Genomic DNA, 115,343 nt, shown 5'->3' with positions numbered 1-115,343 from the left:
TCATACTGCTGTGATTCATACTGCTGGGGTTCATACTGCTGGGGTTCATACTGCTGGGGTTCACGCCGCTGTGATCCATGCTCTGATGCGTCATTGCCATGTCGCCATGCGACATGTTCATACCCGCCATCGCCTGCATACCGTAACGTTGCATTAATGCCTGCATCCCCAGCTTGTCGAGCTGTGGATCCATCGATAATTGCAATTGCCGGGTTTTCAGCCCTGTCGTAGCGGGAAGTGCCGGTAACGTCGCCAATGTGGTGGGTAGCGCGCCCGCTGTAGGCGACAGCGTTGGCTGAATGCGCAGTAACGGCAATGGCTTGTCGAACGGCGCGAGCGTCATACCCATTTGTGTGACCGGCAGAGCAACCAGATCAAAGGCATTGCCATCGCGCGCATCCACCATCACCTCAAAGCGCTCGCCCATCAGGATAGTCAGGCTGGTCAGGGCAACCGGCTCGGCCAGCAGCCCGCCATCACTGCCAATCACATACAGCGTGCGGCCATCGCTGGCCGCCACGTTCAGTGAACGGGCGTTACATCCGTTCAGCAGTCTTAACCGTAGCCAACCACGCGGAGCCTGATGCTGCGGGTAACGCACGCCATTAGTCAGCATCAAATCGCCAAACCAGCCCACCGCTGCCGACATCACATCGAGTTGATAATCAATCTGGCCATCGCTACCTAACCGCTTGTCTTGTAATACCAGCGGAATATCATCAACGCCCCACTGTGACGGCAGCGGCAGTGCCCGGCTGGTGGCATCCTGAATCAGGATCAATCCGCCAAGCCCCATCGCCACCTGCCGCCCGGTCGTGCCGTGAGTGTGTGGATGAAACCATGCGGTGGCGGCAGGTTGCTCCACGCGAAACGAGGTCGTCCAGCGCGCGCCCGGCTCAATCAGCGCCTGCGGGCCGCCGTCGGCCTCCCCCGGCACCTCTAGGCCATGCCAGTGCAAGGTGGCGGCTTGCGCCAGCGTATTGGTGACATGGATAGTGACCGACTGCCCTTGCTCTAATTGCAGTGCGGGCCCGAGGAAACCGCCATTAATGCCCCAGGTTGTAGTCGGTGCCTTATCCACCCAGCGCATACTGCCTGTCTGTAACGTCAAGGCGATGTTCCCGCTGGCATCTGGCGTCAGACGGGGTGGAATCGGCAAGTCAGGCTGCGTGCCCGCCCAAGAGAAGGCACTCCACCAGGGCAAGACACTGGCAGAGCCTAATATGGCGGCCAGCTTGATAAATTCGCGACGCTGCATTGCTCTCTCCTGTGCATGAAACGGTGCATGGAACCACGGTATTCGGGAAAGAGCGTGCACCTTCCAGTAACGGGAAGGTCAAGCGCTTGTGTAACTAAGCGATCGTGTGACTAGACGATCGTGTGACTAAACGGCTTCATCGCTAAATTTACCCCTTAATATTCATGGCGGCCCAGCCAGCGCTCTTTAAGAATGCTGGCGCGAATGCCCATATCCAGCAATGGGCGCGGCGGGATCATGTTCGGTTTACCGAGGGCCTGCATATCAGCTATCAGGGCGTTGTCCACACCACAGGCGAGATCCGCCAGTGTGCTGCCCGCGACAGTCTGCTTGGAAATGCCCGCGCCGTTGCACCCCACCGCCGCATACAGGTTATCGGCAAATTTCCCCCAGCCCGGCGCACCATTGCGTGTTACGCCAATCATGCCCGACCAACTGTGAGCAATCGGCACATCCGCCAGTTGCGCAAAGCGCGACAGGAAAATCGCCTGATGCTGGCGCGTGATGTCGGCCGTCTGGCGAGACGTGACGGTGTAACCCGGCGCATAGGTCACATGCTGGCGAATCAGAAAGCGACCGTCGCGCGTGTAACGCAACGTCGCGCCCGCAATCGCATTGGCGGGCGTCATGCCCCACGGGTCAAGCTCGCCGATACGCTGCTGCTGTTCCGGCGTCAGCGGCTCTGTCAGGGTCGCAAACGTTGAGAGACCGACAACCTGATGGGCAAACATCGGCAACTGCCGGGCGCAGCCGTTGGTAGCGACCATCACCTGACGCGCGCTCACCTCGCCGTAGGGGGTCGTCACCCGTATTGGCTGACCGGGATGAATGGCCAGCGCAGGGGTGTCTTCATAGAGCGTCACGTTATCCGGCAGGTTATCCGCCAGCCCACGCACCAGCGCCGCCGGATTCAGCAACACACAATGGGGCGTATAGATAGCGGCATGATAGTAGGGCGTGCCTAACTTGCGCGCCAGCGCTTCACCTTGCACTAACTGGTACGGTTCGGCCAAGGCATCCAGCTCGCGTGCATAGTGCGCCAGCAAATCCTGACGTTCAGGACGCACAATACAGTGGTATTTACCCTGCTGCTGCCAGTCGCACGCAATACCGTAACGGTCGATGAGGGTTTGCAGTTGCTCAAGGCCGGTGTGCAACAAGCGCCGGTAATTGGCAGCCTTCTCCAGTTCAGCCGTTGAGCTGCCAATATTGTGCGGCAGGTCGATAGCAAACCCGGAATTACGGGCCGACGCGCTGTTATCCACGTCGCGGGCATCCAGCACCACCACCTGCTCATGCGGGCGGTTTTCCGCCACCCGGCGTGCAAATGCCAAACCGGCATACCCCGCACCGATGATTAACCAATCCACCGTGATTTTCCGGCGTAATGCAGGCCGGGCCGCGCGCGGCGGTAACATCGCTGACCAGCCATTGATATTGGCGTCCAGCGGTAATGCGTTGATGTTCACGTTTTTCTTCCTGTTACTGATACAACCCTGCCCGACAGCGGCGCAGTGACCCGCCCACCCCGGCACCAACGGTTTTCACCATAAAAATCGGGCTGTTTCACACAGCCCGATTTTTATTAATAGTATACCGCGCTAACAGCAGGTGGTATCACTTAGGTGCAGGGATCTCCCAGATGATTTTCCCTGCGTCACCAGCATTCAAGAAAACTCCCCCCATATCCCTCAGATCCTCTACCGTTATCTTCCCCTGGAGCGAATAGCTCTTCCCATCACTCGATACGACCAGCTTCAATTTACTGCAAACAATGTCTTTTAAGACCCCCCAGGCGGAGGTATAAATCCCAGGCGTGATTTTTTCTATATTCCCACCCGCCAAAGAACTTTCCAAGGACCGGCCTTCACCAGAACCCACCCCCATAATATTAGACACTATCACATAGGTCACATTGGTCACATTGCTCTTGTCTAATTCAGACGATACCGTAGCGGCCACCTTCGAAATATTTATCGCTGGTTTCGTTTTTTCTATTACCACTGGGCATTTATATTTGTCCATAAAAAATCCCAGTAAAGGTTCACTGGGATATGGGCTTTTCACGTATTCAGCATTCAGAAATTCCGTCAGTTTATTCATGCAGTCATTTAAAGCTTCGCTGAGTTTATTTTTGACTTCATCTCTGACTTCCTTCTTCGTCAATAGGGCGGGTATGGACTCAGGATATGTAACGTCGTACCATTCATAAACCATAGTCGCGATATCATGTGGTAACCAGCGCAGTTGGTTATAGGCCACACCCTTTTTCTCTTTCATATTCCAAAGTTTTTCCCATGTATTTTTAAAACATGTCTTTCGATTATTGTCTATATTTCCTTTTGATTCAGACATATTACCGCTCGGCTCCACATCAACAATCATATAGATATCATTTATATTACAGGGATCGTTCAACACCAGTGCCTGGTGCAAACCAAATGTACGTAACAACCCATAGGGTATGGTTTTCAACCGATCTTTCCGCTTTGATAATTTATTCTTTAACTTCTCTTTGAAAACGCTTAATTCGTCAGGTACTGTATCTGATTTTTCTATTTCGCCAGGAACAGTTTTCTTTATATTAATCAACCAGGCACTGCAATCAATGGCGAAACGAATTTTTGCCTCGCTCCTTCCAAACCCATCCAGATACTGAAGTAATGCTTCCTGATCGGATTTTATTTCTTTATTCCAGTCGGTCATTAGCGGAGAATTCAAATGTAAATGAATTAACCATTCGACATTTCCGAACTCTTTTGCATTCTTATTTTTTTCTGCAACGCTCTTCAGGGTTTCCGCCCATGATTTCATCGTTTCCAGGCCATTACCCAAGTGATTAGAAATGATAAGGATCGTACCGACAACATTCCCTTCACTACGTTTATTTTTACCAAAAATCTTTGAGTTATGCGTCTGCAACAAAATACCCGTTGTGTTATCTGCAATATAACCAGAAGCATCTGGATTACACTTTTTCAGATAATTATTGATGAATTCCATGTACGTTGCCTCATCTTTTTCACCAGGCGAATTACATATACTGAATTTACATTCCATTTTCGTCCCCATGCATTTTTAAATAGAAATAACGTTGCTTGCGTAATGATGAAATAAATGTATCTACTCCATCGCTGTGCCAAAGCACGCCGCAAAACTACGCGATGCAGGCTGAGATGACTTGGTAAAACAGGGTATCTGACAAGGCGAAATCACGATTAAATACAAACATGACAGATACCGTGACAAGCTTCGGCAAAATACCGCCATTAGCAAAAAAATGCGCCATACCGGGAAAGTATGGCGCGGGGGATAAAACAAACCGTGCAGGCGGGAAACTACGGCGTCGGCAGGCTTTCCTGAGGTTCACTGGCAAAGCCGCGCAGCCCGACCACATGCACATGCTCGTGGTTTTGATACACTTTACGCACCAGTTTATAGGTGGTGCCTTTTTCCGGGCTGATGTTCTCCGGTGCGGCAATAATTAACTGCATTTCCAGCCGTTCGCACAGCTCGAATAGCGTGGCGATGGATTTGGCATCCAGACGCGCCGCTTCATCAAGGAACAGCAGGCGGCACGGCGAGATATCTTTACCACGCAGGCGGCGCGACTCCTCTTCCCAGCTTTGCACCACCATCACCAGAATCGACATCCCGGTACCGATGGCCTCACCGGTAGACAGCGCCCCGCTCTCGGCACGCAGCCAACCGTCGGCCCCGCGATTCACCTCGACTTCCATCTCCAGATAGTTGCGGTAATCCAGCAACTCTTCACCAATGGTTTGTGGCGTGCGTTGGCCAAGGTCGATTTCCGGGTTCAGGCGCTGATACAGCTTCGCCAGCGCTTCCGAGAACGTCAGACGATGGCTGTTAAACAGATCCTGATGCAGCTCTTGCTGTTCAGACAACACATTCAGCAAGGTGGTGTGGGTTTCACGCACATTGACATTGAGCCGCACACTTTTCACCTGCCCAAACGCCACCGCCTGTAGCCCCTGGTTGAGCATGCGAATGCGGTTCTGTTCGCGTTGAATGGTCTTACGAATGATATTCGCCACGCTGCGCGAACTGATGGCCAGCGTTTTCTCGCGCGCAGTCAGCTCTTCCGTCAGGCGGTTAAGCTCGATTTCCATCTGCTCGATGGCTTCAACCGGGTCATCGGTACGGATAATATCCTGACGGATACGCTCACGCAGATGCTGGTAAACCGCGATATAGAACTGCACTTTGCGCTCAGGCCGCTTTGCATCCTCGGACAGGCGCAGCACATCGCGCAAATGTTCGTTATCCGCCACCGCCTGGCGCAGTGCGCCGAGCGCTTTATCCGACATCGAGCGCAGTTCATCACCGCTCAGGTAGGCCAGTTCGCGCCGATGTAAGCGGCGCTCAACACCGTTATCTTTCACCAACCGCATCACCGTACACCAACCGGCTTTCGCGCTGACCACCTGCTCGCGCATCACCACATATTCACGTTCGAGCTTGCGCAGTTTTTTCTGCAAGCCGTCCATTTCCGCTTCACAGAACGTTATCTGTTTTTCCAACTGATGCCGACGAGAGCGGTTAGCGCTGAGAGCCGCGTGCAATTCATCACGACGGCTACGGGCGCGGATTTCGGCGTCCGCATCGGCACGCACCCCGATATCAGACAGCTCCTGGGTCAGCTCTTTGAGCATGTCATTTTTGGCGTCATAGGCACTTTTGAGCGACGCCTGCAACTGGCTGTATTGCGTCAGTTGCGCCTGCTGCTGGCGTAGTTGTTCGCGCGCCCGGCTGCGCGCGTGCTCCGCCTGCTCCAGTTGCTGGCGCAGTTTGTCGTTGAGCGAGGCATTGGCATTGAGCATACCGGCCGAGTCGGTATAGCTGAAATGCGCACGACGCTGTACCACTTCGGTTAACGCAAAAGCCTGCTGTTTCGCGTTACGCTGGGCCTGTTGCGCCTGCGTATAGTCTTCGCGCAGTTGCTCATACTGCTGTGGATCGTTTTGCAGCACCGCCAGTAACGGTTCAAGTTTCGTTAGCGATGCACCATGCTGTTGAATGAAGCGCGCCGCATCTTGTGCGGTTTCATACTCTTCACGCAGCCCGTCGAGGCGGTCGGCCAGCTCGTCGTCACACAGCAAACCGATACGCGGAGTCAAGCGATGTAACAACCCGCTCTGCACTTTCGCCTGTTCGTATTGCTGACGCTGGTGCTGGTTTTCATTATCAAAATTGCTGATTGCGCGCTCAAGCTCGCCGCGCCGCACACTGAGCGCTCGGATTTCCGCTTCCGGGTCGGTATCGAACGCAACCGCCAGATGGCTGCCGATAAAGCGGCTGAATGCCTGATGTAAACGCTGAATTTTCTGCACGTCGAAAGACAACGTGGCGTACTGCTCCGCCAGTTGCTCTCGCTCTTCACGCAGGCTTTCCAGGCGCTGCTCACGCGCGGCGCGGCCAAACAGCGGCACCTCCGGGAAGCGGGAATAGCGCCACTGGCGCTCGGCGATTTTCACCACCACCGCCTTTTCCAGCTCTTCGACTTCAAACACGCTGTCATCAAATGACTGCGGATCGCCCTCGATCAGGTAGAGATCTTCCGGGCATTCGTCGAGTCCGGCCAGTTGATCGCGTATCCGCGACAGATCAGACACCACAATGGCATGGCGTGACGGCCCATAGAGCGCCGAGAAGTATGGCGCATCGTCCAGCGTGACATCATCGTAAATCTCGGATAGCAGCACGCCGCCAAAACGCTCTGCCAGCGCGTTCAGGCGCGCATCTTCCGCCCCACCCGGCTGGCTAAGTCGCTCGATTTGCGCCTCGACATGCTGTTTGCGCTGCCGCGAGGCTGTCGCGCTCCACCGTGGCTTCACGCTCACGCTCCAGCAACTGCTGCATGAACTCGGTCACATGCTGGCTGTCGGTAAACGCCTCACCGCTTTGTTCACTCAGTTGCGTGAGCGCCTCTTGCGCCGCCAGCCACGCTGGGGCTCGTGCGGTCAACTGCGCGATACGCTGTTGGAGCTGCTCTTGTTCCTGACGTAACGCCAGACGTTTTTCACCGGCCTGAGCGACCACATCAGACAACGCCTCAATGCGGGCCTCCAGCTCTTGCTGCAAAGCCTCCAGCGCCTCGGGCGCATAGTCCTGCCCGGCCCGTTTGCCAAACTCCTGCAACAGGCGTTCGGCATCCTGCTGTTCGCGCCGCCGCTGTTCAAGCTCCGCAAGGCGCGCGCGCAGCGGGGCGACCTGCTCGGCCTGATAACGCTGCGAAGCGTTGTCACGCAGCAACTCACGCGCCACTTCCCAGGCTTCGTGGCGGCTCACCGTACCGGCGATGCGGCCAACCAACTGGTAGGCTTGTTCAAATTGGTGGCTGGCCACATCTGCCACACTCAGCTTCTGCTCCAGTTGCAGCAACAGCTCGGTGGCCTCTTGCTCTTTGGCCTGAAAACTCTCCAGCCATTCATCGGCGTTCTCGGGCGTCAGGTCTGGCAACTGGCACAGCGCACGCGCGCGCTCAAGCGCCTGCTGTGCCTGGCTGTACTGAATCGCGCGGGTTTGCTGCACATCCAGCGCCTGTTGATAATCAGCCAGCTGGCTTTTTAGCTCATCGACTTCCTGTTCGGCCGCCTCTGCGTGGGCGTCGTTCTCCGCCAGTTGCTCGCGCGCCTCGGCCACCACCTCGTTTTGCTCTTCCAGCCGGTAGCTCAGTTCTTCAAGATCATCCTGATAACGGGTGATCTTTTCCTGCTGGCGCATGGCGGTTTGCACCAGGCTGAGATGATCGCTGGCGGCCTGATAGTCAGTTTCTAAATCCTGCTCTGCGCCGGTGTGTTCATGTAATTCGCGCGCCATATCAACATGGCGGGTTTGTTCGGTCATCAGCTGTTTACGGCTGGCAAACAGCTCGCGTCGCAGCGCCAGCGCCCCATCAAGGTGGATGCGGCGCTCATTGGCATGGCGCATGTAGTCCGCCGCCACATAAGACGTGGCTTCAGAAATCAGGTGCTTGAATAAATCACGGTCAGACTGGGTAACACGGATGGCTTCCAGCGTCATCCGGTTCTCGCGCAGCGCCGCTTCCATATCCTGGAATGCTTTACGCACGCCGCTGTTTTCCGGCAGCAAATAATCGCGCAGCGAGCGGGTAATGGCGCTGGAGATCCCGCCATACAGCGAGGCTTCTATCAAACGGTAGAATTTACTGCGATCCGATGCCGAGCGTAAACGGCGCGGCACAATACCGAGATCAAACATCAGCGAGTGATAATCGGTAATCGAGTTGAACTGCTTAAATTGCACCCCTTCATACGCATCCAGCCGGTCTTTCACGTCCTGTAGCGACAACACGCGCGCCTGACGTTCACCCACGGTCTGCGTCAGAATCTGTGTCGGTGCAACCGCCACCGGCAGGCCCTGAATAGTAAACGGTTTGATGTCCACCTTGCGATCGCGCCCGGCCACCTGCTGCAAGCGCACCCCCACCAGCACTCGCTGATGGCGCGAGTTGACCACATCCAGCACCGAATAACACACGCCCGCGCGCAATTTACCGTGCAGGCCTTTATCGCGCGAGCCGCTGGTGGCTCCGGCTTCGGTGGTATTACGAAAGTGCAGTAAGGTGAGATCAGGGATCAGCGCCGTGATAAAGGCCGCCATGGTGGTGGATTTACCCGCGCCGTTACCACCGGATAACGTCGTCACCAGTTCATCCAAATCAAAAGTGCGGGCAAAAAAGCCGTTCCAGTTGACCAACGTCAGCGAGCGAAATTTTCCGCGTTCAATCATTCCTGTTCATCCTCAACACGTGGCTCATCGGCGTTATCGTCACTGTCATCCAGCGACAGGCGGCTATCCACCGGCATGGCTTCACCATCGCGGATCATGCGCAACTGGGCTTCGCGTGGGTCATCGCCACTGCGAACGTCAGCGCCAAAGCGAAAAACGGCTTCCGTAATACGAAACTTGCTGCTGTCTGCCCCCATGAAGTAAATCATGCCCAGGCGACGCAGCCGGTTTAGCGAAGTGCGCACTTTTTCGTGTAATTTCTGCCGGTCAAGATCGGAGCCACTGGAGCGCTGATTGACGAGCTTCAGCAGCTTGTTCTCATCGGCAAGACTCACCAGCTCTTCATACAATTCTTGCTGACTGAAAATACCCTCGTGCGCCAGCCGCTCGGGGCTGAGGTAGAGGTAACAGAGCACTTTCCCCACCATCATATCCAGCTCGGACAACACCGAGCGCGGGATAAGGGTGGTTGAGCGCGGGCGCAGATAAAAGAACCCTTCCGGCGCGCGAATAAGCTCAACATGGTAACGGGCATAGAACTGCTCCAGTTCATCCTGAAAGTCCATCAGGAAGACGTGGTTTTCCAGTTCTTCCACACCGACATGGCGACCGGCGCGCAATTGGCTGTCTAATGCCGGGAACAACGGGCTGGACAACATGCTGACCAGCCGGGCGGAAACACTTTGATCAATATTTATCGATGACATGGGCCTGTACCTTGGCTCCGTACTCATTGATTGCCTGCCACAGCGCAGGCAATCCGGTGAAATCAGCTTCGGCTACACCCAGACGAACCGCCTGGTCAACCACAATACGGGCAATGTCGAAATGCTGCGCGCGCGGATAGTGTGTCAAATACTCGCGCACCACATCGCCCAGATTAAGCGGGATCTGTTGCTGTTTATATTTTTGTAGCGCGAGCTCAACCATCGCCGCAATTTGCTCACGAATTTCGCTAAACGCCTCATATTCCAGATCCGGCGGCAACTCGCCGGTGACTTCCTCAGAGCGCAACGTCAGTTCTTCATCTCGCATATCCAATAGGCGATCGGCGTTGGCATAGGTTAGCGCCCAAGGCTTATCGAAATAGCTCTGTACCGATTGGCGCAAACGCTGGGCAAACACCCGGTTTTTGTCCATATCGATAGCGGTGCGGATAAATTTATGCACATGGCGGTCATAGCCAATCCATAAATCAATGCTTTGTTGACCCCAACTGATAATGCGATCGAGTTTGCTTTGTAAATCAAAGACCAGATTATCGACAAATGACAGCGACGCCTGGCCAAGCGTGGCATCCTGAATACGCAGCAGGCTGGTTTGCAACTTATCGCCCGCCGCTTCCAGCGTATCTTGCAACTCGCGCAGCGTTTCCGAGGTTTCCCCCAGTAACTTCTCGCAACTGGAAATGGCCGCCCGCCAGTCCTGCGTCAGCAGTGAGGCAATGTTCTCTTTTACGCCTTGCTGTTGCTCATCCATCACACGCTGTGACAAATCGATACTGTCGAAAATTTCCGCTACCGAATACTTCAGCGGCGCGAACACGTTACGGTGCCAATGTACCTCATCGCCCCCTTCTTGCGCCGCCTCAGCCGCTCGCCCCAATTCCTGGGCAACAATCGACAACTGCATCGACAGACGCAGTGCCGAAAACTCGCGCTGGCGAATGTAGTAGTCGGTTATCCCGATGCCAAGCGGCGTCAGGCGATAAATGGCATGGCCTTCGGCCAGTTCGCTGGTAAAGCGGTTAAGCAAACGCTGGCGCACCAGGTCGTTAATGGCGTTATTGGCGCGAACCGGAATGGTTTCATGGGTTTGTTCAAACCCTTTGCTGACATGGCGGAACGCATCGACCAGTTCCCCTTCGCTGATTTCGCCATCCATCCGCTCGCCGTTTAAGGTGGCGATAGCCAGCAGAAAAGCCAAACGCTCCGTTGGCAGGGTAATGGCGAAATCGTTTTTTCTTGCCCAGGCAACCAGTTCAGGTACGGTCTGAGAAACATCACTCATAATGCATCCTTCAACGCAGGTTTATGCGCCATCACATGGATATAGCGCCCCAGACTGACAAACGGTTCCTCCCGGCAATAGCGCTGTTCCAGCGCCAGTAATGCCTCAAAGTCGTCAGCCTGTTGTTGCTTGTTTTGCAAGTAGTCATGAAATACCCGCACGCCGGTTTTACCACCAAGCTGCAAGCCTAATTGCTCCAGCCACTGGTAGACCTGCGGCGGGTTGAGCGGGTTATCCGGCGAGAGCGAGCGGCGTTTACGCTTGGGCATCCCGGCGGCGACGTAGGCAAAATTGCCGAGCACCATATTGCGCAGCACCAGCGCCTGATGGTTGTAGAACATCAGCGATAATGCCCCTCCCGGCACCAGTTGCTGGCAAAGTACCGTCAGGGCCTGCACCGGGTCAGCCACCCATTCCAGCACGGCGTGAAACAACACGAGATCCACCGGCTGCGTCAGATGCGCGCCCACGTCCTGCGCAGCACAATGCACAAACTGCATATTCGCCGCCACACCATCAGCGCGCGCAGCCTGTTCAGCGCGCGTCAACATCTCATCAGAGAGATCGCACAACACCACCTGATGACCCAGTGCCGCCAGACGACGCGACATCGGCCCTTCGCCGCCTCCGGCATCCAGAATACGCAGCGTGCGCGCAGGCAAACGGGCCAGCAGCGTCTCCAAATCCTGCCACAGCACCGCCTGGCGCAAACGACCTTTGGTGGTGCCGTAGATATTTCGGGCAAATTTATCGGCGATATCGTTAAAATTACGATCCTGCATTCCACGGTTCCGCATAAAGGATGACGGCACGTTTTACACGCACACCTGCAACACCCTGTGCCAGTTACCCTATTACCGCCGGAGTGCAGAAAATGTCACTGCAACACCACAGCGGCTCGCTATAACCAACTGGTTTTTGTTTGAACCTGCCATTTTGTCACAGGCTGGCCTAGAATAAATGGTCAGTTCACCCTATTTTCACCCGTATGGTGCTTTTTCATTCAATCTGGACGCTATTTTATGCTGTTTGTCCTCAAAAAATACATCGGAAGTCTGCTAATGCCGTTGCCATTGCTGCTGCTGATGATGGGGGGCGCGCTGGCGCTATTGTGGTTTTCCCGCAGGCAAAAAACGGCGCGGATTATCCTGAGCGCCAGTTGGCTGATGCTATTGCTATTGAGCCTGCAGCCGGTGGCCGATCGCCTGTTATTGCCGCTGGAGTCTCGCTACCCCACCTGGACTGCCGACATGCCACGGGTGAAATACATCGTGGTACTCGGCGGCGGTTACACCTTCAACCCGGCGTGGCCGCCAAGCGCAAACCTTATCAATAATAGTCTGGCCAGGGTGGCGGAGGGCGTCAGGTTATGGCATGCCAATCCCGGCTCAACGCTGATATTTACCGGCGCAGCGGCGCAAAATAACCCGATGACCAGCGCCCGTGTCGCCGCACAAGTCGCACTGAGTCTCGGTGTACCAGAACAGGCGATTCTGCGGGTCGATACCGCGAGGGATACAGAAGAGGAAGCGGCAGGGACACAGGCATTGGTCGGTAGCGCCCCTTTTCTGCTTGTCACCTCAGCCAACCATCTGCCGCGCGCGATCCGCTTTTTTCAAGCGCGTGGATTAAACCCGATGCCCGCTCCGGCCAATCAACTGGCGATTACCTCACCACTCAACCCGTGGGAGCGGCTTTTCCCCTCGCCGCTCTATCTTTCACACAGTGAACGCGCCTGGTATGAAGGGCTTGGTTTACTTTGGCAGCACCTCAACGCAGACGCATCGCCCCCCGCGTCTGGCGGCCAGATACCACCGCGATGACCTCGGTACAGCCCTGCCCATCACTCAAGCCAGGGCTGTAACTCACGAATAGCGGTATCGAACACGCCGCGATCGAGCTGGCCGGTATGAATATAACGGGAGACCGCAGCCCACAGCGTGTATAGCCAGCGGCGTCCAACGAAGGACTCTGCCAGCGGCGCTTGCTTGAGGTAGTGAAAAAACAGCTGCTCTGACATACCGGGTTCCTCACACAGGCGGAACAGGTCATACTCGCGCGGAGCCCATAGCATCATGCCGGGATTGATCATCGCGAGCAGTTGATCGGTGCGCGGGTCTTTGAGCATGCTGCGTAGCGTCAAATTGCCATGCACCAGCACGCAATCGTCATCAAAATCAGCAAACAGTGATGACAGACTCTGGCGCGAACGGTACAACACCGTGCGGTCTTGCTGCGTTAACTGTACCGCATTGACATTCATCAACGTTGCCCACAGCACTTCCAGACGCTGGCAATACCAGTCAGGCCAGGTGTTTTCCTGTGTACTATCGACCGTCCCCACGCAACCATGGCTGTCAATACGGTGCCAGGCCAGCAGATTTTCTACGATTTGATCGCGCAATAATTCCCAGCGCCCCGGTGAGCGCGAAGGTGCCTCCACCGACACCCCACGCAGCCGCTCAATCAGCAAGAGCTCTTTATACGGCGCCTGGTGTGTGATCACCATGCCGTAGACGGTCGGCAAACGGACGTCGCCTTCACGCGCCAACATGGTCAGCTTATAGGCCTCTTGCGCCGCAATACCCTGACAAATATAACTTTTTGCCAGCAATGGCATGGCATTACCTGAATTATCATATAACGCATAGAGGTGAGCATAAGGTTGCTCACTGATCCTCTCAAGCCGGCTGACAGACTCTCCCAGCACCGTACTCAATTCGGTCTTTAGCAGTTCCATAAGCAGTGGACTCCCACAGTTGCAGGCAACATCGCGCCTATGATGCGAGCAGGGAAGGATTATTTCTTCAATACAGATCAAAGAAAGCGGGATGGAGATGACTGCGCCAATATAAACATCGGCGGTACAGGAAAACCCCAGCGGCGTATCGAACGCCCCCACGCCTGAATCAACAGGCGCGAGGGCCTTGGGACATGCTGCAACTGCCACGATACCAATAATTGGCCTTCGGACGCAGAGTGCAGCACCAATGCGTGATTATTTCAGCTCAAAAGCGCCCAGATCCGGGGCGGTGCCTTTATAGGCGATTTTGACATCGCCACCTTTATCCACCATCCAGCTATCTGCCGCCAGATGCAGACTTTTCAACACCGGCAGACTGCCGTCAGCCTGACGTGCCGCATCCCAGCCCGTTGTGGATACGCCCTGGAATTCAGCATCAGAGATAACATTGTTAAAATTCCATGAGTTATAGCGCATATTCGCGCCATCGGTATATTGCAGTGACTGCGATTTGGCAGCATAAGAGACGTTATTACGCAACGTGCCCAATGAAACCGCATTACCACCGGCATCAATACCGCGCATGCTAAAGTTAACCGCATTCTGGAATGACGTGTTATTAAAGAAATCATTCGCTACCGGATGGTGATTCGCGTAAAAACCCGCCGCTTTATTCAGGAAGGCAACGGAATTACGTACCACATGTTTCGGGGCGTTGCTGACATACAGCGCGCCATACCCACCAGCCTTAAAGCCATTACCGTTACCGGCGGCCAACGACGTGGTCGTACCCGGCAAATAGCCGTGCGACCAGGCCCATGAGTTTTCAATCGTCACCGCCGAGTAAGCATTGATAAGGTCAAAACCATCATCAGAGTTTGACCAGGCACGGCATCCACTGAAGATATTGCCCGGCATGTCGGCGGCGATATGGGCACCAAATCCATCACCACTCTGCCCCGCGCCATTAGAGGTTAACGGGTCATAGTTATGGTGAGAATCAGTATTCAATACCGTGTTATAAGCACCGTTTTTCAAAAATAATCCGGTTCCCATAATGTGGTGAATGTTGAGTTGCTCAAACACGTTGTTGCTGCCATTAATCCACACGCCCCAGGATTCATGGTTCTTGTTGTTATTTTGCGGCACGCCGGTAATTTCTAATCCTTTCAGCGTGATCCAGCTTGCAACAACGTTAAAACCTTTCACGCGGCAGTCATCTTTCATCTGGCTGAAATCAAATACCGGTTTTTCACCCGTATACGCGACGTATTCAATACGCTTGCCAGACGTTCCGCTTTTGTTGAGCGTAATCGCATTCACAATATCCGTCTGGCTGGCACAACTGTTCAACCCGGCATTAAACGTGTAAGTACCGCCACGCACCCACAAGCGGTCGCCCGGTGCGAGCGTTTGTTGCGCGCGGGCAAAGGTTTTCCAGGGGGCCGCCTTGCTGCCATTGGCTGTATCGCTGCCATTAGGCGCCAGATAGAACTCGGCCGCCAGACTCTGCGCGGCCGTACCTGCTAACAGGCAACCAACCAATACGGGTAAAAACGTTTTTTTCACTTTCATTATGTTGCTCCATCCTTAGTCAATAAAAGTCAGTATATTCATCCTTTCCATATACCGGTGCGCATCAACGGCCATTATCCCCGTCACACCCAAACACGGGTATTCGGAAAAAGCGACAGAGGTGGTAAACCGTGCCGGATGAAAACCAGCAACGCCGCGAACAGGGGAAAAGACCGCAAAATAATAAGTCATGATGACCCTTTATGCATCCACGGCGGCTATTTTTCGCCTGATTACGCACATATTTATTAGTCACGCTATACCATTTCCTGAATAACAATATCTAAATGTGATTAGCATGAAGGCCATCATTGCTGAACAGCCGTCGTCTTCACACAAGCGGCCCAGCGTTCTGCTCTCGGGGTAATGGATGACGATGGTGAATGTACGTCGCCGCGCATAAAAAAAGCGCCTTGCCTACCGGCAACGCGCTGATAAAACACCCCGGATTATAAAACGTCTCGCCGTCTCTTCATCACCACTGCGTATTCGTCATCGCCATAGCGTATTCGCTGCAACAACGAATCTATTCACCGCACAATGTATTCCCCACACAATATATTTACTAAACGGTATATTCACTACGCAGCATATTCACTGCAATGGCGCAGGGCATTCTCTCTCATGGTCAATATGATGACGCCGCCATTATTGCTCTGACGCGCGCTAAATCTTCCGGGGTATCAACCCCCACGCTGGGCACTTCTTTGGCGACGGCAACATGAATCTTTTCGCCGTACCACAGCACACGCAACTGCTCGAGCATTTCGATTTTCTCAAGCTCGCTGGGCGCCCACCCCACATAGCGGCGGATAAAGCCCGCACGGTAGGCGTAGATACCGATATGGCGCAGGAAATGATTACCGATGATTTCACGCGATTGCGCAAAGCGATCGCGCTCCCAGGGAATGGTCGCGCGGGAAAAATAGAGTGCGTAACCCTGCGCATCCGTCACGACTTTCACCGCATTGGGGTTAAAAGCCTCTTCACTGTCGGTTATCGGAACAGCCAGCGTCGCCATTCCCGCCAGACTACCCGCCAGATTCTCAGCCACCTGGCGGATAATCACCGGTGGAATCAAGGGCTCGTCGCCTTGCACGTTGACGACAATCTCGTCATCCGCAAAGCGGTAATGCTCTATCACCTCAGCCAGACGTTCGGTGCCAGAACTGTGGTCAGGGCGGGTCATGCAGACTTCGCCACCAGCCTGCTCAATGGCGCGCGCTACATCGGTATGATCGGTCGCCACAATCACCCGGCTCGCGCCAGATTCACGCGCACGCTCCATCACATGCACGACCATCGGTTTACCCTGAATATCCGCCAGCGGTTTTCCCGGCAAGCGGGTCGAGGCATAGCGGGCAGGAATAATTGCGGTAAAGGTCATTTATTGCGCCATCTCGTCGGGAGTGAGTGTACGGGCTTCATTTTCCAACAGCACGGGAATACCGTCTCTTACCGGATACGCTAACCCTTCCGCCTTGCAAATCAGCTCTTGTTTTTCCTGATCAAAAACCAGTTTCCCATTACATACCGGACATGCCACGATTTCGAGCAAACGATGATCCATACTTCCTCCATCAAAAAGCGAGCCGTCTGAACCGCTGTCACTCTGCGTCCACATCGCTCGCTTTGCGATATTTTTCAATGGTTTGTGTTATTTTCTGTAACAATGACAAGGATGCGGGCGCGGGCAGCGTTGCATCAACCGGTAAATACCACCAATTGGCGCAAGCAAATGTACGGCATTTCACCGCATCTTTCTCTGTCATGATCAATGGCTGATGCCGATCCGTGGTCAGGGCCTGCAATTGCCGAGGTTGCCAATGTTGATGATCGGCAAACGCCACTTCTTGCACAAGCGTTGCACCTAACGACCGCAGCGTGGCAAAAAAGCGCGGCGGATGCCCGATGCCAGCCATCGCCACCAACGGTGAAAGCGAAGACACCGCACGGCGCTCCCCCGTGAGCAGGTTCACCGCCTCACGAGCGACCAGTTGCATCGGAATCTCTCCCGCCTCAGCCTGCCCGCCATTGGTAATCACCGCATCAACCGTTTTCAGGCGCGAGACCCGCTCCCGTAAAGGGCCTGCGGGCAACCACCATCCATTGCCGAAACGCCTTGCGCCGTCAACGACCACCAACTCTACATCACGAGCCAGTGCGTAATGTTGCAACCCATCATCCGTTATTACGATATCCAGCGGCTGGCGCGCCAGCAATGCCGCTATCGCCTCACGGCGCTTGGGTGCGACAGCCACTGCAGCACCGGTGCGCTGAAAAATCAGCACTGGCTCATCGCCCGCCTGTTGCGCCGTAACCTGCGAGGTCACGCACAGCGGGTAATGCTCGGCATGGCCGCCATACCCGCGCGACACCACACCGACACGATAGCCGCGCTGTTGCAGTTGCTCAACCAGCCAGATAACCACCGGTGTTTTGCCATTGCCGCCAGCAGTCAAATTGCCCACCACAACCACCGGTACAGGCGCGCGCCAGACCGGGCGCAAACCATAACGGTAACTCATGCGAATAAGGCCGCTTATCACGCCATAAAGCAACGACAATGGCAGCAGCAACCAATAAAGCCGTGAGCGCCCCGACCAGATACGTTCAATCATCGGCCAGACTCAGTCACGCGCCAAACTGCAACTTGTGTAGCTGGGCATAAGCGCCATTGCGCGCCAGCAAATCGTCATGTTGGCCGCGCTCAATAATCTGCCCCTCTTCAACCACCAGAATTTCATCGGCTTTTTCAATGGTAGAAAGACGATGCGCAATCACCAGTGCGGTACGGTTTTTCTGCAACTCATCCAGCGCAGCCTGAATCGCACGTTCAGATTCGGTATCCAATGCGGATGTCGCCTCATCAAGCAACAGGATGGGACAATCGCGCAATAACGCACGGGCAATAGCGATACGCTGGCGCTGACCACCGGATAGCAGCACGCCATTCTCGCCAATTACGGTATCCATGCCGTGTTCCAGCTTACTAATGAAATCCATGGCATGGGCCATTTTTGCCGCCCGTTCAATGTCTTCGCGGCTGTAGCGGTCGCCACAGGCATAGGCAATGTTATTGGCAATCGTATCGTTGAACAGATGCACATTTTGTGAAACCAGCGCAACCTGGCTGCGCAGCGATGCCAGCGAATACTCTCGCAGATCGTGCCCGTCTACCAGAATACTCCCCGCTTGAATGTCATAAAAACGGGTAATGAGATTGGCAATGGTCGATTTTCCAGACCCAGAACGCCCAACCAGTGCGACGGTTTTGCCCGGCGGGATATGCAGATTAATGTTTTTCAGCGCCAGCGACTCTTTACCTGGATACGCAAAGTCAACATTCTGGAACACGATATCGCCTTTCGACTGCTGCAATACCCGGGTTCCGGTGTCCTTCTCTTGTTCCAAATCCAGAATGGTAAACAGCGTCTGGCAAGCTGCCATACCGCGCTGGAACTGGGAATTGACGTTAGTGAGCGACTTCAATGGCCGCATCAGCGTAAACATGGAGGAAAACACGACGGTAATCGTCCCGGCCGTCAACGTTTCCATGACCGATGGGAAGCTTGCGGCATACAATACAAACGCCAGCGCCAACGAAGCGATAAGCTGGACCACAGGATCAGAAATGGAGGAGGCTGACACCATTTTCATGCCCTGCTGGCGCATGCGATTGCTCACCTCATCAAAGCGTTCAACCTCAACTTTCTGACCGCCGAAGATCAGCACTTCTTTGTGCCCTTTCAGCATCTGTTCGGCGCTTGTCGTCACCAAACCCATGGTGTTTTGCATGTTCTTACTGATACTGCGAAAACGCTTTGACACCACGCGCATACTGTAAGAAACAATCGGTGCAATCAGAACCAGAATCAGCGACAGTTGCCAGCTATACCAAAACATCAGTACAAACAGACCCAGAATTGACGCCCCTTCCCTGACAACCGTCACCAACGCGTTAGACGACGATGAGGCAACCTGCTCTGAATCATAGGTAATGCGTGAAAGTAAGGTGCCGGTAGATTGCTGGTCAAAGAAGGAGACCGGCATGCCCATAATGTGACTGAACAGGCGACGGCGCATATTCATCACCACTTTGCCAGACACCCAGGCGACACAATAACTGGAGATATAGCTGGAGATCCCGCGCATAATCATCAGCCCGATGATAGCCAGCGGCATCCACACCAACACACTGCGATCGGCTTTGCCAAACCCGTCATCTAACAGCGGTTTTAGCAGTGACAGCATTAACGTATCGCCAGCGGCGTTAATCACCAGCGCCACCGCTGCGACGGCAAGCCCGGCTTTAAAAGGAGCGATCATCGGCCATAGGCGACGAAATGTCTGCCAGGTGGAGAGATCTTTATCATTCATCATGCAATAAACCTGAGCTTTTGATAAACAGCCGCATATATTACTCGTTATCCTCACCCGCGCCAAACCACCGATGATACCAGCGAGGCGATATTTCCCCCCTGTAGCGCAATATTTGTATGTCATCGGTGAAAAAACGCACACTCAATTGACCGCTATGGGCAGTATCACGCCACGCTATCCCCATTTGGCGATAACGCTGCGTCACGCGTCTTGCCGGTAAGCGCCACGGGTTATAGCGAGAATTGGATGACATAACCCAGTCTGCCCCCACCGCGCGTAAAAATGGTGCCGATGATGAGGTATTACTGCCATGATGAGGCACTTGCAGAATGTCGGCCGCTAAAGCGTGACGCTGCGTTTTCAACAGCCTTGCCTCATCCTCCTGCTCTAAATCACCGGTCAGCAATACACTGTAGCGCCCGTCGTCTACCCGGATCACACACGAATCATGGTTGCCTGCATTCACCGCCCGCACCGGCGGCCACAGTACGCGAAATGTCAGCCCCTGCCAGCGCCAGCTTTCCCCCGTTACACAAGGCCGATGGGTAGCATCATACTGCGAGCTGTACACCGGTATCTGAGGGTAGACCGCTTGTAGCGTTGCCCATCCACCACGATGGTCAAGGTGGCTATGGCTAATAACGACCCCTTGTAATTGCAGCCCCCGCCATTTTAGATACGGCAAAATCTCCCGACTGGCGCTTTCGCCACCTTCCCAACTGGGGCCGGTATCATAAAGCCAGGCCTTGCCATTTCGCTCAATCACGATGGCCAAACCGTGCCCGATATCCAGCATGTCTACCCGCCATGATGGCGCATGCGGCTTTGGGCGCAGCAGCATCACCAGAATCAACGCCAGCACACTCAGCGGGTAGGTTCTCCACCAGCCGAAGCGCCAGATAATCACTGCCGCCCACCCTGCGACACTCGCACTGACTAGCGTTTGTCCTAAAGGCAACCACCCCGGCGGCAACGTCACCAGCGGTGCGAAAACCAGCGCCAACGATCGGTCGGCCAGCCACCATACCCCCTGTGCAACACCGGGTGCCCACATCAGCAACAGCGCTATCAATATAAGCGGGGTCGTTATCAGCGAGACCAGCGGCACCGCCCAGAGATTGGCAGGCAATGCACTCATGCTTATCCCCTGGAATAACAGAATTTGCAGTGGCATCAACAACAGCATCATACCCAGTTGCACATGTAACCCACGTAACCAGAACCAGCGCTTACGTCGCTGCATCGACACCGGTAACGGCACCCATTGATACCAAAAGATCAGTGAAGCAACCGCCAGCGCCGATAGCCAAAAGCTGTCAGACAGCACACTGAGCGGGTCGAAAACCAATACCAACGCGAGACACCACAACCACACCTGCCAGGAAGACACCGACACATGACATAATCGCAACACTGTCCAACATGATAGCGCCAGCGCCGCTCTCACCGCTGGTGGGTTGCCTCCGGCGAGCCATACATAACTCCATGCCAATACCCATCCACACCACAAGGGAAAAACATGCTGTATCCGGTGAACGGGCAACAACATTTGCACAGCCCTTGCCACTCCAAAGCCAAACAACGCAGCCAGCGCAATGTGTAAACCAGAGATAGCCATCAGATGCAGTGTCCCCGTCTGGCGTAACACGTCTAACACCGGGGCATCAACCCTCTCCATTTCGCCCACCGCCAACGCCAGTATGATCGCGTGCCATGGCAGTGTTTGGGTTTGTTGTTCAACTACTGTGACCAGTGATTGGCGGGCGCCACATGCCGATGACACGGGTTCGGCAGACAACACGCGCGCCGTCAGCGGTTGTGCTTTTGCCAACGCCCAGCGCTGGCGATCAAACCCACCTTCATTTAACCGGCTATGTACCGGGCGCATACTCAGGCGTAGTATCCAGCGCTGCCCGCCACACCAGTTTTGCATCATCGATGGGAGCGTCACACGTGCGAAAATAGGTGGGAACACCCACTCATCGTCTATTTTTGATAGCCTGACCACGGCATGACTTGCCTCCGCCTGATTAAATCTCACGCTCTCTATGCGCACTTGGGCGACAACCGGGCGTTGGGTTAGTTGGTCAATCTGATTCATCATCACCCTACCGTTATAAAGACTCCAACACAGGCTCAACGCCATAAGGCCCACCGCAGAGAAGCGTGTTCGGATAAGCCACAACAGCGGAACACCCCACAACAAGGCGCGTTCATTGGGCAACTCTGGCAGAAACAGCAGCACTAACGGGCCGCTGACGCCGATAACCGCCAGGTGATTGAGTGACAGTCTGATAGCTCACCTCCCTTTCACCCCCATAGTCGGGTGATGATTGCGCAGGAACTTTGCCAACCGGCATTAATTAAGGCGAGACGAGAGTGAAGAACCAGGAAGCGGGTACGCAAAAAAAAACGTATCGCCATACGATGACATCAAAAATTGCGAAGCCGCTCGCTATGTATAGCGCCAGAAAAGGAACCTGATTGACGGGCTCACGGCATAAACAGGATGCTGTGCATATCAGCAATACCGAACACTATCGGCAATGGCAGCAAGCATGGCCGCTGAGGTAAACGAGATGAAGGGACTGAGGGAAAAGACACCAGGGCCAGAGCAGGCCCTGATGATAAACGGCACGATTTTACTTTGTTTCTACCGGGGCTTTGATTTCACCCATTTCTTTAATACGGCGAGACAATTCGCGGCGCTCTTTTGAAAGCTCAGCATTTTTGATGATGTATTCATCAACGCGGTCTTCATAGTCACTGCGCATATTGGCAATAATATTCTGGATATCCTCAATGGACATACCCGGCTTAATATATTCACTCAGGTTATCTAACAGCAGCACGCGCTTCTGGTTATCACGGACTTTCTTTTCATTGTCCGTAATTTCGCGCTGCAACTTGTTTTTACGACGGAACATACGCACAAATTCCAGCACATCCTGGAAACATGGCTTAGTGTTACCTTTATCCATTTTTCTACCCTTCATTAACTGTCAAAATTCGTTATGCGCAAAACGCCTGCGCTAACCATACCGCTTTGCTACCCCCGCCGACAAGGGTGTTTTCCCCAATCTCGGGTGCAATCGTTGTCTTTATGTGCACCACGTCACCCCTTGTCATAGCGGAACCTGACTCGATTCAACACGATAAGACCATAAGGGTATCCATGATTCCAACTTCTGCCCGCAGCACGGATGGTTTACCATGAGTACCCTGTACTATTCGCCCGCATCCGTGAGTAAAATCGCGCCTTATCCGATTTCAGGCCACAGAGAGACAACGTGCATCATTCACATACCGAGCCCAGTTTTTTCATCCACGATTATGAGACCTTTGGCAAACACCCCGCTAAAGATCGCCCCGCGCAATTTGCCGGTGTTCGTACCGATCTGAATTTCAACGTCATCGGTGAGCCGGAAGTGTTTTATTGCCAACCTTCCGATGATTATCTGCCCGATCCGCAGGCGGTGATGATTACCGGGATCACCCCGCAGATAGCAAAAGCACGCGGTATCCGGGAAGCCGAATTCGCCCAGCGCATACATGCGCTTTTCAGTGTGCCCGGCACCTGCATTATGGGATACAACAATATTCGGTTTGACGATGAAGTCAGTCGTAACCTGTTCTACCGCAATTTTCTCGATCCTTATGCCTATAGCTGGCAGCACGGCAACTCGCGCTGGGATTTGTTGGATATGCTGCGAGCCTGCTATGCGCTGCGGCCAGAGGGTATCATTTGGCCGGAAAATGATGAGGGCTTTCCAAGTTTCAGGCTGGAACACCTGACTCGCGCCAATAACATTGAACACACGCACGCTCACGATGCCATGTCCGATGTGTATGCCACCATCGCCATGGCTCGTCTGCTGAAACAGTCCCAACCGAAATTATTCGATTACCTTTATCAGTTACGGAACAAGAACAAGGTCAATGCGTTAATCGATATTCCCAACATGAAACCGTTGGTGCATGTTTCCGGCATGTTTGGTGCTACGCGCGGCAACACCAGTTGGATTGTTCCTCTGGCCTGGCACCCGGAGAACCGCAATGCGGTTATCGTCTGTGATTTGGCGGGCGATATTGCGCCGCTGTTGGAGTTGAGCGCTGATGAGTTAAGAAACCGCCTTTATACCCGTCGTGCGCTGTTGGCGGAAAGCGAATCACCAGTGCCGATTAAACTGGTGCATATAAATAAATGCCCGGTGCTCGCCCCCGCCAGTACATTACGCCCGGAAGATGCAGAGCGACTGGGTATCGACAGGCAACACTGCCTGAATAACCTGCAACGCTTACGACAACATCATGAGGTGCGAGAAAAAGTGGTGGCGCTTTTCGCCGAGGCTGCGCCTTATGCCGGAGAAAATGATGTAGACCTACAACTCTATAACGGTTTTTTCGGCGATGCAGACCGCGCGGCCATGGCCATTATTCGTACCACCTCGGCGCAACATCTGCCTGCATTACATCTCAACTTCGTCGATGGGCGCATAGAAGAGCTACTCTTTCGCTATCGTGCCCGCAATTACCCCGGCACGCTTGATGAATCGGAGCAACAGCGCTGGCTGGCTCATCGGCGAGACGTGTTCACGCCTGAGCGCCTGAACGCCTACTCACAATCGTTGGATGAGCTCTACCAACTGCATGCCGGAGATGAGAGCAAACAGCTACTGCTCAAGGCGCTATTTAACTACGCACAAAAGGTGCTGGCATAGCCGCACAAACAACAGGCTCCCGCAGGAGCCTGTTATCGCATTAGCGGAAAACTCGGCCAGTTAGTTAGGCTAAATCCTCGTTATACTGCGGCACTGGCTGTCTGAAACTGCGCGTAACGAAAGCCAGATACAGCAGGCCGACGGCAGCCCACACCAGTCCAAGCGTCATCGAGGTGCGTTCCAGATTCAACCACAACGCACCAACGGTCAGCGCCCCCATCACCGGAAGAATCAGGTAATTCAGCGTATCCTTCAGCGTCTTGTTGCGGCGTTCGCGAATATAGAACTGCGAAATGACAGACAGATTCACAAAACTAAACGCAACCAATGCACCAAAGTTGATTAATGCGGTAGCCGTCACTAAATCGAATGAAATCGCGGAGAGCGCAATCACGCCGACCAAGAGCACATTCAGTGCCGGGGTGCGCCAGTTCGGGTGCACATAGCCAAAGAAACGCTCAGGGAAGACGCCGTCACGTCCCATCACATACATCAAGCGTGATACCCCTGCATGCGCCGCCATCCCCGAGGCCAACACCGTGACGCAAGAGAAAATCAGAATACCAAACTGGAAGGCTTTCCCTGCAACATAGAGCATGATTTCCGGTTGGGAAGCATCCGGGTGCTTAAAGCGCGAAATATCCGGGAAGTAGAGTTGCAGAAAATAAGAAACAACAATGAAAATCACCCCGCCAATCAGCGCCGTCAGGAAAATCGCCTTCGGGATCACGCGGCCTGCGTCCTTGGTTTCTTCTGACAATGAACTGATGCCATCAAAGCCAAGGAAGGAGAAGCACAGGATAGTCGCACCGGTAATCATCGGCACCACATGAGACTCTGGCGTCCAGAACGGACGACTGCTCACCAGCGTTCCAGCACCTTCGCCATGCGCAACCCCGTAGATAACCATACTGGTGATGGCAACCATGACAGCGACCTGAAGCACCACAATCAGGCTGTTGAAATTAGCAACAGTTTTAATGCCACGCAGGTTGGAAAGCGTCATGAAACTCACCAGTAACACCACGAACATCCACGATGGGATCTCAGGGATCAGGGTTTCAAAATAGATTTTCGCCAGCAGAATATTGATCATCGGCATGAACAGGTAATCCAGCAGCGATGACCACCCCACCATGAACCCAACCGTCGGGCTAATGGCTTTTTGCGCATAGGTATACGCAGAACCCGCAGACGGGAAGCGGCGAACCAGCTTACCGTAACTGAGTGCGGTAAATAGAATGGCGACTAATGCAAACGCGTAGGCTGTGGCGACATGGCCATCCGTCAGCCCAGAAACGATACCGAACGTATCAAATAATGTCATCGGCTGCATATAGGCTAATCCCATCATCACGACCGGGACCAGTGTCAGCGTTTTGCGTAATTGTACGCGAGACGTTGCCGGGGCAGTTGTATCAGTTGTCATGGCGTAAGGCTCCGTGGAAAACGACGGTCACATCAGCAGCGCGCGCTGCCAGGGTCATCATCGGTGAAGTCACCGGATATTCACTTATCCCAAAGAGGGTGGGAGACGTCGCCTCAACCTCAGGTTGAGCAATAGCTTCTCCCGGCACAGACCACGCCAGCATGGCCATTTCGTGACTGTGCCAACCGGCAGGCACCGGCTCCAAAACAACAGTTTGCCCCATTCATGTCTCTCTTTAATTCGACGTTGCGCTATCGCAGACGTTTTACTGGTATCTGTCCGGCGTTTGCAACGCCAGCCTCTTGCGTGATGTACAAAAAAATAACCGACGTTTTCAAAGAAACGTCGGTTTTTTCAGGGCGCGTATTTTGCCCCAGTCAGCAACCAGAGACAAGACCTGCGAAGGGTTCCAGCCTGATTTTTCCCATCAATTTTCGTCGATTAACGCAGTCGTTTACGCTTTTCGTTCTGATCCAGCTCCAGCTCTGTGATCACTTGCTGAAGCCCTCGTTCCTGAACGGCGGTTAATGACACAAATTTGAAACTCAATCGCTCAATTTGCCTTACATCACCCTTACCATCGAGCACCTTGGTTGTTGCGTGATTAACAAATTGTAAATCCAGGCAAAATTGCCCATAACTGGCTAAATCGACATCAACGCTTTTTAGCACCATGCCGGGCTTAAATTGCGCCACCGTGTCTTTATTATCGGTATACATGCTCAATCCGCCGAGCGACAGATCTTTGAGGCTAAACTCGAACTGGTTGTTATCTGGCAATTCACCGCGACACATCATCGGCGGCCAGGCAGGGGAATTAATGCGGAAAAAGTTACGGCGTTGAATGTTATACAGCACATCCGGGATCGCCGCGCAAAAGGCGGGCAAATCATCGTATTCATCAGCTCTGATGATAGTGGAGCGGAACTCTATCTTGGCACCGGCACTTTCAGCCATAAACTCAAGCTCTCCGGCAAAGAGCGCACGGCTATTCTCACGCTCAAGCGCACCCAGGTCGAACAAAAACTCATCCTCGTCTGCATCGACCGACAGGATCTTGCTAATGAACTGACCATGGGTGTGATATACCACAATCGTAGTATCTTGTTTTTGCAGTCCGCGCAACGTGGCGCAAATCGCCATTTTATTGCGTCTGGCGAACTGTTCTTTCGTATTGTTATCCACTACATCCATCCCCACCGTTAATTGAATGGTTAACGCATCAATCCGTGTCCCTGAGTTCCCAGGATACAGCATGGCACTAGTATCGACAGATGTGCAATCGACTTTAGCGCTATTGCGACTTTCGTTTGCTGCAACAAAAACAGATTGCGCAATTTTTTATCAATAAAAAGAATAACGTGGGATAAAGGCTGCAATAGCCGTGCGCCGTTTGGCTCACACTGGCGATACAAAAAAATAATGATGAACGGAAATACCAACGACCAACAGCGCCACCACGGTGGTTCAGCGCTGGTAGTTATCTGAATAAAAGTGTGAATAAAAATCTGAATAGACGTTTGAACAGCAGCGTGGCGAGCGAAATACCGGGGAAAACCCTGTTACGTTTCACCTCCGCGCGAAAATCTACCCTGCGCGGCAACGGCGACGTATCACGAGCTATCACCACATGCAAAACGAAACGATGTGGCTGGAAAAACAGCAGCCGTGGGATGGCACAACCGAAACAGCGCTTGTCTGCCGCCCCTGTTCACGCCTATCTTTTGTGCAAGCGCCATACCTTTGCGGTAATGCCCTTGCGATATTGCAGCACCACAGCCGGTATTACCGTACCGCCAGCAGATTCCCCTACCGCAAGGGAATTACACCGCCGGATAACCGGCCAGCAGCCAGGTCAGTGCCAGCAGATCGGCACTGCCGCCCGGACTCAGGTTTTGCGCAATCAGCGTCCTGTCCATCGCCTCAAGCCCCGCCACCGTCACCCCGGCGGATAACTGCTCCCGCGCCAGACGCTGCACCAGCGACAACCCCGCCAGCCCGCCGCGCGACACCACGTTGGTATCGCCGTTCTGCGCCATCAGCACCACCAGCGTGTGCAGCAGCGCCTCGCGCTCCGGCACACCCCGCGCGCGCGCCGCCAGGTACGCCGGCAGGCTGTAGCGCCGCACCGTGGCAAAGCCGCTCGCCGCCTCACCCCGCGCCCCCGTCAGCCCGTGCTCACGGTACAACCGCTCACCCGCCGTCACCGCCGTGCTGCCACCGGCCAGCTCCGTTTCCACCAGCCCCGCGCTCATCTGCGCCACGCTGCCACACAGCGATGCGCGGCTCAGGCGCTCGCCGCGCCCCGCCAGCCAGCCCGCCGCGCTGCACACCAGACCAAAGGCGAAAATACCGCCCTTGTGCGTGTTCACCCCGCCTGTCGCCGCCTGCATCGCCTGCTCCGCCGCCAGCCCCACCGGGCGCACCCGCGCCAGCAGCTGCGACAGCGGCAGGTGGCGATGCTGCCAGCCGGCGGCAGTAAAGCGCGCAAACCACGGCGACAGCGCCGCAATGCTCGCCTCGAACGTGCCCATGTCCATGTCGCGGTGCGCGCCGCTGTTGGCCGCGTCCACCAGCCCCGGCTTCGGCGTCAGCTCCACCTCGTGCGTCAGCGCCGCCACCACCCGCCGGTGGATGTCCGGCAACCCGCCCGGCTCATCCACCTCGCCGGTCAGCGCCTCAGCGACCGTCAAACCAGCCATGCAGCCGCTCCTCTATGGCCGCCAGCACCTCGGGCAGAGGGTGACGTCTTGAGCGGGAACAGGCATGCGCCGCTTCATCGCACAGCAGGCAGCGACGCGGCCCGTGCGCCAGCAATATCCGGCTCACCACCCCGGTCTGCGGCCCCAGCACATCGAAGTCCCACAGCCGCCCCAGCGGGTGTTGCTCTTCCACGGCTATCAACGCGGCTTTCACACTCAGGGCGTCTTTTTCGACAACCCACAAGGCTTCTGCCCCTGTCGCCAACCAGTGCAACTGCTGTTCGCTCACCGTCCAGCCCCGCGCACGGCACAGGTCATCCAGCTCCGACAGCGCCTGAATCATCGCCTGGCGATACAGCGGCGTATCTTTCACCGGCCCCGGTGTGACCAGCGTCAGCGATATCACGGTCTGCCCGTAACGCGCCAGCAGTGCCTGCTGACGGGCATGACGCTGCTCTTTTGCCGCCAGTACCGCTGTCAGCCCGGCGTGCGCCGGGCTCTCTGTCAGGATTGTCTCACACATACGCCCGGGCTCAGTCCTTTACCTGACGCACCACGTCAATCACGCTGCCGTCACGGTAGCGGATCACCCCCACGATGCGCTCGTGGAACTCAATCGCCTTCGGCTCGCCCGCCAGCGCCACCGCACGCTGGTACAGCTCGTCAATCGACATCACGCTCAGGCCCGCCGCCGTCAGCCGTGCCGCCACCTCCGGGCGCAGCGGGTTCACCGCTATCCCGTGGTCCGTCACCAGCACGTCTATCGCGCTGCCCGGCGTCACGCACGTCGTCACCTGACGCACCACCGTCGGAATGCGGCTGCGTATCAGCGGCGCCACCACTATCGTCAGGTTCGCCGCCGTCGCCACGTCACAGTGACCGCCCGACGCCCCGCGCATCACCCCGTCCGACCCGGTGATGACATTCACGTTGAACTGCGTGTCGATTTCCAGCGCACTCAATATCACCACGTCCAGCTGGTCGCAGCACGCCGCCTTCGCACTCGGGTTCGCGTACACGTTGGTCGAGATTTCCACGTGCTGCGGGTTCTTCGCCAGCGATGCCGCCGCGTTCGCGTCAAAGCACTGCGTGTCCAGCAGCGTCTCTATCAGCCCCTTCTCGTGCAAATCCACCAGACTCCCGGTGATGCCGCCCAGCGCAAACCGCGCCACCACGCCCTGCTTCTGCATCCGCTCTTCCAGAAAACGCGTGCACGCCGTCGAGGCCGCCCCCGAGCCGGTCTGCATCGAGAAGCCGCTCTTAAAGTACCCCGAGTGCTCGATAACGTCCGCCGCCCGCCGCGCTATCAGCAGCTCGCGCGGGTTGCTGGTCACGCGCGCCGCCCCCACGCTGATTTTCGCCGGGTCGCCCACTTCGTCCACCGGCACCACAAAATCCACCTGGTCCTGCACGATGCTCGCCGGCATGTTCGGGAACGGCACCAGGCTCTCCGTCAGCAGCACCACCGTCTTCGCATACTGCGCATCCACCATCGCATACCCCAGCGACCCGCAGCGCGATGTCCCCGACGTGCCGTTGGCATTGCCGAACTCGTCGCTCGCCGGTACCCCGAGAAACGCCACGTCTATCGTCAGCTCCCCGCTCTGCAGCAGGTGCACCCGCCCGCCGTGCGAGTGGATTTGCACCGGCTCTGCCATCAGACCGTGCGATATCGCGTCCGCCAGCCTGCCGCGCATCCCCGAGGTGAAGATACGGGTGATGACCCCGTTGCGGATGTGCTCTATCAGCGGCGCGTTGCAGGTCATCAGCGAGCTCGACGCCAGCGTCAGGTTTTTAAACCCCATCCGGGCCAGCGTCTCCACCACCCGGTTTATCACCTTGTCCCCTTCGCGGAACGCATGGTGGAAGGAAATCGTCATCCCGTCCGTCAGCCCGCTCTTGCGTACCGCCTCTTCCAGGTCGGCACACAGCTTGCGCTCGTGCTTCGCCGTCAGGTCGTCCAGCCACGGCGTGGCGCTGTTCGCCCCCGTAAACGGGCGCAGCTGGCCCAGTCGCGCATACTGCTGTTGCAGTGCTTCTATCATGTTGCTCATCATTCCAGTCCTGTCTGTTCCGCGCCTTACTTGCGCACGCCGGACGCACGCGCCGCTCGATGACCCGCCGCGCATGGTCGATTATCGGCGCATCTATCATCTTGCCGTTCAGCGATATCACCCCCAGCCCGGCCCGCTCACCCTCCTGCGCCGCCTCGATGACCAGATGGGCGTAGTCCACCTCGTCCTGCGTCGGCGCATAGGCGTTGTGCAGCAGCTCTATCTGGCGCGGGTTAATCAGCGACTTGCCGTTAAAACCCAGCCGGCGTATCAGGTCCACTTCCTTCAGAAAGCCCGCCTCGTCGCTCACGTTCGAGTACACCACGTCAAACGCGTCGATACCCGCCGCCCGCGCCGCATGCAGCACCGCGCAGCGCGCATAGAACAGCTCCGTGCCGTCGCCGCGCTCGGTCTGCATGTCCATCACGTAGTCGAACGCCGCCAGCGCAATGCCAATCATGCGCTCGGACGAGCGTGCTATCGACACCGCGTTAATCACCCCGACCGCCGACTCGATGGCCGCCATGATGCGCGTCGAGCCCACTTCCCGCCCGCACGCCTTCTCGATACGCGCCAGATGGTGCTCCAGCTCGTCCACGTCGTCGGTGGAGTCGGTCTTCGGCAGGCGTATCACATCCACCCCGCCGCGCACCGCCGCTTCCAGGTCTTTCAGGCCGAACGGCGTGTTCAGCTGGTTGATGCGCACCACGGTCTCAATCTCGCGGTACATCGGGTGTTGCAGCGCGTGGTACACCAGCAGCCGCGCCGTGTCCTTCTCGCGCAGTGACACCGCATCCTCCAGGTCGAACATGATGGAGTCAGGCTGGTAGATGAAGGCGTTGGACAGCATGGCGGCATTCGCCCCCGGCAGGAACAACATACTGCGCCGCAGTCTTTTCGGTTCGGTCGTGCTCATCACAGCTTCTCCCACGCTATCTCGTCAATACCGGCAGCGCGCAGCACCGCACTCTGTACCCGGGCGCGTATCACACAGTCCAGCGCCCCCTTGTCGTCCACCACCACCGTGCCGGACGTCACGCCCAGCCGGTGCAGCGTCTCGTCCACCACCTGCCGTATCTGCCCGCCAAACTGCTTGATGACCTCGCTGTTGATGACCACGGTCAGCGCACCCTCGGCCGGCGCCACCTTCACCAGCAGGTCGCTGGACTCGAAGGTGCCCGCCAGGGCTTCCTTGATTATATTCATGGTGTGTTTTACCTGCTTGATACCTAAAAACGCGTTACGCGCAGGCGAGCTCGCCATAGCGCTGTAACTGCACAAATGTGGTGGCCGGCACCCTCTCGCGGATAGCCTCAAACTCCCGCTGCGCCAGCAGCCGCCTCACCTCCGATGCCGATATCGCCTGCCCCGCCGCCTCCCGCGCGCGCTCGATTTCCACCACCTCCAGCGCCGGCGCCGCCACCCGGCCCGGCTGCTCCAGCCAGTGGTGCATCGCCGCGTTGTAGTGCCGCGTCACCGGGCAGAACGGCTCGGTGCCGACAAAACGCCGCGTGATACCCAGCGCCGGGGCGATGTAACGCCGGAAGATAATCAAATCCAGCGCCGCGTGCGCCTCGGTGATGCGCTGCGCCTCCTTGAGAAAGTACCCCGGAAAGGTCGCCTTCGATATCAGGTAGTGCGACCCGGCATGCACCGTCAGGTTCGGGATGTGTGACACCCCCTGCTGCACCATCGCCAGCCGCTCGCTGAACGGAAAGAACGACGCATCCTCGCGCACCACGAAGATATGCAGCCAGTCGCACGCCGCTGCCGCCTGCTCCGCCAGATAGCGGTGCCCCAGCGTGAACGGGTTGGCGTTCATCACGATGGCCCCGATGTGCGCCCCCGGCTTCGCCTGCGACGCCAGCGTCTGGCAATACTGCCGGATGCCTATCGGCGTGTTCTCCATCAGCACCGCCTGGTCCTCGTAACAGGCCAGCGGGTAAAACCCGCAGCCCCGGAACACCGGCACATTGCAGGGCCGCGTGTAGAGAAACAGGTGGAACAGCCCGCGTCCGGCGGCAAACTGCACCACCTCGTTGACTATCGTCACCCCCAGACTCAGCTCGCGGTAATCCGGGTCAACCGCCACGCACTTGATGGTGCTCGCGCACAGCCCGGCGCACGCCACCACGCGCCCCTGGTGGCGGCCCACCACAAAAAATTCGATATCGTCGTCCAGGCCCAGCTGACAACGCGCCAGCAGCGGCCCGACGTCCGTCAGCACCCGGGGGTGGCGCGCCACCTCGTGGGGGGGTAAATGTCACACTCTCATCGGCATACATGGGGGTATCCTGCTGGTTGCTCGCGGCCCGACCGGGCGACTCAGTGACCGACGGCCACGGCCTGACGCGCCCTGACCGGCCGCGCGGCTTCGCCGATGGTGTTACGCAGGTGGCCGACATGCTCTATCTCCACCTCGATGCTGTCACCCGGCTGCATGAACAGCGGCGGATTACGCTTCTTGCCCACCCCGCCCGGCGACCCGGTAATGATGACGTCACCGGCACTGAGCGCGGTGAAGGTGCTGATATACTCAATCAGGTCGGCCACCTTGTGGATCATGCTCGCCGTGGTGTCATCCTGCACCATCCGCCCGTTCAGGTAGGTGCGGATGGCCAGCGCATGCGGGTCGGGGATTTCGTCACGGGTGGTCAGGTACGGCCCGAACGCGCCGGTCTTCTGCCAGTTCTTGCCCGCCGTGAACCAGCTGTGCTGCCAGTCACGCGCCGAGCCGTCCATGTAGCAGCTGTAACCGGCGACAAACCCGAGCGCCTCGTCGCGGGCAATGTTCTGCCCGTCGCGGCCAATGATGACCGCCAGCTCGCCTTCGTAGTCAAACTCGCTGGAGTAGTGCGGCTTGAGCACCGGGGTGCCGTGGCCGGTCTGCGAATCCGGGAAGCGCACGAACAGCGTCGGGGCCGGGTTCAGCTCGTTGAACTCCTTGCGCTTGTCGGCGTAGTTCATGCCGACGCAGAGGATTTTGGAAGGCGAGACAATCACCGGCAGAAAGGTGACGTCAGCGACGGCCACATCCGGGGTCTCTCCCTGGAAGGCGGCGGCCACGTCGAGCGCATCGGCGGCCAGCAGCGCTTTGAGGTCGGGGTAACGTTCGCCCAGACGACGGCCCAAATCAATCAGCCCGGCGGAGGTGTAAATACCGTAACTGTTGTTGCCCTGATGGCGATAACTTGCAAGTTTCATAATCTTTCCTGTTTCAATAAAGCCGCAACGTATTGCGGCGTTATTTGTTTTTGTCGTAAACCGTCACACCAAGAATTTGCCGAGAACCAGCAAAGCCACGGAGACGTTGATCGCGCCACCGATACGGGTCGCAATCTGAGCAAAAGGCATCAGCACCATACGGTTGCCAGCAGTGAGGATAGCCACGTCGCCAGTACCGCCCTGCCCGCTCTGGCAGCAAGAGATGATGGCAACATCAATTGGATGCATACCGATTTTCTTACCAACAAAGAAACCGGTCGTGACCAGTGCCACAACAGTGGACACAATCACCAGCAGATTGGTAATCGTGAAGGCATGCACCAGCTCTTCCCAAGGGGTAATGGCCACGCCAACGGCGAACAGAATCGGATAGGTCACAGAAGTCTGGAAGAATTTGTACACCACCTGAGAGCCTTCCAGCAGACGCGGGGAAGCACCGTTAACCAGTTTCACGATAACCGCAGCAAACAGCATGCCAACCGGTGCAGGCAGACCAATCAGTTTGTGGCCCAGCATACCGATCATGTACAGCAGGATAGCCAACAGCGCGCCTGCAGCCAGGTTAGCCGGGTCCATTTTGCCGCTCAGAGTGCTGGTCAGCGAAGCCGGAGCCTGTTCAGGGCTGTTTGCTTTATTCGGCATCAGATCGCCTTCACCCGTCAGGTGTGGGTAGCGTTTGCCCAGTTGGTTCAGCACGCCAGCAAGAACGATGGCGGTCAGGCTGCCCAGCATCACGATCGGCAGGATGCGCCCCAAAGCAACCCCTTGATCCATGTGCAGTATTGCTGCGTAGCCAATAGAAAGCGGGATAGCACCTTCACCTACACCACCCGCCATGATGGGCAGCACCAGGAAGAAGAAGATCTGGAAAGGATCCATGCCCAGCATAATGCCGACGCCCATACCCACCAGCATGCCCACAATTTCACCGCACAGCATGGGGAAGAAAATACGCAGGAAGCCCTGGATCAGCGTCTGCCGATTCATGCTCATGATACTGCCGACGATGATGCAGCAGATATACAGATACAGAATGTTGGTGGACTTATAGAATTTGGTGGTGGAATCCACAACAACTTGCGGCAGCAAGCCGTAATACACCAATGCAGACGGGATAAAGGTGGCGCAAATCGCCGCTGCACCCATTTTTCCGATGAACGGCAAGCGCTTACCGAATTCACCACAGGCAAAACCGAAGAACGCGAGTGTAGCAACCATCACCACGATGTCGCTGGGCAGTTTGCCTTCAAGGCAGTCCAGCGCAATCAATAAACCAGCCAGAATAAACAGCGGCACTGGAATAACACCAATTTTGTAGTTATCCAGAACATGCCACCACTTTTCTTTTAATGAAGCCTGCCCAGAGGCCTCCTCTTTCACAACAATATAAGAATCATCAGTGGTACTCATAACCTTCTCCCCTTGTTATTTTCCCGGGCATAGTAAGAGGTCAAGTCCTATTATTATGTGACAATCTTCAAATTAAAAAATGAGTTTTAATGGCACTTATGGTTTTAATGGTTTTAATATTTTTATTCATTTAAATCAATAAATTAAAAACCAACAGAAATAGCGCCCGCATCATAATTTTTATGGTTTTTATGGCGTAAAAGGCATCGTGAACAATAAATAAACTTCATGTTTATAAAAAGTAAATTTTATGAAATAAAAAGTAATCTTTATTTCACAGGGAATTCAAAAATGCCAATAAATATCAATACCACTTTTTACGCGTAGCGCTTCACAAGACGGTTTTTTAGCCCCTTCTTTTTACGCCTTTCATGATAAATTAGCTATCGTCAATTCAGCACTCCACAGGTAATAGGCACAATATGGCTGTAAAACTTCCTTTTCATATCAAACTGTTTATCTACCTGATGATCTTTTTCTCGTTACTGCTTATCAGCGCTGGCGTTTACTATTATCGCGCCGTGGATCAACAGCTCTATGATGAACTTGGGAGCCGGGCCCAGATTCAAGCCAGAGAGATAGCGATTATTCCTTCACTGGTTGACGCGGTAAAACAGCGCGACACCACCACTATCGATAATTTGGTTGATCAGATCAAAGCGCGCAGCGATGCCAGCTTTATCGTGATTGGCGATAACACGGCCACGCACCTCTATCATTCCGAAGAGCCTTCGCTGCTGGGCACCGAAATGATCGGCGGAGATAACAAAGAGGTGCTCGATGGACAAAGCTCTATTACGTTACGTCGAGGCGCCATCGGCATTTCTCTGCGCAGCAAAGCACCGATTATGGATGGCGATCGCGTTATTGGTATTGTCTCTGTGGGGTATTTGAAAAAACGCATTGATAACCTGACATGGAGCAAAGTGGCCAGTGTCGGGTTGTTCATCGCCGTCATGCTGGTCGCGCTGTTCTTCTTTTCATGGTGGTTTTCCCGCAATTTGAAAAAGCAGATGTTTGGTCTGGAGCCTCTAGAAATAAGGCTGCTGGTTCGTCAACAAAAAGCGCTGCTGGAGTCTATTTATGAAGGGGTTATTGCTATTGATCAGCAGCGGCGTATCGCGGTTATCAACCACGCTGCCAAAGATTTGCTTGGACTCAGCATGCCTTCCTGGCAATTGCGCGGCTTACCGATAGACGATGTCATTACACCGGTGCCCTTTTTCTGCTGCGACACCATGTGGGAAAACGATACACATGATGAGATTTGCCGCTTCAATCAGGTGACGGTCATTGCCAGCCGGGTTCGCATTATGCTTGAGGACGAATTACAAGGTTGGGTCATCAGCTTTCGCGACAAAAATGATATTCACACGCTGAGTATGCAGTTAAGTCAGGTCAAACGTTATGCCAACAGCCTGCGTATTCTGCGCCATGAACAGTTGAACTGGACGGCGACACTGGCAGGCTTACTCCACCTGAAACGTTATGAAGAGGCGATTCGCTATATCGAAGCGCAATCGGAAGGCGCGCAGGCGGTATTGGATTTCATCTCCAGCCGTATTTGTTCACCGGCTCTATGCGGTTTACTGCTCGGTAAATTCGCCAGCGCGCGTGAAAAAGGCATCGAATTACGGTTTGATCCGCGCTGTCAACTCAACACCATTCCCCCATCACTGAGTGAAACCGAGCTTATGTCAATCATTGGCAATGTTATTGATAACGCCGTCGAAGCCACGCTCGCCAGCCAACTGCCCTACTCCCCTGTTGAGGTGTATATCTATGATGGCGAACAAGAACTGGTCATCGAAGTGGCCGATCAGGGCACAGGGATTGACCCCGACATTGCCGATAGGGTATTTGAGATGGGTGTCACCAGTAAACTGGAGGGCGATCACGGTCTTGGGCTGCATTTAGTCTCAAGCTATGTCAGCCAGGCTCAAGGGGTCATCGAAGTGTCAGATAACCCTCCGCATGGTGCCATTTTTTCTATTTTTATTCCTAAAAACACCACGTTTAACCAACCTATAACCTAAAAAAAGAGAACGAAAGTACCATGCCAATCGCGAGCACCACACCAACGGAAAGGCCGATTGAAAACTTCGACGTCCTGATTGTTGAAGATGAACGCAAGTTAGCCAACATTCATGCTGAATTTATCGAAAAGCATTTTGCGCTGAAAGTCGTGGGCACAGCGTCAACGTTGCTGGAAGCGAAACGGATGCTGCAACAATACAAACCTCGATTGATGCTGCTGGATAACTATCTGCCCGATGGTGAAGGCGTTCAGCTTATCGAAAGTGAGTTAATGCGCAGTATTAACTGCTCGGTTATTTTTATTACCGCAGCCAGCGACATGAATACGTGCGCACAGGCTATCCGCTGTGGTGCATTTGATTACATCATCAAACCGGTTTCCTATCCCCGGTTGCGCTCCTCATTAGAGCGTTTTATCCAGTTTGTAAAAACCCAACACACCTATAAGGTGGTTGATCAGCAAAACGTAGATGTACTCTATCAATTGCAGGCGTCAACGGCCCCCAACGGGCCAGGCAGCAAAGGCATTGAGGAGAATACGCTCAATCTGGTAAAGCAGCTTTTTGAAGACGATCCTGCGGCGTTATTTTCCGTCGATGAGGTGGTCGCCCACACCGGACTGAGTAAAACCACGGCGCGACGCTATCTGGAGTTTGGTCTGGAAAATCATTTTCTGGATGTGGAAATGCGTTACGGTAAGATTGGTCATCCTCGTCGGCTCTACCGTAAAAAACAGCTGGACTAGACAGCGACATTCCTGATTTTTTCTGGCGTCATCGCCTGCTTGCCCAGGGGCGACAAACGTCAGTCGCCCCTGTTGCCCCGCCCCGAGCAACGCATGCGCGTGTTTAGAATGCCATCGTCATCGGGTCAGGGTGTTGGTATTCAAACCCAAGTTCAACACAAATACGCTGCCCGTCAATAATTCTGGCAGCGGAGGGATCGCCTGGTAAAAACTGCGGGGGTTCGAGCCCCATCCGGCGTGCTTGCTGCGGATAAAAATCCTGCTTGGCTGGGTGGACGGGCGCGCATAAGTTATACAGGTGCCCGCCATGTGGCCGTTGCAGCAACAGCTGAATCGCGCCAATCACATCCTCAAGATGCACCAGATTCACGCCGTGACTCCCGTCTGCAACGTCATGACGTCCGGCAAGGAAACGTCCGGGGTGACGATTATCGCCGACGAGCCCGGCAAGCCTGAGGATATCCACTTCGGTATGCGGTAGCGCATGCAGCCATTGTTCAAGTTGATGCAATACCTGCCCTGCATGCGTTTGCGGGCGTGGTTCGCAGTTCTCTTTTATCCGCCCGCTGACTGCGCCATACACTGAAATCGAACTGGTATAAATAATACGCGCTACGCCGAACGCCAGTGCGCTATTCACGACCTGTTCGACCGCCTGTAAATAGGGCCCACCCGCGCGCTCGACACGTCCCGGCGGCAGGGTAATCACCAGCGCATCGACATCGAGTAATGCGGCCAGAACCTCTGCGTCCGTGTTCGGCGCAGAGGTCAGATTCAACCGATGACATGCGATGCCGGACAAACGTGCGGCATTCACGCCATCCTCCGTCGTTTTACTGCCAACAACCTGATACCCGCGAGATTGCAAGGCCAACGCTAACGGCATGCCAAGCCAGCCAAGTCCGATAATCGATACTTTCTTCATACTGTTTCTGACCTCCCGGCCCAATTGCTGTCTCTTGAATTGCACCACGGGGATATTATGCACCCGCCGCAGAGGTTATCTCTAGACTGAATCCGCAATCTGGTTAAACGCCGCCCGCGATAAAAAAATGTTGCGCGAGGCTAGCAACATGGTTTAGGTTATTTCCCTACAGGCGCTGGTGTGAGACCATCGGGCAACCAGCCGCAATATACCGAAACAGACGAAGAGAAAAATTATGTTACGCGTTAACTCTAACCACCATCATCACCATCACCCTGACTAGTCTTTCAGGCGATTGGTGCTGGAAGACGACCTATCTTCCAGTGGCGGTAAACGCGTAGAAAAGCCCCCGGAAGATTGATTCCGGGGGCTTTTTTATTGGCCGGAATTTTTTAAAAAGCCTGCTTAACAGGCATCACAGACAGGATAAATTGAGGTTCACATGCTGGATAAATCACGTTTACGTATCGCAATGCAGAAATCAGGCCGCCTGAGCGATGATTCAAGGGAGTTGCTGGCTCGTTGTGGTATTAAGATCAACCTGCACCAGCAGCGTTTGATAGCGTTCGCCGAGAACATGCCTATCGATATTCTGCGGGTACGCGATGACGATATTCCCGGTCTGGTGATGGACGGCGTCGTTGATTTGGGCATTATCGGCGAGAATGTGCTGGAAGAAGAGTTGCTCAACCGTCGTGCGCAAGGCGAAGACCCACGTTACTTCACGCTGCGCCGCCTCGATTTCGGTGGTTGCCGCCTGTCTTTGGCGATGCCGCTGGATGAGGAATACACCGGCCCGCAATGTCTGCACAATAAACGTATTGCCACCTCCTACCCTCACCTGCTGAAAAAATACCTTGATAAGCAAGGCGTCAACTTTAAATCCTGCCTGCTTAACGGTTCTGTCGAAGTCGCCCCGCGCGCTGGCCTTGCCGATGCTATCTGCGATTTGGTGTCTACCGGCGCGACGCTTGAGGCCAACGGCCTGCGTGAAGTTGAAGTGATTTATCGCTCCAAAGCCTGCCTTATCCAGCGTGATGGCGAGATGCCAGCGGAAAAACAGCAGTTAATCGACAAACTGCTGACACGTATGCAAGGCGTGATTCAGGCCCGTGAATCCAAGTACATCATGTTGCATGCCCCGAGCGAACGTTTGGAGGAAGTCATCGCCTTGCTGCCGGGCGCCGAACGGCCGACCATCCTGCCGCTGGCTGGCGATCAGAATCGTGTCGCTATGCACATGGTGAGCAGCGAAACCCTGTTTTGGGAAACGATGGAGAAACTGAAATCACTCGGCGCCAGCTCTATTCTGGTATTGCCAATCGAGAAAATGATGGAGTAACGCGATGAGCAACCGCTTCAACACCCTGATTGACTGGCAAGCATGCAGCGAAGACGAGCGACGCCAGTTGCTGACTCGCCCGGCTATCTCCGCGTCTGACAAAATCAGCGCGATCGTCAGTGACATTCTGGCTGAGGTTCGCCGTCAAGGCGACGACGCATTACGCGATTACAGCGCCCGTTTTGACAAAGTACAGGTCAAACAGCTGCGTATCACGGATGAGGAGATTCAGGCCGCCGCCGCTCGCCTTGGCGATGATATCAAGCAAGCCATGAGTAATGCGGTACGTAATATCGAGCGCTTTCACAACGCGCAAAAACTGCCTACGGTGGACGTCGAAACGCAGCCAGGCGTGCGTTGCCAGCAACTTACCCGCCCGATCGCCAGCGTTGGGCTCTATATTCCAGGCGGTTCAGCGCCGCTGTTATCCACCGTCTTGATGCTGGCAACCCCGGCCCGCATCGCCGGATGCCAGCGCGTTATTCTCTGCTCACCACCGCCGATTGCAGATGAAATTCTCTATGCTGCACAGTTATGTGGCGTACAGGAAGTCTTCCAGCTAGGTGGCGCGCAAGCGATTGCCGCCATGGCATTCGGCACAGACAGCGTGCCCAAAGTGGATAAAATCTTTGGCCCCGGTAATGCGTATGTCACCGAAGCGAAACGACAGATAAGTCAGTTACTCGATGGCGCAGCGATTGACATGCCAGCAGGCCCGTCTGAAGTGCTGGTGATAGCCGATAGCGGCGCAACGCCAGATTTCATCGCAGCAGATTTACTTTCACAAGCCGAACACGGCCCAGACTCTCAGGTTATTCTGCTCACGCCGGATGCAACCCTCGCCCGTGCCGTTATCGACGCCGTCGCGCGGCAACTGGCCACATTGTCACGCGCAGAGATTGCGCGGCAAGCGCTCGATAGCAGCCGGGTCATCGTTACGCGTGATGTGGAACAGTGTCTTGAGATAAGCAACCAATATGGGCCTGAACACCTGATTATCCAGACGCGCAACGCCGCATCGCTGGTCGATGGTATTACCAGCGCCGGATCGGTGTTTTTAGGTGACTGGTCGCCCGAATCTGCCGGTGATTATGCCTCTGGCACCAATCATGTGCTGCCGACCTACGGTTACACCGCCACGTACTCAAGTCTGGGGCTGGCGGATTTCCAAAAACGCATGACCGTACAACAACTCTCACCGGAAGGCCTGTTGGGGCTAGCGTCCACCATTGAAATTATGGCCCAGGCCGAGCAGCTCACCGCACACAAAAACGCCGTGACATTACGCGTCAACGCCTTAAAGGAGCAAGCATGAGCATTGAGAATCTGGCACGCGACAATGTGCGCCGCCTGACGCCTTACCAGTCTGCGCGCCGCTTGGGCGGCAATGGCGATGTCTGGCTGAATGCCAATGAATATCCGCAGGCGACGGAATACCAGTTGACTATCCAGACGTTAAACCGCTACCCGGAATGTCAGCCCGCTCAGGTGATTACGCGCTATGCCGCTTACGCTGGCGTAAACCCGGATCAGGTGCTGGTTAGCCGTGGTGCCGATGAAGGCATTGAGCTGTTGATCCGCGCTTTTTGTGAGCCGGGTAAAGACGCGGCGCTGTTCTGCCCGCCGACCTATGGCATGTACGCCGTCAGCGCGGAAACCTTGGGTGTCGAGCGGCGTGTCGTACCCGCGCGCGCTGACTGGCAACTGGATATTGACGCGATTGCGCAATCGCTGGATAACGTCAAAGTTATTTATGTCTGTTCACCCAATAACCCCACAGGCAACCTGATCAACCCAGACTCTCTGCATCGTTTGCTGGAGCTGGCGCGCGGCCGGGCGATTGTCGCTATCGATGAGGCTTACATCGAATTCTGCCCTCAGGCAACGACGGTGGGCTGGCTGGCACAATATCCGCATCAAGTCGTGCTGCGCACACTCTCTAAAGCCTTTGCGCTGGCAGGGCTGCGCTGTGGTTTTACGCTGGCAAGCCCTGAAATCATCACGCTGCTGCTAAAAGTGATTGCGCCTTATCCATTGGCCCTGCCTGTCGCGGATATCGCAGCACAGGCCTTATCAGAGGCAGGGCTTGCAGACATGCGCCGCCATGTTGCCGAGGTGTGCGACAACCGCAGTTGGTTAGTTGAGGCATTAGACGCCCTGCCCATTACACAACAGGTCTATCCCGGCGAAGGCAATTATGTGCTGGTGCGCTTTAGCGATTCGCCAGCCGTCTTTAAAGCCTTGTGGGATCAGGGCATTATTTTACGCGATCAAAACAAACAACCGGGGTTGGCAGGCTGTCTTCGCATCAGCATTGGCACCCGCTATGAGTGCGAGCGCGTTATCAACGCGTTGCGCGCGTTATCAGACACAACGGCATAAATTGAGGAATCACCGTGGGATTAAAGTACCTTTTCATCGACCGTGACGGCACGCTGATTGCCGAGCCCCCTGAAGATTTTCAGGTTGATCGGCTGGACAAGCTGGCGCTGGAGCCGGATGTGATTCCCTCATTGCTGTCGTTGCAGCAAGCCGGTTTTAAACTGGTGATGATCACGAATCAGGATGGTCTTGGCACCAGCAGTTTTCCGCAGGCGGATTTTGATCCGCCACATCAGCTGATGATGCAAATTTTCACCTCTCAGGGCATCCACTTTGAACGCGTCTTGATTTGCCCGCATTTCCCCGGCGATAACTGCGATTGCCGTAAGCCCAAAACCGCTCTGGTCGATGCCTTCCTCAAAGAGAACGTGATGGACAGCGCCAACAGCTACGTGATTGGCGACCGGGAAACCGATGTGCAGTTAGCGCAAAATATGGGGATTACCGGCCTGCGCTATCAACGTGATGGCCTTAACTGGCAGGCTATCACCACGCAACTGACGCGGCGCGATCGTCACGCCCATGTCAGCCGCATTACCCGTGAAACAGCGATTGACGTTAACGTCTGGCTCGACAGGGAAGGCAGCAGCAAAATTACCACAGGCGTCGGCTTCTTCGATCATATGCTGGATCAAATCTCCACCCATGGCGGATTTCGCATGCATATCGATGTGAAAGGTGACTTGTACATCGATGATCACCACACCGTGGAAGATACCGCGCTGGCACTGGGTGAAGCGCTGAATAAAGCGCTGGGCGATAAACGCGGTATTGGCCGGTTCGGTTTTGTGCTGCCGATGGATGAGTGCCTGGCCCGCTGCGCGCTCGATATTTCAGGGCGCCCGCACCTTGAATATAAAGCCGAATTTAACTATCAGCGCGTCGGCGATTTAAGCACCGAAATGGTCGAGCATTTCTTCCGCTCGTTATCGTATGCGATGGGTTGTACGTTGCACCTGAAAACCAAAGGCCGTAATGATCATCACCGCGTAGAAAGTCTGTTTAAGGTCTTTGGTCGTACGCTGCGTCAGGCGATTCGGGTTGATGGTAACACCCTGCCCAGCTCCAAAGGAGTGTTGTGATGAACGTCGTCATTCTGGACACCGGCTGCGCTAACCTCTCCTCGGTGATGTATGCCGTCAAGCGGCTGGGTTATGAGCCACAGGTCAGTCGCGCGCCAGAGGTGGTACTGCGTGCCGATAAACTCTTTCTGCCCGGTGTCGGTACTGCCCAGGCAGCGATGACGCAATTGGCCGAGAGAGAGCTTATCGAGTTAGTGAAAGCCTGTACCCAGCCGGTGCTGGGTATTTGCCTCGGCATGCAATTGCTGGGTAGCCACAGCGAAGAAAGCGGTGGGATACGTACCCTTGGGCTGGTTGACACGCCGGTACGACAGATGGCCGACCATGGGCTGCCGTTGCCGCACATGGGATGGAATCAGGTGACATCACAGGCAGGCCATCCCCTGTTTCGTGATATTCCAGAGGGTACCCATTTCTACTTTGTTCATAGCTATGCGATGCCACTGTGTGCCAACACCATTGCACAATCGCATTATGGCGAAGCATTCACCGCTGCTGTGCAAAAAAATAATTTCTACGGCGTCCAGTTCCATCCTGAACGCTCCGGCGCAGCCGGTGCCCGGCTACTGAAAAATTTTCTGGAGATGTAAACCGCGATGATTATTCCTGCATTAGATCTGATTGATGGACAGGTCGTCCGTTTACATCAGGGTGATTATGGGCAACAACGCCAATATGGTCACGACCCGCTGCCGCGTTTACAAGATTACCAACGGCAAGGCGCAGAGGTGTTGCATCTGGTGGATTTAACCGGAGCAAAAGACCCGTCAGCCCGGCAAATCCCGCTACTGCAAACGCTCCTGGCTGGCGTATCCGTGCCGGTACAGGTCGGCGGAGGCATTCGCAGCGAGCAAGATGTGGAAGCGCTGCTGGCCGCTGGTGCCAGCCGCGTAGTGATTGGCTCTACCGCAGTCAAACAGCCGAAAACCGTACAGCAGTGGTTCACCCGTTACGGTGCAGACGCGCTGGTGCTGGCATTAGATGTCCGCATTGATGACCAGGGTGTGAAAAACATTGCGATTAGCGGTTGGCAGGAGAACTCCGGCATAACGCTTGAGGAAACCGTCAAGAGCTACCTTCCTTTTGGCCTCAAGCATGTGCTCTGCACCGATATTTCCCGCGATGGCACGCTGCAAGGCTCAAACGTGGCGCTCTATCGGGAAATCTGTGCAAGCTACCCGCAGGTTGCTTTTCAGGCTTCCGGCGGCATCGGCTCGCTGGATGACATCCGCGCCCTGCGCGATAGCGGAGTGAAAGGGGTGATTGTTGGTCGCGCTTTACTGGAAGGCAAATTTACGGTGACGGAGGCGATTTCATGCTGGCAAAACGGATAATCCCCTGTCTGGATGTACGTGACGGGCAAGTGGTCAAAGGCGTACAGTTTCGCAACCACGAAATCATTGGCGATATCGTCCCACTGGCGAAGCGCTATGCTGAAGAGGGCGCGGATGAACTGGTATTTTATGACATTACCGCCTCGTCCGATGGCCGTGTCGTTGACAAAAGCTGGGTATCACGGGTTGCAGAGGTGATCGATATTCCGTTTTGTGTCGCTGGCGGTATTAAAAGCGTGGAAGATGCCGGGCAAATTCTCTCGTTTGGCGCAGATAAAATCTCTATCAACTCCCCCGCTCTGGCCGACCCTGATTTAATCTCACGGCTGGCCGAGCGCTACGGCGTGCAATGTATCGTTGTCGGGATTGATACCTGGTATGACGCCGACAGCGGGCTGTACCATGTGAACCAGTATACCGGTGATGAATCGCGCACCCGCGTCACGCAGTGGCAAACCCTCGACTGGGTGCAGGAAGTGCAAAAACGCGGCGCTGGCGAAATCGTGCTTAATATGATGAATCAGGATGGCGTACGTAACGGTTACGACCTGACACAGTTAAAACAGGTGCGAGACGTCTGCCACGTCCCGCTTATCGCCTCCGGTGGCGCGGGCACTATGCAGCACTTTCTTGATGCCTTTACTCACGCCGGGGTTGATGGTGCACTGGCCGCCTCCGTTTTTCATAAGCAACTGATTAATATTGGCGAACTCAAGTCTTTCCTTAAACAACAAGGTGTGGAGATCCGGGTGTGTTAACCGAACAGCAACAGAGCCAGCTTGACTGGCAAAAAACCGACGGCATGATGCCAGTCATCGTGCAACATGCGGTTTCCGGTGAAGTGCTGATGATGGGCTACATGAATCAGGAAGCATTACAGATCACGCTGCAAAGCGGTAACGTCACGTTTTACTCCCGCACCAAGCAGCGGCTGTGGACGAAGGGGGAATCATCAGGCCATTTTCTCAATGTGGTGTCTATCACTCCCGATTGCGACAATGACACCTTACTCATTCTGGTTAACCCTGTCGGCCCGACCTGTCATCTTGGCAACAGCAGTTGTTTCCACCCGGCACAGGCGCAATGGCAGTTCCTTTATCAGCTTGAGCAACTGCTGGCTGAACGCAAGCACGCAGACCCCGGTAGCTCTTATACCGCAAAACTGTATGCCAGCGGCACCAAGCGCATTGCCCAGAAAGTGGGCGAAGAAGGGCTGGAAACCGCGCTTGCCGCCACGGTGCATGACAAGGAGGAGTTGACCAACGAGGCCGCTGATTTGATGTACCATCTGCTGGTTCTGCTTCAGGATCAAGCCCTGGATCTGGGTACTATTATCGATCGCTTAAAAGAGCGGCATAACCGCTAACTCGTCACCCGCTTCACCGGTTATTTCCCTTTCCGGTGGAGCAACATCCCGTTATTTCCCTTCTTCAACACACTATTTACCCGGTTTAAACGCGCCCACCTACCTCACATTCATTAAGCTTCTCTCGCTTGCAAAAGCGGCGCAAATCGCCAGATTTTGCGTTGCTGCGGCAAAATTTGTCCTGCGTCTGTGGCGTAAACAGTCAGCGCCGCTGTGCGGGCTTTTTTACCTCAACAAGGAAAACACTATGCAACAAAAACGACGTGCCTCCCAATTTACGCTGATAGGCGTTGTGCTCACCTCTCTGTTTAGCCAGGCGGCATCGGCAGCGGACGATAACGTGATCAAACTTATCAAGAAAAACGATTTGGATAATACACGGGTGCTGACCATGTATCAGAATGGTGGCCTGGTGGTTGCAACCGAAACGCCGAACAAACTTATTCTGGTTAACCCCAAAGTCAAGATAACTAATGAGAATGCGGACAACGCCATGTCCTGGTATCGCGGTATGCAATTTGCCGAATATAAGACATTTGATGCCAACAAATATAAAACCCTGCCCTGCGTACAACAGGATAGTTTTTGTGGCATTACGCCGGAATATAATTACGCTAAAGAATATCTCACCATTCAAAACCCAGGCGTGATGATTGAGTTCCGAACCATAGAGCCGGGCTGGCTGTATAACGATTTCAGCACGAAACATCACTGCCAGATTAAAGCAGAAGGTGGTGGCACTTATGGACTCGGACAAAAAGGTACATCGGGGAGTTGTGACGCCGATTATAAGAAACAGGGACTGGGTAATATATTCAATACCTGGCTACAGGCCCCACAAAAAATAGACCCGATTATCGCCTACGTGCTGTTGGCAAAATAATCATGGCAGTTGTGACACCGCAATCCGCGACTCGCTAAAATCCCCCTGAATAGAGATAAAAAAATAGCACCCCACGGGTGCTATTATCACATAGATATGACAGTTGACTGTCACTCGTAAATATTGGCGCGGTCACGCAATTCTTTACCCGGTTTAAAATGCGGAACATATTTGCCTTCCAGCTCCACTTTTTCACCCGTTTTAGGATTACGCCCCACGCGCGGTGCACGGTAGTGGAGTGAAAAACTGCCAAACCCGCGAATCTCAATGCGGTCGCCACTGGCCAGCGTTGTAGCCATCTGTTCCAGCATCTCTTTGACGGCATCCTCAACCACTTTGGCTGGGATATGAGATTGCTGTCCAGCAAGTCTTTCGATAAGTTCAGACTTGGTCATGGTTCCTCCAAGTGTGTGGTCAGTTGATACCACATTAACTTACTACCGTTTAAGGCTGGACAGTAAACAGCATCACTGCCCAGCCCACCGTCATTACTCGCCTTTAGCGGCTTTGAATGCTTCAGCCATAGCGTTAGAGAAATTGCCTTCTTCCTGTTTGTTGTTAACAGAAGCAATAGCATCTTTCTCGTCAGCTTCATCCTTAGCACGGATGGACAGGCTAACAACGCGGTTCTTACGATCAACGCCAGTATATTTGGCTTCGATTTCATCACCCACGTTCAGAACCAGTGTGGCATCTTCAATGCGGTCGCGAGAAGCCTCAGAAGCACGCAGGTAGCCTTCAACGCCATCAGCTAATTCAACTGTAGCACCTTTAGCGTCAACTGCAGTGACTTTACCCGTAACAATCGCACCTTTCTTATTAACAGACAGGTAGTTGTTGAACGGATCTTCAGCCAGCTGTTTCACGCCCAGAGAGATACGCTCACGCTCGGCATCAACCTGCAATACAACAGCAGCGATTTCGTCGCCTTTCTTGTATTCACGAACGGCTTCTTCACCCGCTACGTTCCAGGAAATGTCAGACAGATGCACCAGACCATCGATGCCGCCATCCAGACCGATGAAGATACCAAAGTCAGTGATTGACTTGATCTTGCCTTCTACACGGTCGCCTTTGTTGTGCGTTTCAGCGAACTGCTGCCACGGATTGGCTTTGCACTGTTTCAGGCCCAGAGAGATACGACGACGTTCTTCGTCGATATCCAGAACCATCACTTCTACAACGTCGCCAACGTTAACAACTTTGGACGGGTGGATGTTTTTGTTAGTCCAATCCATCTCAGAAACGTGTACCAGACCTTCAACGCCTTCTTCGATTTCAACGAAGCAGCCGTAGTCAGTCAGGTTAGTTACACGACCAGTCAGCTTGGTGCCTTCCGGGTAACGTTTAGCGATAGCAACCCACGGATCTTCGCCCAGTTGTTTCAGGCCCAGAGATACACGGGTACGCTCACGATCGAATTTCAGCACTTTAACAGTGATTTCGTCGCCCACATTGACGATTTCGCTCGGATGTTTAACACGTTTCCAAGCCATATCGGTGATGTGCAGCAGGCCGTCAACGCCACCCAGATCAACGAATGCACCGTAGTCAGTGAGGTTCTTAACGATACCTTTAACTTCCATGCCTTCCTGCAGGTTTTCCAGCAGTTGATCGCGCTCTGCGCTGTTCTCGGACTCAATAACGGCACGACGAGAAACCACAACGTTGTTACGCTTCTGGTCCAGCTTGATCACTTTGAACTCAAGCTCTTTGCCTTCCAGATGCAGGGTGTCACGTACCGGACGAACATCAACCAGTGAACCCGGCAGGAACGCACGAATACCGTTCAGCTCAACGGTGAAACCGCCTTTTACTTTACCGTTAATGACACCGGTAACAGTAGCAGCTTCTTCGTAAGCTTTTTCCAGCATCAGCCATGCTTCGTGACGTTTCGCTTTCTCGCGAGACAGCAGCGTTTCGCCGAAGCCGTCTTCTACTGCGTCCAGCGCTACGTCAACTTCATCACCAACCTGGATTTCAATTTCACCCTGAGCGTTTTTGAACTGTTCTACCGGAATGGCAGACTCAGATTTCAGGCCGGCATCAACCAGGACAACGTCCTTGTCAATCGCAACCACAACGCCACGAACGATGGAACCCGGACGGGTTTCGATTTCTTTCAGGGATTCTTCAAAGAGTTGAGCAAAAGATTCAGTCATGTTGATAATCTTTGGGTTTTCAAATTTAACGTCCATCTGGCATCCTGCTTGATGGGGTTGTTTCACATCCCCGCAACATCCTTGCAGCGAGGTAAAAAATTTGTCAGGCTGGCAGAGAGAGCATTTCGCGAACATGCGCTAACGCGCGAGCAACCACTTCATCCAACGTCATATCGGTAGAATCAAGCAGCAAAGCGTCAGGCGCAGCGACTAATGGTGCCGCAGCGCGATTACGATCGCGGTCATCACGCTCTTTAATCTCGGACAAAAGACGTTCAAAGTTAACATTAAAGCCTTTTTCCTGCAACTGAAGCATGCGGCGTTTTGCACGCTCCTCCGCGCTGGCATCTAAAAAAATCTTTACCGGTGCGTCAGGAAAGACCACTGTTCCCATATCCCGACCGTCAGCAATAAGCCCCGGCATTTCACGAAACGCACGCTGGCGACGTAATAAAGCCTCCCGCACACGAGGAAATACGGCTACCTGTGATGCAACATTCCCCACTTCCTGTGTTCGGATCTCATTACTGACATCCTCGCCTTCCAGAATAACCTGCAATTGTTCCTGTTGCGGCACAAATCGCACATCCAGGTGAGATGCCAGAGGCACTAACGCCTCCTCAGAGGCCACATCAACCTGATGATGTAGCGCAGCGAGCGCCAGCACGCGATAAATAGCGCCAGAATCCAGCAGATTCCATTGCAACGCATTCGCCAACGCTTTACACAATGTGCCCTTACCTGCGCCACCGGGCCCGTCAACCGTAATTACCGGTGCAGTCACCGCCATTATTTACTCCTTCGAATACAGAAATCGCATGCCATTGTAGACGATACAATAAGTCATTATACCGCGCTGTGGCGAAGAACGTGAAATTAAAGACCGGTGACTGTGTAATATCGCGCAAATATGCTGATAGTCAGAACATCACACTGATGTCATAGAAGGCATTCCCCCTCTATGACATTGCCTCAGGCATGCTGGCTTAAGCGTTCCAGTTGCTGAAAATAATCAGGAAAAGTCTTGGCAGTGCATTTAGGGTCAAGAATCGTCACTGGCGTATCCGACAATGCGACCAATGAAAAACACATCGCCATGCGATGATCGTTATACGTACCTATCTCTGCCGCCTTCAACTGCGCAGGCGGCGTAATACGAATATAGTCGTGGCCTTCTTCGACCTCTGCTCCCACCTTGCGAAGCTCTATCGCCATGGCCGCTAACCGGTCAGTTTCTTTGACACGCCAATTGTAAATATTGCGCAGTGTGGTCGTGCCGCCCTGCGCAAATAATGCCGTTGTCGCAATGGTCATTGCCGCATCGGGAATATGGTTCATGTCCATATCGATTGCATGCAGCTCGCCGCGTTGGCACTCAATGTAATCGTCGCCCCAACGTATTTGAGCGCCCATTTTCTCCAGCACATCGGCAAAACGGATATCACCCTGAACACTCGCGCGCCCAACACCCGTTACGCGGATGGTTCCGCCGCGAATGGCAGCAGCCGCAAGAAAATATGATGCAGAAGATGCATCGCCTTCGACCAAATAATTTCCCGGAGAACGATAGCGCTGTTTTCCACTAATAACGAAGGTTCGATAATCAACATTGGTGACAGTTATGCCAAAGGTTTCCATCATATGTAACGTAATGTCGATATACGGTTTGGAAACCAGCTCGCCCTTAATACTGATACGCGTATCCTGACTTGCCAGCGGTGCGGCCATCAACAATGCGGTAAGAAACTGGCTGGACACGGAGCCATCAACACTCATCTCTCCCCCCTGAAAACCACCTTTTAAACGCAACGGCGGATAATTTTCTTGCTCCAGATAATCAATCAGCGCGCCACCTTGGCGTAATGCATCAACCAAGTGACCAATTGGGCGCTCTTTCATTCTGGGCTCGCCCGTCAGCACGATGTCCCCATCATTGAGACATAATGCGGCAGCTAAAGGGCGCATTGCCGTGCCCGCATTGCCAAGAAACAGCTCTAATGGGGCGGTGGTTAAAAAGGCTCTCCCCAGTCCGGTTATCTCACAAACGGTGCGATCGTCAGATAATTCATAACTCACGCCCAACAGGCTCAGTGCATTGAGCATATGGCGAACATCATCGCTATCGAGCAAATTCGTCAAACGTGTCGTGCCTTCTGCCAGCGCCGCCAGCAGTAATGCGCGGTTAGAAACACTTTTTGACCCGGGCATATTGATAGTGCCGTTAATCAATGAAATAGGGTGTAGGGTCAGGGATTCCTGCATGTGAAACCGATTCTCCAGAGAGTTGACATGAAAACCCCGGCCAGATACCGGGGTTTAAAATATTCAGTAGATTGACTGAACAGCCATAACGACGACTCAATCAGCCGTGGCGACGTTCAAAATCAGCCATAAATTCAGTTAAGGCCTTCACGCCTTCAAGCGGCATGGCATTGTAGATTGATGCACGCATCCCACCAACAACACGGTGGCCTTTCAGCGCATGCAAGCCTGCGTCTTGCGCTTCACGCAAGAACACCGGATCAAGTGATGCATCTGCCAGTTGGAAAGGCACATTCATGCGAGAACGATTCACCGGCATAACATCGTTACGGTAAAAATCGCTGCCATCCACTGCACTGTACAGTAGATCGGCTTTCGCCTGATTGCGTTTTTCCATCTCCAGCAGGCCACCCTGCTCTTTCAGCCATTTAAACACCATTCCTGATAAATACCAGGCGAATGTTGGCGGCGTGTTAAACATGGAGTCGTTATCAGCCAGCACCTGATAGTCGAGAATGGACGGCAGCTCGCGGCGCGCTTTACCGAGGAGGTCATCACGAACAATCACCAACGTCAGCCCGGCCGGGCCAATATTTTTCTGCGCACCGGCATAAATGACGCCGTAACGACTGACATCAAGCGGGCGAGACAAAATACTGGACGAGTAATCCGCTACCACAATTTTATCGCCGAAATCTGGCTCCTCTTCGATAGCCAGACCGTCGATGGTTTCATTTGGGCAGTAATGCACATACGCAGCCTTGTCTGACAATGCCCAATCGCGCATAGACTGTACGCCACGTAAACCATCTACGTGCGTTTTGACATCAATCACATTCGGCTTGCAGTATTTTTCAGCCTCTTTCACCGCGCTATGGGCCCAATAGCCGCCATCGATATAATCTGCGGTGGCGCTATCCCCCAGCAAATTAAGCGGAACCGCCGCAAACTGCGCACGCGCACCGCCATGACAAAACAGCACTTTATAGTTCGAGGGGATTTTCAGAAGGTCACGCAAATCCTGCTCAGATTCGCTGGCGACCTGCATGAACTCTTTACTGCGATGGCTGATTTCCATCACCGAAGTACCGAGACCATGCCAATTACACAACTCCTGCTCTGCGCGACGCAGCACTTCTACCGGTAACATAGCCGGACCAGCACTAAAATTAAAAACCTGAGACATTTCCCTTCACCACGTATAAATAATAGCGGCCTGCTTTGAGCCGCATCAGTTTACCCTGCTATCGGTTTTATCACTCGTCCTGCCCTCCTGCAACGCTTATTAACCCATGAGATGAAAAGTTGCCTAGCCTCTCGCCAATTATTTATCGCTACAATGCAACCCTCGCAGAGGATTGCAAAGCAGCACGCAACACGGCGCAGGCGAGATAGTGTCCATCACGAAAACCACGTATGATGCAGCCTCCTCATTACATATTCAGGTTCGAACCATGACCCAAACGTTTATCCCAGGCAAAGACGCCGCCCTGGAAGATTCCATCGCCCGTTTTCAACAACAGCTCCTCGACCTGGGGTTCAACATCGAGGAAGCCTCCTGGCTAAACCCGGTGCCCAACGTCTGGTCCGTACATATTCGTGACCGCGACTGCGCGCTCTGTTTTACCAATGGCAAAGGTGCGACGCAAAAAGCGGCGCTGGCTTCCGCATTGGGCGAGTATTTCGAACGTCTGTCTACCAACTATTTCTTTGCCGACTTCTATCTGGGTAAACAGATCGCTGAAGGGGAGTTTGTACACTATCCCGATGAAAAATGGTTCCCAATCCCTGATGATGACAGCCTGCCTGAGGGGATACTGGATGACCGCTTGCATGCGTTTTATGATCCTGAGCAGCAGTTAGTCGCCAGCGATTTAATCGACTTGCAATCAGGCAATCACACTCGCGGGATTTGCGCACTGCCGTTCACGCGCCAGTCTGATCAACAGACGGTGTATATCCCGATGAACATTATCGGCAATCTGTACGTATCAAACGGCATGTCTGCTGGCAACACGCGTAACGAAGCGCGTGTACAGGGATTGTCCGAAGTATTTGAGCGTTATGTGAAAAACCGGATTATCGCTGAGGCCATCAGCCTGCCCGCTATTCCGGCTGAAGTTCTGGCGCGCTATCCTGGCGTGGTTGAAGCGATTGCCACGCTTGAGAAAGAAGGCTTCCCTATCTTGGCCTACGATGCTTCGCTCGGCGGCCAATATCCTGTTATTTGTGTCGTGCTGTTCAACCCAGAAAATGGTACTTGCTTTGCGTCATTCGGCGCACACCCCGACTTCGGCGTTGCCCTGGAGCGCACCGTGACCGAATTACTGCAAGGCCGAGGGCTGAAAGATCTCGACGTCTTCACGCCGCCAACCTTCGATAATGATGAAGTGGCTGAACACACCAATCTGGAAACCCACTTCATCGACTCCAGCGGCCTGATTTCCTGGGATCTGTTTAAAAACGATCCTGACTATACCTTTGTTGATTGGAACTTCAGCGGCACCACCGAGCAGGAGTTCGCCACACTTATGGCCATCTTCAATCAAGAAGGCAAAGACGTTTATATTGCCGATTACGAGCATTTGTCAGTGTACGCTTGCCGTATTCTGGTGCCGGGTATGTCGGATATTTATCCAGCGGAAGATCTGTTGCTGGCGAATAACAGCATGGGCGTACATCTGCGTGAAACCCTGCTCTCCCTTCCTGGCAGCCAGTGGGAAAAAGATGAGTATCTGGCCTTGTTGCAGCAACTAGACGATGAAGGGCTGGATGACTTTACCCGCGTTCGCGAATTGCTGGGCATCGCAACCGGTAAAGACAATGGATGGTTCACGCTGCGTATTGGCGAACTGAAATCTATGTTGGCACTGGCTGGCGGCGATCTTGAACAAGCGCTGAGTTGGGCTGAGTGGTCACTGGATTTCAACCAATCCGTCTTTGCACCGGCTCGCCGTAACTACTACCGTTGCCTGCAAACACTGCTGCAACTGGCTCTGGAGCCTGAACGTGACCCGGCACAATACTATGATGCGTTTGTTCGCATGTACGGGCAGGACGCTGTTGACGCAGCCAGCGCGGCGATTGCCGGCGAGGAATGCTTCTACGGTTTGTTCGCTGTTGATGACGATCTGAAAGCGCTGCCTGCACATCAGTCACTGCTGGCTGCTTATGAAAAATTGCAGCGCGCTAAACGTTCACACTGGCAGAAAAATTAACGCGCTTTAATGTTGGCCGGATGTCACTTTTGGCATCCGGTCTATCGTGTTCACGATAAAGTAGTAAGTGGCATTGTATTCTATGGTTTCTCGCATTTTTTATGCTTCAATCTCCCGCGCCTCAGAAATGGTGTAACCCAACAACCGAATAAACCATTATTTTTATGCGGGTAATAGCGAGAAATGGAGGATATTTATTTTTATTACCACGGCGTTGTTATAAAACGGTAAAAAATAAATTAAATAATATAAATTCGGCGTGTGATATCACTACAAAGACTTATTTTATTTAACGTATCAAGGGGTAATTCCATAGTTGAATTCAACTATTCTTATAATTTTTAAAAAAAAATTTCTACTTATAATTCATGAAGATAACCAACAAAAAGCCGCTTAATGCTATTCTGAACTACCTAATAAATTCCTGCGATATGATCCACGTCAAATTATGACGGATAACCCTTTGTTAGTATCTCACCGTAGATAAATTTTAAGAGAGAGTTAGTGTGAAAGCTGACAACCCCTTCACCCTGTTATTACCATCGGCAATGGCGAAAGTCGCTGAAGATGCCGGCGTTTATAAAGCAACAAAACAACCGCTTACTGCATTTTTTCTGGCAATTACTGCCGGTGTGTTTATATCTATTGCGTTTGTTTTTTATATCACAGCAACCACCGGATCATCGTCCATGCCATACGGTATGGCGAAACTGATCGGCGGCATCTGTTTCTCTATGGGGCTTATGCTGGTGGTCGTGTGCGGCGCAGACTTGTTCACCTCCACCGTGCTCACCGTTATTGCTAAAGCCAGCGGGCGCATTACCTGGAAACAGTTGTGGTTAAACTGGCTCAATGTTTATTTCGGAAATTTGCTTGGTGCACTGTTTTTCGTCGCGCTTATCTGGTTTTCCGGCGAATACATGGTAGCGAACGGCGCATGGGGTCTGAATGTGTTGCAGACCGCCAATCACAAGCTGGAACACACTTTCGTTGAGGCATTATGCCTTGGGATATTGGCAAATCTAATGGTCTGTCTGGCTGTCTGGATGAGTTATTCCGGCCGTACACTGACAGACAAAATGCTCGCCATGGTGCTTCCTGTTGCGATGTTTGTCGCCAGCGGTTTCGAGCATAGTATCGCGAACATGTTCATGATCCCGATGGGGGTCATTATTAAGAATTTTGCTCCAGAGACATTCTGGCACGCCATCAGCATGACGCCGGGCCAGTTTGAACACTTAACCATCAGCAATTTTATTGTCGATAACCTGATTCCGGTCACGCTCGGCAACATTATCGGTGGTGGACTCCTGGTAGGCTTAACTTACTGGGTGATTTATTTGCGCGGTGGGGATCAGCACTAAGCTGCTGGCGGCCGCAACGTCGGGTTATAAAAATCCAAATCAAAGGTAGGTGTAATATGACCGAACTTAATCAGAAACTCGCCCAGGCTTGGGAAGGTTTTAGCGAAGGCGAATGGCAGAATGGCGTCAATGTACGTGACTTCATTCAGAAAAACTACGCGCCGTATGAAGGTGACGAATCCTTTTTGGCTGGTGCTACCCCGGCAACGACTAAACTGTGGGATGCCGTTATGGAAGGCATCAAACAGGAAAACCGCACCCATGCGCCGGTTGATTTCGATACCGACGTTGCAGCGACCATCACCTCTCACGATGCTGGCTATATCAATAAAGGCCTGGAAAAAATCGTCGGTCTGCAAACAGACGCTCCGCTGAAACGTGCACTGATTCCGTTCGGCGGTATCAAAATGGTTGAAGGCTCCTGTAAGGTTTATGGCCGTGAACTCGACCCGCAGCTGAAAAAAATCTTCACCGAATACCGTAAAACCCACAACCAGGGTGTATTCGATGTTTATACGCCGGATATCCTGCGCTGCCGTAAGTCTGGCGTATTGACTGGTCTGCCTGATGCTTATGGCCGTGGTCGTATCATCGGTGACTACCGTCGTGTTGCGCTGTACGGTATCGACTATCTGATGGCGGACAAATTCGCTCAGTTCACTTCCCTGCAGTCCAAACTGGAAAACGGCGAAGATCTGGAAGCGACTATCCGTCTGCGTGAAGAAATCGCTGACCAGCACCACGCTCTGTCACAAATCAAAGAAATGGCAGCGAAGTATGGCTGCGATATCGCTGGCCCGGCAACTAACGCCAAAGAAGCGGTTCAGTGGACTTACTTCGGCTATCTGGCTGCGGTGAAATCTCAGAACGGCGCGGCGATGTCCTTTGGTCGTGTGTCTACGTTCTTGGATGTCTACATCGAGCGCGATCTGAAAGCAGGCAAAATCACCGAGCAAGAAGCTCAGGAATTGATCGACCACCTGGTGATGAAACTGCGTATGGTGCGCTTCCTGCGTACCCCTGAATACGATGAACTGTTCTCTGGCGACCCGATTTGGGCAACAGAGTCTCTGGCGGGTATGGGTCTGGATGGTCGTACGCTGGTTACCAAAAACAGCTTCCGTTTCCTGAACACCCTGTACACCATGGGGCCGTCGCCGGAACCGAACATGACCATTCTGTGGTCTGAAAAACTGCCGCTGAACTTCAAAAAATTCGCAGCCAAAGTCTCTATCGATACCTCTTCTCTGCAGTACGAGAACGATGACTTGATGCGTCCAGACTTCAACAACGACGATTACGCTATCGCGTGTTGTGTAAGCCCGATGGTTGTCGGCAAACAAATGCAGTTCTTCGGTGCTCGCGCAAACCTGGCGAAAACTATGCTGTACGCTATCAACGGCGGCGTGGACGAAAAACTGAAAATGCAGGTTGGCCCGAAATCTGAACCGATCAAAGGCGATGTACTGAACTTTGACGAAGTGATGGAACGTATGGATCACTTCATGGATTGGCTGGCTAAACAGTACGTCACCGCGCTGAACATCATCCACTACATGCACGACAAATACAGCTACGAAGCCTCGCTGATGGCGCTGCACGATCGTGACGTGTTCCGCACTATGGCATGTGGTATCGCTGGTCTGTCTGTTGCGGCTGACTCCCTGTCTGCCATCAAATATGCCAAAGTGAAACCAGTGCGTGACGAAAGCGGTCTGGCCGTTGACTTTGACATCGAAGGCGAATACCCGCAGTTCGGTAACAACGATTCACGCGTTGATGACCTGGCTTGTGACCTGGTTGAGCGTTTCATGAAGAAAATTCAGAAACTGAATACCTACCGTGGCGCTACCCCGACTCAGTCCGTACTGACCATCACCTCCAACGTGGTATACGGTAAGAAAACTGGTAACACGCCTGATGGCCGTCGCGCTGGCGCACCGTTCGGGCCGGGTGCTAACCCGATGCACGGCCGTGACCAGAAAGGTGCCGTTGCCTCTCTGACGTCTGTGGCTAAACTGCCGTTTGCCTACGCGAAAGATGGTATCTCTTATACCTTCTCTATCGTGCCGAACGCGCTGGGTAAAGACGATGACGTGCGTAAAACCAACCTGGCTGGTCTGATGGATGGTTACTTCCACCACGAAGCGTCTATCGAAGGTGGTCAGCACCTGAACGTTAACGTGATGAACCGCGAAATGCTGCTCGACGCAATGGAAAACCCGGAAAAATATCCGCAGTTGACCATTCGTGTATCAGGCTATGCCGTTCGCTTCAACTCGCTGACGAAAGAACAGCAGCAGGATGTAATTACCCGTACCTTTACTCAGTCCATATAATTAGACTGATTAAAACAGGTAATGTGAAGGCTCCACATTTTGTGGGGCCTTTTTATAATCTCTTCCCTTCCTTTTGTGGATACTCTTTCTCTTCAGAGATATCCTTCTTTGACGGATGGATACGAGCCTGTTTTGTCAGCCAGCCTATCGCGGCTGCCTGACAAAACAGATTCGACGCAGAACCTCTATGAGGGTGATGTCGCCATCACTATCATGGCGATGTTGCCATATTGCGTTACTGCGCTCATCGAAGGCCGCTATTTCTCGGCCCAACCTGGAGAAACCTCGCATGTCAGTTATTGGTCGCATTCACTCTTTCGAATCCTGTGGCACCGTTGATGGCCCAGGCATTCGCTTTATTACGTTCTTTCAAGGTTGCCTGATGCGCTGTTTGTACTGCCACAACCGCGATACCTGGGATACCCACGGCGGCAAAGAAGTGACCGTTGAGGAACTGATGAAAGAGGTTGTGACCTACCGCCACTTTATGAATGCATCCGGCGGCGGCGTCACCGCATCGGGTGGCGAGGCAATTTTACAGGCCGAATTTGTACGTGATTGGTTTCGCGCCTGCCGTGAGCAGGGGATCAACACCTGTCTTGATACCAATGGTTTTGTACGTCGCTACGACCCCGTCATCGATGAACTACTTGATGTTACCGATCTGGTGATGCTGGATCTGAAACAAGTTAACGATACGGTACATCAAAATCTGGTCGGTGTTTCTAACCACCGTACGCTGGATTTTGCCCGCTATCTCGCCAAACGGAATCAGCGTACCTGGATTCGTTACGTGGTCGTCCCCGGCTGGAGCGATGATGATGCCTCAGCGCATCAACTGGGCGAATTCACTCAAGATATGCACAATATCGAGAAAATAGAACTGCTGCCCTACCATGAATTAGGGAAGCATAAATGGACGGCAATGGGAGAAACCTACCAGCTCGATGGGGTAAAACCACCAAAAGCTGACACGATGGATCGTGTCAAATCGATTCTGTCCAGTTATGGGCACAAAGTCGTCTACTAACAGTCCTAACAGTCAGCGGCTCAGATGCCTTCAATTGGGCTGATAATCCGTCCTCAGATTATCAGCCCATCACCCTGCCTCTCAGAGATTAAAACGTGACCTCAGCCATTTTCATCTTATCAATACATGAAAAGTGACAAGGTATTAAAAACGACAAGGTATTAAAAACGAGAATACATTAAAAACGAGTAAACCATTTTGCCATTTCCGCTATTAAGTAATCCGGCGGCTGATGATTGGGATGACCGCCGCCACCTGAATATTGACCCGCAGCATACAGGGTGAATAAAACCTCACTGTTACAATTCGAGTATTTAACCGTTTCCCTGATAAAAGACTCTGTTTCCGTGGTGCAGGAATGATGTTTACGCCAAAATGCATTTTGCTCTCGACCATATAATCCGTTCGGACTCGCCGCACCAAAAAAGTCGTCGCTAAGACCAAAAATAGTCCATACTGCTGGATGGCCTTTACATAACAGAGGCTGCCCTTGTGTTTCAAACCAATAAGGTCGATTGGCGGCAATCGGGGCAATTGCGGCCAATTTGTCACCTAAGAAACATCCGGCAACGGCGGCCATATCACCGCCCCAGGAATGCCCGGTTGCGAATATTTTTTGTGGATTGACATTATATTTTTCAATCGCAAGCGTAATTAATTCATCCACAAAAGCCAGATCTTCACGCCCACCGAATGTCTGAGCAAAAGGCCCTAACGCCCAGCCCTTTTTACCATTCCAGGCATATTTTTGGTCTGGATAAATAAAGAGGGTGTCGGTCATTTGGCTTTCGATCCCCTCAGCGCCGCTGCCCCACCATCCCTTGCCGAACCACTCATGCATTTCTTTACCTGTAGTATGTGTCCCAGGGAAAATAATCATGAGCTTATATTGTGTATATTTATTATAATCACGAGGAGGGACAATATAGAAACTACGCTCCCCACCGGCCTTATCAGAAAAAGCCCAGAAAACCTTCCCCTCCGTGATATTACCGCTATTATCTGATGCAAATACGTTTTCATTGGGTAAAAACAAGACGAGCATGAAAAAGAATAGAAATAATTTATAGGATTGCATTTCTCCTCCTCAATTTATTCGTTGGATGCGTGAAATATAACCCGGCATTTCTACGCCAAAATAAATCTCGTCCATTTCTGATGAATGCACCTTATTTTATGCAATCCGTTTATATTTCATATACGAAAAGTTATCGAGGGAAATACGTGTACTCCCTTTGCGCTTTATTACGCCACCCCACAACATGCACAGCTACCTTCGTCATCAGATAAGTAGCAGTGCCAGCCTAATGGTTATAACACTCGGATTTTCTCGTCAGCGCATTGTTATAAAATATGGCCATGCCATATGACCATGAAATATGGTTATGAAGTGTGGTTATGAAATAGAACGCAATGGGTAATCACCATCAGCTTACGCCGTCCGAACACAGGAGTGATGATGAGACTTTCGCAACAATAAGAGTAAATACCCGAGCGACACCAGCGAAATTAAGACAAAAAGTAGCCTATCGGAATAGGCCTGCATCAGTATGGCCGCAAGCCCTGGGCCACAAAGGCTGCCCAAGGTATAACTAAGCAGCAACGCCTGATTCATTGCCACCAATTCATGTGACGCCACGTGTTCGCACGCCCACGACATGGCAACCGGATAGAGCGTAAAGCTCGCGCCGCCCAGTAATAACAAGGCGGGAACCATGCTACTACGCCCCGGTATCAGCATCACCAAGGCCCCAAGAATCACCACAAAGACCAATACGCGCAGCACAAGCAGACGCCCATAGCGGTCGGCCAGTCGCCCAATCGGCCACTGCCCGAGAATGCCTGCGATAATTAATAACGCCATCCAGTAGCCGACATGGGCATCGCTGATGCCCTGATGCGCCAGATAGAGCGGCAGCAAGCCATATAACGACCCGAGAATCACACCGGAAATAACACATCCCTGAATACCAAGCCGCGCCGACCGATAGCGTAACATTCGCAGCAACGGGGTGCGTGGCGCAGATGACGGTGGTGGCGATACCAGCCGGGCAAACAACAGCGGAATAACCGCCATCACCACCAACGTCAGCACCCAAGGAAGGACATGGGATAAGGCCGTCGGGACAACACTCAACAGCAGTTGACCGGCAACACTGCCGATATAATAGGCCACCATATAGGCAGCCAGCAGTTGGCCGCGATTGCGCTCATGCCCGCTGCATAACAGCGCGCTTTCCACCACTACCCAAATCAGCGCACACCCGATGCCAGCAATAAAACGCCATATTCCCCAGATCCATATCTCCGTTGACAGCGCCAGCGCACCGCTGGCTATCCCTAACAGCAACGCAGCCAGATAGTAGCTGCGATTAAAACCATAACGTCGGATTAACCGGCCTGCTATCAACGTCCCCAACAGATTGCCGCTAAAATAGGCCGAGCCAACGGCGCCCACCTGCCAGACGGGTAGCTGACGGCCATTAAGCCACAATGGCACCAAAGTATTTAACACCGCCAGACAAACGGTAAGCAGCAGTAGCCCGCAAAGTAATAACATAACCGGGCGTGTATAGGTGGACATGGAAAGCGAAACCAGCGAGGAGAGATTTTCCGCGCATCATGCCATTGGCAATCGCAAAGTCAATCAGCTTGTCGATATTGCAGCACTATTTTTCCAACGACCACCAGAGAGATAACCGAAAGAAAGATAGCTGTTACAGAAATAGCCGTGAGAGAAATAGCCTCAAGCGCCTTCAGATAATCTTATCGCTGCGAAACCCTCTTCCACTCAAGATTGTGCGTGAACCAATCGGCCAGAAAATCCACCAGCGCGCGTAATGCCAGTGGCATATGTTCACGTGAATGATAAACGGCAAAAATGTCCAATTGTTGCGGCTCTGCTTCAGGAAATAGTGCGATAAGCCGCTTACTGGCAATGAAATCTGACACCGAATAGACCGGTTGTAAGCTAATACCAGCGCCATTTAGCGCCGCTTCTAATAACATCAACGAATCATTTGCACTGAAACGCCCGCTGACGGGTACAGCAATGCTCTTCCCCTGCCGAGTGAAGTGCCACAGACTTTTATTAAAATACGAGTAGGTTAAACAGTGATGTACCGCCAGGTCTTCAATGGATTGCGGCGTGCCATAGTTCGCCAGATAGTCCGGTGAGGCGCAAACCACAGAAGCACACCCCCCTAACCGCCGGGCAATCAAGCCGGGGTCAAGATGGCTGGTAATACGAATCGCCAAGTCAATACGCTCTTCAATGAGATTGAGCATGTGGCTGGCAAGTTGCAAATCCACCGATGTTTTAGGATAACGCTTTAAATATGCGGTTAACGCAGCCACCAAGGTGGTGCTTGCCAGCGAAGGCGCGCAGGTTAAACGCAATAACCCGGAGGGATCTTTCTGCCCATGCTGCGGTTGCTCAAATTTTTGCGAGATAGACAATAAATCACGGCAATGCCTTAACACCACCTCGCCTTCACTGGTCAGGCTCAACTGGCGTGTGCTGCGGTGCAATAACCGGGCCTGAGCCCAGGTTTCCATTTCCGCCAGATAACGCGTCACCATCGCGCGAGACATATCAAGGTGCTGGGCTGCGCCCGTCAAACTGCCCTGCTCCGTTATCGTTACAAAAACCTGTGCCGCAGTGAGTCTATCCATTATTTGTCCAATTTATGCAACAAAGCTGTTCGTTTTAGCGGGTTTTTCTTATGAGAAATGAAATTTATCATGCCGTTCTCTTATACAGGAAGGAGAATCCCTTGTTAAAGCACACGTTACTCGCCACATTGCTCGCGACCATCACCGCGTCTGCCTCTGCTGCACTGAAACTCGAGGTCTATAACCCTGGCGAACATGCCGTTTTTCCGGTCTCTTCTGAAATTATTACCGGCGAACACGATGCGTTACTGATTGATGCGCAGTTCCAGCGCAACGATGCACAACAACTGGTGGAAAAAATCCGTGCAACCGGGAAAACACTGAAGACCATTTACATCAGCCACCACGATCCCGATTTTTATTTTGGGCTTGATGTTCTCAAAGCCGCCTTTCCGCAAGCCAACATTGTCGCAACCCCCCAGACCATTGCCGCTATCAAAGCCACTCAAGCGAAGAAAGTCGCTTATTGGGGGCCGGTATTAAAAGAAAATGCGCCTAAAGAGATAGTCATCCCCAGTCCGCTCGCGGGCAACCAACTGACGCTGGAAGGCAATACAATCAACGTACTCGGGCTTGATGGCGCTACGCCAGATCGCACATTTGTCTGGGTGCCTGCGTTAAAGGCGGTGATGGGCGGCGTACAGGTTGCTGCGAATATCCATGTCTGGATAGCGGATACTCAGTCGGTTGCATCCCGACAGCATTGGCTGGCTGATTTGGACAACATTGATAAGCTCAAGCCAATAACGGTTATACCAAGCCACTATGCGGTAAACCAGGACGGATCTGCCCCTTGGTCGCCACACAATGTGACCTTTACAAGACAATATCTGCACACGTTTGAACAGAAGGCTCAGTCATCAGCGAATAGCGGTGCATTGATAGACGCGATGAAACAGGCGTATCCCACATTGGGTGATGTTTCTTCTCTTGAGCTCAGTGCGAAAGTCATCAAAGGCGAAATGTCATGGCCATAACCGCGCGCTGAATCAGGCGCATGGTTGGCGGGGAATACTCGCCGAATCGGGGCGGTATACGGTCATCGTGACTTTTCTTTCCGGTTTGCGATCGCTGATCGCAAACTAGGGCAGAAAATTGAGCGCTGACCTGCTAACTCTCAGGATATAGACAATAATTAAAGCATAGCGCCCCGTTCAGCCGTCATCGCATCAGATGTGTATCGTCGTGGCGTAATAACCAATCCCTTTCCTTTTTCTGGTGTGCCCGCAATATCGGGCAACATACGGAGCGTATGAATGAACAGGCTACACTACATCTTCGACCCTCTGTGCGGTTGGTGTTATGCCGCAGCGCCATTAATCCATGCTGCTCGCAAGGTTGCCGGATTACCTATCGTGTTGCACGCAGGCGGTATGATGACCGGCCCTAACCGGCGTCGTATTACACCCGAATGGCGGGATTATGTTCAGCCACATGACCGGCGTATTGCCCAGATGAGCGGTCAGCCATTTGGTGACGGCTACTTTAACGGCCTGCTGTGGGATTTAACGGCCACGCTGGATTCAGAGCCCCCGACCACCGCCATTCTGGCCGCAGAAGAGCTAGGCGGCAGAGGGCTTGATTTGCTTGAGCGCCTTCAGCGAGCACATTATGTCGAGGGATTACGGATTTCAGACCCACCCATACTCATGAAGCTTGCCGTCGAAATCGGTCTATCGCTTGATGATTTCGAAACGGCCTGCGTTCACTGGCGCGGTTTGCCTACCCGCAAACATATTGAAGAAAGCCGCCATTGGTTAACACAATCAGGTGGCGCAGGCTTTCCGACGCTGGTTTTTGCCGTTGATGATGTGCTAACCACGTTGAATATTGCCCCCTGGCTAGGTCGCCCCGATGACTGGTTGGCGTATCTGGAAAAGCGGGTTGCTGAAAACTCGTGATCGCGTTAAAGGCCGCATCACCCCCTCGCGTGATGCGGCGACCCCGCAGATAAGGCTTCTCAGCCCCTCTTTTCTTACAGAAATTTTCATATTATCTTCCTGATAGATAACGGTTCTGTAGCGGCCTTACTCCCAATAACTGACAGGATGCCTCCATGATTCGTGTTCATCACCTTAATACCTCACGCTCACAGCGTATTTTGTGGCTGCTGGAAGAGTTAGAGGTTCCCTACGAAGTCATCCATTATCAACGCAATAAAACCACGATGCGGGCGCCAGAAACGTTGCGTCATCTCCATCCGCTGGGCAAAGCCCCGATCATCGAGCATGACGGTCAGATACTGGCGGAAACCGGTGCCATTATTGAGTATCTGGTGGCCACATTTGGCCCACACCTTGCGCCATCCGCCGATCACCCGGATTTTTGGCGTTATCGATACTGGATGCACTACGCCGAAGGCTCATTGATGTCTGCCATGCTGCTTAAGTTGGTGGCTTATAAAATGGGGCCTTTCGGCTGGCCAATTCGGGGCATGGTGAATACACAGCTCAATTTGCATTACGATTTTCTGGAAAAAGAAACCGGCAACGCCGAGTGGCTCGCAGGCAAGGATTTTTCGGCGGCTGACATTATGATGGGCTTCCCGCTGGATATCGCAGCCCAACGTGGCTGGCTGACTCCTGCTCGCCCCCATCTTTGGCGTTTACTGCAAGCCATGCGCGCCAGACCCGCCTGGCAGCGAGCCGCGCGTTACGGCTAATATCAGCAACGGACAGAGAAAAGAGTACAGAAAAGGACACAGAAAAGAAAAAAACCGGTCTGCAACGTATCGCTGACCGGTTTTTATATTCTCAAAATCGCAAGATAACTATCACGAGCGCAGGTGGCAGGCACACGCTTGTCTAAGCGATGTGCGATACAACCGTCGCTCGTAATATCACGCCCTTACTTAACCGCCGATATACTCAAGCCCATTCATATAAGGGCGCAACACAGCCGGTATTTCAATGCGGCCATCTGCCTGCTGATAGTTCTCCAGCACCGCCACCAATGCACGGCCAACAGCCAAACCTGAACCGTTGAGAGTATGCACCAAACGCGTTTTCTTATCGCTCTTGCTGCGGCAGCGGGCCTGCATCCGGCGCGCCTGGAAATCGCCACAGTTCGAACAAGAAGAGATCTCACGGTAGGTGTTTTGCGCGGGCAGCCAGACTTCAAGGTCATAAGTCTTAACCGCACCAAAGCCCATATCCCCGGAGCAGAGCAACACTTTACGGTACGGCAGGTTCAACAGTTGCAGCACTTTTTCGGCATTCCCGGTCAGTTCTTCCAGCGCCTGCATGGACTCTTCCGGGCGAACAATCTGCACCATTTCCACTTTATCAAACTGGTGTACGCGAATAAGCCCACGGGTGTCGCGACCATAGGAGCCTGCCTCTGAACGGAAGCAAGGCGTATGCGCAGTTAATTTTATTGGCAGGCTGTCATCATCCAGAATTTCATCACGCACCAGGTTGGTCAGCGGCACCTCAGCGGTGGGGATGAGTGCATAATTACTGCTTTCCGCTTCCTCGGCCAGCGGGCGGGTGTGAAACAGATCTTCACTGAATTTCGGCAATTGCCCGGTGCCATAAAGCGTAGCATGGTTGACCAGATAAGGGACGTAGGCTTCCTGATAGCCATGTTCACCGGTGTGCAAGTCCAGCATAAACTGCGCCAGCGCACGATGCAGACGGGCCAATTGCCCTTTCATTACCGAGAAACGGGCACCGGTCAGCTTCACGCCGAGCGCCATACTCAGGCCGCCTGTCAGCTCGCCCAAATCCACATGGTCACGTACCGGGAAATCAAACTGACGAGGTTCTCCCCAGCGGAACACTTCCTGATTTTCTGAATCATCTTTGCCAAGCGGTACGCAATCGTCAGGCATGTTAGGGATGGTCAGCGCTATCGTTTCAATGCGGTTAAGCACCTGCTGAAGTTCGGTTTTAGCTGCTTCCAGCTTTTCACCCAACTCATTGACATCACGACGCAATGGCTCAATATCTTCCCCACGCGATTTCGCCGCTCCAATCTCTTTCGATCGGGAGTTACGTTCCGCCTGCAAATTTTCCGTTTCGACCTGAAGCACTTTACGACGCTCTTCCAGCGTACGCAGCGCATCCACATCCAGTTTAAAATTTCGGCGAGCCAGTAATTTTTCGGCGACTGCGTCTAGCTCATTACGCAGCAAGTTGGGATCGAGCATGCTAGTCCTGTGCTTGTATTATTAAGGGAATAGAAAGGGTTACAGGGCAAAATAATAGCGCCCTGTAGCATAAACTCCGGTGATAACCTTACCGCAACGTTAATCCTAGCGGTAGCGTTTTGTCGGGCTATTTTGATCCTGAGCAGCAAGCCAGGCGAGCTTTTCGCCAATTTTGGCCTCCAGCCCGCGTGATGTCGGCTGATAGTAACGGGTTTGCGCCATTTCTGGCGGAAAATACACTTCTCCGGCGGCATACGCATTCGGCTCATCATGTGCGTAGCGATATTCAGCGCCTAACCCCATCTCTTTCATCAGCTGCGTCGGTGCATTACACAAGTGCGCAGGCACATCATAATCGGGCTGCTCGCGCGCATCACGCATCGCCGCTTTAAAAGCGGTATACACCGCGTTACTTTTCGGAGCACAAGCCAGATACACAATCGCCTGAGCGATCGCGCGCTCACCCTCAGCAGGCCCTACCCGGGTAAAACAATCCCAGGCAGCGATAGCGACTTGCATCGCCCGAGGGTCAGCATTACCGACATCCTCTGACGCTATCGCCAATAATCGGCGGGCGACATAAAGCGGGTCGCCGCCAGCCGTGATGATACGCGCGTACCAATACAAGGCAGCATCCGGCGCAGAACCCCGTACCGACTTGTGTAGTGCAGAAATCAAATCGTAATAACGATCGCCTTGATTATCAAAACGGGCGCTACGCTCGCCGGAAACCTCTTTAAGCAGTGCGGTCGTTAACACCCGAGAACCATCGGCCCCGACCTCTGCCATATCTGCCATCATTTCAAGCAAATTCAGTGACCGGCGCGCATCGCCATTGACCAGCTCGGCCAGTAGCCGTCGGGTTTGCTGGGGTAACACTATCGCTTGCCCACCCAACCCACGCTCTTTATCATCCAGCGCCTGCGCAAGCACCTGTTCAATGTCATCTGCGCTTAGGGCTTTTAGCAGATACACTCGCGCTCGTGATAGTAATGCCGAATTGAGCTCAAATGACGGGTTCTCGGTTGTCGCGCCAATAAACGTAATCGTCCCGTTCTCGATATGCGGTAAAAAAGCATCCTGCTGGCTTTTATTAAAGCGATGCACTTCATCCACAAACAGCATGGTACGTCGCCCGACATCTCTGCTCTGTCGGGCTCTTTCAATGGCTTCGCGGATTTCTTTGATGCCCGACGTTACGGCTGACAAGCGCTCAACATCCGCTTGTGCGTAACGCGCAATCAACTCCGCCAGCGTCGTTTTTCCTGTCCCGGGCGGGCCCCATAAAATCATGGAGTGCAACTGCCCTGCCTCAATAGCTCGCGGTAACGGTTTACCTGGCCCCAATAAATGCTGCTGGCCAATGTATTCGGATAATCGAACCGGGCGCATGCGCGCCGCCAGAGGCTGAAACGCGTTATTGGAAAAATCGAGTGACAAGTTGCTCACGCACGCCTCACTGACGTTGATCGTCTAGCGCAACCCCTTTGGGTGGCGTAAAGCGGAATTTTGCAGCATCGATTTCGCCATTTTGCTGGTTTTTCAACACGTAGGTGCTGCGTTGCCCATCCTGTTCTGTCGCCGTGAAGCCGCGAATCGTGCCATCGGCGGCGACAGTGATAGAAAACTGCTTCAAATTACCGCTGGTTACTTTTGGCACCAGATCAAAATCATCGCCTTTCTGGCTCACATTGTACTTACCCCAGTCTTTCGGGTCGTTACGGGTTATCAGAATAAATGGCGTATTGCCTGTTGCATCTTTTACCCATGTTGCCGTCACCTGCTCAACAAATGGATTGTAGAACCACAGCGTTTTACCATCCGACACCAGTGTGCTCTCATCTGGGGCGGTCGTTTTCCAGTTGAATAAGTTTGGCCGCTTAACCCAGAGTTCACCGGCGCCTTCCTGCACTGCCGCACCATCATTGGTGGTGACTTTCTGCGTAAAGCTGGCATGAAAACTGTTAACTTTACTCAGGCGGCCTTGCAAGTCGCCCGCCGCATCGGCATACACCGTTGTGGAAAACAGAGTCACCAGCAAGCTGGTGGCGATCAGTCCTACCTTTATCATACAAAAATCCTTCATCTCAACGGGCTGTCACACAACCCCTAACGGCATCATTACACGTCAGGCGCTACTCTACTCCGGCAAAATAAACGGTGACAGCCGAATTATCTGTGATGTGTTAGTTTTACGCTTCTTTGCATAGCGCCTTTACGTAGCCACATTGCGCTGCTGGCGGGCCGTGAAAACCGGTTATTCCGCCGGTGGCGGTGCCAGCACCTCACGGTTGCCGTTATGGCCAGGCGCACTGACGATACCCTGCATTTCCATTTGCTCGACAATACGTGCCGCGCGGTTATAGCCAATACGGAATTGTCTTTGCACACCGGAAATCGACGCGCGGCGTTTTTCCACCACAAAGGCTACGGCTTGATCAAAGAGCGGATCAAGCTCTTCATCGCCCTCAAAACCAAGGCTACCGCCTTCACCATCATCGCTGCCGCTAATAATATTGTCGATGTACTCGGGACGACCACGCGCTTTCCAATCCTGCACCACGGCATGAACTTCCTGGTCACGCACAAAAGCGCCATGAACACGCACAGGAATCGATGAGTTCGGTGCCATATAAAGCATATCGCCCATACCCAGCAGCGATTCAGCACCGCCTTGATCCAGGATGGTACGTGAATCAATCTTGCTCGACACCGTAAAGGCAACACGCGTCGGGATATTGGCTTTAATCAGACCGGTAATCACATCGACTGACGGGCGCTGTGTCGCCAGCACCAAGTGAATGCCAGCGGCCCGCGCTTTCTGCGCTAACCGGGCGATGAGTTCTTCAACCTTTTTGCCAACCGCCATCATCAAATCGGCAAACTCATCAACCATCACGACGATATAAGGCAATTTCTCTAACACCGGTGGTTGCATATCCATACTGTCACCCGGTTTCCAGAATGGATCGGGAACCGGCCGCCCCATGGACTGAGCCTGCATCACGCGCTCGTTATAACCACTGAGATTACGAACCCCTAACGCCGACATTAGCTTATAGCGCCGCTCCATTTCACCAACACACCAGCGCAATGCATTTGCCGCATCTTTCATATCCGTGACCACCTCGGTCAACAGATGAGGAATGCCTTCATAAACCGACAATTCCAGCATTTTCGGGTCAATCATGATAAAGCGCACATCAGCAGGCGTTGCTTTATACAGCATGCTAATGATCATTGCGTTAACACCGACTGACTTACCCGAACCGGTTGTTCCGGCAACCAGCAAATGGGGCATTTTAGCCAGGTCAGCTACGACCGGCTGGCCGGAAATATCCTTGCCCAGAACGACGGCCAGTGGCGAAGGGTTATCGCGGAACCGTTCACAATCAAGCACCTCGCGTAAAAACACCGTCTGACGATGACGATTAGGCAACTCGAGGCCGACATAGGGTTTACCAGGGATAACCTCAACAATACGTACCGCGACCACCGATAGCGAACGCGCCAAATCTTTAGCCAGATTCGAAATACGCGCTGCTTTGACCCCTGGAGCCAAATCCAATTCGAACCGGGTAATTACCGGGCCTGGATGATAATCCACCACGGTGGCTTTTACCCGGTAATCGGCCAGCCGGGTTTCAATCAAACGCGCCATCTCATCAAGCGCATCCCGGTCTATCGGCGCATCATTAAGCGACGGTGGCGTGAGCAGATCCAATGACGGCAATGGTGTCGTCGGTTTTTGCAACGGCTGGTCGTTACGCATCAGGAAAGGATGAATCAGACTATCCATAATCGATGGCGTATCACTATGCACAGGATCAGCATGCACAGGCTCATCGACGTTCGCCTGACGCGCATCGGATGGCGGCAAGGCAGGCTCGGAGGCTGTCGGATACGTGTCTACATCGCTCTCATGGGGTGACAAGGTGAACAGTGGCTCGGAAGGGGTATCGTCAACCAAATCGGCATAAGGTGATATGACAAACGTACTGCCCTGCGAGGCTGACGCTATCGCCGGGCGCTCTGGTTGCGGCGACACAGCGGCACCAGACGAGGGCATCGCCGCACGATGGCCTGCGGCCTGACGGCTTTCGACAGCCGTGTGCGCTATAGGCTGATCATCTGCCACGGGCGCATCATTAACCCCCGTTGGCTGTTCGTATCTTGCCTGTTGCATCGCAGCGAAATCACGCGCTAATTGAGCCTGCAATAGCGCATCTTCATTGCCTTCATTGCCTTCATTGCCTTCATCGCCTTTATCATCATCAGGATACGTTTCACCATAGCGATCGCGCTGCTGTTGGGCGAATGCTTCACGCAACTGCGCCTGTTGCGCCAACGCCGCGTGGTCGTCGTCCTCATCGTACCGATGCAGCGCCTCGGCAGGGACGTCGGACGCGGGAGCCGTTATGCGTTCACGCTCTTCGCGCCCAGGCTCTGCGGCCTGTGTCAATTGCGCCTGTTGCTGCTGCGCCTCTTTTTCACGGGCTTGTTGTTCAGCCAGACGTTGGGACGGCAATTTAATTCCGTAGGAAGCAAGCTCACGACGTGTAGGAATCCGTACCGGGTTCGGGCGAGGCAACTCAGGGCCCATGCCGCGTTTAACCTGAGGATTAGCATCAGCTACGGCAGTAAACATCGGGGCAGCAGAGGCCGTTTTTTTCACCTCTGGCATCGCCGGGGTGCTGGCAGGCTGTGCGCTCACAGGCTGAACATCGACATCGCTCGCGCCGGTTTCCGGGCCTCTGCCCGTAGCGGCAAACTTCGCCAAATGGGTAATGTGCTCATGTTGTTCAGTTAACCGATTATGTTCAGTTAACCAATCCTGCTCCGTTAACTGATTGGGCTTAGTTATCCGAGACGACCAGTCAGATGACGCTGGCGATACAAACGGCGCGGACGTTTCTGCCGGTTTTGGCGCAGGTGCTGCAACGGCAGTCAATCCCTGCGATGGCGGCAACGAGGCTGGCGTTACCACAGGTGTCATCTGCACCAAAGGCGCCGGCTCACTCGGTTTTGCGGCGCGCACCGGTTCAACATCAGGATATGCGTTATGCGCCGTTTGCACTGTATGTGTCGTTTGCACTGTATCCACCGTTTGTACGGTGGGCTCAACCGATGAGGTTGTCAGCGCAATCGGCGGCGAAGGAGCCACCGGCTCGGTGGCTAACGGCAATCCACGCTCTTTTAATGCAACGGTTGCAGTAGCAGCGCCAGACAACGTTGCGGCATTTGTCTCAAGCGGAGGCATCTCGGTTGCCGCTGCGTTAACCGGTGCAGGCGGCGTCGCAGGCAGCGGCGTGGTTGTTGATTCCGGCGTACTGGCTAGCGTACGCGCCACAACACTCGGGGCAGAGAACAACACATCATCGTCGTCGTCGTCATCGCGCTCTGGCGTATTAACCGGCGCTGCATGTACAGGCTCAGGCTTGTCGGGCACCGTTTTCGCCGCTGCTGGCGCAACTCTGGCGGCCAACGCCTCTTCATCGTCATCATCAAAATCATGATAATCACGACGGCGGCCGCTAAATAGCGTCAGGCAGGCCATGACGCCAGCACCGATTTTCTCTGCAATCGCAAGCCAGGACCAACCGGTAAACAGCGTTAACCCCGCCGCCCAGACGCACAACAACACCATGGTTGAGCCAATATTGTTAAAGCGCGGAATCATCGAACTGCTCAACAAGCTGCCTAATACACCGCCAGAGGCAAAATAATAGATATCATCGACGTTTAACGCCGCTAATCCGCAAGAGGTTAAAATCAGCGCCAGTGTACCTATCAGGCGCAATGAGAGGGCAAAATAATCGAGGGATTCGCGCTGACCGCGCAACCGATGTACCGCCCAGCATAATGACACCATGATGACAGGAATGGCATAGGCCAGTACGCCAAAAATAAAAAACAGGGTATCAGCCAGCCATGCGCCAACGCCGCCAGCCAGATTATGAATGGGTTCATGCCAGGCGGTCTGCGACCAACTCGGGTCGGAAGGGCTAAAACTGAGTAACGCCACCGCCAGATAAACGGCAAACAGTGCCACGACTATCAATATCGCTTCCAGTAAGCGTCGGGCCGCACTGAGTTTATTCAGCGTAACCTCTTTCTCTTCTGTATATTCCTGGCTCAAGCGTCTCTCCAGGTTTCCTGTAAATGTTTCATGATAAAACGCCGAGAATCACCCGGCGCATACTGTACATATTAACAGGAGTGTAACTGAATTTAGCCGGTTGTGCACCCCGTGCTATCATGTGCACCCCGTGCTATCAGCGGGTTTTAATCACCAGCCGATTACTCTGCTTCACTTCTTCCATCACCACATAGGTACGGGTATCGTTCACGCCGGGCAGACGTAATAACGTTTCCCCGAGCAACTTACGGTACGCTGACATATCCGGTACACGGGTTTTGAGCAGATAATCGAAATCCCCGGAAACCAGATGACACTCCTGAATCTCTTCAAGTTTCTGCACCGCAGCGTTGAACTGTTCGAATACATCCGGCGCGCCGCGATTGAGGGTAATTTCAACAAATACCAGCAATGAGGCGTCGAGATAATGCGGGTTCAACAACGCAGTATAACCGTTAATAAAGCCCTGACGCTCCAGGCGACGAACGCGCTCTAAACAAGGCGTTGGCGACAGGCCAACCCGTTTGGATAACTCCACATTGGAGATACGCCCATCTTTTTGCAATTCATTCAGGATATTACGATCGATTCTGTCCAGATCTTTTCCCGGTCGTTTTTTTGTGTCTACCATTCTTATTGTCTCTCTTTACCCTTCCCTGTTTAATCGCTGTCTCTGTCCAACTTCAATGTATCAGAGCCACCCCTAAAGAAGACCCCTGCCTTTTGTAACGCGATAATCCACTGTTCCTGCATTACCCGATAAAACGGACAATATGCTGTAAAAGCTGGAGCATTTAACTATTCACATACAAAAAATTTCCTCTTCCAAGGATGTTTTCGCAAAAGCGCAGCCGATTGTCAAAGCAAAACAATTAAAATCAGAAGAAAGTGCCAGATGAGCGCTTTCAGAAGTATTATTACTACACATTAATACCGTTAGCCGTAACAGAGCATGCGCCAATACGGTGCATCGCTATTGTATTGCCAATATTTCGCAACGATTGATCCGATAGCTAACAACATTCCGCCACACTTTTTTTACGCAAGTAATTTCCTTACAATCAGCACTATCGTCCGTTCGAGTGAATGAGGAACCCATGAGCACTGCCAAACATCGTAAATTATTGATTCTGGGCTCAGGCCCGGCAGGCTATACCGCCGCAGTCTACGCTGCGCGGGCAAACTTAAATCCGTTACTGATCACCGGAATGGAGAAAGGTGGTCAGCTTACCACCACCACCGAAGTAGAGAACTGGCCAGGCGACCCGGATGATCTGACCGGGCCATTATTGATGGAACGCATGCATACCCATGCAGCTAAGTTCAACACCGAGATCGTGTTTGATCACATCAATCGCGTTGATTTGCAAACTCGCCCTTTCCGCTTGTTTGGCGATAGCGATGAATACACCTGTGATGCGCTGATTATTGCGACCGGCGCATCAGCACGGTATTTAGGGCTGCCGTCTGAAGACGCCTTTAAAGGAAAAGGCGTGTCTGCATGCGCGACCTGTGACGGTTTCTTTTACCGTAACCAGAAAGTCGCGGTCGTCGGCGGCGGTAATACCGCTGTAGAAGAGGCGTTATACCTGTCGAATATCGCCGCTGAAGTGCATTTAATTCATCGTCGTGACAGTTTCCGCGCAGAGAAAATTCTGATTGACCGACTGATGGCTAAAGTCTCTGGCGGCAATATCGTACTGCACACCAACCGCACACTGGATGAGGTGCTGGGCGATGAGATGGGCGTCACCGGCGTACGTCTACGTCAGGCAAACACAGACGCAACGGAACAACTGGATGTCGCAGGCGTGTTTATCGCTATCGGCCATAGTCCGAATACCGCCGTATTCGGCGATCAACTGGCGCTGGAGAATGGCTATATCAAAGTACAGTCCGGCACGCACGGCAACGCAACGCAAACCAGCATTCCGGGCGTTTTTGCTGCCGGTGATGTGATGGATCATATCTACCGCCAGGCCATCACCTCCGCCGGAACCGGCTGTATGGCGGCGCTGGATGCCGAACGCTATCTGGATGCGCTGGCGAAATAGTGATAACGCCGCCCGATACGTATTAAGCGCAGCGTATAAACTAACCCGGGACGTCATCGTACCCGGGTTTTTTATTATGGCCGCACAGTGAAGAAAATTGATCCCTTACCGGTTTATCCCCCTGCCTTTTCATTTGCACAACGCGGCCTGCAAGGTAACATGACGCCATTCTGGCGATAACACGCCACTGGCGTTAAGCAACGGTTATTTGAACGTTATTTTAATGTTTCATTCCCTGTACTCACCGGACGCGATTCATAAAGCATGAAAGAGACACGACAACGAGAACTGACACGCTGGCTAAAACAGCAAAGCCGCCTTGCCCATCGCTGGCTACGTTTGTCACTGATTCTAGGGCTGGTCAGCGGTATATTGATTGTCGCTCAGGCCTGGCTGATGGCCTCACTGCTGCATGCATTGATTATCACGCACACACCGCGCCAGGCACTGCAGGGAACCTTCAGCTTGCTGGCTGGCGCCTTTGTGCTACGTGCGGGGCTGAGTTGGTTACGCGAAAAGGTGGGGTTCCGCTGCGGTCAGGCTGTACGCCAGCATATTCGCCAACAGGTTCTCGACAGATTGCAGCAATTGGGCCCGGCGTGGATTCAGGGCAAACCAGCGGGCAGTTGGGCGACATTGATCCTTGAGCAGGTAGAAGACATGCAGGATTATTACGCCCGCTACCTGCCGCAAATGTACCTTGCGGCGCTGATCCCATTGCTCATTTTGGCGACCGTGTTTCCCGTTAACTGGGCGGCGGGGTTAATTTTGCTGCTCACCGCCCCCTTAATTCCGCTGTTTATGGCGCTGGTGGGTATGGGAGCGGCTGATGCTAATCGCCGTAACTTTCAGGCGCTGGCACGTCTGAGCGGCCATTTTCTTGACCGCCTGCGCGGGCTTGAGACGCTGCGCCTGTTTCATCGATCGCAGGCGGAAATCAATCATATCCAGCAAGCGTCTGAACAGTTTCGCAGCCGGACGATGGAAGTGTTGCGTATGGCCTTCCTCTCTTCCGGCGTGCTGGAGTTTTTCGCCTCCGTGTCTATTGCCGTTGTCGCGGTCTATTTCGGCTTCTCTTATCTGGGTGAGCTGCATTTCGGCAGTTACGGCACCGCTGTCACGCTGTTTGCCGGGTTTCTGGTGTTGATTTTAGCGCCAGAGTTTTTTCAACCGCTGCGCGATCTGGGCACCTATTACCATGCGAAAGCACAGGCCGTCGGCGCGGCCGATGCCTTACAACGCTTTATGACCAGCGCGGGCGAAAAAAACCACGTAGGTACAGAGGCAATTCACAGCGACACGCCTCTGACACTGGTCGCCTGCGATCTGACTATTTTATCACCTACCGGCGTCACGCTGGCCGGGCCACTGAATTTCCGACTGGAAGCAGGACAACGTGTTGCCCTGGTCGGCCCCAGCGGGGCTGGCAAGAGTTCCCTTTTAAACCTGCTGCTCGGCTTTTTACCCTATACCGGCTCGCTGACCGTCAATGGCGTAGAGCTGCGCACGCTTTCGCCAGACAGCTGGCGACGTTGCCTAAGCTGGGTTGGCCAGCATCCTCAATTGCCCGCCGCCACGCTGCGACAGAATATTGTGCTGGGAAGAGAAGAAACCCGCGAGGATGAACTGCACACCGCGCTAGAACGGGCCTATGTTAATGAGTTTCTCCCCTCACTGCCCGCAGGATTAGACACGCCTCTCGGTGATGGCGCAGCGCGGCTCTCTGTCGGCCAGGCACAACGGGTAGCCGTTGCCCGTGCGCTGTTACAGCCTTGTCAGTTGATGTTGCTGGATGAGCCCTCGGCAAGTCTTGATGCCCACAGTGAGCAGCAAGTGATGCGCGCACTCGGCGATGCCTCGAGGCATCAAACCACATTGCTGGTCACGCACCAACTCGCGGAACTCCGTGATTATGATGCTATCTGGGTAATGGCCGATGGCCAACTGGTTCAGCAAGGCAGCTACGCCAGCTTATCTCAGTCCCCCGGGCTGTTTTCCCACCTAGTGGCGCAACGGCAAGGCGTGTTGTAATCATGAAAAAACAGGGTGATATAAAAAACATGCGAATCATGCAGGAACTTAAGCCCTTTCTGGCGCTGTATCGCCGCCACAGTATTCGGCTGGGATTTGGTATTGTGCTGGCGATTGTAACCCTGCTGGCAAGCATTGGCTTGCTCACGCTCTCAGGCTGGTTTTTGGCCGCCTCTGCGCTTGCCGGGCTACTCGGGTTAACCACGTTTAATTACATGCTGCCTGCCGCTGGCGTCAGGGGGGCGGCAATTTTGCGCACAGCCAGCCGTTACTTCGAGCGCTTAGTCAGTCACGATGCCACATTTCGCGTTCTCTTACATTTACGGGTGTTTACGTTTAGCCGCATTCTGCCGCTAACACCCGGTGGATTAGCGCGTTTTCGGCAGGCCGAATTACTCAATCGATTGGTAGCCGATGTCGATACGCTGGATCACCTCTATCTTCGCGTTATCTCACCGGTCATTAGCGCGTTGGCCGTTATTGTTACAATCGCCTATGGTTTAAGCCTGCTGGATCTCTCACTGGCGCTGACACTCGCCGCTATCATGTTAATTTTACTGGTATTGTTGCCCCCGGTGTTTTATCGGGCCGGTTGGCCGATTGGCACCGATATCACCGCATTGCGCGCTCGTTATCGGGTACAGTTGACGACCTGGCTACAGGGGCAGGCTGAACTCACCGTATTCGGTGCGCTAGCCGCATTCCGCCAGCAGTTGGATACCCTGGAACAGCGCTGGTTTAACCGGCAGCGCCAGCAAGCGGGACTCAGCGCGCTTTCCCAGGCCTTATTTATCGCCGCAGGCGGCCTCACCGCGACCTTGATGCTCTGGTTAGCAGCCGGTGGCATCGGCGGCTCATCACAACCGGGCCCGCTTATCGCGCTGTTTGTCTTCGCATCGCTGGCGGCGTTTGAAGCGCTGGCTCCGGTTGCAGGTGCATTCCAGCATATTGGCCAGGTTTCGGCGAGCGCGGCCCGTGTGCGCCAGCTGCTGGAGCTGCCGCCAGCCGTCACGTTTGTACAAGGCGGCCCCGCCGTGCCGCAACACCTTCAGGTAACGCTTGATAACGTCAGCTTTCATTATCCGGGCCAACTCCACCCTACTGTGCGCGAACTATCGCTGACGCTGGCAGCCGGTGAGCACGTCGCCCTGCTAGGGCGCACCGGCTGTGGCAAATCCACCCTATTGCAGCTCCTCACTCGCGCCTGGGATTGCACCGGCGGTGAAATCCGCCTAAACGAGACCCCGTTACAGGCATGGCCAGAGGACAGCTTGCGTCAAGCCATGTGCGTGGTGCCACAGCGCGTGCATATCTTTAGCGCGACGCTGCGCGAGAATCTGCGTTTAGCCGCACCCGAGGCTCACGATGAAAAATTGGCGCAGGTGCTCAGTCAAGTTGGCCTGGAAAAGCTGCTCACGGATGAACAAGGCTTGAATGCCTGGCTGGGCGACGGCGGGCGTCAGCTTTCTGGCGGCGAACAGCGCCGCATTGGTATCGCTCGCGCGTTGTTACATCCTGCCCCACTGATATTGCTTGATGAACCAACCGAAGGGCTGGATGCCGATACCGAGCAACGTATTCTGGCGTTACTGCGTGAGCACTGTGCAGAAAAAACGCTGTTGATGATAACGCACCGCCTGAGCGGGCTGGACAGCATGGATCGCGTGTTTGTACTGGATGATGGCCAACTGGCCGAACACGGCACGCATCATGAGCTCATGGCACGTCAGGGGCGTTATTGGCAATTTCATCAACACCTATGACCGGGGATCGCTATGCTGCTGCCTGAACTGTCGCCCTTCTCACTTGAGTTTCCCTCTCCGCAAGCGGCATTGCGCAACCCGAACGGTTTGTTGGCCTTTGGCGGTGACTTATCCCCTGAACGCCTATTGAGCGCATACCGCCAGGGCATATTCCCATGGTTTTCGCCGCCTGACCCCATCTTGTGGTGGAGCCCCGATCCGCGAGCGGTGCTGTTCCCGGCCGAGTTCCACCTAAGCCGCAGCATGAAAAAACACATGCGACGCGCGCCCTATCAGGTTACGCTCAATCATGCGTTTTCAGCAGTCATGGCGGCCTGCGCCAGTGAACGTGATGAAGGAACGTGGATAGGCGATGACATGATGCAGGCCTACCTACAGCTACATCAGGCGGGGCATGCCCATTCCGTAGAAGTCTGGCACGCAGATCAACTCGTCGGCGGCTTGTATGGCATTGCTCAGGGCGGGTTGTTTTGTGGCGAATCCATGTTCAGCAGAGCGGACAACGCCTCTAAATTCGCGCTTGCCGTGTTCTTATCGCATTTTACCGGTTGCGGCGGCCAATTGATTGACTGCCAGGTACTCAACCCCCATACTGCGTCACTGGGTGCGCGTGAGCTATCCCGACACACCTTTCTCTCCCGGCTGCCCTCGCTCCAACAAACCCGCTTAAACGCTGATTGCTGGCAGCCCCAGAGACTGACTTTCCGCCCAGACTTTCTATCAGATAACGGCGATAAATGAGCATCAATCACTTACGCGCCTTTACATAATGAGGGTTTTTCGGCATTATCTTGCCGGTTAAAAACTAAGGTAATTAAACCTAGAGGATTCGATGGCCAAAGAAGACAATATTGAAATGCAAGGCACCGTGCTGGATACGCTGCCCAACACCATGTTCCGCGTTGAGCTGGAAAACGGGCACGTGGTTACCGCTCATATCTCCGGTAAAATGCGTAAAAACTATATCCGCATCCTGACGGGTGACAAAGTGACTGTGGAACTGACCCCGTACGACCTGAGCAAAGGCCGCATTGTCTTCCGTAGCCGTTAATCGCCCGCTCATCGCCCGGCGCGATGCGGTTGGATGTCGGCTCTCAGCCCTTGCCTGATGGCAGGGGTTTTTGCATTTTAGGGAAAGCGATGACCTCGCTCACGACGGATAGGCATAATATTGCGCTATAAAAAAGGGCACCAATTTTTGATGCCCTTTCGCTCAAACCACATTGTTCAAACTACATCGTTCAAACTACACCGCGCCGCTTGCGCTCACGCGGTTTACACGCAACGGCTGCCGGTTAATGAACCGCGCCTTCTGTTTTGGTTTTCTGCGCGCTCACAAAACGATACGTCAGCTGTTGTGCCGCATTATCCAGTTCCACCTTCACTGACCCGCCATCAACCAATGAACCAAACAGCAGCTCATTCGCCAACGGTTTTTTCAGGTTTTCCTGGATAACCCGCGCCATGGGGCGCGCGCCCATTGCCTTGTCATACCCTTTCTCAGCCAGCCAATTACGGGCTTCCTCGCTAACCTCAAGCGACACGCCTTTGGCATCCAGCTGCGCCTGCAATTCAACGATGAATTTATCCACGACTTGCTGAATCACCTGTGCGGATAAATGGTTGAACCAGATAATGCCGTCAAGCCGGTTACGGAACTCAGGCGTAAACACTTTTTTGATCTCTTCCATTGCATCGCTACTGTTATCCTGCTGGATAAGCCCGATGGATTTACGCTGGGTTTCTCGCACACCGGCGTTGGTGGTCATCACCACAATAACGTTGCGAAAATCCGCTTTGCGACCGTTATTATCCGTCAGCGTACCGTTATCCATGACCTGCAATAACAAGTTGAACACATCGGGATGCGCCTTCTCTATCTCATCAAGTAACAGCACCGAATGTGGGTGTTTGATAACTGCATCCGTCAATAACCCGCCCTGATCGTAACCGACGTAACCCGGAGGAGCACCAATCAATCGGCTGACGGTATGGCGCTCCATATATTCCGACATGTCAAAGCGCAGCAGTTCGATATCGAGCGCTTTAGCCAGTTGCACTGTCACCTCGGTTTTGCCCACCCCAGTCGGGCCGGCAAACAAGAATGACCCGACCGGCTTACGCTCGTGGCCCAGTCCGGCACGGCTCATCTTGATGGCTTCCGTCAGCGCTTCAATCGCTTTATCCTGACCAAACACCAGCATTTTCAGGCGGTCGCTCAAGCCACGCAGCACATCGCGGTCACTGGCAGATACGGTTTTTTCAGGAATACGCGCGATACGCGCCACCACCGATTCAATATCCGCCACGTTGACCGTCTTCTTGCGCTTACTGACGGGCAGCAGGCGGCAACGGGCTCCGGCTTCATCAATGACATCAATGGCTTTATCCGGCAGGTGGCGATCGTTAATGTATTTCACCGCCAGCTCTACCGCTGCACGAATGGCTTTCGCGGTATAACGGACATCGTGGTGCGCTTCATACTTGGTTTTCAGGCCATTGATTATCTGCACCGTTTCTTCAACGCTGGGTTCGGTAATATCAATTTTCTGGAAACGACGCGCCAGCGCACGGTCTTTTTCAAAGATATTGCTGAATTCCTGATAAGTGGTGGAACCCATTACGCGAATTTTGCCGCCAGACAGCAGCGGTTTTATCAGGTTGGCGGCATCCACCTGCCCACCCGAGGCCGCCCCCGCGCCAATAATGGTATGAATTTCATCAATAAACAGAATGCTGCTCTGGTCTTGTTCAAGCTGCTTAAGCAACGCCTTAAAGCGTTTTTCAAAGTCACCACGGTACTTCGTTCCCGCCAGCAGCGAGCCGATATCCAGAGAGTAAATGGTACAATCCGCCATCACCTCCGGCACATCCCCTTGCACGATTCGCCATGCAAGGCCTTCAGCAATGGCCGTTTTCCCTACGCCAGATTCGCCCACCAGCAACGGGTTATTTTTACGGCGACGGCACAGCACCTGTATAGTGCGCTCCAGCTCGCCATCTCGACCAATCAGCGGATCGATACCCCCCACGCGCGCCAGTTGGTTGAGATTTGTCGTGAAGTTTTCCATCCGCTCCTCCCCGCTAACCTGCTCTTCGTTAACCGGGTTTTCCTGGCTGGCAGCCGGGCCGGAGTCCTCTTTGCGCGTACCGTGAGAAATGAAATTCACCACATCCAGGCGACTGACATCATGCTTACGCAACAGATATGCCGCCTGGGACTCTTGCTCGCTGAAAATAGCGACCAACACATTCGCCCCGGAAACTTCGCTGCGCCCGGATGATTGCACATGAAACACCGCCCGCTGTAACACACGCTGAAAACTCAGCGTAGGCTGGGTATCGCGCTCTTCGTCACTTGGCGGCAGTGTTGGCGTGGTCTGTTCGATGAACGTTTCCAGTTCCTGGCGCAACGCGGTCAAATCAACCGTACAGGCTTCAAGCGCCTCGCGTGCGGAAGGGTTGCTAAGTAGAGCCAGCAACAAATGCTCTACGGTCATAAACTCGTGTCGGTGCTCGCGTGCTCTGGCGAACGCCATGTTGAGACTGAGTTCCAGTTCTTGATTGAGCATAGCCACCTCTCCCAATAAATTGCCTTACATTCAGGCTTTTTCCAGCGTACAGAGCAACGGATGCTCATTCTCCCTGGCATACCGGTTCACCTGTGCCACCTTGGTCTCCGCTACCTCGGCGCTGTAAACACCGCAGATAGCCTTACCCTGATAGTGAACTGTCAGCATCAGCTGCGTTGCACGTTCAATATCATAAGAAAAGAACTTTTGCAGAACGTCAATAACAAATTCCATCGGCGTGTAATCATCGTTGTTCAGTACAACGTTATACATCGATGGTGGCCGCAAAGCTTCAGTATAGTGCTCTGTGGCCTGTCCATCGGTCTGCGTGCCGGTACTATAGTTTCCCATCTTCAATCCAAATCTGCGCTGATACATAATGCGCCAGCTACGTCTTGTAGCGGCGGTCTGTATTCATTGTATCATCGCAGGCTCAGGATAGCGCAGCCCCCGTTACAGGAACGGCTGGCACGTTACCATCCGTTTGCTCTCTTAGATATTAACGGCAACAGAGCCTATCAATAGCGTTAGCTATATCAAATTTTCACAAAACTGATACAAACAGTCAGATTCAGATGCTTGACGCACTAAACGATTTCAATAGAGTGTAGAAGTGAATTGATGTTGTTTTAATCAATTTGTTCAGCCTTAACCCAATAACCTCACCTTAGAGAACACTCTAGCGAAGGATGAAGATGTATGGAGACAGGTACTGTTAAATGGTTCAATAACGCCAAGGGCTTTGGCTTTATTTGTCCCGAAAGCGGAGGGGAAGATATTTTCGCTCACTATTCCACCATTCAGATGGACGGCTACCGGACGCTAAAGGCCGGTCAGGTTGTAAAATTCACCGTACATCAAGGGCCGAAAGGAAACCATGCCAGCCTGATCGTTCCGGTCGTTGGCGAAACGATCGCGTAAATATCAGCGTTGCCTTTTCCGGCTCTTCACCTGTCAACACCGTGACCAGGGCGCACCACTCACTCATTTAATGCCGTCCGCGCTGCGGGCGGCATTTTTTGTCCGTTTCCTCACCGTGACTGGGCCGGTAGCTCCCGCAATATGCCTACAGGCACATACCGATTAATCGGCTCGCCCTCGCGCCAGCCATAGTACGCGCGAAAACATGCTGCGAAGAAGCGGCGGAATCATCGCTTCGCCGTACTCGGCCACCGTCATCGCCACTTCTATCGCCAAATCCGGTTTTGATGTACGGTGAATCGCTTTCGCTATGACTTTCGCCGCCGACAGCGGAGCAGGCTCCGGCAGTTGCGCCACCCGGTGGTAAACCTGACTAAATCCATTGCGATACATAAAATGCTCCATGTCCGGCGCGGTTAATACCGTCAGATGATCCCGTTCCGTCTCGCCCTGCGATTGCAACAAACTACGCGCCGTTGTCGCATATTTTTTCCCGGCATCATCGCCATCCACCAGCACATGCCACTCAATGCCCATACGGTAGGCGAATTTCAGCAGCGGCTTGAGCCCGGCTTGCGCAAACTCAATCACGCGCACGCCTTCAGCCTCAAAATGATGTCCACACTGGCGCGCAAGCTCATTGAGCATCCACACTTCCGTTTCCCCCTCCACCAGCAACCAGCAGCGGGCAAACAGCGACGACGGGCGGTTAAAGCGAATATGAAAAGTGATACGGCGACTGTCTTGCGGTGACAACCCCTGACGGCCAATACGGTAGGTCGCCACCTTCGCGGACTCACGTACCAACCGGCACACCTGTTCGACAGGCACCAGCGATAGCAACTCGCCGGAATTGGTGGTGGTCACTTTTTGTAGCGGTAACTGTGTCAACAATCCCCACGCGACGGACAGCATTATCGGATGTAACCGGGTTTCCGGGTCTTCGATTAGCAGCAGAGGGCGGGCGTGAGGGTCAAGCGCGGCTGACCCTTTTGCTTGTAGCAGCGTCGAGAATAATTCCAGCAAAATAATCCGACGGCTGCGACTGTTTGGCCCGGAAATCATCCGGTTAATCGTATCAAGCGATCGCCATGCCCGCCCATTACCGGTACGGGCATGGCGCGGGTGCCGCCTGGCATTGGGGTCGGCGCTCTGCTCTGAAAAATAGTGGTCAACCAATTGGCGCATCGCCACCAGCCCCTGACGCAACTCTTGATTTGTCAACCGATTAGGATTTTGCGCCAGCTCTCGCATCAGCGCTTCAAACTGATGCGACAAACGCTCGTTGTTATCTATCTGCGGCATTAACGTGCCGGGGTGGAAACGCCGGATAAAGCGCGCATCACGCAAGCGCAATACCGGGTGTAAGCGCACCACTTCGCTTGCCAGCCAGTCGATGTTATCCAGCGCTAACGGTTGCCCATTCGCATCCAGAAAACTGCGCCAGGTAAAAATCGCCTGACTCTCATCGACCTCACCTTCCAGCCGGTAAAAAATGCGGTGCAGCCGCCCTTCCCCTTTTATCCAGACGGGCGACAGTGAGCGATAACGCGGTGCCAGATGGTGGCCGGGTGCCGACTCGCAGAAAGTAAAGATAACCTGCAAATGCCGCTCGCGGCTGGACTCATTGCCGGGCGTAAAGTGAAAATCTTGTAAATCAAAATGATACAGTGGCAATGATGGCGCGAGCAGTAGCGAAAGCGCATCCAGCAGGCTGGACTTTCCCCAGGCGTTTTCACCGATTAAAACCGTATTGTCATCAAGCGTCAGCGATAAGCGATTAATCCCACGGAATCCAAGAATTTCGATTCTTTCCAGATACATCCGCGCCTCCTGCTTTGTGGTTTGAGTGCGAGCATGACGATAAACGCCTCACAGGGTCAAGTCCCCATCCCTCAATCTGCCTCTTACCGCATAAAAATGCGCGCTTCAGCAAGAATAGAGAAATGCGAATGATTGCTATCCACTCATGAAAATTGCGCCAAATCAATCTTGCTTTAAGTTGCCTTTAAAAACCCTTTTTCGTTTCTGTCTGGCGTTCTATCCTCATAACAGGCATTAAAAATGCAACTTTAAAAGGAAGCCATCATGTATTGCGTGCAATGTGAACAAACCATCCGAACTCCTGCCGGCAACGGTTGCGCCTACGCACAGGGCATGTGCGGCAAAACGGCTGAAACCTCTGACCTGCAAGACCTGCTGGTCGCCGTACTCCAGGGCTTGTCTGCCTGGGCCTTGCAAGCTCGCGCACTGGACATTATCGACCACGATATCGATCAGTTTGTACCGCGTGCGTTTTTCGCAACGCTGACCAATGTTAACTTCGATTCACCGCGCATCATTGGTTATGCCCGCGATGCCATTTCCCTGCGTGAGACGCTGGCCGCCCGCTGCCGTTTGTTAGACGCAAGCGTCGCCGTCGATCATCCAATGGCCGAACTGCAACTGGCAGGCGATGACCTGCCAGCCTTGTTACAGCAGGCCGCTGAATTCGCGCTAAATAAAGACAAAGCCGCAATTGGCGAAGACCTCCACGGCCTGCGCATGCTGTGCCTGTATGGTCTGAAGGGGGCAGCGGCCTATATGGAGCATGCTCATGTATTAGGCCAATACGACAACGCCTTGTATGCCGAATTCCACGCATTCATGGCCTGGCTTGGCACTGCGCCTACCGACGTTGATACCCTGCTCGGTAATGCGCTGGCAATAGGCAAGATGAATTTCGGTGTTATGGCGATTTTGGATAACGGTGAAACCACCGCCTATGGCCACCCACAGCCGACACAAGTCAATGTTCGCCCGGTTGCCGGAAAAGCGATTCTTATCTCCGGGCACGACCTGAAAGATTTACGCATGCTGCTTGAGCAGACCGAAGGCACCGGCATTAATATCTATACGCACGGTGAAATGTTACCTGCCCACGGCTACCCGGAATTGAAAAAATTCTCGCATCTGGTCGGTAACTACGGCAGTGGCTGGCAAAATCAGCAAAGCGAGTTTGCCAAATTCCCGGGCCCGATTGTGATGACCTCGAACTGCATTATCGACCCTACCGTCGGGCAGTATATCGACAGAATCTGGACGCGGAGTATCGTTGGCTGGCCGGGCGCGCAGCATCTCGAAGGGGATGATTTCAGCGCTATCATCGCGCAGGCACAGCAGTTGCCGGGCTTCCCGTACAGTGAAATCGAGCACATGATTACCGTTGGTTTCGGCCGCCAGACATTGCTGAACGCCGCAGACACCGTTATCGACCTGGTCGCCAGCAAGAAATTACGCCATGTATTCCTGGTTGGCGGTTGCGATGGCAGCCGGGACGAACGCAGCTATTACACCGATTTTGCGCGCAGCGTCCCTCAGGATTGCCTGATAATGACGCTTGCCTGTGGCAAGTATCGCTTCAATAAGCTGGATTTCGGCACGCTGGAAGGCTTGCCACGCCTGCTTGACGTCGGCCAGTGTAACGACGCTTATGCCGCTATCATGCTGGCAGTCAATCTGTCAGAGAAACTGGGATGCGGCGTTAACGATCTGCCGTTGAGCCTGATCCTCTCCTGGTTCGAACAAAAAGCTATCGTTATTTTGCTGACGCTGCTGGCGCTGGGCGTGAAAAATATTTACACCGGCCCAACCGCACCGGCTTTCCTGACGCCGTCACTGCTGGCCATTCTGAATGAAAAATTTGGTATGCGCGCCATCACAACGGTCGAGCAAGATTTAAAAGACATTCTTGTTGCCTGATTGACATCTGTTAGTTTCGCCTTCCGCCTGCCCTCGGGTGGAAGGCTGTTATGGAGATCCCCGATGGCCATGCCTACCGCACAATGCCCGAATCGCATGCAAGTCCATTCCCTGCATCAGGAAACCCCAGATGTCTGGACTTTATCTCTGATTAGCCATGATTTTTACCCCTGGCAACCCGGTCAGTACGCGCTGGTAAGTATCGCTAACAGCGATGAAACGCTACGCGCCTATACCCTGTCATCCACACCGGGCATCAGCCGCTTTATTACGTTAACGGTGCGTCGATTGGAGAACGGCGTAGGTTCTCGCTGGCTGACAGAACACGTCAAACCCGGCACCGAGTTGTGGCTCTCTGATGCACAAGGTGAATTTACCTGCGCCCATCTCGACTGCGATCGTTATCTGATGCTGGCCGCCGGTTGCGGCGTTACGCCAATTATGTCCATGACACGCTGGCTCTTGGCGAACCGGCCCGAGGTGGATATTCAGGTCATATTCAATGTGCGCGATCCGCAGCACGTTATTTTTGCCGATGAATGGCGTTCGCTCTGCCTGCGCTATCCAGAACAATTACACCTGACCCTGATGGCAGAGCAACAGGTGGAGCCGCATCATCTCGACGCCGGATTCCTCAGCGGTCGCCTGACGTCAGACATCCTGCACCAACGTGTGCCGGATATCGCCAGCAGAACCGTGATGACATGCGGCCCGCATCCCTATATGCAGCAGGCAGAAACATTCTGCTTGCAGGCGGGTGTGGCGCGTGAACATTTCTTCAAAGAGCAATTTGGCGCGCCGCCTGCCGAGCCGACAGAGGATGGCAATAGCCTGACCATGCGCATTCGCCACTCACTGCAAGCGGTGTCAGTGCCAGTAGGCACCAGCCTGTTGGCTGCGCTGGAAAGCCATCGTCTGCCGGTGAATGCCGCCTGCCGCGCCGGAGTCTGCGGCAGTTGTAAGACGCAAATACTTAGCGGTAATTACACGACGTCAAGTACCATGACGTTAACCCAGGCCGAAATAGAGCAAGGCTATGTGCTGGCGTGCAGTTGTCAATTGCATGGCGACGTTGAATTGGCTTGAGCGAATTTCATCTTTCCCCGCATCTGCTCCCGCCGCTGGATCGACCCCGCACTTTCGTTAAGATAACGTTAAACCGGGGTTTTTCCTGTTCCCGCTTATGGTTATAGTACCTGCTGTCACACCCCGGTTTCGGGGTTTGGCTCACCTGCGTCATGGGCCTGCTGATAAAGCCACTGACGATGTACTCAGGTTGTATATCTATCAACAGGGACCCGGCTACCCTCTCGCGCCGTTGTGGCAGGAGCAAAACCATGATGACTGTCAAACCCGCCCCGATACTGATCTTTGGCGCCAGTGGTTATATTGGGCGTCATCTTGTTACCCGCCTGAGCCACCAAGGTCATCCGATTATCGCCGCATCACGCCATGTCGATTCACTCTCGACCCTGCATCTTCCCGATGTGCGATGTGAATATGCGGATTTGATGAAGCCCCATACGCTGCCTGAAGGGCTATGGCAGGCCGAAACGCTCTATTATCTGGTGCATAGCATGGGCGACGGCGCAGATTTTCTTGAGCGTGAATATCAGTCAGCACAAAACTTGCGCCAGATTCTGCGCACCAGCAATGTGCGGCAAATTATCTATCTGGGCTCGGCGCAAACGTCCCACTCACCCTCGCTGCACATGCAGGCGCGCAAACTCACCGGTGACGTTCTGCGCAGCAGCGGCATTCCTGTTACCGAACTGCGCGCCGGTATTATTATCGGCGCCGGGTCTGCCGCTTTCGAAATTATGCGCGACATGGTGAACAACCTGCCGGTGCTCACTCCGCCTCGCTGGGTGCGCTCGAAATCCTCTCCGGTTGCGCTGGAAAATTTACTGACCTATCTCATTGAAATTCGTCATCATCCATCGCCACAGCATCAGATTTTTGATGTCGCCGGGCCGGAGTATCTCAGTTATCAGGATTTATTTGAGCGCTTTATCCGCCTGACAGGAAAACGCCGCCTGCTGATCCCGCTGCCGCTGCCAACCAGTCTGGTGTCAGCCTGGTTCCTCCATCTGGTGACATCGGTTCAATCGTCAACCGCCAGAGCGCTGGTGCAAGGGTTACGGCATGATTTACCGATGGATGACAGCGCGTTACGCCGCCTGATCCCACAGCGACTGATTGGCTTCGACGAAGCCGTGCTCGCAACGCTTTCCGATGAAAAAGCAGCGGCCAAGCACCCTGACTGGGGCCGCGATCCTGATGTTCAGGCGCGCTGGCAGCCGGAATATTCGTTTTACCCCAAGCAAGCCGGTTGTAGCTATAAAACACCGGCCAGTAGCCAAACGCTTTGGAAGATAGTGCAGCAAGTCGGTGGCGATGAGGGGTATTTTTATGCCAACTGGCTTTGGCAACTGCGAGCCCGGATTGATGACTGGTGCGGTAATCGCGTTATCTATGAGCGCCCGGCGCGCAAAGAGCTTGTTGAAGGCGATCTCATCCACGGCTGGAAAGTCATCCAGGTGGAGCCTCTGCAACAGCTAGTGCTGCTGTTTGGCATGAAAGCGCCGGGGCTGGGACGCCTGGCCTTTACCATTGACGACAGGGGAACCTACCGGATGCTCGACGTGCGCGCCTGGTGGCACCCGGCGGGGGCGGCCGGTCTGGGTTACTGGTTTGCCATGATGCCCGCTCACCTGTTCATTTTTCGCGGTATGGCGCGCCGTATTGCCATACTGGCGCAGGAAGAGGAGCAGCGGGATATTACCCGTATTTCATCGAGCGACTAACCCGCCGCAAGGCGGGCGTATTATGAACGACCAGCATACTTTTCCAGCAAGGCCTCAGCTATCGCCTCGGTTTGCGCATCCGCGTTGCCATCATAGCGCTGGGGCCGAAAATGCATTTGAAATGCGGCCACCACCCGACGCTGCTGTGCCTCGTTCATATCCGGCGTCACCTCGTAGCCATAGCGGGCCAGTTTTTCCAGCAGCGAGCGCCTATCAACCGGCGTGTACTCATGCCGGTTGCGTAAATAGAAGCGTACACGTTCAGCGTCCGGCCAGGCCCCTATGCCCGCCTGTGCCAGTTGTTGCCAGGGAAAGTGCGGGCCGGGGTCAATTTTGCGCTGCGGCGCAATATCGCTGTGGCCGACCACATTCTGAGGCTCAATCTGATGACGCTGAATGATTTGCCTTGCCAGTGCTATCACCAGGGCGATTTGCGCCGACGAATAAGGTTGCCAGTAACCTGTACCACCAGCCGTCTGCCGCCAGCCAGGGTTCTCTTGCTCAATGCCTATTGACGAGCTGTTAAGCTGGCTAACACCTCGCCAATAGCTGCGACCGGCATGCCAGGCAGCGAGGGTTTCGGGGAGAAGTTGCCATAACACGGGCTTACCTTCGTGGTAAGGCGGCGCAGACGGAATGAGATAGTGTGCGCTGACATTGCCCGAGCCAAGGATAGTCAGAGCGCCGTCAAAATCCTCAGCGGTATAATGCAGTACCAAAAAACGCACTCTTGGGCTGTGACTCGCCGCGACAACAGGCTGGGCCTGCCAATATTCACCTTTATCCACACAGGCGGTACAGCGTTCTACACGCGGGCTCTGACAACCGCCCAGCGCAAATATCGCCAGTAGCACCACGATATATCGACCATATTTCATCGTTACTTTCCGTTTTCACACCCTTCGTCTGAACAGGTTAACCGACACGCTATCCTGCCGATATCCCCTCTTTTTCCAGCCACTTTTACCATTGAATGACGCATTAGCAACATCATCATCACCCATAACATATTTTTGCAACTTAACGCACTGCTCCTCCGCCGACGCTCAAATGATGATTGTCCAGCAGAGTGCGATAATCCCCCTGACAAATCGACCTGTCAGGGCCACAATGCACGATTTTGTGCTAAAAAATCGACAAAAAATCGTGTAACTGCAAATTTTAACCCGTGGTGATTGCATAACTATTCTGCCGAGGCTACCATTTGCGGCATCAATGTCTATTCAATTCTTGCGCATGAGTATTCAACTAAACAGCATTAACTGTTTCTATGGCGCACATCAGGCGCTGTTCGATGTCACCCTTGATTGCCCATCTGGAGAAACACTGGTACTGCTTGGCCCAAGCGGTGCTGGCAAGAGCTCGTTATTGCGGGTGCTCAATTTATTGGAAACACCCCGCTCAGGGGCGCTCAGTATTGGCGGCAACACGTTTGACTTTAACCAGCCGCCATCGGAAACCGCCATTCGTGAATTGCGTCGCAATGTCGGCATGGTGTTTCAGCAATACAATTTATGGCCGCACCTGACCGTGCAGCAAAATCTGGTCGAAGCGCCCTGCCGGGTGTTGGGGCTTAACCGTCAGGATGCGCATGAGCGTGCAAAAAAACTGCTTACCCGCTTACGCCTGAATGATTTCGCCGATCGCTATCCGCTGCATCTTTCTGGCGGCCAGCAGCAACGTGTTGCGATTGCTCGCGCCCTCATGATGGAACCACAGGTGTTGCTGTTCGATGAACCTACCGCCGCGCTTGACCCGGAAATTACGGCTCAGGTGGTCAGCATTATTCAGGAACTGAGTGAAACCGGTATTACGCAGGTGATAGTCACCCATGAAGTGGATTTCGCCCGTAAAACAGCCAGCCGCGTGGTGTATATGGAGAATGGTCGCGTTGTAGAGCAAGGTGATGCTTCGCATTTTACTCATCCCCAGACACCCGAATTTGCTGGTTACTTATCTCACTGATTATTCGTCTCCTTGTTAAATAAGGATAATAATATGAAATCACTATTTATTGCCGCATTGCTCGGCGGGGTAAGTTTGTCAGCCGGTGCCGCTGACACGCTGCGTTTTGCCACTGAAGCCTCCTACCCGCCGTTTGAGTCTGTCGATGCCAGCAACCAGATAGTCGGGTTCGACATTGATTTGGCCAATGCGCTGTGTAAACAGATTCAGGCTACCTGCACCTTTAGCAATCAGGCGTTCGACAGCCTGATCCCCGGTCTGAAATTCCGTCGCTATGATGCCGTTATCGCCGGAATGGATATCACGCCGGAACGTCAGCAGCAGGTTTCATTTACTCAGCCTTATTACGAAAACTCCGCTCTCTTTGTCGCGAGCAAAGGCCAGTTCGCTGATATCGCCGCCCTCAAAGGCAAACGCGTTGGCGTACAAAACGGCACCACACACCAAAAATTCCTGCTGGATAAACACAGCGATATTACGGTTGTACCGTACGACAGCTACCAGAATGCGGTGCTTGACCTGAAAAATGGCCGTCTGGATGCCGTCTTCGGCGACACCGCCGTTGTCAACGAGTGGCTGAAGCAGAACCCGAATCTGGCCTCGGTGGGTAACAAAGTCACCGACAAAGATTACTTCGGTATCGGCCTTGGCATTGCCGTTCGTCAGAATAATGATGAACTGGTGAAGAAATTCAATGATGCCCTGAACAAAATCAAACAGGATGGTACTTACCAGACCATCTACCAAAAATGGTTCCAGCAGTAATCTGACCAATAGCCAATGACTGAATTTCATCCTCTCGCAAGCGCCGCCGGCATGACCGTCGGCCTTGCTCTTTGTGCGCTGGCGCTTGGCCTGCTACTGGCGATGCTGTTCGCGTTGTGGGAAACCGCGCGCTGGAAAGCGCTCAGTTTCATCGGCACGGCCCTTGTCACCCTATTGCGCGGCTTGCCAGAAATCCTTGTGGTGCTGTTTATCTATTTCGGCTCTTCACAGCTACTCTTGGTGCTCTCAGACGGTTTCACCCTCAACCTTGGTGTGGTACAGCTACCCATCAGGCTTGCTATCGATAACATTGAGGTCAGCCCCTTTTTGTGCGGCGTGATTGCCTTGTCGCTGCTGTATGCGGCTTACGCCTCACAAACCCTGCGCGGCGCGCTCAAAGCGGTACCGCGCGGTCAATGGGAGTCCGGCCAGGCGCTGGGCATGAGCAAAAGCGTTATTTTTCGCCGTTTAATCATGCCGCAGATGTGGCGTCACGCACTGCCGGGCCTTGGCAACCAATGGCTGGTGCTGCTCAAGGATACCGCGCTGGTATCGCTTATTAGCGTCAATGATCTGATGTTACAGACCAAGAGTATCGCCACACGCACGCAAGAACCCTTCACCTGGTATATGGTAGCGGCGATGATTTATCTGGTCATCACGCTGATAAGTCAGGTTATTTTGCGGCGCATTGAAGCGCGAACGACGCGTTTTGAGCGGAGACCGTGCTAATGCTCAGTTATATTCCTGAACTGCTCAAAGGGCTGCACACCAGCCTGCTGTTAACCGTACTGGCGTTACTGCTGGCGTTAGTGCTGTCGCTGGCGCTGACGGTGGTGCTGACGTTAAAAACGCCGCTGTTATCGCCGCTGGCGCAGGGCTATATCACGTTGTTTACCGGCACACCGCTGCTGGTGCAAATTTTTCTGATTTACTACGGCCCCGGCCAATTTGAGGCCATCCGCCAGATAACATGGTTATGGAATATGCTTTCGCAACCCTGGTTCTGTGCGGTCAGCGCCTTAGCACTCAATAGCGCCGCTTACACGACGCAGCTGTTTTACGGCGCGGTGCGCGCGATCCCCGCCGGGCAATGGCAATCCTGTGAGGCGCTGGGGATGGACAAACGCCAGACGCTGCGCATTCTGCTGCCCTTTGCCTTTAAACGGGCGCTGTCGTCGTATTCCAATGAGGTGGTGCTGGTCTTCAAAGGGACGTCGCTTGCCTACACCATTACCCTGATGGAGGTGATGGGATACGGGCAGTTGCTGTATGGCCGTACCTACGATGTGCTGGTATTTGGTGCCGCCGGGATCGTGTATTTGTGTGTCAACGGGCTGCTAACGCTGTTAATGCGTATTGTTGAGCGCCGGGCATTGCGCTTCGAGCGTCACGGCTGATTTATCTCGCCAGTCTGTATTTTGATGTTCAGATGCCGACATGTCTGTGTCGGCATTTTTATATCCTAAACTCAACGCACCTTTATTTACCGGAGTATGTCATGAAGAAGTTGATTGTTGCGGCCTTGCTGGCCGGTTGTGCCTTTGGCAGTCAGGCCGCTGACACCCTGCGTTTTGCCGCCTCCGCTACCTATCCGCCCTTTGAATCACTGGATGCCAATAACCACATAGTGGGGTTTGATATTGATTTGGCCAATGCCCTGTGCAAACAGCTTCAGACCACCTGTAGTTTTACCAATCAAGCCTTTGACAGCCTGATCCCGGCCCTGAAATTCCGCCGTTATGACGCGATTATTTCCGGTATGGACATCACGCCTGAGCGCAGTAAGCAAGTGGCGTTTACTCAGCCCTACTACGCCAACTCAGCGATCATCATCGCGCAAAAAGGCAAATACCCGACGTTCGCAGACTTGAAAGGCAAACGTATCGGGATGGAGAACGGCACCACGCATCAGAAATACCTGCAAGAAAAACACCCGGAAGTACAGACAGTACCGTATGACAGTTACCAAAACGCGCTGATCGACCTGAAAAACGGCCGTCTTGACGGTGTGTTTGGCGATACCGCCGTGGTTAACGAGTGGCTGAAAGCCAACCCTGAGCTGGCCACTGTCGGTGAGAAAATTACCGATAGCGCCTATTTTGGTATCGGTCTGGGCATCGCCGTGCGCCTGGATAATCAGGCGCTACTGGAAAAACTGAACAACGCGCTGGCAGCCATCAAAGCCAATGGCACGTATAAAGCCATCAATGACAAGTGGTTCCCTCAGCAATAATTTCTGTACGTGTGACGCTGCCTGCCGACCGGCGGCGTCACCTTATCACATCAATCAGGCTCGCCGTTGCAGCAACACCAGCACTTCATAGTGCGCAGTATGCGGGAACATATCGAATAATTGAGCTTGAGCTATCTGGTATTCGGGCAGGCGCGCAATATCTTGCGCCATCGTCAGCGCATTACAGCTCGAATAAAGCAGATACGGCGGCGCCATCCGGCTCAGAGAGTCACACAACACCTCGCCAATACCGCGCCGGGGCGGATTAACCATCACCAGATCCGGCGTGTGCGTTTCGCCAACGGCAAAACGGGTAGAATCCAGCGCCGCAAAACTGACGTTTTCCAACCCCAGTTGCGCTGCAGAGCGTTGTGCGCAAGCAATCGCTTCCGGGCTGATTTCAATACCGATTAACGCCGTTTGCGGGCCTGCGCAGTGCAAGCCGAAACCGCCGACGCCGCAAAACAGATCCCACATGCTGCGCACCGGTAATGCCGCCACCCACTGCTTTGCCGTGTCATACAAGGCGGCAGCCACGTGCGGGTTAGTCTGAAAAAAACTTTGGGGCCGAATATACAGCGGCACCTGATTAAAACACTCTTCGAGCGCCTGTTCCGGCGTTAACGCAATCTCCTCCTCCCCTTCCAGAATAGCCTGGTGGATAGGCTGAATATTGGCCGAGATAACAGACAACTGCGGTAATTGCGCCATCAGCCACGGCAATGCGGCATTCAGCGCCGGTACTTTGGCCTGTGAGCGCAGCACGAAACGCAGCATAAAACGCCCGCTCAGTTGGCTTTGCGTGAGCAGCAAATACTTCAACTCACCCCGGCGGCGCGCCACGTTATAGGGCGTTAAACCGGCACGTGCGATAAAGGTTTTTAGCACCGCAAACACCGGCGCAAAGCTGTCTGGATAGAGCGGGCAATCGCAGAGATCGACCGCCGTACCATCACGATGTAACGTGCCAAACAACGGACGCTCTACGCTGCCGCTCACCACCATTTTAGCTTTATTGCGAAACGCCGACTCTGGCGATGGCACAGGATCGCGCCACTGTTGTACCGGGTAATCCCCTAGCAGCGCTGTCAGATGTTTTTGTTTGTCAATGAGTTGCTGAGGGTAATCCAGCTCCAGCCATTGGCAAGAACGGCAGGAGCCATCGTGATAACGGGCACATTGCATGGCGAGTTTACTGTCAATCATCAGGATAAAAACGGGGGCTGATTGTATCACTCCCTTCAGATAAAGTTACGGATGGTGCATAAAAAAACGCTGACTACGCCGGGGAACAAACAGCAGCAAAATCAGTAAAAAATCCGGTAAACGCTGCATAATTAACTGATTTAACACCTCGGCAGGCCCTTCACCGCTGACATGAAAAATAGGTGGCAGAAACTCCATCAGCGAAGCCAGCAGCATATAGACCGTGACCAGGCACTGCGTCAGCAAAAAACACCATCGCCCCCGGTTAATACCACTGAGCACCGCGAACCCACACCGAATTTCCACGCACAGCACCAGCAATGCGGCCAGCAACACCATGGTACTGTCCCACTGTCGGGCGTTACTACTTAGCCAACCACCAAATCCGCTCATTCCAAGCTCGCTGATAGTTAACATCACACTCAAACAACGCGTGGCAATAATGGCCGACCCCGCCACCATCACCGCGACCGGCGCAAACAGGCTGCGCCGCAGAACCTCTCGCTTGATGTGCTGCATGTTTGCCCCCAGAAATGACAACGCCACCAAAAAGTATGGCGGCGTTGTGGGAATTGGCAAATACTCGCGCTATCGCGTTCGTCTTTTGTGACGGTTAACCGCGCCGGGCCTTTTGCACATCGCGTTGGCGCTGTTTTTCTGAGCGGGCCATAAACCACCAGGCAATCAACCCGATGATGCCAACGACCAGAAGGATCAGCGATGCCAGTGCGTTGATCTGCGGGTTAACCCCCATGCGCACGCTGGAGAACACCAGCATCGGTAAGGTGGTTGCGCCGGGGCCGGAGACGAAGCTTGCTATCACCAGATCATCGAGCGACAGCGTAAAGGCCAACAGCCAGCCCGAAATCAACGCGGGCGCTATCATCGGTACGGTAATAATAAAAAACACCTTTAGCGGCGTCGCACCGAGATCCATCGCCGCTTCTTCAATAGAGCGATCCAGTTCACGCAGGCGGGCGCTAATCACCACCGTGACATAAGCCGAACAGAAGGTCACATGCGCCAGCCAGATAGTCAGCATACCGCGCTCGGCAGGCCAACCGATCGCTTGCGCCAGCGAGACAAACAGCAGCAGCAGCGACAAACCGGTAATCACATCCGGCATGACCAGCGGGGCCGTCAGCATAAAGGCAAAGCCGTTGGAACCCCGGAAATTGCCAAAGCGCACCATCACTACCGCCGCCAGCGTGCCCAGTACCACCGCCATCGTGGCCGACGCAGCGGCAATGGTCAGACTAAGCGCCACCGCACTTATCATGGCGGAGTCTTCAAACAGTGCGCTATACCACTGGGTAGACCAGCCTGCCCATACCGTAACCAGCCGCGAGCTGTTAAAGGAATAGATAACCAACATCAGCATCGGGGCATACAAAAAACTGTATCCCAACACCAGGATCAGCGTCCGCCACGGCGAACGCACAACCGGTAAATGATTCATGCCTGATCCTCCGCCGCTTTATTCTGATGTTTATGGAACCAGATTATCGGCACAATCAGCAGAATCAGCATCACCATCGCCACCGCTGAAGCCACCGGCCAGTCGCGATTATTGAAAAACTCTTGCCACAGAATACGGCCAATCATGATGCTATCCGGCCCGCCCAGCAGCTCAGGGATAACGTACTCCCCGACGGTCGGGATAAACACCAGCATGGAACCTGCAATAATACCGCCACGCGTCAGCGGGACAATCACGCTGAAGAAGGTCTTCACCGGGCGCGCGCCCAGGTCTAGCGAGGCTTCGACCAGCGAATAATCCAGCCGCGTCAGCGCGGTATAAATCGGCAACACCATAAATGGCAGATAGGAATAAACCACGCCGATATACACCGCCAGATTGGTATGCAGAATCACCAGCGGTTGATCGATAACGCCAAGCCATGTCAGGAAATTATTTAATATGCCGTTGTCTTTCAATATGCCCATCCAGGCATAGACGCGGATAAGAAATGACGTCCATGACGGCAAAATCACCAGCAATAACAAAATATTGCGGGTAGATGCCTTGCTATGTGCCACCGCCCACGCCATCGGATATCCCACCGCCAGACAGCACAATGTGGATATTGCCGCGACTTTCAGCGATTGCAGGTAAGCATCGATGTACAGCGGGTCTGATAACAATTGCAGGTAATTGCCGATATTCAGGCTTATCTGTAAACGGTTATCCGCCCAGGCCAACAGATCCGTGTATGGCGGAATGGTGCGGGCCATTTCTGCAAAACTGATTTTGAACACAATCAGAAATGGCAGCATAAACAGGCACAGCAGCCACAAATAGGGAAACACAATCACCCATTTGCGCCCGTGCGCCAGACGCAAGCGCGCCAGTGCAGCACGCCATGGACTCATCGGCTGGCCCGGTGGTTCATGTTGTTCAGATAACATTGCCATAGCCTCTTCCCCCATCACACCGTCAGCACCACACAGCTATCCGCATCCCAGCACAGGCGCACTTCATCGCCCCAGGTCGGCGAGCCTTTACGAAAGCGATCGGCATTTTGCAACTGCGCGCTGATTATCTGCCCGCTGTTCAAACGCACGTGATAAATAGAAAGATCGCCAAGATAGGCAATATGCACCACTTCGCCCACCGCAAAGTTGAAACCCTCCGCTGGCACATCATCACACAGCATGATTTTTTCCGGGCGCAGCGCTACATGCACCGGCACACCATCGACGACCGAGACATCGGTGTTGACTTTGAGTGGATGAATCAGCCCCGGACTTTGCAGAATCAAGGCATCATCCTGACGCTCGGTCAGAATGCCTTCAAACATATTAACCGAGCCGATAAACTCAGCACTGAAACGCGAAGTCGGGTTTTCATAAATCTCTTCGGGCTCACCAATTTGCACGAATTTACCGCGATTCATAATGGCAATACGCCCGGCCATGGTCATCGCTTCTTCCTGATCGTGCGTCACCATGACGCACGTCACGCCGACACGCTCCAGAATATCCACCACTTCCAGTTGCATACGGTCACGCAGTTTTTTATCCAGCGCGCCCATGGGCTCATCAAGCAATAACAGTTTCGGGCGCTTCGCCAGGCTACGCGCCAGCGCCACGCGCTGCCGCTGACCGCCGGAAAGCTGATGCGGCTTGCGAGCAGCAAACTCTTGCATGTGTACCAGCGTGAGCATTTCTTCGACGCGATCTTTAATTTCGCCACGCGAGAGTCGGTCTTGTTTCAAACCAAACGCAATGTTTTTTTCCACCGTCATATGGGGAAACAGCGCATAGGACTGAAACATCATGTTGATGGGGCGCTGATAAGGAGGAACCAGCGACAAATCTTGCCCATCTAATACAATTTGCCCCTGCGTTGGCTGTTCAAAACCGGCCAACATGCGTAACAGCGTAGATTTGCCACAACCAGAAGCGCCAAGCAGGGCAAAAATCTCGCCCTTGTAAATGGTCAGGCTGACATCATCAACCGCAAACTGACCCTCATACGATTTGGTCAGATTGCGCACTTCCAGCAGTGGCGTCGCCGCTTTCTGGGATTTGGCCTGGGGACGGGGGATCGCGTCGTTCACTTAATATTGCTCTCCGGCAAAAGCAGAACAAAGCCGCCGTCACGTGACGGCGACACAAATAACACAAACAGGCGGGGTTAAGCCGCCTGTTTGCTATAAAGTGGCATCAAGGCTTACGGTTATTTCCCGCTTTTTACCTTGGTCCACGAGCGTGTAATCACACGGTCAATCTTCGGTGATTGCACCTTGAGCGTAAACAGCTTGGCGCGAATATCTGCGGGTGGATAGATATTCGGGTTATTACGCACTTCGTCTTTGACCAGCGCCGTTGCCTCTTTGTTAGGGTTGGCGTAGTAAACATGGTTACTGACGTTGGCAATCACCTCTGGCTTAAGCAGGTAATTGAGGAACTGATAAGCGGAATCGAGGTTTTTCGCATCTTTTGGAATGGCGAACACATCAAAGAAAGCCAGCGCCCCTTCTTTCGGGATGCTGTAGCTAATATTCACGCCGTTTTTCGCTTCTTTGGCACGGTTAGAGGCCTGAAGCACATCGCCAGCCCAGCCAATCGCGACACAGATATCGCCGTTGGCCAAATCATTGATGTATTGGGATGAGTGGAAATAGCGAATATTTGGCCGCAGCTTCAGCAACAAGTCTGTTGCGTCTTTGGTGTAGTCCGACTCATTAGCGCTATTAGGGTTTTTGCCGAGATAATTCAACACCGTGGCATACACTTCTGCGGGGGCATCCAAAAACGAAACCCCACAGCTTTTCAGTTTTTCCAGATTTTCTGGCTTCAGCACCAAATCCCAGCTATTGACTGGCGCGTCTTTACCCAAGACGGCTTTGACTTTCTCGACGTTATACCCAATACCGGTGGTCGCCCACAGGTAAGGCACGGCATATTTATAACCCGGATCGTGCTCTTCAATCAGCTTCATCAATTCAGGATCAAGGTTTTTATAATTGGGCAGCTTACTTTTATCCAGCGGCTGAAAAACACCTGCGCTGATTTGGCGTCCGAGGAAACTGGCCGAAGGCACCACCAGATCAAACCCTGTGCTGCCAGCCATTAATTTGCCTTCCAGCACTTCATTGGAGTCAAACACGTCATACACAACTTTAATACCGCTCTCTTTCTGGAAATTCTCCAGTGTGTCCGGGGCGATATAGTCAGACCAGTTATAGACGTGCAGCGTTTTCTCTTCCGCAGATGCGGTGACGGACGCGGCCATCATCAAGCCGGCTAAAACACCCGAAAACCATTTTTTACGTTGGGTGAACATCCGTTCCTTCCTCCATACCAGGGGGTGAATACAGGTGGGTTAAAGCACAATCCGTGAACACGGCGTGCATATCTTTTTAGATAACCGACATGACAACAGGTGAATGACTATGCACCCACCGGATATCGTCACTGCGCAACCTGACACCACGTTGCAACCGGCACCCTATAGAAATAAAGCATAACCTCACAGCTACGCGCGTACCAGACCGGAATAGAAAAAACGGGTTTTATCGATTATTTATTCACATTTTATCTATGTGCTACGTTCTTACGACGCAAACGCAGTTAAACATAGTATAAAAAATGAAAAAAACCGCATTAAATGCGGTTGATTAAAAATAAGAAAAGCCGATGGTCAGTCATTGATCCACAACGTAATCAATGCAAACTTGAGCTGCTAACGACACCAGCAGGGCTATCTTCCTCATCACCCAAAAACAGCAGATTATTGGCGCTGGCTTCCATAATCACCATGGAAATTTGCTGCTCTGCCTGTTCCATAAAATGACGGAATTGCTCAAGCGTGATACCGGCCCCCGCGCTAAAGGTCTGGCAGACAATCAGCTTTGGCAGATTATCATCCTGAATGTCCAGAAACGCTTTGGCTGTCAGCGAACTGGCGTTAATTTGGCTAAGGTTGCCTGACAGGGGAATTAACGCCGTCGGTTTAACTTCCGCCAGCGCGGAGAAAAGAATGACGCTATCGGCCATGTCTACCTTGGCATCAAATATGCCATCAAAATTCTGCATATGGGGGAGATGTAATGCCTGACAGGAATCACACTCAAAATAAATAATACCCAATTGATCCAGCCACCGCCGTAGCACATTCAAATCAGGGACGATGATTGAATCCATCTTGACCGCCTCATATTCATCAATGATAAAAAATCTGGCGCATGGCAACAGGTTGCCATCTCGCGCAGCAGCAACAGCACCGATACGCACACTCATCGGTTAGTTCCGGTGTGCGCAGAGACCCGGGGATGCTGCTCAATGTATTCAATCATCATCCCTGCAATATCAAGCCCGGTTGTGGTTTCAATCCCTTCAAGACCAGGCGAGGCATTGACTTCCATAACCAGCGGGCCTCGTGCAGAGCGCAGTATATCAACACCCGCAACACTGAGTCCCAATGTTTTTGCAGCCTTAACCGCAATTGCGCGCTCTTGCGGCGTGATACGAACGCGGTTTGCCGAACCGCCTCGGTGCAGATTGGAGCGAAAATCCCCCGGTTTGGCCTGCCGCTCTATTGCGGCGACCACGCGTTCGCCGATCACCAGACAGCGTAAATCTTTGCCATGCGCTTCACTGATATACTCCTGCACCAAAATATGGGCATTCAACCCGCGAAACGCATCGATAACACTTTCTGCCGCCTGCTGTGTCTCTGCCAACACCACGCCAATCCCTTGCGTTCCCTCCACTAATTTGACCACCAGTGGCGCGCCCCCCACCATCTTGATGAGATCCGCCGTCTCATCCGGCGAATGGGCAAATCCCGTGATCGGTAAATCGATGCCCTGGCGGGCCAGTAATTGCAGCGAGTGCAATTTATCGCGCGCCCGGATCACCGCAATCGCATTGTTGAGCACGAAACTGCCCAGCATCTCAAACTGACGCAGTACCGCCGTGCCATAAAAGGTGATGGAGGAGCCAATGCGTGGGATTACCGCATCATAATGCGCAAGCTGTTGACCGCGATAATGAACAGACGGCGCAGCCGAATTAATATTCATGTAGCAAGACAGCGGGTTAATGACATCGATGCTGTGCTGGCGCGCCTGTGCCGCTTCGCATAACCGCTTACAGGAATAGAGCGACCCATCCTGTGACAAAATCGCAATTTTCATAGCGCTCCAGGGCTATCGGGTGGCCCAGCCCTGCTGATGCAAATAGTCCAGCATAAACGGACGACGCTCCTGACTTAATATCCGTCGAATTTGCTCACTCCAGCTTTCCATGCGCTGGTTGCTGTCGCGATGACGATAATAATCAACAATGTGTTGGTCATAGTCCGCCAACAGCGCCCGGTCAAGCGGTTGATACTGGTTCTCATGTACCACTAATCCGGCGGGCAAACGCGGTTTAAGATCGGGCCGGGCATCAGGATAGCCAAGACACAGCCCAAATAGCGGCAGCACCTGCTGTGGTAATGCCAACAGCGTAGTCACTTGTGCAATATGATTACGAATACCGCCAATAAACACGCCACCAAGCCCCATGGACTCTGCGGCGATTAAGGCATTTTGCCCCATCAGTGCGGTATCCACACAGCCAAGCAACAGTTGCTCTGCCAATCCGACTTCCGCTTGAGGATAAATTTGTTGATGACGATGAAAATCAGCGCAAAACACCCAAAACTCCGCTGCTTGCCCCACCCAAGGCTGATTACCCGTTAACTGCACTAATTGATTGCGCAACACGCTATCCGTAATACGCACGATGGAGCTGCACTGCAAAAAACTCGACGTCGAGGCGCTTTGCGCAGCGGCAATAATAGCCTCACGTTGCTCATGGCTGAGTGGTTGATCGGTGAAAGACCGAATAGAGCGGTGCTGGCGTAATAATTCAATAGTTGGCGTCACGTTGAGTTTCCCTAAAAGCAGCCTGTGAGATGACATGTCCTCGGCGTCGTCGCCGCGAAGCATAAACCGGCCGATCAAGACGTCAGCGGTTTATCTGGCACATCCGTAATTATATGCCAGTGATAGATTGGCACCAAGGTTTTGGCTAGAGCGGGCACCGCGAGTCACGCGCAAATAAACGACAAATCATGCGCAAAGATAGAGAAAACGAATCGATATAACAGGCAATCATGACTTTCACTCGACTATCATGACAGGCATAGTAACGCAGTTGGCGAAAAATCTTATACACTAAGAAGATACATGACATTGCAAGTGCCTTCTTAACGCATTAAAAACCAAGGAGTTAGTATGTACGCAGTCATTTTCGGACGCCCAGGTTGCCCTTATTGTGTCAGAGCTAAAGAGCTGGCAGAAAAGCTTACTGCCGAGCGTGATGACTTCAATTACCGCTATGTTGATATCCATGCCGAAGGGATCACTAAGGATGATCTCTCCAAAACCGTGGGTAAACCGGTAGAAACCGTGCCTCAAATCTTTCTGGATGAAAAACACATCGGCGGCTGCACCGATTTTGAAGCCTATGCCCGCGAGCATTTGCTTTAATCATCCTGCGCACGACAGGCGCATCAGCGCCTGTCTGTTATCAAATCAGACGTCACGCCACAGCACGCAGCCGCGATATCAACGGCTATCAGTAGAAGTAATGCCGACTGACCGCTCGCAAGAATAAAAACACCAAGACCCCCAGCAGGCACCAAAACACCGCGCTACTGACATAAGCCAGTTCCTGCCAGAATGATATTCGTGAAAACTGCCATAACTGTAACATCAGCAAACACACCGGCATGGCGACCAGCGCACCAGCCAGTGGATAGCGTAAGCGCCGGTTACGCGAGAGATAACTGGATACCATACCCGGCAATAAAAAGAGCAACATGCCGGGATCGCCACGCAACCCCTCATCCAGCGACGCGCTGACAATGCGCATCTTCTGGCTTAAAAACACCAGCATAAACAAGACAAAACAGCTAACAACCCCCAACCACCCTCTGCTACCTGTCATGTTAGTCTCCCCGAATTACCCCTAAGTCGCTGCACTGGGCGTTACATTTTTCGTATCCTTCACGGCGTTGCTACGTGATACGGCATGTATCCCTGATGACGCGAAAAGCCAGCATCGATACGATTTATCCGTATCAGCGGCTGGTTGTCCGCCGGAGAAATCTCTAAAATGGCCGCACTAAATCAGATGTGTTGCCAATAAACCGCCACACTCGCTCAATCATCGCAGCAGCCACTCATCGTTGTTATTAAACCGCGCTGGTTAACGTGCCATACAGACAAACATGACACTCGCCCCACGATGGGGTAAATTTAGTCCAAAATATTTTTTATATCAATAATTTACCAGTAAACAACAAGTTACATTCCATGAATATAAACGTCGCTGATTTGTTAAACGGGAATTACATTTTGCTGCTGTTCGTAGTTCTCTGTCTGGGGCTCTGCCTTGGTAAGCTGCGGCTCGGCTCTGTTCAACTCGGCAATTCCATTGGAGTTTTAGTGGTTTCACTGCTGTTGGGCCAACAGCATTTCGCTATCAATACCGAAGCGCTCAATCTAGGTTTTATGCTGTTCATCTTTTGTGTCGGCGTAGAAGCAGGCCCGAACTTTTTTTCCATTTTTTTTCGCGATGGCAAGAATTACCTGATGCTGGCGTTGGTGATGGTCAGTAGCGCGCTGTTGATTGCGCTGCTACTCGGCAAGTTGTTTGGCTGGGGAATCGGCCTTACTGCTGGGATGTTGGCCGGTTCAATGACCTCAACGCCGGTACTGGTTGGTGCAGGAGACACATTACGCAATACCCTCACGCTTGGCCCATCATTGTCGATAGCCCAAGAGCAACTCAGTCTCGGGTACGCGCTGACGTATCTGGTCGGCCTGGTCAGTTTGATTTTTGGTGCGCGCTACCTGCCCAAATTACAGCACCAGGATTTGCCTACCAGCGCCCAGCAAATCGCTCGCGAGCGTGGCCTGGATGCGGATAGCCAGCGTAAAATTTACCTGCCGATTATCCGCGCCTATCGCGTTGGCCCGGAGCTGGTTGCCTGGGCCGATGGCAAAAACCTGCGTGAGCTTGGTATCTATCGCCAGACGGGGTGTTATATCGAACGGATTCGCCGCAATGGTATTCTGGCAACGCCCGATGGTGATGCGGTGCTGCAACTGGGTGATGAGATAGCGCTGGTGGGCTATCCGGATGCCCATGCCCGCCTAAACCCTAACTTTCGTGATGGTAAAGAGGTGTTTGAGCGCGATTTACTCGACATGCGAATTGTGACGGAAGAAATCGTGGTGAAAAACCATAATGCGGTGGGAAAACGTCTCAGCCAGTTGAAACTGACCGATCACGGTTGTTTCCTCAACCGCATCGTGCGCAGCCAGATAGAAATGCCGATAGATGACGGCGTTGTGCTCAATAAGGGCGATGTGCTTCAGGTCAGCGGCGATGCGCGCAGGGTCAAAAGCGTTGCTGACCGCATTGGCTTTATCTCGATTCACAGCCAGGTGACTGACCTGTTGGCATTTTGCGCTTTTTTCATCATCGGTATCATGGTTGGTCTGGTGACATTCCAGTTCCGTAGTTTTTCCTTTGGCATTGGCAATGCAGCCGGGCTGTTGTTCTCCGGCATCATGCTCGGTTTTCTGCGCGCAAACCACCCGACATTCGGCTATATCCCTCAAGGTGCGCTGAACATGGTAAAAGAGTTTGGCTTAATGGTGTTTATGGCCGGCGTAGGTTTAAGCGCAGGCAGCACCATCAATCACAGCTTCGGTGAAATCGGTATTCAGATGGTGTTATCCGGGCTGCTGGTTAGCCTCTTTCCTGTAGTGGTGTGCTTTTTGTTTGGCGCCTATGTGCTGCGCATGAACCGGGCACTACTGTTTGGCGCCATCATGGGGGCCCGTACATGCGCGCCTGCCATGGAAATCATCAGCGATGCCGCACGCAGTAATATTCCGGCACTAGGCTATGCCGGAACTTACGCTATCGCCAACGTGCTACTCACATTGGCAGGTTCGCTGATAGTCGTTATCTGGCCGCAATTGCCGGGATAACTCACTGTGTAAATTAGCGTCAATTTTTTTCAGACGATGCCGAACTTTTTCTTCAGGGCATAGTCTGACTATATGCCACTGCTTTTCTTTGATCTCTCTAAATTGAGTAGCCCATCGTTCACGCCGGTAAGGTTCAAGAACGATGGGCATTTTCTTTTCTGGCTATGGCTATTCTGGCTATGATTATTCTAGCGATGGTTATCCAGCAACCGCGCGGCACACTATCAACGCCGTTTTATTTTTTAGCCGCTTAATTAGCCTGCCTAATAAATCTTACCGCTTTATAACATTTGCTCGATGGATTTGCGCCTTGCTCTTTATGAAGGTTATATTAATACCCCATCTGCTGTTCACTCAGCACATTGCCTGCGGTCAACTACCCTCGGTGCATACCACTTTTTTCTCATTAGGCTATACGATTCAGGCTATTGCCATGAAGCGTTGCCGAATGTGTTGTCAAAGTTTGCATCAGGAAACCTGGCCTACCAGCCGCCTTATGAGGAAAACCATGGAAACGCGTCGAGCAGCACGGCTCAATAAACTCGCCCAGGCCTTAAAAAAAGCCGACAAACTGCACCTCAAAGATGCGGCACAACTGCTTGGCGTATCAGAAATGACGGTACGACGTGACCTGAGCGCCCAGCCAGACGCCGCTGTGGTGCTGCTTGGCGGCTATGTGGTGTCAGATTTAAAAGCCAGCGCCGGGGCGACCAGTTACATTGTTTCCGATCAGCAGACGAAAAACGTGGTGGAGAAAACGGTCGTTGGCGAGCTGGCGGCAAGCTGCGTTGAGCCTAACGACACCATATTCTTCGACTGCGGCACCACCACCGCTTTTATCATCGCCGCCATTGATGAGGATCTACCGTTTACCGGTATCTGCTACTCCCTCAATACGTTTCTGGCACTTCAGGAGAAACCCAATAGCCGGGTCATCTTATGCGGTGGTGAATTCCACCCGGATAATGCCATTTTCACGCCGTTAGGCCATAAGCACGAACTCGATCAGATCTGCCCGAATAAGGCATTTATCTCCGCAGGCGGCATTGATTTACAGGCAGGCGCTACCTGCTTCAACTTTGCCGAACTGGTGATGAAACATCGTGCTATGTCGCTATCTCAGCAGGTGATTCTGGTTGCAGACAGCACAAAATTTGGTAAGCGCAAACCCGCCAGAATCGGCGCGCTCACGCTCTTCGACACCCTCATCACCAACGACCAACCCGATGTCGGCTACCTTCAGCACCTGAAAACCCACAATATCCAACTGGTGGCGCCCTCTAACTGACTGATGAGGCCATGAGGCTGATAGCATGACCCCTGAAGAGACCCGTCTCCTCAGGGCGGCGTCAGCCCTACCCCCATATGCCACCAAACCAGCCGGACAGCGTCATCAGGATGCGATCCCACAATCGCCCGAGAAAACCGGCTTGTGGTATCTCCTCCATCACGACCAAGGGACGCTCATCAATCCGTTTGCCATCAAGCTGAAATTCGATGCTGCCCACCACCTGGCCTTTCGCTAGTGGTGCCTGTAATTGCGCCTGATTGAGCGTAAAGCTGGCTTTGAGGTTCTTAGCCTGCCCTTTGGGTAAGGTTATCGCGGCATCATTCGCCACGCCCAGTTTGGCCTGATTAACGCGGCCCATCCATACGCGCTGCGTGGTAAAAGGCGTATCGTGGCGAACTAGCGTCGCCGTTTCAAAAAAACGGAATCCCCAGGTCAGCAGTTTCTCGCTTTCACGAAAACGCACAGAATCAGAAGGCGCACCCAACACCACGGAAATCAGCCGCATATCATTATCCACCGCTGAAGCAACCAGACTGTGTCCGGCACCATCGGTATAGCCGGTCTTCACGCCGTCAACGCGTAGGCTACTACTCCATAGCAGGCGGTTGCGATTAGGCTGGCGGATATTATTGAAGGTGAACTCTTTCTCGCTATGCAGGGCATATTCTTCCGGCACGTCACGAATCATCGCTTGAGTTAACATCGCCATATCACGCGCAGTGCTATATTGGCCCGGCGTATCTAGCCCATGTACGGTAAGAAAGTGGGTATTTTTCAGACCCAGGCGCTCGGCATACTGATTCATCAGGCTGACAAAAGCATCCTGACTGCCCGCGACATAATCGGCCAGCGCAATACTGGCATCATTACCCGACTGAATCACCATCCCTTTATTCAGCGAAGACACCGGTATCTGATCGCCGGGCTTGAGAAACATCAGGGATGAACCACGCAGCGCAGGATTGCCTGTCGGCCAGGCATCCTTACCCACGGTCACTTTATCGTCAGGTTTAATCTTGCCCACATTCACCGCCTGCCCCACCACATAACTGGTCATAATTTTGGTCAGGCTGGCCGGGTCAAGCCGGGTATCCGCATTCGACTCCGCAAGCACTTTACCGCTGGCAAAATCCATCAAAATAAATGCGTTGGCATCAATTTGCGGTGCAGGCGTCATTTGCTCTGCTCGCAGTGCCGGAGAGAGCGCCAGCAGCAGGAGCGTCGTCACTGCCAGCGGGTTACGTCCCCGGTCGATGAAAGATGTCACTGTTTTCATGTACGCTATCCAAGGGTAGTAAAAATATAAGAGTATCCATCGAGTTAGCCGATGCCACCACAATAAGGTAGCCGCAGCCAGACGTGAATAACATCGTCCAGTCGGTAAAATTCGTCAAAGAAAAGAAAAAATCAGCACATTCTGACTTGTCGCCCCCCCGATTGCGCCTCATCAACCGCAAACGGGAATCACCGAGTCAAAGCCGCTGTGTCAAAGAAGTAGTATCAAAGAAGTAGTGTCAAATAAATGGTGCCAAAAAAACGCCGGTTCTCAGTGCAGACGAGTTGGCTCACAGCCCGATGACGGACTCCCCTGCCCCATGCCCAGTCACATTCGCTGGCTGCCGCCACGAATCCCCTCGTTTCCTCCACCACAGGGCGTGACAGCCATGCTCACCGACTGAAAACATTAAAATTACTTATAAAAAACTCTTTGCTTCGTACTTAGTCCAACATTTTTAATACATTATTTATTTTTAGGAAGTTAAATGATGCGAATAATTTAGGTGGCATTTATCTCCCCACAAATGATGTGTTAAATTAACTGTGTCAATATATTTACAACAAGGAAAAGATCATATGCCTTCTGGTTCTCAGAGGGGTTCTATTAGTTCGGTTATTTTTCACCACTAACATGATCTAACAATAGTGCCATGCTTTGGCCGGGCAAAAAAAGGAATTTATCATGCCTATAGAAAAATGCATTGTCACCTATGACTCATGGAAGGTTTATGTCGAAAAGCATATTTCAGACCCTGCTCATGAAACCATTATTATGGTGAATGGAGCCCTATCAACAACGGCTGCATTCAAAAATACAGTTAAGAACTTATCGGGAAGATTTAACATCATCTTATTTGACTTACCATTTATTGGCGATTCCTTACCTTATAATCGGCTGGATCGCGTTATTACCAAGCATGACGAGGTTAATATCTTGCTTCACCTGATTGACACCTTCGAGCCAGACCACATTCTGTCCATATCGTGGGGCGGCCTCTCATCCATGCTCGCGTTGTCTAACAAGCCACGGCAAATCAAGAAGGCTGTTATCGCGTCATTTTCTGCCCACCTCAATGATAAAATGCGCGATTATATAGAACAGGCCCGTTATTATATCCACTCGAAAAATTTTGAAAGCGCCGCTGAATTACTCAATAATGAAGTCGGTAAATTCCTCCCGCCATTACTAAAGCACATCAACCTTAAACATATTTCCTCAATGAGCGAATTTGCATTTCAACAAGTCAATTTTCATATCGATCAGGTTTTGACATTAAAAGAAGAAAATTACATAGAAATCTTCAAAGACATTAATGCCGAGATACTTTTCCTCAATGGTGAAAACGACGAGTACACCACGGCTGATGATATTAAGAAGATGGAGAAATATATTAAGTCATGTAAATTTAGCACAATCCCTGAAGCCGGGCATTTTCTTGACCTGGAAAACAGAAGAGCGGCCAAACAGGTTGCCGAGAGAATTATTTCCTTTTTTGCCTGACTGATTTTCGCCAGGTATGCCGTCGGGAATCGACTCCGACGGCATAATGGTTTCACCATGAAATAATCAATTTACCTAATTGATTTATCGGCGGCGTTCACGCTTATCTGCACGTTTCGCCAGCCAGTCACCCAGCACCTGAACAACCTGCACCAATATCACCAAAGCAATGACCGTGACCACCATCACCTGCGTTTCATAACGATAGTAGCCAAAACGGATAGCCAAGTCGCCAACGCCACCACCGCCGACAATCCCCGCCATAGCGGAATAACCAATCAGACTAACCAGCGTAATCGTCAGCCCCCGCAGCAGGCCAGCGCGCGCCTCGGGCAACAGCACGGTACAGATAATTCGCATCGGGCTTGCGCCAAACGCTTGTGCCGCCTCCAGAATACCGGGGTCAACCTCACGCAATGCGCTGTCTACCAATCGGGCGTAAAATGCGATAGCCGCAACGGACATCGGCACCGACGCCGCGACAGGCCCAATCGTATTCCCCAGTAAAAACTGCGTTAACGGTAATAACAGCACCAGCAGAATCACAAAGGGTACGGAGCGAATAATGTTGACCAGTAAGGTACCCGACAGGTAGAGAATGCGGTTTTCCCAGAACAGATGGCGGTCGGTTACATAAATCAAAAAGCCAAGCGGTAAACCGCCGAGTAACGCAAACAGGGTAGAAATCCCGACCATTTGGAATGTTTCACCAAATGCCGAGAGTAAATCCGTCATCAACTCAGCCATGCAACACCTCCACCCGCGCGGTTTTTTGCTGAATATAGGCAACGGCATCATGTACCCGCTGATGATTCTCCGGGTGTGTCAATAACGCCACTAATACGCCTAACGCACGGTGTCCGATGTATTCAATCTTGCCATGTAAAATATTCACCGAAACGCCATAGCGCATGGCAACATCCGACAACACCGGCTGCTCGGCTGACTCGCCAATAAACAAAATCTTCAGCAACGTGCCGTTTAACTCCTGTTGCAAGCGGCTCGGTAGCGCTAGATTGAGCGTATGCGCCACCAATTGCCGGGTAAAGGCATGCCGAGGCATGGCGAAAATGTCGAACACCTCGCCTTCTTCCACCACGCGCCCACCGGTCATTACCGCCATGCGATCACAAATCGCCTTGATGACGTTCATCTCATGGGAGATGAGCACAATGGTAATACCCAGTTTCTGATTAATCTCCTTCAGCAGCGCCAGAATAGACGCAGAGGTTTCCAAATCGAGCGCGGAGGTGGGCTCATCACACAGCAAGACCGTTGGATGATTGGCTATCGCGCGGGCAATGCCCACCCGTTGCTTTTGGCCACCGCTGAGTTGTGACGGGTACATATGCGCTTTATCTGCCAGCCCCACCATCGCCAGAATCTCAGGCACACGTTGTGCGATTACCGATGCCGGCTGGCCCGCTGCTTTCAGGCTGAATGCGACGTTCTGCGCCACGGAGCGCGTTTGCATTAGATTAAAATGTTGAAAGATCATGCCTATCTTTTGGCGTTCAACGCGTAACGCCTCACCGCGTAACGCACCGATCTGCACGCCATTAACCCAAACCTGTCCGCTATCGGGTCGCTGTAGCACATTAATCGTACGCAGCAGCGTGCTTTTCCCTGCACCGCTCGCCCCAACAATGCCGTAGATCTCGCCTCGTTGAATACACAACGAAACATCCGCTACAGCCCGCTCTCCGGCGCTCTTGGCTCCGGGAAAAGAGACGCTGATATTTTTCAGCTCAATCATGGTCGTGGTGACTCCTGATGACGCAGCAAAAAACAACAAGCCGGTCAACGACCGGCTTGCCTAAATGAAAGAATGACGACAAATCAGGCACGTCGCCCTTCATCACTTCACCCATAGACGCGGTTATTGCGCGGGTGCTGGGGTAGTGGCAGTCATCCAATCCGGGCGCTGAAACTGGCTGAACATGGTGGCCGGGTCATTGATCACTGCGGCATACGATGCCGACGTAACGGCAGCCTTGATGTCATTGACGAACGGTTTCTCCACATCGTCACTGCGCACAGCAATCACGTTTTTCAGGTTTTCATCCAGCGTTTCCAGTTTTATTGCCGATGCCAGTTTTATCCCGGCAGCAATGGCAAAATTACCGTTAACCAGTGATGCCGTGACGCTATCAAGCGTGCGCGGCAACTGTGCTGCCTCCAGCGGCTTAAAGACCAGACCGCGCGGATTATCCTGAATATCCTTTTCTGACGCTTTGGTAGCATCAATACCTGGCTTAATGGTGATGAGCCCTAACGACTGCAAAAAGCGCAGACCGCGCGCAAGGTTGGTCGGATCATTCGACAACGTGATGACATCGCCTGTTTTCAGTTGATCGAGCGAGGTGATTTTCCGCGAATAAAACCCCATGCTGGCCGTTGGAACGGTAATAAGGCGAGTGATTTTAAGCCCTTTATCCGCAGCGAATTTTTCCAGATAAAGCGAATGCTGGAACAAGTTGGCGTCGATGCTGCCATTTGATAGCGCCAGATTGGGCTGAACATAGTCACTAAATTCACGCACCACCACGTTATAGCCCTTTTTAACCAGCTCCGGTTTTATCGCCTGATTCACCATGTCACCATACGGGCCCGGAGCCACACCAAACACTATGGTTTTCGGGTCACTTTGTGCGAATGCGGCGGAAATCCCTGAGGCAAGCAACGCTACCGCCAAAGCAGTACGCAGTGAAGGGGAGAATGTCATGTATTATTATCCTGTCTGCTAATAATTAGCGGTTATTATTGGAAATATCAGCCAGATTGGTAAATAGAAAAAAGCTATATCAATATTTCTGTTTGCCGTGTCCCGCGCGGTGTCAGCCGGATTCGTCGCATACGGCTGACACCGCGCCATGAGAGAGGAGTGACCGTATGCTAAAAATTTGGGGCCGGGATAATTCAACCAATGTGAAGAAAGTCCGCTGGTGTGCCGAGGAGTTAGGGCTTCCCTATGAACTTATCCCAACCGGTGGACAGTTTGGCGGCAACCGTGAGCCACGCTATTTAGCGCTGAACCCGAATGGGCTGGTGCCCTGTATACAGGATGATGAACTGATATTGTGGGAGTCTCACGCGATTGTCCGCTATTTGTCAGCACAATACGGCCAGGGACGTTTTTATCACGCCGAGCCTAAAGTGCAGGCAGCTATCGATAAATGGCTGGACTGGGCGATGGCGTTCAATGAACCCTACAGAAAGGTTTTCATCAATTTAATACGCACGCCCGCAGAGCAACGCAATCCGGCGGCGATTGAGGAAGGCATCACCGGATGTGAGGCGCTCTTTGCCATCGCCGATGGCGTACTCGCCAGCCAACCATGGCTTTCCGGCGCAACGTTCGGACTGGGCGATATTCCTTTAGGGTGCCTGGCGTATGGGTGGTTTAATCTGCCGATTCAACGGCAATCCATGCCACATCTGGCACGCTGGTATCAACAGTTAACCGAACGCGAGGCATTTCGCCAAACCGTCATGCTGCCCCTGAGCTAACTCAAAACAGATTTCGGCGGTAACAGCACTCGGATTGCTGAACATTTTCTCAGCAACCGGGACTGTTTCCTGATGATGATTCAGGTATAATCCGCCGCATTTTTCCGCCCCAACCCGATGTATGAGACACTATGACTGTTAACACCTTCGATCCAACCCAAACCACCACGCTATCTGCTCCACAAAAGGCGCTTGGCGAACAGCCCGCCCACACGAGCGCAGATTCGTCTCGCAAAATAGGCTTTGTCAGCCTCGGTTGCCCGAAAAATCTGGTGGATTCGGAGCGTATCCTGACGGAATTGCGTACCGAAGGGTACGAGGTGGTGCCCAGCTATAACGATGCCGATTTGGTCATTGTTAATACCTGCGGTTTCATCGACAGTGCGGTACAGGAATCTCTGGAAGCGATTGGCGAAGCGCTCAATGAGAACGGCAAAGTGATCGTCACCGGATGTCTCGGTGCCAAAGAGAACCAG

At 53.3% G+C, this 115,343-nt stretch carries 96 protein-coding genes, 2 pseudogenes and 1 other annotated feature (2 of these 99 running past the window's edge); of the genes and pseudogenes, 40 read left to right on the top strand and 58 right to left on the bottom strand.

Features of this window, described 5'->3' with window-relative positions:
- From cueO to cmoM, 7 genes and pseudogenes are all read right to left on the bottom strand, one after another.
- Positions 1 to 1,258 carry the 5' portion of a multicopper oxidase CueO gene (gene cueO, locus O1Q98_RS00995; protein ID WP_125259380.1) on the bottom strand. Its footprint begins 464 nt before the window's first position, so the window shows 1,258 of its 1,722 coding nt (coding positions 1–1,258); the start codon lies at positions 1,256 to 1,258; the stop codon falls past the left edge of the window.
- A 155-nt stretch (positions 1,259 to 1,413) separates the two neighbouring features.
- Entirely contained in the window at positions 1,414 to 2,727 is a 1,314-nt protein-coding gene (locus O1Q98_RS00990; RefSeq protein ID WP_125259379.1) for an NAD(P)/FAD-dependent oxidoreductase, read from the bottom strand.
- 148 nt (positions 2,728 to 2,875) lie between these two features.
- On the bottom strand, positions 2,876 to 4,261 hold the full coding sequence (locus O1Q98_RS00985) for a hypothetical protein (protein ID WP_240632753.1): 1,386 nt from the start codon (positions 4,259 to 4,261) through the stop codon (positions 2,876 to 2,878).
- Between the two features lie 335 nt (positions 4,262 to 4,596).
- A pseudogene (gene mukB / locus O1Q98_RS00980) lies at positions 4,597 to 9,034 on the bottom strand (chromosome partition protein MukB).
- Positions 9,031 to 9,741 (bottom strand): chromosome partition protein MukE, encoded by a 711-nt coding sequence (gene mukE / locus O1Q98_RS00975; RefSeq protein WP_125259376.1) that lies wholly within the window; start codon positions 9,739 to 9,741, stop codon positions 9,031 to 9,033. The pseudogene mukB and the gene mukE overlap by 4 nt, the downstream one beginning before the upstream one ends.
- A complete protein-coding gene (mukF, locus tag O1Q98_RS00970; RefSeq protein ID WP_125259375.1) occupies positions 9,722 to 11,044 on the bottom strand; it encodes a chromosome partition protein MukF in 1,323 nt (440 codons plus the stop codon). The genes mukE and mukF overlap by 20 nt, the downstream gene beginning before the upstream one ends.
- Positions 11,041 to 11,826, bottom strand: coding sequence for a tRNA uridine 5-oxyacetic acid(34) methyltransferase CmoM (gene cmoM, locus O1Q98_RS00965; RefSeq protein WP_125259374.1), 786 nt, complete (start codon positions 11,824 to 11,826; stop codon positions 11,041 to 11,043). The genes mukF and cmoM overlap by 4 nt, the downstream gene beginning before the upstream one ends.
- A 240-nt stretch (positions 11,827 to 12,066) precedes the next feature.
- Between cmoM and elyC the strand changes: the two genes are divergently transcribed.
- Complete coding sequence (elyC, locus tag O1Q98_RS00960) at positions 12,067 to 12,867, top strand: envelope biogenesis factor ElyC (protein WP_125259373.1); 801 nt, start codon at positions 12,067 to 12,069, stop codon at positions 12,865 to 12,867.
- 20 nt (positions 12,868 to 12,887) lie between these two features.
- Here elyC and O1Q98_RS00955 read toward each other — a convergent pair whose 3' ends face one another.
- From O1Q98_RS00955 to O1Q98_RS00920, 8 genes are all read right to left on the bottom strand, one after another.
- Positions 12,888 to 13,784, bottom strand: a complete 897-nt coding sequence (locus O1Q98_RS00955) for a YcbJ family phosphotransferase (protein ID WP_125259372.1) — start codon at positions 13,782 to 13,784, stop codon at positions 12,888 to 12,890.
- 258 nt (positions 13,785 to 14,042) lie between these two features.
- Positions 14,043 to 15,362: a pectate lyase PelN gene (gene pelN, locus O1Q98_RS00950; RefSeq protein ID WP_125259371.1), complete on the bottom strand. Its 1,320-nt coding sequence runs from the start codon at positions 15,360 to 15,362 to the stop codon at positions 14,043 to 14,045.
- A 628-nt stretch (positions 15,363 to 15,990) separates the two neighbouring features.
- Positions 15,991 to 16,749, bottom strand: a complete 759-nt coding sequence (gene kdsB, locus O1Q98_RS00945) for a 3-deoxy-manno-octulosonate cytidylyltransferase (protein WP_125259370.1) — start codon at positions 16,747 to 16,749, stop codon at positions 15,991 to 15,993.
- Positions 16,750 to 16,932: a Trm112 family protein gene (locus O1Q98_RS00940; RefSeq protein ID WP_125259369.1), complete on the bottom strand. Its 183-nt coding sequence runs from the start codon at positions 16,930 to 16,932 to the stop codon at positions 16,750 to 16,752. It abuts the gene before it with no gap.
- 37 nt (positions 16,933 to 16,969) lie between these two features.
- On the bottom strand, positions 16,970 to 17,983 hold the full coding sequence (lpxK, locus tag O1Q98_RS00935) for a tetraacyldisaccharide 4'-kinase (RefSeq protein ID WP_125259368.1): 1,014 nt from the start codon (positions 17,981 to 17,983) through the stop codon (positions 16,970 to 16,972).
- Positions 17,984 to 17,996: 13 nt separating this feature from the next.
- A complete protein-coding gene (msbA, locus tag O1Q98_RS00930; protein WP_125259367.1) occupies positions 17,997 to 19,745 on the bottom strand; it encodes a lipid A ABC transporter ATP-binding protein/permease MsbA in 1,749 nt (582 codons plus the stop codon).
- A gap of 37 nt (positions 19,746 to 19,782) precedes the next feature.
- Positions 19,783 to 21,990, bottom strand: a complete 2,208-nt coding sequence (locus O1Q98_RS00925) for a ComEC family protein (protein WP_278142605.1) — start codon at positions 21,988 to 21,990, stop codon at positions 19,783 to 19,785.
- 397 nt (positions 21,991 to 22,387) lie between these two features.
- The gene (locus O1Q98_RS00920; RefSeq protein ID WP_125259365.1) at positions 22,388 to 22,726 is read right to left on the bottom strand and encodes a DUF496 family protein; all 339 of its coding nucleotides are present in this window, start codon (positions 22,724 to 22,726) and stop codon (positions 22,388 to 22,390) included.
- 309 nt (positions 22,727 to 23,035) lie between these two features.
- On the opposite strand from O1Q98_RS00920, the gene sbcB reads away from it, so the two are divergent.
- The gene (sbcB, locus tag O1Q98_RS00915) at positions 23,036 to 24,466 is read left to right on the top strand and encodes an exodeoxyribonuclease I (RefSeq protein WP_125259364.1); all 1,431 of its coding nucleotides are present in this window, start codon (positions 23,036 to 23,038) and stop codon (positions 24,464 to 24,466) included.
- Positions 24,467 to 24,530: 64 nt separating this feature from the next.
- On the opposite strand, the gene O1Q98_RS00910 is transcribed toward sbcB, so the two are convergent.
- The 11 genes and pseudogenes from O1Q98_RS00910 to O1Q98_RS00860 all read right to left on the bottom strand — a co-directional run bounded on the left by O1Q98_RS00910 (position 24,531) and on the right by O1Q98_RS00860 (position 35,286).
- Complete coding sequence (locus tag O1Q98_RS00910; RefSeq protein ID WP_125259363.1) at positions 24,531 to 25,895, bottom strand: APC family permease; 1,365 nt, start codon at positions 25,893 to 25,895, stop codon at positions 24,531 to 24,533.
- Positions 25,885 to 26,118, bottom strand: a complete 234-nt coding sequence (locus O1Q98_RS00905; RefSeq protein ID WP_125259362.1) for a hypothetical protein — start codon at positions 26,116 to 26,118, stop codon at positions 25,885 to 25,887. The genes O1Q98_RS00910 and O1Q98_RS00905 overlap by 11 nt, the downstream gene beginning before the upstream one ends.
- A 218-nt stretch (positions 26,119 to 26,336) precedes the next feature.
- On the bottom strand, positions 26,337 to 27,089 hold the full coding sequence (locus tag O1Q98_RS00900; protein WP_125259412.1) for a flagellar brake protein: 753 nt from the start codon (positions 27,087 to 27,089) through the stop codon (positions 26,337 to 26,339).
- Positions 27,090 to 27,718: 629 nt separating this feature from the next.
- On the bottom strand, positions 27,719 to 28,597 hold the full coding sequence (gene citG, locus O1Q98_RS00895) for a triphosphoribosyl-dephospho-CoA synthase CitG (protein WP_278142599.1): 879 nt from the start codon (positions 28,595 to 28,597) through the stop codon (positions 27,719 to 27,721).
- Complete coding sequence (citX, locus tag O1Q98_RS00890; RefSeq protein WP_125261338.1) at positions 28,575 to 29,120, bottom strand: citrate lyase holo-[acyl-carrier protein] synthase; 546 nt, start codon at positions 29,118 to 29,120, stop codon at positions 28,575 to 28,577. The genes citG and citX overlap by 23 nt, the downstream gene beginning before the upstream one ends.
- A gap of 10 nt (positions 29,121 to 29,130) precedes the next feature.
- Positions 29,131 to 30,651, bottom strand: a complete 1,521-nt coding sequence (gene citF / locus O1Q98_RS00885; protein WP_125261329.1) for a citrate lyase subunit alpha — start codon at positions 30,649 to 30,651, stop codon at positions 29,131 to 29,133.
- A 26-nt stretch (positions 30,652 to 30,677) separates the two neighbouring features.
- Positions 30,678 to 31,567: pseudogene (gene citE / locus O1Q98_RS00880) on the bottom strand (citrate (pro-3S)-lyase subunit beta).
- On the bottom strand, positions 31,567 to 31,857 hold the full coding sequence (gene citD, locus O1Q98_RS00875; RefSeq protein WP_035342605.1) for a citrate lyase acyl carrier protein: 291 nt from the start codon (positions 31,855 to 31,857) through the stop codon (positions 31,567 to 31,569). The pseudogene citE and the gene citD overlap by 1 nt, the downstream one beginning before the upstream one ends.
- Positions 31,858 to 31,891: 34 nt before the next feature.
- A complete protein-coding gene (gene citC, locus O1Q98_RS00870) occupies positions 31,892 to 32,878 on the bottom strand; it encodes a [citrate (pro-3S)-lyase] ligase (protein ID WP_278142597.1) in 987 nt (328 codons plus the stop codon).
- 98 nt (positions 32,879 to 32,976) lie between these two features.
- Positions 32,977 to 33,855 carry a fumarylacetoacetate hydrolase family protein gene (locus O1Q98_RS00865; RefSeq protein ID WP_278142595.1) on the bottom strand — a complete coding sequence of 293 codons (879 nt, stop codon included), beginning with the start codon at positions 33,853 to 33,855 and terminating at the stop codon, positions 32,977 to 32,979.
- A 63-nt stretch (positions 33,856 to 33,918) separates the two neighbouring features.
- The gene (locus O1Q98_RS00860; RefSeq protein WP_125259662.1) at positions 33,919 to 35,286 is read right to left on the bottom strand and encodes a 2-hydroxycarboxylate transporter family protein; all 1,368 of its coding nucleotides are present in this window, start codon (positions 35,284 to 35,286) and stop codon (positions 33,919 to 33,921) included.
- Positions 35,287 to 35,708: 422 nt separating this feature from the next.
- Between O1Q98_RS00860 and O1Q98_RS00855 the strand changes: the two genes are divergently transcribed.
- Positions 35,709 to 37,322: an ATP-binding protein gene (locus O1Q98_RS00855; protein ID WP_125259663.1), complete on the top strand. Its 1,614-nt coding sequence runs from the start codon at positions 35,709 to 35,711 to the stop codon at positions 37,320 to 37,322.
- 20 nt (positions 37,323 to 37,342) lie between these two features.
- Entirely contained in the window at positions 37,343 to 38,068 is a 726-nt protein-coding gene (locus O1Q98_RS00850) for a response regulator (protein WP_125259664.1), read from the top strand.
- Between the two features lie 103 nt (positions 38,069 to 38,171).
- Here O1Q98_RS00850 and O1Q98_RS00845 read toward each other — a convergent pair whose 3' ends face one another.
- Positions 38,172 to 38,993, bottom strand: coding sequence for an SDR family oxidoreductase (locus O1Q98_RS00845; RefSeq protein WP_125259665.1), 822 nt, complete (start codon positions 38,991 to 38,993; stop codon positions 38,172 to 38,174).
- A gap of 258 nt (positions 38,994 to 39,251) precedes the next feature.
- Positions 39,252 to 39,372 (top strand) — a sequence feature (His leader region).
- Positions 39,373 to 39,435: 63 nt separating this feature from the next.
- On the opposite strand from O1Q98_RS00845, the gene hisG reads away from it, so the two are divergent.
- The 9 genes from hisG (at position 39,436) to O1Q98_RS00800 (ending at position 47,382) form a co-directional block, all read left to right on the top strand.
- On the top strand, positions 39,436 to 40,335 hold the full coding sequence (hisG, locus tag O1Q98_RS00840; protein WP_125259666.1) for an ATP phosphoribosyltransferase: 900 nt from the start codon (positions 39,436 to 39,438) through the stop codon (positions 40,333 to 40,335).
- 4 nt (positions 40,336 to 40,339) lie between these two features.
- A complete protein-coding gene (hisD, locus tag O1Q98_RS00835) occupies positions 40,340 to 41,650 on the top strand; it encodes a histidinol dehydrogenase (RefSeq protein ID WP_125259667.1) in 1,311 nt (436 codons plus the stop codon).
- Positions 41,647 to 42,717 (top strand): histidinol-phosphate transaminase, encoded by a 1,071-nt coding sequence (gene hisC / locus O1Q98_RS00830; RefSeq protein ID WP_125259668.1) that lies wholly within the window; start codon positions 41,647 to 41,649, stop codon positions 42,715 to 42,717. Before hisD ends, hisC begins: the two co-directional genes overlap by 4 nt.
- A gap of 14 nt (positions 42,718 to 42,731) precedes the next feature.
- Positions 42,732 to 43,799 carry a bifunctional histidinol-phosphatase/imidazoleglycerol-phosphate dehydratase HisB gene (gene hisB / locus O1Q98_RS00825; RefSeq protein ID WP_125259669.1) on the top strand — a complete coding sequence of 356 codons (1,068 nt, stop codon included), beginning with the start codon at positions 42,732 to 42,734 and terminating at the stop codon, positions 43,797 to 43,799.
- A complete protein-coding gene (gene hisH, locus O1Q98_RS00820; protein WP_125259670.1) occupies positions 43,799 to 44,389 on the top strand; it encodes an imidazole glycerol phosphate synthase subunit HisH in 591 nt (196 codons plus the stop codon). Before hisB ends, hisH begins: the two co-directional genes overlap by 1 nt.
- 6 nt (positions 44,390 to 44,395) lie before the next feature.
- Positions 44,396 to 45,133 carry a 1-(5-phosphoribosyl)-5-[(5-phosphoribosylamino)methylideneamino]imidazole-4-carboxamide isomerase gene (gene hisA / locus O1Q98_RS00815; RefSeq protein WP_125259671.1) on the top strand — a complete coding sequence of 246 codons (738 nt, stop codon included), beginning with the start codon at positions 44,396 to 44,398 and terminating at the stop codon, positions 45,131 to 45,133.
- Positions 45,115 to 45,891: an imidazole glycerol phosphate synthase subunit HisF gene (hisF, locus tag O1Q98_RS00810; protein WP_125259672.1), complete on the top strand. Its 777-nt coding sequence runs from the start codon at positions 45,115 to 45,117 to the stop codon at positions 45,889 to 45,891. Before hisA ends, hisF begins: the two co-directional genes overlap by 19 nt.
- On the top strand, positions 45,885 to 46,499 hold the full coding sequence (hisIE, locus tag O1Q98_RS00805; RefSeq protein ID WP_125259673.1) for a bifunctional phosphoribosyl-AMP cyclohydrolase/phosphoribosyl-ATP diphosphatase HisIE: 615 nt from the start codon (positions 45,885 to 45,887) through the stop codon (positions 46,497 to 46,499). Before hisF ends, hisIE begins: the two co-directional genes overlap by 7 nt.
- Positions 46,500 to 46,746: 247 nt before the next feature.
- Entirely contained in the window at positions 46,747 to 47,382 is a 636-nt protein-coding gene (locus O1Q98_RS00800) for a hypothetical protein (RefSeq protein WP_125259674.1), read from the top strand.
- 110 nt (positions 47,383 to 47,492) lie between these two features.
- Here O1Q98_RS00800 and ihfB read toward each other — a convergent pair whose 3' ends face one another.
- From ihfB to serC, 5 genes are all read right to left on the bottom strand, one after another.
- Positions 47,493 to 47,777, bottom strand: a complete 285-nt coding sequence (ihfB, locus tag O1Q98_RS00795) for an integration host factor subunit beta (RefSeq protein ID WP_125259675.1) — start codon at positions 47,775 to 47,777, stop codon at positions 47,493 to 47,495.
- A gap of 93 nt (positions 47,778 to 47,870) precedes the next feature.
- On the bottom strand, positions 47,871 to 49,544 hold the full coding sequence (gene rpsA / locus O1Q98_RS00790) for a 30S ribosomal protein S1 (protein WP_041164946.1): 1,674 nt from the start codon (positions 49,542 to 49,544) through the stop codon (positions 47,871 to 47,873).
- Between the two features lie 103 nt (positions 49,545 to 49,647).
- Positions 49,648 to 50,334: a (d)CMP kinase gene (gene cmk / locus O1Q98_RS00785; RefSeq protein WP_125259676.1), complete on the bottom strand. Its 687-nt coding sequence runs from the start codon at positions 50,332 to 50,334 to the stop codon at positions 49,648 to 49,650.
- A 182-nt stretch (positions 50,335 to 50,516) separates the two neighbouring features.
- A complete protein-coding gene (gene aroA, locus O1Q98_RS00780) occupies positions 50,517 to 51,806 on the bottom strand; it encodes a 3-phosphoshikimate 1-carboxyvinyltransferase (RefSeq protein WP_125259677.1) in 1,290 nt (429 codons plus the stop codon).
- Between the two features lie 100 nt (positions 51,807 to 51,906).
- Complete coding sequence (gene serC, locus O1Q98_RS00775) at positions 51,907 to 52,992, bottom strand: 3-phosphoserine/phosphohydroxythreonine transaminase (RefSeq protein ID WP_125259678.1); 1,086 nt, start codon at positions 52,990 to 52,992, stop codon at positions 51,907 to 51,909.
- A gap of 268 nt (positions 52,993 to 53,260) precedes the next feature.
- Between serC and ycaO the strand changes: the two genes are divergently transcribed.
- From ycaO to pflA, 4 genes are all read left to right on the top strand, one after another.
- Positions 53,261 to 55,024, top strand: coding sequence for a 30S ribosomal protein S12 methylthiotransferase accessory factor YcaO (gene ycaO, locus O1Q98_RS00770; RefSeq protein WP_125259679.1), 1,764 nt, complete (start codon positions 53,261 to 53,263; stop codon positions 55,022 to 55,024).
- Between the two features lie 506 nt (positions 55,025 to 55,530).
- The gene (gene focA / locus O1Q98_RS00765; protein WP_125259680.1) at positions 55,531 to 56,388 is read left to right on the top strand and encodes a formate transporter FocA; all 858 of its coding nucleotides are present in this window, start codon (positions 55,531 to 55,533) and stop codon (positions 56,386 to 56,388) included.
- A gap of 56 nt (positions 56,389 to 56,444) precedes the next feature.
- Complete coding sequence (pflB, locus tag O1Q98_RS00760) at positions 56,445 to 58,727, top strand: formate C-acetyltransferase (RefSeq protein WP_125259681.1); 2,283 nt, start codon at positions 56,445 to 56,447, stop codon at positions 58,725 to 58,727.
- 289 nt (positions 58,728 to 59,016) lie between these two features.
- On the top strand, positions 59,017 to 59,757 hold the full coding sequence (pflA, locus tag O1Q98_RS00755) for a pyruvate formate lyase 1-activating protein (RefSeq protein WP_125259682.1): 741 nt from the start codon (positions 59,017 to 59,019) through the stop codon (positions 59,755 to 59,757).
- Positions 59,758 to 59,935: 178 nt separating this feature from the next.
- Here the strand turns inward: pflA and O1Q98_RS00750 are convergent, their stop codons facing one another.
- From O1Q98_RS00750 to O1Q98_RS00740, 3 genes are all read right to left on the bottom strand, one after another.
- A complete protein-coding gene (locus tag O1Q98_RS00750; RefSeq protein WP_125259683.1) occupies positions 59,936 to 60,835 on the bottom strand; it encodes a CE1 family esterase in 900 nt (299 codons plus the stop codon).
- A 354-nt stretch (positions 60,836 to 61,189) separates the two neighbouring features.
- Entirely contained in the window at positions 61,190 to 62,341 is a 1,152-nt protein-coding gene (locus tag O1Q98_RS00745) for an MFS transporter (protein ID WP_125259684.1), read from the bottom strand.
- A 182-nt stretch (positions 62,342 to 62,523) separates the two neighbouring features.
- Positions 62,524 to 63,432: a LysR family transcriptional regulator gene (locus O1Q98_RS00740; RefSeq protein WP_125259685.1), complete on the bottom strand. Its 909-nt coding sequence runs from the start codon at positions 63,430 to 63,432 to the stop codon at positions 62,524 to 62,526.
- 101 nt (positions 63,433 to 63,533) lie between these two features.
- On the opposite strand from O1Q98_RS00740, the gene O1Q98_RS00735 reads away from it, so the two are divergent.
- From O1Q98_RS00735 to O1Q98_RS00725, 3 genes are all read left to right on the top strand, one after another.
- A complete protein-coding gene (locus tag O1Q98_RS00735; RefSeq protein ID WP_240632765.1) occupies positions 63,534 to 64,409 on the top strand; it encodes an MBL fold metallo-hydrolase in 876 nt (291 codons plus the stop codon).
- A gap of 279 nt (positions 64,410 to 64,688) precedes the next feature.
- Positions 64,689 to 65,333 (top strand): DsbA family protein, encoded by a 645-nt coding sequence (locus O1Q98_RS00730; RefSeq protein ID WP_125259687.1) that lies wholly within the window; start codon positions 64,689 to 64,691, stop codon positions 65,331 to 65,333.
- A 155-nt stretch (positions 65,334 to 65,488) separates the two neighbouring features.
- Complete coding sequence (locus O1Q98_RS00725) at positions 65,489 to 66,094, top strand: glutathione S-transferase family protein (RefSeq protein ID WP_125259688.1); 606 nt, start codon at positions 65,489 to 65,491, stop codon at positions 66,092 to 66,094.
- Between the two features lie 189 nt (positions 66,095 to 66,283).
- Here O1Q98_RS00725 and serS read toward each other — a convergent pair whose 3' ends face one another.
- The 5 genes from serS to lrp all read right to left on the bottom strand — a co-directional run bounded on the left by serS (position 66,284) and on the right by lrp (position 74,352).
- Positions 66,284 to 67,582 carry a serine--tRNA ligase gene (gene serS / locus O1Q98_RS00720; RefSeq protein ID WP_125259689.1) on the bottom strand — a complete coding sequence of 433 codons (1,299 nt, stop codon included), beginning with the start codon at positions 67,580 to 67,582 and terminating at the stop codon, positions 66,284 to 66,286.
- 105 nt (positions 67,583 to 67,687) lie between these two features.
- Positions 67,688 to 69,031 carry a replication-associated recombination protein A gene (locus O1Q98_RS00715; protein ID WP_125259690.1) on the bottom strand — a complete coding sequence of 448 codons (1,344 nt, stop codon included), beginning with the start codon at positions 69,029 to 69,031 and terminating at the stop codon, positions 67,688 to 67,690.
- A gap of 7 nt (positions 69,032 to 69,038) precedes the next feature.
- On the bottom strand, positions 69,039 to 69,653 hold the full coding sequence (gene lolA, locus O1Q98_RS00710) for an outer membrane lipoprotein periplasmic chaperone LolA (protein ID WP_125259691.1): 615 nt from the start codon (positions 69,651 to 69,653) through the stop codon (positions 69,039 to 69,041).
- A 186-nt stretch (positions 69,654 to 69,839) separates the two neighbouring features.
- Positions 69,840 to 73,721: a DNA translocase FtsK 4TM domain-containing protein gene (locus tag O1Q98_RS00705; protein ID WP_125259692.1), complete on the bottom strand. Its 3,882-nt coding sequence runs from the start codon at positions 73,719 to 73,721 to the stop codon at positions 69,840 to 69,842.
- Positions 73,722 to 73,857: 136 nt separating this feature from the next.
- Positions 73,858 to 74,352: a leucine-responsive transcriptional regulator Lrp gene (lrp, locus tag O1Q98_RS00700; RefSeq protein WP_010277211.1), complete on the bottom strand. Its 495-nt coding sequence runs from the start codon at positions 74,350 to 74,352 to the stop codon at positions 73,858 to 73,860.
- A gap of 466 nt (positions 74,353 to 74,818) precedes the next feature.
- Here lrp and trxB point away from each other — a divergent pair, with 466 nt between their 5' ends.
- The 5 genes from trxB to infA all read left to right on the top strand — a co-directional run bounded on the left by trxB (position 74,819) and on the right by infA (position 80,620).
- Positions 74,819 to 75,775 carry a thioredoxin-disulfide reductase gene (gene trxB / locus O1Q98_RS00695; protein ID WP_125259693.1) on the top strand — a complete coding sequence of 319 codons (957 nt, stop codon included), beginning with the start codon at positions 74,819 to 74,821 and terminating at the stop codon, positions 75,773 to 75,775.
- A gap of 264 nt (positions 75,776 to 76,039) precedes the next feature.
- A complete protein-coding gene (gene cydD / locus O1Q98_RS00690; protein ID WP_125259694.1) occupies positions 76,040 to 77,806 on the top strand; it encodes a heme ABC transporter permease/ATP-binding protein CydD in 1,767 nt (588 codons plus the stop codon).
- Between the two features lie 38 nt (positions 77,807 to 77,844).
- Entirely contained in the window at positions 77,845 to 79,569 is a 1,725-nt protein-coding gene (cydC, locus tag O1Q98_RS00685; protein ID WP_125259695.1) for a heme ABC transporter ATP-binding protein/permease CydC, read from the top strand.
- Positions 79,570 to 79,581: 12 nt separating this feature from the next.
- Complete coding sequence (gene aat, locus O1Q98_RS00680) at positions 79,582 to 80,310, top strand: leucyl/phenylalanyl-tRNA--protein transferase (RefSeq protein ID WP_125259696.1); 729 nt, start codon at positions 79,582 to 79,584, stop codon at positions 80,308 to 80,310.
- Positions 80,311 to 80,401: 91 nt separating this feature from the next.
- Positions 80,402 to 80,620: a translation initiation factor IF-1 gene (gene infA / locus O1Q98_RS00675; protein ID WP_002211347.1), complete on the top strand. Its 219-nt coding sequence runs from the start codon at positions 80,402 to 80,404 to the stop codon at positions 80,618 to 80,620.
- A 244-nt stretch (positions 80,621 to 80,864) separates the two neighbouring features.
- Here infA and clpA read toward each other — a convergent pair whose 3' ends face one another.
- Both clpA and clpS read right to left on the bottom strand, forming a co-directional pair.
- The gene (gene clpA, locus O1Q98_RS00670; RefSeq protein WP_125259697.1) at positions 80,865 to 83,141 is read right to left on the bottom strand and encodes an ATP-dependent Clp protease ATP-binding subunit ClpA; all 2,277 of its coding nucleotides are present in this window, start codon (positions 83,139 to 83,141) and stop codon (positions 80,865 to 80,867) included.
- A 30-nt stretch (positions 83,142 to 83,171) separates the two neighbouring features.
- Positions 83,172 to 83,492, bottom strand: a complete 321-nt coding sequence (gene clpS / locus O1Q98_RS00665; RefSeq protein ID WP_125259698.1) for an ATP-dependent Clp protease adapter ClpS — start codon at positions 83,490 to 83,492, stop codon at positions 83,172 to 83,174.
- 348 nt (positions 83,493 to 83,840) lie between these two features.
- Here clpS and cspD point away from each other — a divergent pair, with 348 nt between their 5' ends.
- The gene (gene cspD, locus O1Q98_RS00660) at positions 83,841 to 84,062 is read left to right on the top strand and encodes a cold shock-like protein CspD (protein ID WP_125259699.1); all 222 of its coding nucleotides are present in this window, start codon (positions 83,841 to 83,843) and stop codon (positions 84,060 to 84,062) included.
- A gap of 162 nt (positions 84,063 to 84,224) precedes the next feature.
- Here cspD and O1Q98_RS00655 read toward each other — a convergent pair whose 3' ends face one another.
- The gene (locus O1Q98_RS00655) at positions 84,225 to 85,886 is read right to left on the bottom strand and encodes an ATP-dependent endonuclease (RefSeq protein WP_125259700.1); all 1,662 of its coding nucleotides are present in this window, start codon (positions 85,884 to 85,886) and stop codon (positions 84,225 to 84,227) included.
- Between the two features lie 264 nt (positions 85,887 to 86,150).
- Between O1Q98_RS00655 and hcp the strand changes: the two genes are divergently transcribed.
- From hcp to O1Q98_RS00640, 3 genes are all read left to right on the top strand, one after another.
- Positions 86,151 to 87,803, top strand: coding sequence for a hydroxylamine reductase (gene hcp, locus O1Q98_RS00650; protein WP_125259701.1), 1,653 nt, complete (start codon positions 86,151 to 86,153; stop codon positions 87,801 to 87,803).
- A 63-nt stretch (positions 87,804 to 87,866) separates the two neighbouring features.
- Positions 87,867 to 88,889: an NADH oxidoreductase gene (hcr, locus tag O1Q98_RS00645; RefSeq protein ID WP_125259702.1), complete on the top strand. Its 1,023-nt coding sequence runs from the start codon at positions 87,867 to 87,869 to the stop codon at positions 88,887 to 88,889.
- A gap of 251 nt (positions 88,890 to 89,140) precedes the next feature.
- Positions 89,141 to 90,610 (top strand): DUF2867 domain-containing protein, encoded by a 1,470-nt coding sequence (locus tag O1Q98_RS00640; RefSeq protein WP_125259703.1) that lies wholly within the window; start codon positions 89,141 to 89,143, stop codon positions 90,608 to 90,610.
- Between the two features lie 20 nt (positions 90,611 to 90,630).
- Here O1Q98_RS00640 and O1Q98_RS00635 read toward each other — a convergent pair whose 3' ends face one another.
- Complete coding sequence (locus tag O1Q98_RS00635; RefSeq protein ID WP_125259704.1) at positions 90,631 to 91,488, bottom strand: N-acetylmuramoyl-L-alanine amidase; 858 nt, start codon at positions 91,486 to 91,488, stop codon at positions 90,631 to 90,633.
- 358 nt (positions 91,489 to 91,846) lie between these two features.
- Here O1Q98_RS00635 and artP point away from each other — a divergent pair, with 358 nt between their 5' ends.
- The 5 genes from artP to artJ (O1Q98_RS00610) all read left to right on the top strand — a co-directional run bounded on the left by artP (position 91,847) and on the right by artJ (O1Q98_RS00610) (position 95,576).
- Positions 91,847 to 92,575: an arginine ABC transporter ATP-binding protein ArtP gene (gene artP / locus O1Q98_RS00630; protein ID WP_205744263.1), complete on the top strand. Its 729-nt coding sequence runs from the start codon at positions 91,847 to 91,849 to the stop codon at positions 92,573 to 92,575.
- Positions 92,576 to 92,608: 33 nt separating this feature from the next.
- Positions 92,609 to 93,340 (top strand): arginine ABC transporter substrate-binding protein, encoded by a 732-nt coding sequence (gene artJ, locus O1Q98_RS00625; protein WP_125259706.1) that lies wholly within the window; start codon positions 92,609 to 92,611, stop codon positions 93,338 to 93,340.
- 15 nt (positions 93,341 to 93,355) lie between these two features.
- The gene (gene artQ, locus O1Q98_RS00620; RefSeq protein WP_125259707.1) at positions 93,356 to 94,072 is read left to right on the top strand and encodes an arginine ABC transporter permease ArtQ; all 717 of its coding nucleotides are present in this window, start codon (positions 93,356 to 93,358) and stop codon (positions 94,070 to 94,072) included.
- On the top strand, positions 94,072 to 94,740 hold the full coding sequence (artM, locus tag O1Q98_RS00615) for an arginine ABC transporter permease ArtM (RefSeq protein ID WP_125259708.1): 669 nt from the start codon (positions 94,072 to 94,074) through the stop codon (positions 94,738 to 94,740). Before artQ ends, artM begins: the two co-directional genes overlap by 1 nt.
- Before the next feature lie 101 nt (positions 94,741 to 94,841).
- Complete coding sequence (artJ, locus tag O1Q98_RS00610) at positions 94,842 to 95,576, top strand: arginine ABC transporter substrate-binding protein (RefSeq protein WP_125259709.1); 735 nt, start codon at positions 94,842 to 94,844, stop codon at positions 95,574 to 95,576.
- Positions 95,577 to 95,630: 54 nt separating this feature from the next.
- Here the strand turns inward: artJ (O1Q98_RS00610) and rlmC are convergent, their stop codons facing one another.
- The 9 genes from rlmC to nfsA form a co-directional block, all read right to left on the bottom strand.
- Positions 95,631 to 96,761: a 23S rRNA (uracil(747)-C(5))-methyltransferase RlmC gene (gene rlmC / locus O1Q98_RS00605; RefSeq protein ID WP_125259766.1), complete on the bottom strand. Its 1,131-nt coding sequence runs from the start codon at positions 96,759 to 96,761 to the stop codon at positions 95,631 to 95,633.
- A 66-nt stretch (positions 96,762 to 96,827) separates the two neighbouring features.
- Positions 96,828 to 97,301 carry a YbjO family protein gene (locus O1Q98_RS00600; protein WP_164512998.1) on the bottom strand — a complete coding sequence of 158 codons (474 nt, stop codon included), beginning with the start codon at positions 97,299 to 97,301 and terminating at the stop codon, positions 96,828 to 96,830.
- A 94-nt stretch (positions 97,302 to 97,395) separates the two neighbouring features.
- Complete coding sequence (gene potI / locus O1Q98_RS00595; protein ID WP_125259710.1) at positions 97,396 to 98,241, bottom strand: putrescine ABC transporter permease PotI; 846 nt, start codon at positions 98,239 to 98,241, stop codon at positions 97,396 to 97,398.
- On the bottom strand, positions 98,238 to 99,155 hold the full coding sequence (potH, locus tag O1Q98_RS00590) for a putrescine ABC transporter permease PotH (protein ID WP_423201729.1): 918 nt from the start codon (positions 99,153 to 99,155) through the stop codon (positions 98,238 to 98,240). The genes potI and potH overlap by 4 nt, the downstream gene beginning before the upstream one ends.
- A gap of 56 nt (positions 99,156 to 99,211) precedes the next feature.
- Positions 99,212 to 100,345, bottom strand: a complete 1,134-nt coding sequence (gene potG / locus O1Q98_RS00585; protein WP_125259712.1) for a putrescine ABC transporter ATP-binding subunit PotG — start codon at positions 100,343 to 100,345, stop codon at positions 99,212 to 99,214.
- Positions 100,346 to 100,464: 119 nt separating this feature from the next.
- Positions 100,465 to 101,574: a spermidine/putrescine ABC transporter substrate-binding protein PotF gene (gene potF / locus O1Q98_RS00580; protein ID WP_125259713.1), complete on the bottom strand. Its 1,110-nt coding sequence runs from the start codon at positions 101,572 to 101,574 to the stop codon at positions 100,465 to 100,467.
- A 380-nt stretch (positions 101,575 to 101,954) separates the two neighbouring features.
- Complete coding sequence (locus O1Q98_RS00575; protein WP_125259768.1) at positions 101,955 to 102,434, bottom strand: YbjN domain-containing protein; 480 nt, start codon at positions 102,432 to 102,434, stop codon at positions 101,955 to 101,957.
- A gap of 92 nt (positions 102,435 to 102,526) precedes the next feature.
- Positions 102,527 to 103,429: a 30S ribosomal protein S6--L-glutamate ligase gene (gene rimK, locus O1Q98_RS00570; protein ID WP_125259714.1), complete on the bottom strand. Its 903-nt coding sequence runs from the start codon at positions 103,427 to 103,429 to the stop codon at positions 102,527 to 102,529.
- Between the two features lie 12 nt (positions 103,430 to 103,441).
- Positions 103,442 to 104,164 carry an oxygen-insensitive NADPH nitroreductase gene (nfsA, locus tag O1Q98_RS00565; protein WP_125259715.1) on the bottom strand — a complete coding sequence of 241 codons (723 nt, stop codon included), beginning with the start codon at positions 104,162 to 104,164 and terminating at the stop codon, positions 103,442 to 103,444.
- A gap of 351 nt (positions 104,165 to 104,515) precedes the next feature.
- Between nfsA and O1Q98_RS00560 the strand changes: the two genes are divergently transcribed.
- Entirely contained in the window at positions 104,516 to 104,770 is a 255-nt protein-coding gene (locus tag O1Q98_RS00560) for a GrxA family glutaredoxin (RefSeq protein ID WP_125259716.1), read from the top strand.
- A gap of 88 nt (positions 104,771 to 104,858) precedes the next feature.
- On the opposite strand, the gene O1Q98_RS00555 is transcribed toward O1Q98_RS00560, so the two are convergent.
- On the bottom strand, positions 104,859 to 105,230 hold the full coding sequence (locus O1Q98_RS00555; RefSeq protein WP_125259717.1) for an inner membrane protein YbjM: 372 nt from the start codon (positions 105,228 to 105,230) through the stop codon (positions 104,859 to 104,861).
- A 368-nt stretch (positions 105,231 to 105,598) separates the two neighbouring features.
- Here O1Q98_RS00555 and O1Q98_RS00550 point away from each other — a divergent pair, with 368 nt between their 5' ends.
- A complete protein-coding gene (locus O1Q98_RS00550; RefSeq protein ID WP_125259718.1) occupies positions 105,599 to 107,287 on the top strand; it encodes an aspartate:alanine antiporter in 1,689 nt (562 codons plus the stop codon).
- Between the two features lie 508 nt (positions 107,288 to 107,795).
- The gene (gene deoR / locus O1Q98_RS00545; RefSeq protein ID WP_125259719.1) at positions 107,796 to 108,575 is read left to right on the top strand and encodes a DNA-binding transcriptional repressor DeoR; all 780 of its coding nucleotides are present in this window, start codon (positions 107,796 to 107,798) and stop codon (positions 108,573 to 108,575) included.
- Between the two features lie 67 nt (positions 108,576 to 108,642).
- Here the strand turns inward: deoR and O1Q98_RS00540 are convergent, their stop codons facing one another.
- Positions 108,643 to 109,854, bottom strand: coding sequence for a serine hydrolase (locus tag O1Q98_RS00540; protein ID WP_125259720.1), 1,212 nt, complete (start codon positions 109,852 to 109,854; stop codon positions 108,643 to 108,645).
- Positions 109,855 to 110,538: 684 nt separating this feature from the next.
- Here O1Q98_RS00540 and O1Q98_RS00535 point away from each other — a divergent pair.
- Positions 110,539 to 111,357, top strand: a complete 819-nt coding sequence (locus O1Q98_RS00535) for an alpha/beta fold hydrolase (RefSeq protein ID WP_125259721.1) — start codon at positions 110,539 to 110,541, stop codon at positions 111,355 to 111,357.
- A gap of 84 nt (positions 111,358 to 111,441) precedes the next feature.
- Here the strand turns inward: O1Q98_RS00535 and O1Q98_RS00530 are convergent, their stop codons facing one another.
- The 3 genes from O1Q98_RS00530 to O1Q98_RS00520 form a co-directional block, all read right to left on the bottom strand.
- Positions 111,442 to 112,104: a methionine ABC transporter permease gene (locus tag O1Q98_RS00530; protein WP_125259722.1), complete on the bottom strand. Its 663-nt coding sequence runs from the start codon at positions 112,102 to 112,104 to the stop codon at positions 111,442 to 111,444.
- A complete protein-coding gene (locus O1Q98_RS00525; RefSeq protein WP_125259723.1) occupies positions 112,097 to 113,113 on the bottom strand; it encodes a methionine ABC transporter ATP-binding protein in 1,017 nt (338 codons plus the stop codon). The genes O1Q98_RS00530 and O1Q98_RS00525 overlap by 8 nt, the downstream gene beginning before the upstream one ends.
- Before the next feature lie 123 nt (positions 113,114 to 113,236).
- A complete protein-coding gene (locus tag O1Q98_RS00520) occupies positions 113,237 to 114,082 on the bottom strand; it encodes a MetQ/NlpA family ABC transporter substrate-binding protein (protein ID WP_125259724.1) in 846 nt (281 codons plus the stop codon).
- Between the two features lie 167 nt (positions 114,083 to 114,249).
- Here O1Q98_RS00520 and O1Q98_RS00515 point away from each other — a divergent pair, with 167 nt between their 5' ends.
- Together O1Q98_RS00515 and rimO are read left to right on the top strand one after the other, a co-directional pair.
- Complete coding sequence (locus O1Q98_RS00515) at positions 114,250 to 114,867, top strand: glutathione S-transferase family protein (protein WP_125259725.1); 618 nt, start codon at positions 114,250 to 114,252, stop codon at positions 114,865 to 114,867.
- A 131-nt stretch (positions 114,868 to 114,998) separates the two neighbouring features.
- Positions 114,999 to 115,343, top strand: partial view of a 30S ribosomal protein S12 methylthiotransferase RimO gene (rimO, locus tag O1Q98_RS00510; RefSeq protein WP_125259726.1) — the beginning only. It continues 1,059 nt past the right edge of the window; the window shows 345 of its 1,404 coding nt (coding positions 1–345); its start codon is at positions 114,999 to 115,001; its stop codon lies off the right edge, out of view.

The sequence above is a fragment of the Dickeya lacustris genome (genome assembly GCF_029635795.1).
GTDB classification, from domain to species: domain Bacteria; phylum Pseudomonadota; class Gammaproteobacteria; order Enterobacterales; family Enterobacteriaceae; genus Dickeya; species Dickeya lacustris.
Note: the sequence above shows the minus strand (reverse complement) of the source record. Positions and strands in the feature narration are given on the sequence as shown.

Coding starts and splice junctions, on each gene's coding strand:
- O1Q98_RS00985 (WP_240632753.1), bottom strand. CDS start 4,261: ATGGAATTCATCAATAATTATCTGAAAAAGTGTAATCCAGATGCTTCT.
- mukE (WP_125259376.1), bottom strand. CDS start 9,741: ATGTCATCGATAAATATTGATCAAAGTGTTTCCGCCCGGCTGGTCAGC.
- mukF (WP_125259375.1), bottom strand. CDS start 11,044: ATGAGTGATGTTTCTCAGACCGTACCTGAACTGGTTGCCTGGGCAAGA.
- cmoM (WP_125259374.1), bottom strand. CDS start 11,826: ATGCAGGATCGTAATTTTAACGATATCGCCGATAAATTTGCCCGAAAT.
- elyC (WP_125259373.1), top strand. CDS start 12,067: ATGCTGTTTGTCCTCAAAAAATACATCGGAAGTCTGCTAATGCCGTTG.
- O1Q98_RS00955 (WP_125259372.1), bottom strand. CDS start 13,784: ATGGAACTGCTAAAGACCGAATTGAGTACGGTGCTGGGAGAGTCTGTC.
- pelN (WP_125259371.1), bottom strand. CDS start 15,362: ATGAAAGTGAAAAAAACGTTTTTACCCGTATTGGTTGGTTGCCTGTTA.
- kdsB (WP_125259370.1), bottom strand. CDS start 16,749: ATGACCTTTACCGCAATTATTCCTGCCCGCTATGCCTCGACCCGCTTG.
- O1Q98_RS00940 (WP_125259369.1), bottom strand. CDS start 16,932: ATGGATCATCGTTTGCTCGAAATCGTGGCATGTCCGGTATGTAATGGG.
- lpxK (WP_125259368.1), bottom strand. CDS start 17,983: ATGATTGAACGTATCTGGTCGGGGCGCTCACGGCTTTATTGGTTGCTG.
- msbA (WP_125259367.1), bottom strand. CDS start 19,745: ATGATGAATGATAAAGATCTCTCCACCTGGCAGACATTTCGTCGCCTA.
- O1Q98_RS00920 (WP_125259365.1), bottom strand. CDS start 22,726: ATGGATAAAGGTAACACTAAGCCATGTTTCCAGGATGTGCTGGAATTT.
- O1Q98_RS00910 (WP_125259363.1), bottom strand. CDS start 25,895: ATGACAACTGATACAACTGCCCCGGCAACGTCTCGCGTACAATTACGC.
- O1Q98_RS00905 (WP_125259362.1), bottom strand. CDS start 26,118: ATGGGGCAAACTGTTGTTTTGGAGCCGGTGCCTGCCGGTTGGCACAGT.
- O1Q98_RS00900 (WP_125259412.1), bottom strand. CDS start 27,089: ATGGATGTAGTGGATAACAATACGAAAGAACAGTTCGCCAGACGCAAT.
- citG (WP_278142599.1), bottom strand. CDS start 28,597: ATGGCTGGTTTGACGGTCGCTGAGGCGCTGACCGGCGAGGTGGATGAG.
- citX (WP_125261338.1), bottom strand. CDS start 29,120: ATGTGTGAGACAATCCTGACAGAGAGCCCGGCGCACGCCGGGCTGACA.
- citF (WP_125261329.1), bottom strand. CDS start 30,651: ATGAGCAACATGATAGAAGCACTGCAACAGCAGTATGCGCGACTGGGC.
- citD (WP_035342605.1), bottom strand. CDS start 31,857: ATGAATATAATCAAGGAAGCCCTGGCGGGCACCTTCGAGTCCAGCGAC.
- O1Q98_RS00865 (WP_278142595.1), bottom strand. CDS start 33,855: ATGAAACTTGCAAGTTATCGCCATCAGGGCAACAACAGTTACGGTATT.
- O1Q98_RS00860 (WP_125259662.1), bottom strand. CDS start 35,286: ATGAGTACCACTGATGATTCTTATATTGTTGTGAAAGAGGAGGCCTCT.
- O1Q98_RS00855 (WP_125259663.1), top strand. CDS start 35,709: ATGGCTGTAAAACTTCCTTTTCATATCAAACTGTTTATCTACCTGATG.
- O1Q98_RS00850 (WP_125259664.1), top strand. CDS start 37,343: ATGCCAATCGCGAGCACCACACCAACGGAAAGGCCGATTGAAAACTTC.
- O1Q98_RS00845 (WP_125259665.1), bottom strand. CDS start 38,993: ATGAAGAAAGTATCGATTATCGGACTTGGCTGGCTTGGCATGCCGTTA.
- hisG (WP_125259666.1), top strand. CDS start 39,436: ATGCTGGATAAATCACGTTTACGTATCGCAATGCAGAAATCAGGCCGC.
- hisD (WP_125259667.1), top strand. CDS start 40,340: ATGAGCAACCGCTTCAACACCCTGATTGACTGGCAAGCATGCAGCGAA.
- hisC (WP_125259668.1), top strand. CDS start 41,647: ATGAGCATTGAGAATCTGGCACGCGACAATGTGCGCCGCCTGACGCCT.
- hisH (WP_125259670.1), top strand. CDS start 43,799: ATGAACGTCGTCATTCTGGACACCGGCTGCGCTAACCTCTCCTCGGTG.
- hisA (WP_125259671.1), top strand. CDS start 44,396: ATGATTATTCCTGCATTAGATCTGATTGATGGACAGGTCGTCCGTTTA.
- hisF (WP_125259672.1), top strand. CDS start 45,115: ATGCTGGCAAAACGGATAATCCCCTGTCTGGATGTACGTGACGGGCAA.
- O1Q98_RS00800 (WP_125259674.1), top strand. CDS start 46,747: ATGCAACAAAAACGACGTGCCTCCCAATTTACGCTGATAGGCGTTGTG.
- ihfB (WP_125259675.1), bottom strand. CDS start 47,777: ATGACCAAGTCTGAACTTATCGAAAGACTTGCTGGACAGCAATCTCAT.
- rpsA (WP_041164946.1), bottom strand. CDS start 49,544: ATGACTGAATCTTTTGCTCAACTCTTTGAAGAATCCCTGAAAGAAATC.
- cmk (WP_125259676.1), bottom strand. CDS start 50,334: ATGGCGGTGACTGCACCGGTAATTACGGTTGACGGGCCCGGTGGCGCA.
- aroA (WP_125259677.1), bottom strand. CDS start 51,806: ATGCAGGAATCCCTGACCCTACACCCTATTTCATTGATTAACGGCACT.
- serC (WP_125259678.1), bottom strand. CDS start 52,992: ATGTCTCAGGTTTTTAATTTTAGTGCTGGTCCGGCTATGTTACCGGTA.
- ycaO (WP_125259679.1), top strand. CDS start 53,261: ATGACCCAAACGTTTATCCCAGGCAAAGACGCCGCCCTGGAAGATTCC.
- pflB (WP_125259681.1), top strand. CDS start 56,445: ATGACCGAACTTAATCAGAAACTCGCCCAGGCTTGGGAAGGTTTTAGC.
- pflA (WP_125259682.1), top strand. CDS start 59,017: ATGTCAGTTATTGGTCGCATTCACTCTTTCGAATCCTGTGGCACCGTT.
- O1Q98_RS00750 (WP_125259683.1), bottom strand. CDS start 60,835: ATGCAATCCTATAAATTATTTCTATTCTTTTTCATGCTCGTCTTGTTT.
- O1Q98_RS00745 (WP_125259684.1), bottom strand. CDS start 62,341: ATGTCCACCTATACACGCCCGGTTATGTTATTACTTTGCGGGCTACTG.
- O1Q98_RS00740 (WP_125259685.1), bottom strand. CDS start 63,432: ATGGATAGACTCACTGCGGCACAGGTTTTTGTAACGATAACGGAGCAG.
- O1Q98_RS00730 (WP_125259687.1), top strand. CDS start 64,689: ATGAACAGGCTACACTACATCTTCGACCCTCTGTGCGGTTGGTGTTAT.
- O1Q98_RS00725 (WP_125259688.1), top strand. CDS start 65,489: ATGATTCGTGTTCATCACCTTAATACCTCACGCTCACAGCGTATTTTG.
- serS (WP_125259689.1), bottom strand. CDS start 67,582: ATGCTCGATCCCAACTTGCTGCGTAATGAGCTAGACGCAGTCGCCGAA.
- lolA (WP_125259691.1), bottom strand. CDS start 69,653: ATGATAAAGGTAGGACTGATCGCCACCAGCTTGCTGGTGACTCTGTTT.
- lrp (WP_010277211.1), bottom strand. CDS start 74,352: ATGGTAGACACAAAAAAACGACCGGGAAAAGATCTGGACAGAATCGAT.
- trxB (WP_125259693.1), top strand. CDS start 74,819: ATGAGCACTGCCAAACATCGTAAATTATTGATTCTGGGCTCAGGCCCG.
- cydD (WP_125259694.1), top strand. CDS start 76,040: ATGAAAGAGACACGACAACGAGAACTGACACGCTGGCTAAAACAGCAA.
- cydC (WP_125259695.1), top strand. CDS start 77,845: ATGCAGGAACTTAAGCCCTTTCTGGCGCTGTATCGCCGCCACAGTATT.
- aat (WP_125259696.1), top strand. CDS start 79,582: ATGCTGCTGCCTGAACTGTCGCCCTTCTCACTTGAGTTTCCCTCTCCG.
- infA (WP_002211347.1), top strand. CDS start 80,402: ATGGCCAAAGAAGACAATATTGAAATGCAAGGCACCGTGCTGGATACG.
- clpA (WP_125259697.1), bottom strand. CDS start 83,141: ATGCTCAATCAAGAACTGGAACTCAGTCTCAACATGGCGTTCGCCAGA.
- clpS (WP_125259698.1), bottom strand. CDS start 83,492: ATGGGAAACTATAGTACCGGCACGCAGACCGATGGACAGGCCACAGAG.
- cspD (WP_125259699.1), top strand. CDS start 83,841: ATGGAGACAGGTACTGTTAAATGGTTCAATAACGCCAAGGGCTTTGGC.
- O1Q98_RS00655 (WP_125259700.1), bottom strand. CDS start 85,886: ATGTATCTGGAAAGAATCGAAATTCTTGGATTCCGTGGGATTAATCGC.
- hcp (WP_125259701.1), top strand. CDS start 86,151: ATGTATTGCGTGCAATGTGAACAAACCATCCGAACTCCTGCCGGCAAC.
- hcr (WP_125259702.1), top strand. CDS start 87,867: ATGGCCATGCCTACCGCACAATGCCCGAATCGCATGCAAGTCCATTCC.
- O1Q98_RS00640 (WP_125259703.1), top strand. CDS start 89,141: ATGATGACTGTCAAACCCGCCCCGATACTGATCTTTGGCGCCAGTGGT.
- O1Q98_RS00635 (WP_125259704.1), bottom strand. CDS start 91,488: ATGAAATATGGTCGATATATCGTGGTGCTACTGGCGATATTTGCGCTG.
- artP (WP_205744263.1), top strand. CDS start 91,847: ATGAGTATTCAACTAAACAGCATTAACTGTTTCTATGGCGCACATCAG.
- artJ (WP_125259706.1), top strand. CDS start 92,609: ATGAAATCACTATTTATTGCCGCATTGCTCGGCGGGGTAAGTTTGTCA.
- artQ (WP_125259707.1), top strand. CDS start 93,356: ATGACTGAATTTCATCCTCTCGCAAGCGCCGCCGGCATGACCGTCGGC.
- artM (WP_125259708.1), top strand. CDS start 94,072: ATGCTCAGTTATATTCCTGAACTGCTCAAAGGGCTGCACACCAGCCTG.
- artJ (WP_125259709.1), top strand. CDS start 94,842: ATGAAGAAGTTGATTGTTGCGGCCTTGCTGGCCGGTTGTGCCTTTGGC.
- rlmC (WP_125259766.1), bottom strand. CDS start 96,761: ATGCAATGTGCCCGTTATCACGATGGCTCCTGCCGTTCTTGCCAATGG.
- O1Q98_RS00600 (WP_164512998.1), bottom strand. CDS start 97,301: ATGCAGCACATCAAGCGAGAGGTTCTGCGGCGCAGCCTGTTTGCGCCG.
- potI (WP_125259710.1), bottom strand. CDS start 98,241: ATGAATCATTTACCGGTTGTGCGTTCGCCGTGGCGGACGCTGATCCTG.
- potH (WP_423201729.1), bottom strand. CDS start 99,155: ATGAGTCCATGGCGTGCTGCACTGGCGCGCTTGCGTCTGGCGCACGGG.
- potF (WP_125259713.1), bottom strand. CDS start 101,574: ATGTTCACCCAACGTAAAAAATGGTTTTCGGGTGTTTTAGCCGGCTTG.
- O1Q98_RS00575 (WP_125259768.1), bottom strand. CDS start 102,434: ATGGATTCAATCATCGTCCCTGATTTGAATGTGCTACGGCGGTGGCTG.
- rimK (WP_125259714.1), bottom strand. CDS start 103,429: ATGAAAATTGCGATTTTGTCACAGGATGGGTCGCTCTATTCCTGTAAG.
- O1Q98_RS00560 (WP_125259716.1), top strand. CDS start 104,516: ATGTACGCAGTCATTTTCGGACGCCCAGGTTGCCCTTATTGTGTCAGA.
- O1Q98_RS00555 (WP_125259717.1), bottom strand. CDS start 105,230: ATGACAGGTAGCAGAGGGTGGTTGGGGGTTGTTAGCTGTTTTGTCTTG.
- O1Q98_RS00550 (WP_125259718.1), top strand. CDS start 105,599: ATGAATATAAACGTCGCTGATTTGTTAAACGGGAATTACATTTTGCTG.
- deoR (WP_125259719.1), top strand. CDS start 107,796: ATGGAAACGCGTCGAGCAGCACGGCTCAATAAACTCGCCCAGGCCTTA.
- O1Q98_RS00540 (WP_125259720.1), bottom strand. CDS start 109,854: ATGAAAACAGTGACATCTTTCATCGACCGGGGACGTAACCCGCTGGCA.
- O1Q98_RS00535 (WP_125259721.1), top strand. CDS start 110,539: ATGCCTATAGAAAAATGCATTGTCACCTATGACTCATGGAAGGTTTAT.
- O1Q98_RS00530 (WP_125259722.1), bottom strand. CDS start 112,104: ATGGCTGAGTTGATGACGGATTTACTCTCGGCATTTGGTGAAACATTC.
- O1Q98_RS00525 (WP_125259723.1), bottom strand. CDS start 113,113: ATGATTGAGCTGAAAAATATCAGCGTCTCTTTTCCCGGAGCCAAGAGC.
- O1Q98_RS00520 (WP_125259724.1), bottom strand. CDS start 114,082: ATGACATTCTCCCCTTCACTGCGTACTGCTTTGGCGGTAGCGTTGCTT.
- O1Q98_RS00515 (WP_125259725.1), top strand. CDS start 114,250: ATGCTAAAAATTTGGGGCCGGGATAATTCAACCAATGTGAAGAAAGTC.